Genomic DNA, 114,915 nt, shown 5'->3' with positions numbered 1-114,915 from the left:
GCTGGTCGCGATCATGATCATGGTGTCGATCAGCACCTTCTCCTGGGGATCGATCCGCGAACTCGCGCGGCACCCCAAGATGTCGAGCGTGGTGATGGTCGCGACCGTCGTCGTCACCGTCGCGACGCACGACCTGTCGCTCGGTGTCGGCGTCGGCGTGTTGCTGAGCGGCGTCTTCTTCGCGTGGAAGGTCACGCGGCTGATGGACGTCACGGTCGAACACGATGCGGCGAGCGACACGCGCATCTACCGCGTCGGCGGGCAGGTGTTCTTCGCTAGTGCCGACATCTTCGCGGATCGCTTCGATCTTCGCGAGACCGCGCGTGCCGTGCGCATCGACCTGACGCGCGCGCATCTATGGGACGTGACCGCCGTCGGGGCCCTGGAGAATGTGGTGGCCAAGCTGCGGCGCCACGGTACGAACGTGGAGGTCGTCGGGCTCAACAAGGCGAGCGAAACGCTGGTCGACCGTCACGCACCCCTATTGCTGGGCTGACGTCCGGAGGCGCGCTAACTTGGCAGCGTGACCGAGATACCGCTGCCAAGTCCTTGAAGAGGCGCTTGGGTTACTGCTGAGGAACTGTGTCGTTCTCGACCGGCGCCTCGTCGCGCGTCACGCGTGCGGTCATTCCCGTCGCATCGGCATCGTCGCGCATCTGCTCGTCGGGCGCGACCGGGGCTTCGCGTTCCGGTTCGACTGCGTTCACGGTGGACGGTACCACGGCAGGCGCAGTCTCGACCGGCGCCGGGGCAGGCGTCGGCGCGGCTTCGGACTCGGTGACGCCGGTGTCCTCGACCATGTTGACGTCGGCGGGGGGCTGGTCGGGCTCCGCGCGCGAGCAGCCGGCCATTGCAAGCACAGCGAGCAAGCCTGCCGCAACGGTCGTGCGGGTGCGGTTGGAAAACTTCATGTCTAATCCTCTCAGCGAGCGGCGATCGTCTGGCGCGCGGTGCGCGCTTCGATCTTGGAAGCGAGAATGCCGTCCCAGTCATAAGGATCGGCGCGGAAGTTCATCTGCCCGTTGCCGCTGGCAAACGCGGTCCAATAGAGCAGATACACCGACACCGGCTTGATCAAACGGGCGCGGACCGTATCACCCTTAGCGACCGCGGCGTCGACCATCTCGGGCGTCCAGGACGGGTCGCCCTTGAGCAGCAGGTCCGCGAGTTCGGCAGGTTTTTCAAGGCGAACGCAGCCATGGCTCGCAAGCCGGCTGAAGCTCGCGAACTTCGCGCGGCTGGGCGTATCGTGGAGGTACACCGAATAGGCATTGGCGAAATCGAACTTGAAGCGGCCCAGCGCGCTTTGGTCGCCGGCCTGCTGCTGCAGCCGTGTGCCGTCGATCACCTTGATGCCGTTGCGCCTGAAATAGCCGGGGCCGGCCTTTTCCTTCGGCCACAATTCCTTCGTCGCGATCGAAGTCGGCACGTTCCAGGGCGGGTTGATCACGATGCTGTGGATCGTCGAAGACAGCATCGGCGTTTCGTCGCCCGGTCGCCCGGTGACCGCGCGCATCGACTGCACGGGGGTGTCGCCGTCGAACACGGTCAGCACGGCGGCGGCGATGTTCACCTGGATACGGTCGCGCGGCAGGTCCTGCGGCAGCCAGCGCCAGCGTTCCATGTTCGCCATGATCTGGCGCACGCGGTCGGTTGCCGACACGTTCAGCGCGGCCAGTGTCTGCGTGGAAACGATGCCGCTCGGGTTGAGGCCATAGCGGCGCTGAGCGCGGCGTACCGCATCCACCAGTGGTGCATCGAAACCGTCACCCGTGGTCGACACGTCCTTGTCCTCGGCAGCGAGACGCTTGCGGAGCGCGATCACGCGAGGACCGGTCGCGCCGATCGTGAAATCGGGACCGGAGGCGAGGGGGGCCCAGCCGCCCGCGGACGCGATCGAGCGATAATTCTGCAGGCCCTTCCGCAGGCCGTCATAGCCGGCATACGGCGGGGGCAGCGAGGCGAACCAGGCGGCGATCCGATCGAGCCGGACAGCATCGGCGAACGCGGGGGTCGGATCATAGGCGGGGGGACGAAGACCCCAATCCTTCTGGAAATCGGCCTCGCTCAGGCGACCGGCGTGGACCGCACGCGCATGATCCAGTGCGGCGCGAACGAGTTCGTCCTTGCTCGGCGCGGTGGTCGACGCGGTAGCAGCGGACTTCAGGCCCTGTGCGACGATGTCGCCGTTGAGCAGCTTGTCGAGCATAGCCGCCTGCGCGTCGCTCAACGGCGGCACGGTGATGACCGGCCGCGCGAGCGTCGGCGCCGGCAGTGCCGACGGTACCGTCGGGATAACCGGCGGCGGCGTAACCTGCGCGAACAGCGGGGTCGCCAGCATGGGGGCCAGCATCAACGGCACCGCGGTCATTACCGACCGGAGCATGCCGCTATTCCCTCGTCCATTATCGAAACCGCGCGCCATAATCGTCCTGTCTTACCGTATCTGGTCGACGCTATCGCACGTCGAACCTCACCCTTAGCTGAACCGGACTCGCTAAGCATCGCCAAACGGGCCAAATTCGTCTGTCGACGTCCGAGGCTATGGTTTTCCCTGCTGGGCGAGCACTTCATAGGCCATCACCGCGGTTGCAACGGCGGCGTTCAGGCTGTCCGCCTTGCCGAGCATCGGGATCTTGACGAGGAGGTCGCACGCCTCCGCCATTTCGGGCGGCATGCCCTGCGCTTCGTTGCCAGTGAGCAGGAAAGTCGGTCCGATATAGGTCGCTGCCCTGTAGTCCATGTCGGTATCGAGGCTGAGCCCGACGAGCTGGCCGGGTCCAGTGCGTAGCCAGGCGTTAAACGGCTCCCATTCGGTCTTGACGACGGGGATCGTGAACAGCGCGCCCATGCTCGCGCGGACCGCCTCGACCGAGAACGGATCGACCGACTCGCCGATCAAGATCAATCCGCCCGCGCCGACCGCATCGCCGGTGCGCAGGATCGTGCCGAGATTTCCGGGATCACGCAGGCGCTCTGCGACGAGCCAGATACCGGACGTGGCGCGATCGAGGTCTTCGAGCGTCGCGTCGAACTCGTCGAACACGCCGACTATTGCCTGCGGGTTGTCCTTGCCGGACAGCTTCGAGAGGATATCCGGCGTGGTCTGGATCGAATCACCACCGGCATCCTCGACGTCCATCGATAGCGCGTGGACGAGCGGGTGGTTCGCGCTGGCCGCCGCGTAGAACAGCGTACGGGGCAGGCGACCGGTCTCGCGCGCTTCGGTGAGGATGCGCAAGCCCTCGGCGAGGAACTGCTTGGCCGCACGCCGATGCCGCTTGTCGCGCAGATCGCGGACGTACTTGATAAGCGGGTTCGAAAAGGCGGTTATCTCGCGGGGCATTCTTGTCCTCCCCTCCCGTATGCGGGAGGGGCCGGGGGTGGGCTCCCGGCCTCAGCAAATGATTCGATTATGGTGAGCGCGCGCCCACCCCCAACCCCTCCCGCCTGCGGGAGGGGAGTAAGAAGGTCAATCCTCGCCGAACTTCGCCTCGACCAGTTCGGCGAGCGCGGCGACCGTATACTCCGCCCCGTCGCCGGTCGCGCTGATCGTGATCGCGTCGCCCATCGCCGCGCCGAGCATCATCAGCCCCATGATCGAGGTGCCGGTGACGTGATCCGACCCATCCTTGGTCACGCTGACTTCGACCGCGTGCGACGACGCGAGCGTCACGAACTTCGCACTCGCGCGCGCGTGCAAGCCGCGGCGATTGGTGATCTGGACGGTGCGCGAGACCTCGCTCACGCCGCAGCCTCGCCGAGAACCTCGGATGCCACCGAGATATACTTGCGCCCAGCCTCCCGCGCCGCCGCAACCGCCGCAACGACGGTCATCGACTTGCGCGCCGAGCCGAGCCGGATCAGCATCGGCAGGTTCATCCCCGCAATCACTTCGATCCGCCCACGTTCCATCAGCGAGATGGCGAGATTGGAGGGGGTGCCGCCGAACAAGTCGGTCAGCACGATCACGCCGCGCCCGACATCGACGGCCTCGATCGCGGCGGCGATATCCGCGCGGCGTTCTTCCATGTCGTCGTCAGGACCGATCGAGATCGGCGCGACGCGTTCCTGCGGGCCGACGACGTGGATCATCGCGCGAACGAATTCCTCGGCCAGTCGACCGTGGGTTACCAGAACAAGGCCGATCATGTCAGCGTTTCATACTCATAAGACGACCGGTGATCCTTCGAGCGCATCTTGTGGAGCGGCCCCCAGGTCGCGGTGTGCGATACTGGGGGAAAATCCTGCGTCGCGCAACCGTCGCGCTACCCGGTCGGCGACGTGGACCGACCGGTGTCTCCCTCCGGTACACCCGAATGCGACGGTCACATACGACTTGCCCTCCGCCTTGTAGCGCGGAAGCAACAGCATCAGCAGCTCCTCGATCCGACTCACCGCGGCTTCGTAGGCGGGGTCGTCCATGATGTAGGCCGAGACGTCGGCGTCCAGCCCGGTACCGGGACGCAGGTCGTGATCCCAGTGAGGATTGCGGAGAAAACGCATGTCGAACACAAGGTCGGCGTTGCGCGGCAGGCCGCGGGCAAAGCCGAAAGAACGGATCGACAGCGTCGGCTCACCGAGCTCCCCGCCTGCAAAACTAGTGCGGATCTGTTGCGCGAGTTCGTTGGCGGCCATGTCGGTCGTATCGATCAGGCGGTTCGCCCAAACTCGGAGCGGTGCCAGCAACTCGCGTTCGCGGCCGATACCGTCGTTCGCCGGCCGATCGAGCGCCAGCGGATGACGGCGACGAGTCTCGGAATAGCGGCGTTCGAGCTCAGCCCCCGAGCAATCGAGGAACAACATGCCGATCTCAAGACCATGGCGATCGCGAAGGTCGCGAATGCGGCTGACGATCCGCTCGGGATCGAAGTCGCGCGTCCGGGCGCCGATGCCGATCGCAAGCGGCCGGGAATCATCGGTCGAGCCCTCGGGAATCGGCGCGTCGAGCAGGCGGTCGAGCAGCAACAGCGGGAGGTTGTCGACCACTTCCCAGCCGAGATCCTCCAGCGTCTTGAGGACGGTGGACTTCCCCGCCCCGGACATGCCGGTGACGAGCAGGATGTCCTTGGGACGCGTCATTCTATGGGCTCCGGATTGCGCAATGCGAGTTCGACTTTGATCGGGGCGGAGGCTTCAAAGGGGGCGATCGCGACCTCGCGGACGTCGATTCCGGCGATGTTACGGACGCTACGTTCGGGCATCCGTTCGATTGCGCCATCGACGCGTACGAGCAGGGCGACTGGTACGTCCTCTACATAGGGCATGGCCAGGATGCCGATCCCGCGGACTTCGATGCGGCCGGCGATCGTCATCGGTGCACGCGCGAGCAAGGTTGCGCCCGCGCGCACCACGAGCGTCTGGTCGTCGCTGACGAGGATCGCGCCACGATCGATCAGGCGCAGCGCGAGGTCGGACTTGCCCGATCCCGATACGCCCTCAATCAACACGGCCATGCCGTCGATGGCGACCGTGGTGGCGTGGAGCCTGTCGGAGGAGGGGACGACCACGAGGCGTCCTTACTCCGGCATTTCGGCGAGTGGTAGCCTTACGACGAAGCGCGCGCCATCGAGCCGGTCCTCGCGCGACTCGACGAAGATCGCGCCCTGGTGTCCGTCGACGATGGTGCGCGCGATCGCGAGACCGAGCCCGGAATGCTGGCCGAACGTCTCACTGTCGGGGCGCACCGAGTGGAACCGCTTGAACACGTCCTCGCGGGCTTCCTCGGGAACGCCGGGGCCCTCGTCCTCGACGCGGATCACGAGATCCTCGTCCTCGCGGATCGCGGAGATCGCGATCAGCCCGGCATCTGGCGAGAAGGACAGCGCGTTGTCGATCAGGTTCTCGAACACGCGTTCAAGCCTCGCGCCTTCGCCGAGTATGATCGTGCGGTCGTCGGGATTGCGATCGAACCGGAGACGGATGCCGCGCTCGACCCCTCGCGCATCGCGTTGCGCGACCAGGCCGTCGATCATCTCGGCGATGTCAACCGGCTCGAACTTGGCGCGGCTGAGCTGCGCGTCGAGTCGCGACGCTTCGGAAATGTCCGACAGCAGCCGGTCGAGCCGCTGCACGTCGTCGCGGACGATCGCGAGCAGTTGCGCCTGCAAGACCGGGTCTTTCACGCGCGACAGGCCCTCGACCGCTGACCGAAGCGACGCGAGCGGGTTCTTCATCTCGTGCGTGACGTCGGCGGCGAACGCCTCGGTCGCGTCGATCCGCGCCCTGAGCGCCAGGCTCATGTCGGAAAGCGCGCGCGCGAGCATGCCGAGTTCGTCGCGGCGCGAGGGCAGCCGAGGGACGACGACCTCCCGGGCACGACCTAGCCGGACACGCACCGCGGCACGCGCAAGGCGGCGCAGCGGGCGGACGATCGTGCGGGCGAGGAACAGCGACAGCAGGATCGAGACGATCGACACGCCGAGCAGGACCATGCTCAGCCGAAACCGCTCGATCCGCACCGTCTTCGTGATGTCACGCGCGTTCACCGTGGTCATCACGACCCCGCCGCCGGGCAGCGGCGCGGCGGCGGTCAGCACCGGCGTTCGGTCGGGCGCGCGCCAGACAGTGGTCGAGACGGCCCTGCGGCCGCGGACTGCGCTCACGTCGGGCCATTGCTGCGTGCCGCCGCGCTCGCGATAGAGCGGCGGGCGAGGGGCCATCACGACGACGTCGATCGCTGCGTCTAAAAAGCGGGCGATCGTCTGGTCCCAGTCCTCCTTGTCCGGATCCATGAGCACGAAGTTGCGCAGGCCGAGTGCACGGCTGTCGGCGGTCGTCCCCCCGGCCGCATCGAACAATCGGATCCGCGACCCCGTATCGCGCGCCAGCCTGAGCACCAGCGGGTCGCGCAGCGCCGGGTCGACCGCGGCGATCGCCTCGCCGATCAGCCGTGCTTCGCGCGCGGTCTGCGCTACGCGGTTGTCGACCACCCGGCTGCGGTACGAGTCGAGATAGAAGAACCCGCCCGCGAGCAGCAACAGCGCGAAGATGTTGACGGCCAGGATGCGCCGGGTGAGCGAGATCTGGCCCGACCAGCGCAGCGTGAGATCGCGGCCGTCGACGCCCAGCTCATTCCTCAGAAAATCGATACCCGGCACCATATAATGTCTCGATCGCGTCGAAGGCTGGGTCGACCTGCCGGAACTTGCGGCGGAGTCGTTTTATGTGGCTGTCGATGGTCCGGTCGTCGACATAGATATCGTCCTGGTACGCCGCATCCATCAACTGGTTGCGCGTCTTGACGATGCCGGGCCGCTGCGCGAGCGTCTCGAGGATCATGAACTCGGTCACCGTCAGCGTGACCGGCTCGCCGCCCCACAGCGTGCGGTGCCGCGCCGGATCCATGCTGAGCCGACCGCGGTCGAGCGGCCCGGCGGCCTCCGCCTCGGTCTCCGTGCCCGGCGATTGCGTCAATTCGGTGCGCCGCAGGATCGCGCGGATGCGGGCGATCAGAAGCCGCTGCGAGAACGGCTTGGCGATATAGTCGTCCGCGCCCATCGCGAGCCCTAGCGCCTCGTCGAGCTCGTCGTCCTTGCTGGTGAGGAAGATTACCGGGACCTGGCTCTTCTCGCGGAACCGGCGGAGCAGTTCCAGCCCGTCCATCCGCGGCATCTTGATGTCGAAGACCGCGAGATCGGGCGGGTTGTCGGTCAGTGCCTTCAACGCCGTCTCGCCGTCCGAATAGACGCGCGTCACGAAGCCCTCGGTCTGCAGCGCGATCGACACGGATGTCAGGATGTTGCGGTCGTCGTCGACCAGCGCGATCGTTGCCGTCATCTGGGGAGCTTTGCCTCGGTCGTTGGCGTGTCGGCCTAGGGCAAACCGCCGCCGCACTCAACTAGAGCCGTATCGGGACGGCGTTGCAAATCAGTGGGTTTGACCGGTTGAAAACCGCCCCGTACAGCCGGGCGCAACGACATACATACGTATGCGATAAAACTTAGGAGAGAGAGCCCGTGTCGAGCGAGCGTATTCCGGCCGTCGGCCTATCCGCGCAGGGGATCGAAACCCGCGCCAATCTACACTGGAACCTGGTTACCGCGCAGCTGGTCGAGGCGGCGCTGGAGCGGAACGAGGGCACGCTGTCCGCGGACGGCCCGTTGGTCGTCGAGACCGGCGCGCATACCGGTCGCTCGGCGCAGGACAAGTTCATCGTCCGTGATGCCGAGACCGAGGCGACCGTCTGGTGGGGCAAGAGCAACAAGGCGATGGAGCCCGCGCATTTCGCCGCACTGAAGGAAGACTTCTTCGCCGCGCTCGCCGCCAAGGACGAGCTGTTCGTGCAGGACCTGTACGGCGGTTCGCAGCCCGATCACCGCGTGCAAGTTCGCGTCGTCACCGAACTTGCGTGGCATAATCTCTTCATCCGGACGATGCTGGTACGGCCCGAGCAGGCTGCGCTGAAGGACTTCGTCGCCGACTATACGATCGTCGACCTGCCGAGCTTCCGCGCCGATCCCGCGCGTCACGGCTGCCGCAGCGAGACGGTGATCGCGGTGAACTTCACCGACAAGCTGATCCTGATCGGCGGCACAAAGTACGCCGGCGAGATGAAAAAGTCAGTGTTCGGCCTTTTGAATTACCTGCTGCCACCGACTGGCGTGATGCCGATGCACTGCTCGGCGAACATGGGCGCGAACGGCGACACCGCAGTGTTCTTCGGCCTGTCGGGTACCGGCAAGACGACGCTCAGCGCCGATGCGAGCCGCACGCTGATCGGTGACGACGAGCATGGCTGGTCCGACACCGCGGTCTTCAATTTCGAGGGCGGGTGCTACGCCAAGATGATCCGCCTCTCCGCTGATGCCGAGCCGGAGATCTTCGCGACTACCAAGCGCTTCGGCACGGTGCTGGAGAACGTCGTGATGAACCCGGCGACGCGTCTGCTCGACCTCGACGATCATACGCTGGCCGAGAACAGCCGGGGCGCGTACCCGATCGACTTCATCCCGAATGCGTCGGCTGAGAACATGGGGCCGGTGCCGCGCAACATCGTGATGCTGACGGCGGATGCGTACGGTGTGCTGCCGCCGATCGCCAAGCTCGCGCCCGACCAAGCGATGTACCATTTCCTGTCGGGCTACACCGCCCGCGTCGCCGGGACCGAGATCGGCGTGACCGAGCCCGATGCGACCTTCTCGACCTGCTTCGGCGCACCGTTCATGCCGCGGCATCCCTCGGTCTACGGCAACCTCCTGAAGGAGCGGATCGCCAAGGGCGGCGTCGATTGCTGGCTGGTCAACACCGGCTGGACCGGCGGCAAATACGGCGTCGGCAACCGCATGCCGATCAAGGCAACGCGGGCGTTGCTGAACGCTGCGCTCGACGGGAGCCTGAACGATGCCGAATTCCGGACGGACCCGAACTTCGGGTTCCAGGTGCCGGTGAGCGTACCGGGTGTAGATAGCGCGATCCTGGACCCGCGGACGACCTGGGCGGACAAGGACGCGTACGACGCCACGGCGACGAAACTGGTGGACCTGTTCGTGGAGAACTTCGCCCAGTTCGCCGAACACGTCGACGAGGGCGTGCGTCAGGCGGCGCCAAAGGTAAAAGAGGCGGCGTAAAACTCCTCTCCCTACGGGGAGAGGAAGGGGCCCGCACGACGAAGTCGGGCGGGAAGGTGAGGGCACGGTCCTGCTTGGCGTGCCCTCACCCTCGCCGCTACGCGGCTTCCCTCTCCCCCAAGGGGAGAGGGTTCAGAGGGGTTCGACCACGACTTCACCATCGACAACCGCCGTTACCCGAACGCGCGTACCAACCCCAGCGTCTTCACCACGAGCCGGCCAACTCCCGTCGCCCACCAGCACCCGACCACGCCCACCAATCAGCGCGGCCTCCACGACCACGACCTGACCCACCAGCCGAGCAGACCGATCGTTCAACATCGGATCCCCACCCTCGACAGGGTAATCGCGGTACCAGCGCTTCCCGATCAGCACCGCAACCGCGCTCCAAACCCCGAACGCAGCCAGTTGCGCCGCCACCGGCAGGTCCGGCAAGGCGAACACCGCAACCCCGGTCACCGCCGCGGCGATGGCAAGGAACACAAGGAACACTCCAGGCACCGCAAGTTCCGCAATCCCCAGCACCAGCGCGGCAGTCAGCCACGCGCCGGCTGCACCAATCGCGTCCATCAGCTTTTCGGAACCTCGGTCGACTTAGACAGCTCGAACGGCCCCCGAGCGGCAGGCTTGGCCGGCGGTGACGCGGTCGCATCGCGCAGCGCATCCTTAGCCAGCTCGCCAATCCCCCCCAGCGTCCCCATCAGCTGCGTAGCCTCGACCGGGAACAGGATCGTCTTCGCATTGGGCGAGGTCGCGAACTTGCCGATCGCCTCGACATATTTCTGCGCAATGAAGTAGTTGATCGCCTGCGCGCCCCCCTCCTCGATCGCCTGCGACACCGCCCGCGTAGCCGAAGCCTCAGCCACAGCCGCCCGCTCGCGCGCCTCGGCATCGCGGAACGCCGATTCCTTGCGCCCCTCGGACTCGAGAATCCGTGCCTGCTTCTGCCCCTCCGCCCGCAGGATTTCCGAAGCCCGCGATCCCTCCGCATCCAGAATGTTCGCCCGCTTCTCGCGCTCCGCCTTCATCTGCCGCCCCATCGCGTTGACGATGTCCGCCGGCGGGCGGATGTCCTTGATCTCGACGCGCGTGATCTTCACCCCCCACGGCGTCGTCGCATGATCCACCACGTTGAGCAGCCTTGCATTGATCTCGTCGCGCTTCGACAGCGTCTCGTCGAGGTCCATCGATCCCATCACCGTACGCAGGTTGGTCGTCGTGAGCTGCAACAGCGCCTGGTACAGGTCCGACACCTCGTACGCCGCCTTGGCCGAGTCGAGCACCTGGAAGAACACGACCCCATCGGTCGAGATCATCGCGTTGTCCTTGGTGATGATCTCCTGGCCGGGGATGTCGATCACCTGCTCCATCATGTTCACTTTCCGGCCCACACGATAGAAGAACGCGGGGTAGAAATTGAAGCCGGGCCGCGCGACCGTCGTGAAGCGGCCGAAATGTTCGATCGTGTATTGATAGCCCTGATGGACGATCTTGATGCTGGTGAAGAGGTACAGCAGCACCAGCGCCAATAAGAGTGCGGCAACGGTCAAGCCCATCGAACATCCCCATCCGTGTATAGCACCGCTATAGCACGTGGGCGCCCCCTGGAGCCAGACATGAGGCCTAGCCGTGCGCGCGCGCTTTGGTTACATGGCGCGCCACCTCACACCCAGGAACGGCAGCTCTCATGGATATCCGCCTCGGCCTCACTTTCGACGACGTCCTCCTGTATCCGGGGGAATCGGACGTGCTGCCAAGCCAGGCCGATACTCGCACGCAGCTGACGCGCGGCATTGCGCTCAACATCCCGATCCTGTCCTCGGCGATGGACACCGTCACCGAGGCCGACATGGCCATTGTAATGGCACAGCTCGGCGGCATCGGCGTGCTCCACCGCAACCTCACCGTCGAGGAGCAGGTCATCGCGGTCCGTCAGGTCAAGCGGTTCGAGTCGGGCATGGTGGTCAACCCGATCACGATCAAGCCGACCGCCACGCTCGGCGAGGCGCAGGCGCTGATGTCGGGCCACCGCATCAGCGGCATCCCGGTGGTTGAGGCGGACGGCAAGCTCGTCGGTATCCTCACCAACCGCGACGTGCGTTTTGCGGGTGATCCGAAACAGCCCGTCAGCGAGCTGATGACGCACGAGAACCTCGCCACCGTCTCGACCGAAGTCGGCAAGGAAGAGGCACGCCGCCTGCTCCACGCTCGCCGCATCGAGAAGCTGCTGGTGGTCGACGCGCAGTATCGTTGCGTCGGGCTGATCACCGTCAAGGACATCGAGAAGGCGGTGATGTTCCCCGATGCCACCAAGGACGAGGCGGGCCGCCTGCGCGTCGCGGCGGCGACGACGGTCGGCGACAAGGGCTTCGACCGGACCGAACAGCTGGTCGACGCCGGCTGCGACCTGATCGTGATCGACACCGCGCACGGGCATAACCGGGACGTCGGCCGCGCGGTCGAGCGCGTGAAGAAGCTGTCGAACTCTGTGCAGGTGGTGGCGGGCAACGTCGCGACCGGCGAAGCGACGCGCGCGCTGATCGGTGCGGGCGCGGACGGGATCAAGGTCGGCATCGGGCCGGGCTCGATCTGCACCACTCGGGTGGTGGCCGGCGTCGGCGTGCCGCAGCTGACCGCGGTGATGGATTGCGCGGAGGCTGGCCACAAGGCTGGCGTGCCGGTGATCGCCGACGGCGGCATCCGGACCTCGGGCGACATGGCGAAGGCGCTCGCGGCGGGCGCGTCGACTGTGATGATCGGCTCGCTGCTAGCTGGCACCGACGAGGCACCTGGCGAGACGTTCCTGTACCAGGGCCGCGCGTACAAATCGTACCGCGGCATGGGCTCGGTCGGCGCGATGGGGCGCGGGTCGGCGGACCGCTATTTCCAAGGCGACATCAAGGACCAGCTGAAGCTCGTCCCCGAGGGGATCGAAGGACAGGTCGCGTACAAGGGTCCGGCGAGGGATGTCGTTCATCAGCTGGTTGGCGGGATCAAGGCGGCGATGGGGTATACGGGTTCGGCAACGATCCCGGACCTCCAGGCGCGGGCGGAGTTCGTGCAGATCACGGGTGCGGGCTTGATGGAGAGCCATGTCCACGACGTGACGATCACGCGGGAAGCGCCGAACTACCCGACGCGGTGAGGGCGGGAACTTCTCCCCTCCTTGAAAGGGAGGGGCCGGGGGTGGGTCGGTTTCCCCAAGCTCGTCTGCCGGTGGCTGAAACGAGCCAACCCACCCCCAACCCCTCCCTTCCAGGGAGGGAAGCGGCTAGCTCTCACGCTCCCCGTCATTCCCGCGAAGGCGGGAACCCATACGGGCTAATCATACGGGCTAACGTCGCGGTAAGATCGCAACCGTGCGAGAATATGGATCCCCGCCTGCGCGGGAATGACGAACGAATCTGCGGGGGCAATGCTCCGCAGGCCGGAGGCTAGCTCACAGACCGCCGCCCCCCTCCGTCATCCCGCAGCCCCCCTCCGTCATCCCGGCGCCCCCTCCGTCATCCCGGCGAACGCCGGGACCCACGGTTGCGAGCCGGGTGGTGGTTGCACGCTGTCGCCGGGTCCACCGTGCCATGGGTCCCGGCGTTCGCCGGGATGACGGATAGCGGGGCTGGGATCGCCCGCACTCGGTCAAGGGCGCTGAACCAAACCCCGAAATTATTCCCCTCCCGCCCGCGGGAGGGGCTAGGGGAGGGGATGATGACGAACACTCCCTACCAAGCCTCCCCCCGAACCCACGCGAAGTCGGGAGCCCAGAAGTGACGCCCCCAGCACGCACCCAGGCCGCGATCGAACTCCTCGACCAGATCATCGCCGCCGCCCGCGAGTCCGGCGCCGCCGCCGACACGCTGATCGCCCGCTATTTCGCCACCCGCCGCTACGCCGGCTCGAAGGACCGCCGCGCCGTTCGCGAACTCGTCTACGCCGCGATCCGCAAGGCCGGCGACCGCCCCGAAAACGGTCGCACCGCAATGCTACTCGTCGCCGACGCCGATCCGGAAGTCGCCGCGACCTTCGACGGCTCCACCCACGCACCCGCCCCGATCGCCAAGGACGAACCCCGCGCCCGCGCCGGCGTAGCGCCGCAGTGGCTGAGCAAGGCCCTCCGCGCATCCGGCCTAGACGGCGCCGCACTGACCGATCTAGCCGGCCGCGCCACGCTCGACCTCCGCGTCAACACGCTCATCTCAAACCGTGCGACCGTCCTCGCCGCGCTCCCCGAAGCCGACGCCACCCCCCACGCGCCGGACGGCATCCGCCTCCCCACCGGCACCAACGTCGAAGCACTCCCGCTCTTCAACGAAGGCGCTCTCGAAGTGCAGGACGAAGGCAGCCAGCTCGTCGGCCTCGCGATGCAGGCGAAGCCCGGCGAACGCATCGTCGATCTCTGTGCCGGCGCCGGCGGCAAGACGCTCGCGCTCGCGGCGACGATGAAGAACCAAGGCGTGATCCTCGCTTGCGACACCGACCGCAACCGTCTTTCGCGGCTCGCCCCCCGCGCCACCCGCGCCGGCGCGACGATCGTCGAGAGCCGCCTGCTCAACCCGACGCGCGAGATCAAGGCGCTGAGCGAATGGGCAGGCCGCGCGGACGGCGTGCTGGTCGACGCCCCCTGCTCGGGCACCGGCACATGGCGGCGCAATCCCGAGGCACGCTGGCGGCTCACCCCCGACCGCGTCTCGCGGCTGCAATCGACGCAGCAGCAGGTGCTCTCCGTCGCCGCCACGCTGGTCAAGCCCGGCGGCGCGCTCGTCTACATCGTCTGCTCGCTGCTCGACGCCGAGGGGACCGACCAGGTCAGCTGGTTCCTCAACGCGCACCCCGGCTGGACGGCCGAGCCCCTTACGCTCCCCGCCGGCGCGAAGCACGGCCACGGCGTCCGCCTCGAACCCGGTCGCGACGGCACCGACGGCTTTTTTGTCGCGCGCCTCCGGGCTGCGTGCTAGCCAGCCGATCTATGGTCCAATCTGTGGCCCCATCTGTGACCCGCCTGGAGACGATGATGCGTTTTTCGTCCGTTGCCCTTGCCGCCGCGCTGACCGTCGTGTGCGTGTCGACGTCGCTCAGCGGGCAACGCCCCGACGCCCAGATCGACGCGCGCTCGATGCAGTTGTTGGCGCAGGGGCGTTCGTTGATGACGGCCGGCAACCTCGACGGCGCGACGGATGTGCTCGAAACGTCGGTCGCGGTCGATCCGCGCAATCGTGCGGCGTTCCTCCTGCTGGCACGCGTCGCGGAAACGCGTGACCTGCCAGGCAAGGCGATCCGCCTGTACCGCGAGGCCTTGCTGCTGGAGCCGAACGACGTCGCCGCGCTCAAGGGGCAGGGCGAGGCACTGGTCGCTAAGGGCGCCGTGGTCCGCGCAAAGGACAACCTCGTGAAGATCCGCACGCTCTGCAAGGGCGTATGTCCGGAAGCCACGCAGCTCGCGGCGGTGATCGCCAAGGGCCCACCGATCGCAACCGCGCAGGTCGAGAAGACACCAATCGCCGCCAAGGACTAACAGGCCCCCCTCCCTGAAAGGGAGGGGCAGGGGGTGGGTAGGCCCGCTCGTGCCACCACCGTCACTTCATACGGAAGCCGACCCACCCCCGACCCCTCCCTTCCAGGGAGGGGGGAAGATCAGCTGACCGCCTTCGCCAACGCCGTGAAGTCGGCAACCGAAAGCGTCTCCGCCCGGCGCGTAGCCTCAACCCCGATCCGCTCCAGCGCATCGAGCGCGCCCGGCACGCCCTTCAAACTCTGCCGCAACATCTTCCGTCGCTGCCCGAACGCCGCGCCCGTCAGTCGCTCCAAAACCGCAAAGTTCACACCTTCCGGCGCCTCGACCGGCGTCAAATGCACCACCGCCGACATCACTTTCGGTGGCGGCGTGAATGCCGACCGGTGCACCGGCATCGCGATCCGTGCGGTCGAGCGCCACTGCGCCAGCACCGCGAGCCGCCCGTAATGATCGTCGTTGGTCTTGGCGACGATCCGCTCGGCGACTTCCTTCTGGAACATCAGCGTGCACGACTGCCACCACGGCAGCCACGACGCCGACAGCCACCCGACCAGCAACGCCGTGCCGATGTTGTACGGCAGGTTCGACACGATATGCGGCTTGCCCTCGAACAGCGCCGGCGCGTCGACTTCCATCGCGTCGCCCTCGATGACCCGCAGCCGTCCCGGATAGGCCTCACTCAATTCGGCAAGCGCCGGAATGCACCGCCGGTCGCGTTCGATCGCAGTCACCCGCGCACCCGCGGCGAGCAATGCGCGCGTCAGGCCACCAGGACCCGGGCCCACTTCAAGCACCTCGGCATCCTGAAGATCGCCCGGCACTGCCGCGATCCGCTTGAGCAACTGCCCGTCGAACAGGAAGTTCTGCCCAAGCGCCTTGCTCGCGTTCAGCCCATAACGCGCGATCACCTCGCGCAGGGGGGGAAGCTCCGTCAATGCAGCCTCGCTCACGACTGGGCAGCGGTCTGCGCGCGTCGGTCCGCCGCTTCGCCCGCCATTGCGATCGCGGCGATCATCGCGCCTGGCTCGGCGAGGTTCCTGCCGGCGATCGCAAACGCGGTGCCGTGATCAGGCGACGTCCGCACGATCGGCAGGCCCAGCGTCATGTTCACGCCGTCGTCGAAATGGATCGTCTTGAGAGGCACTAAAGCCTGGTCGTGATAGCAGCACATGACGACATCGTAGGTCGCACGTGCCCGCGGATGGAACATCGTGTCCGCCGCAAACGGCCCGGTCGCATCGATGCCTTCCTCGCGCAAAATCGCGATCGCCGGCGCGATGATCTCGATCTCCTCGCGCCCGAGCGCACCCTGCTCGCCAGCATGCGGATTGAGGCCGGCAAAGGCGAGCCGCGGGTTCTCTATCCCGAAGTTCCGCAGCAGACCGCGGGCGGTCGCGCGGGCCTTGGCGACGATCAGGTCGACCGTGAGCAAAGCCGAAACGTCCTTCAACGGCACGTGGGTGGTGATCGGCACCACCTTCAGCGACGGCCCGGCGAGCATCATCACCGCATTGTCCCCCGCGACGCCGTAGCGCTCGGCAACGAACTCGGTCTGCCCCGGATGGCTGAAGCCGATCGCATACAGCTGTGACTTCGACACCGGCCCCGTCACCAGCGCACGCGCCGCGCCAGTGCGAACGAGACCAACCGCCAATTCCAACGAATGCAACGCACAGCGCGCACCGTCCGCATCGGGCTCGCCCGGTACGATCGCGCCGGCGTCCCCCACTGTCAGCACCGGCAGCGCCTCACCGAACACCGCTGCCGCCGCGTTCAGATCCGCAATCCGCGCGATCGGACCGGCCCAGACCCGCTCGATCGCCCGGGCATCACCGACCGCCACGAATGACGGCAAGGCATGCGCCTTACGCGCATCCCAAGCCTTGGCGATGATCTCGGGCCCGATCCCGGCAGGATCACCCATCGACACCGCCAGCGGCGAGATGCGGGTCAAAATCCGATCACCGATATTCGACCACGGCATCGCGCCGCAGATCGCGCAACTTCTGCTGGGCGCGCAAATTGACGCGCTGTTGCTCGAGCTGACCCTGGATCTGCTCCGAGTTCGGCACCGAACCGCCAGCCGCCTCGTCGCGACCGCAGAGCACCAGCGCGCGAACGCCTTGCTCAGCGGACCCGAAAGGCGGGCTGGACTCGCCGACCTGAAGCTTCAGCATCACTTCCTGGAGCTGCGGCGGCAGATCGCGGATGCGGACCGTATCGTTGTCGACCACGTCCGCGCCGATGCCAGCGGCGACCTTCTCAACGGTCCCACAGCCACGCAACTCCTGCGTGGCCTTGGCGAACGCCTGAGCGCGCGCCGTCGCCTGTGCCTGGTTGGTGTTCGGCGGGAAGCGCAGCGTCAGCTGCTTCAGGCTGAGCTTGGCATCACGCGGATCGGCCGTCAGCACCTGGCGCTTGTCAGTCAGGTACAGGATCGAATAGCCACCCGAGACCTCGATCGGCCCGGCAACCTGACCGACCTGCATCGAGGTCGCAGCCTCGGACAGCGGCCCCGGCAGCGCCGCCGCACGGATCCACCCCAGATCGCCCCCGACTGCCCGGGTCGACGCTTCGGAGAACTGCCGCGCGTAATATTCGAACGGCTGCGCGCCCTTTTGGATTTCCTGCAGGATCTGCTTGGCGTTCGCATAGACCTGCTGGCTGTTCGCCGGCGTCGCCGCGAGGTAGATTTCCTTGAGGTTGAACTCGTCGGTGCCCTTGGCCGCCTGGAGACGGTCGATGATCGACTTCACCTCTTCGTCGCCGACGTTGACGAACGGCTCGACGCGACGACGCAGATAGCGCTGCCAGGCGAGCTCGCCCTCGATCTGGCGCTTGAGCGACCGCTCCGACGATCCCGATTCGCGCAGATAGGCGCGCATCGCGACCGGCGTACGATTGAAGCGCTTCGATACGCCGTCATAGCTCTGCGTCAGCTCGGCGGGGGTGATCGTGATGTCGGCGGTCTTGGCTTCCTGGATCTGGAGCGTCTCGTCGATCAACTGGCGCAGGACCTGCAGCTTCAGCCGCTCGCGATCTTCGGGCGACAACTTCGCCTCGTTCGCCATCGCCACCAACGCGACACGCTGGTCGACGTCGGTCCCGGTGATGACCGTGTCGTTGACGATCGCCGTCGGCTTGCGGACGTTGGGGTCGACCTTGCCGAAGATCTGCAGGTTGGTCGGAATGTCGAGACCGGTATTGTCCGGAACGCTCTGGTCCTGGACCGTCCGGCCCGAACCAGCCTGGGCGGCCTGGGCCGCGGCAGGCTGCGTCTGCGCGGGCTGGGTCGGCGCAGGCCGCGGTGTCCGCCGGCCCTGTGCCTTGGGTGGCACGGATTGCGCGATCGCGCTGGCCGCCAGCGCAGCCAGAACCACCGAACCGATCACACGGCCGCCACGCGCCGCCAGTCGAACATCATGCTTCAAGTGTCGGTATCCCATTATCGCGCGTCGGAATTCGCATCGGCATTGCCATGACGACGCATATCCGGCGCGGTTTGCCCCAAAGTAGCTGAACGCGGGCTTAGCGGCCGAGGTTGGTGAAGGCCAGCGTCAACAGGAAGCTGTTGCCCTTCCGCGCGTCGCCGGTGTCGTTGTACGTCCGCCGCCAGGTTCCGCCGAGACGCAGGCAGTCGTCCTCATACTGGACGCCCAGCCGGTGGCGGATCGGCGTGAAGCCGTCGCTGCGGGACAGCGGATCCTCCGATGCGTTGGTGAGATCGACCACGCCCGAGCCGAACGCCGACCAGAATCGCGCGAATTGGACGCGGCCCGCGACGCGAACCTCCTCGCGATCGCGCAGATCCTCGATCGAGGCGTCGATGTTGCGGTTGAGCTTCAGATAGCCGACCAGAACATAGGTCGCGCGCGAACCGATCGTCGCGTCGACTTCGTTGCGGCGGATCGCGAAGCCGTCCTTGTCCAACCGGTAGCGGTGGACGATCGACACGAAATCGCGGAACCGGAGCTCGCTGCGCCCGACGATGTCGGAGAACCGATCGCTGAGGCCGGTACCGTCGGGCAGGATGGTCGGACGCAGATCCAGACGATAGCTCTGGCCGATATTGGTGGTGAAGGTAATGCCCGGCAGGTCGAGCGCCCATTCACCACCATAGGTTACCCGTGACGAATCCTCGAACCGGTCATAACCGGCGAAGCGGTTCAGCGAGAACAGGTTGGTGTCGTCCAGGTCGACCGCGCGCGAGTCCTCGTTCGGCAAAGAAATATTGGCGACCTTGGGCGCCGCAACGAACTGAACCTGAGGCGTAAACCGCTGGGTTCCACCAAGGAAGGTGCCGATGAACGGCCATTTCACATCGACCGCAGCCGCGCCGATGGCGCGCTGACGAAAGCCGCCGAACCCGCGATAGGTGGGGATCTCCGAACCGATCTCGTTGGTATTGTACAGGTCGCCACGCGCGAACGCGGTGAAAGTGACCTCCTGGCCCCAATTCGTGAAGCGGCGCAGGTCCCATTGCAGGCTCGCGAATGCGCGCTGTGTGTCCTGGCCATCGGTACGGGTCAGCGCGAGCGTATTTAACTGGAGCTGGAACCGACCACCGACGAGCCCGTCGTCGAACCGCTTGCGATAATCGATCTCGGGCAGCGCGATCGGCTGTTGTCCCTGGCTGTCGGCAACGCGCAAGGTCTGCGCGTACCAGCCGCTCAGCGAGAAATAGCTGCTGTCGTCGATCCGCTCCAGGCTTGCGGTCGTGCGCAACCGGTCGTCGCGCGAAATGTCGTAGCGGCGCAGGAACGTCCGGTCGGTCGTCAGGCGGAGCGAACCGCTTGCGGTCCAGTTCGGCGTCAACTGATAGCGCGCCATGCCGTCGATATAGCCGCGGAACGCCATGCTCGTGTCGGCTGTGTTGGCGGTCGCCAGATCGTCACTGCGCCGGCTTTCGGTCGCATAGGCGCGCACCTTGAACGCGCCCATGGAATTGAGCGCGGAATAATCGACCTGGGCCATCGGCAGCACGCTGCTGTAGATGTGCGGCGTGATGACCAGCCCCTGGTTCGGGGCGAGCTTCCAGTAATAGGGGACGCTGACTTCGACGCCGTTGACGCGGCTATAACCGCCGTTGGGCGAGAGCAGGCCGCTGTCGCTGCCGCCACCGACCGGGTTCGAGAATTCGGGAAGCGGCAGGCTCGGCAGGCCGAACAAGTGCAGCCGCGCGCCCTTGTAGAAGATGCGCTTCCGCTCGGGGCGATAGGTGACGCGGACCGCGGTGATCTTCCACGTCGGTTCCTTGGGACAACCGGCGGTGTTGGTGACGCTGCACGGCGTGTAGGCCGCCGTCTTAAGGTTGACCGTGCCGTCGGCGTCGCGCGTGCCTTGCTGTGCGGCAAGGCGTCCGCCCTGTTCGAGCACGACGAGCATATTGTCGACCACGCCGTCCTTCAGCGAATCGGTCAGGTTGATCTCGTCGCCGTACGCGATGTCGCCTTCGGGATTGGTGACCGCGATGTTGCCGGTCGCGACCACCTTGCCGGTCTTACGGTTCCACACGACCTTGTCGGCGCGCAGGCGGCTGCCCTGGCGGAACATACGGACTTCACCCGTCGCGGTGACGATATCGGTGTTGGTGTTGTATTCCAGCGCGGTGGAGCTGAACTGTACCTGGTCCTCAGCCGGCGTCGCGGTCGATGCATTGGCGACGGGCGGGTCCTGCACCGGAGGCGCGACCGGGCGGTTCTGGAAATCCTGGGCCTGGGCAGGCGCAGCCGCGATCCCGGTCGCCAACGCGAGCGAAAGGGCGCAACCCGTCAAAAGGTCGATACGCAACACGATCCGAACCAACCCCTTTGGCACTGGGCAGCCGTTTGCCGCCATATCGCCCGCCTATCGCATCACCGGCGCTTCCCTGCAATCGCCGTGAGATGACAGGCCGCCACCTTGCTTTGCCGTAACTGCGGCATCAACTTATGGGGTACGTACATCCGTTCAAAAGCTTCCCGAGGTTTCTTCATGCAGATCGTCTTCGCCCCGACCGTTCCCGCCAACGCCCCGATCCTCGCCGTGCCCGTCGCGAAGGACGGCTTGGCGACGATCAACTGGAGCGCGATCGGCGGCGATGGCGAGGCAGTGGCGACCAGCGCAACTGCTGCGGCGCGCTTTGCAGGTGAGGCAGGCTCGGTCGTCGAGCTGTTCGTGCCGGTCGACGGCGCGGTTCGCCAGGTCCTGCTCGTCGGAGTCGGTGCGGGCGAGACCGCCGATTGGGAGAAGGCCGGCGGTGCGATCACCGCACGTCTGCTGACATCGGGCGCGACGTCGGTCGTTGCCGACCTCTCGGCCGGCGCCACGCCGACGCCTAAGGCCGCTGCACACTTCGCCGCTGCCGCCGCCCAGCGCGCATGGCGCTACGACACGTACCGCACGAAGCTGGCCGAGAAGTCGAAGCCGACGCTGACCGAGATCACCATCGCCGGCGCGCCCGACGGCACCGATGCAGCCTGGAACGAGGCAGCCGCGGTCACCGGCGGGCTCGACCTGACGCGCTGGCTGGTCACGTCGCCGCCGAACGTCGTCTACCCCGAGAGCTTCGTCGAGAAGGTGACGAAGGACGTTGAGGGTCTCGGGCTCGAGATCACCGTGCTCGACGAAGCGCAGATGACCGAGCTTGGCATGGGTTCGCTGCTCGGCGTCAGCCAGGGCTCGCGGCGTGAAGCACGCATCCTTGCGCTCAAGTGGAACGGGGCAGGGGCAGATGCGCCAACTCTCGCGTTCGTCGGCAAAGGCGTGACGTTCGATTCGGGCGGCATATCGATCAAGCCCGGTGCGGGCATGGAAGACATGAAGTGGGACATGGGCGGCGCCGGCGCCGTCGCCGGCGCGATGAAGGCGCTGGCCAGCCGCAAGGCCAAGGCGAACGTCGTTGGCGTGATGGGCCTGGTCGAGAACATGCCCGACGGCGCCGCGCTGCGTCCGAGCGACGTCATCACCTCGATGTCGGGCCAGACGATCGAAGTGCTCAACACCGACGCCGAGGGGCGCCTCGTGCTCTGCGATTGCGTGACCTGGGTGCAGCAGGCGCACAAGCCGACCACGATCGTCGATCTCGCCACGCTCACGGGTGCGATGATCGTCGCGCTCGGCACCGAGAATGGCGGTATCTTCGCCAACGACGACGCGCTCGCCGAACAGCTGATCGCGGCGGGCAAGACCACCGGCGACACGCTCTGGCGCTTCCCGCTGTCGCCCGCCTACGACAAGCTGATCGATTCGCCGATCGCCGACATGAAGAACGTCGGCCCCCGCGGTGCCGGCTCGATCACCGCCGCGCAATTCATCAAGCGTTTCGTCGACGAGGGCGTGAAGTGGGCGCATCTCGACATCGCCGGCATGGTCTGGTCGGACAAGCCCGGGACGAACCACGACAAGGGCGCAACCGGCTACGGCGTGCGCCTCCTCGACCAGTTCGTAGCGGAGAACTTCGAGGGTTGAGGCCTAAGAGAAAGACTGTTCCCCCGCGGACGCGGGGGCCCAGCTAAGTACCGACACCCATCGTGGCTCCTGGACCCCCGCTTTCGCGGGGGGAACAGCGAGGGAGAATGGATAGAATGCAGGTCGATTTCTACCACCTAACTAGCCCCCTCGACCGCGTCCTCCCACGCATCGCCGAGCGCGTCGTCCAAACCGGCGGCCGCCTCCTGATAGTCGCCGAGCCCGAAGAACAACGCGTCGCGCTCGACCGCCTCCTCTGGTCCTACGCCCCCGAAAGCTTCCTCCCCCACACCCAGGCCGGCAGCAACGACGACACCGCCCAACCCATTCTAATCGCTGAGGATATCCAGGAAGCCGCCCCCGCAAACGCTGCCCGCAACGTCGCGGTGGTAGACGGACGTTGGCGTGACCTTATCCTAACCTTTGACCGCGGCTTCCACCTCTTCGACGACGAAGCGATCCAGGAAGCGCGCTTGGCGTGGAAGGCGTTGGCCGACCGCGACGGCGTCGAACGCCGCTACTGGAAGCAGAACGACTCCGGCCGTTGGGAACAGGCCGCATAGGTTGCTTTAAACGCGTCCCCCGCCTAAGCGCCGCGCATCCAACTACCGTCAACACAGGAGCCCGTGACCATCATGGCCGCGAACCGTACCTTTTCGATCATCAAGCCCGACGCAACCCGCCGCAACCTGACCGGTGCGGTCACCAAGATGCTTGAGGAAGCCGGCCTGCGCGTCGTCGCTTCGAAGCGCATCCAGATGACCCGCGAGCAGGCCGGGGGCTTCTACGCGGTCCACAAGGAGCGCCCGTTCTTCGGTGAGCTCGTCTCGTTCATGATCTCGGGCCCGGTCGTCGTCCAGGTTCTCGAAGGCGAGAACGCGATGCAGCGCAACCGCGACATCATGGGCGCCACCAACCCCGCCAACGCCGATGCCGGCACGATCCGCAAGGAACTCGCCGAGTCGATCGAAGCCAACTCGGTCCACGGTTCGGACTCAGACGAGAACGCCGAGATCGAGATTGCGTACTTCTTCAAGCCCGAAGAAATCGTCGGCTGATGACTTGGCGGCTGCGACGGGCTGAGCCGGGCGATGCGCCCGCGCTATCGCTCGTCGCATCCGCCACGTTCCTCGATACCTATGCGACCGTGCTGACCGGGGCGGACATCGTCGCCCACTGCACGACGAAGAACAGCATCGCCACGTTCGAGACGTGGCTGGCCGATCCCGCGACGATCGTGACGCTGGCCGAGTATGAACCCGGCCAAGCGCCGATCGGCTACACGGTACTGACCGCGCCGGACTTCCCCATCGAGCCAGGCCCTGCGGACATAGAACTCCGCCGCATCTATCTGATGAAACAGGCGCAAGGCTCAGGCCTCGGCTCCGCCCTGATGGCCCGCGCCCTCGAAGACGCCGCCGTGGCAGGCCGAACCCGGGTCCTGCTAGGCGTATGGGACCAGAACACCCGCGCCCGAGCCTTCTACGAACGCCAAGGCTTCAAGGTAATAGGCAGCCGCCAGTTCATGGTCGGCACCACCCTCCACGACGACCCGGTCTACGCCCGCTCGGTCTGAACTGGGCAAAGGCAACTACCGCCTCCTTGTTCTCCCGCGAAGGCGGGATCCCAGTCTGGATCCCCGCCTTCGCGGGGAAACATTTCAGCAGAAGCAGCCTTATGCCGCCGGCTTCTCTTTCGCCCAGATCGCATCAAGCTTCGCCTGATCCCCACCGCGCTGGCGAACGCGCAAGCCCTCGAGCTTCAGTGACCGACCCATCAAGGGCAAGCCGGCTTCGGTCTTCCAGATTACGTCATAGATGCCGCTCGCCGACCGGGTCGTGTCGCCATCAAAATACTGGACGCTGACGAGAACCGCCAATCGGCCTGCTCGGTTGTCCGCGCCGCCATCGGTCAACTTCAGAAGTGGTTTCGAGAACCACGATTTGTCGATGACTGGCTCAGCCGGCGGCCGCTGCGGCGAGACGCCCAGCGCACGCGGGAACGTGATCGTCACGTCCTGAAGGTCATGCCGCGCATCCTTCAGCAACAGCGTGTCGCCGCCATCCTGCACGATCGCCGACAGAGCGATCTTCGTCCGCTCGCGCGCCGCACTCGACAGCGCCGCGATCTTGTCGGCCTCGTTAGCGCGGTGATCCGACCAGTTGGTCCACAGCGTCAACGCCGCGATCAGCACGCCCGCAACGGCGACGACCTCGGCCAGCGTCACCCAACGCCGCCGCGTTGCCGCAGCTTCGCGGCGTTCGGTCGGTGTCTCGGTGCTCATCGCCCGCCAGCCTCCAGCAAGCGGGCAGGGGCCGCCAGTTCCCAACTCCGCGCGATCCGGTCCTCGACCAGCGCCCAGTCCGGATCGCCGGCAACATTCATCCCGACCCAACCGGTCGCGCCGAGATACGCCGGCCGCGAATACATGGCCGGGTTCGCCTCGATCAGCGTCGCCTGTTCCTCGGTGCCGCTGGTCTTCACGCACACTATGGTCAGTCCATCGCCGTGATGATCCGCCCGGAACTGCGCGAACTGCCTGTCGGCCACGAAGAAGGTCGGCTGGCCGTGTGAAACCTTCTCCTCGGTCTCGGGCAAGGCGAGCGCCGCTGCGCGAACGCGGTCGAGGGGGGACAGATCGGTCATCGCGTCACGAACTCCGCCAAGGTCTTCGGGTACAAAGCATGTTCCGCCGCCAGCACGCGATCCGCAAGCGCGTCCGCATCGTCGCCGGGAAGGATCGGCACCTCGGCCTGACCCAGCACCACGCCGCCATCGAGCTCCTCGGTCACGACATGCACCGAACATCCGCCGACCGCATCGCCTGCCGCGATCGCCCGCGCATGCGTGTCGAGCCCCTTGTACTTCGGCAGCAACGACGGATGGATATTGACGATCCGGTCCCGCCACGCCGCCACGAACCCGTCCGACAGCAACCGCATATAGCCGGCGAGCGCAACGACCTCGACGCCGGCCTTTCGCAACGCCGCATCGATAGCGGCCTCATAGGCCGGCTTCCCCAGACCCTTCGGCGAGAGCGCGAACGTCGCCACACCTTCCGACCTTGCCCATTCGAGCCCCGCCGCGTCCGGCCTGTCCGAAGCGACCAGCGCGATCTCGTACGGACACTCCGCCGCGCGCGACGCGCCGACCAGCGCCATCATGTTCGATCCGCGCCCCGAGATCAGCACGCCGACGCGCGTCTTTTCAGCCATGCGTCGCGGTCCAGTCCTCGCGCGCACTCCACGTGCCGGCCGACCCACGCACCGTGCAGCCGTGCGTGCCGGTCTCGATCCGCCCGATCGTGAAGACCGCCTCGTCCGCCGCCTCCAGTGCCGCGGTCACCGCCTCGGCCTCGTCGGCGGACACGATCACGACCATGCCGATCCCGCAGTTGAACGTGCGCGCCATCTCCTCCGGCTCGATAGCCCCCTGAGCCTGCAGGAACGCCATCAACCGCGACTGCTCCCACGCATCGGCATCGACCACCGCATGCACGCCGTCGGGCAGCACGCGCGGGATGTTCTCGAGCAGGCCACCACCGGTGATGTGTGCCAGTCCCTTGATCCGCCGCTCGCGCAGCAACGGCAGCAGGCTCGCGACATAGATCCGAGTCGGCGCCATCAGATGATCGATCAGCAACTTGTCCTGGTCGAACAGCGCCGGGCGATCGAGCTTCCAGCTGCGATCGGTCGCCAGCCGCCGAACCAGCGAGAACCCGTTCGAATGCACACCCGACGATGCCAGCCCGAGCATCACGTCGCCCGCGGCGATCTCACGTCCGGTCAGCACATTGGTCCGCTCGACCGCACCGACGCAGAAGCCCGCCAGGTCGTAGTCGCCGTCCGCATACATGCCCGGCATCTCGGCGGTCTCGCCCCCGATCAGCGCGCAGCCTGCGGTCTTGCACCCTTCCGCAATCGAGGCGACGACGCGCTCGGCGACCGCCGCGTCGAGCTTCCCGCTCGCGTAATAATCGAGGAAAAACAGCGGCTCGGCGCCCTGCACGATCAGATCGTTGACGCACATCGCGACGAGATCGACGCCGACACCCTCATGCCGATTCCATTCGATCGCCAGCTTCAGTTTGGTGCCGACGCCGTCGTTGGCCGCCACCAGCAACGGATCGACGAACCCCGCCGCCTTGAGATCGAACATCCCGCCGAACCCACCAAGATCGGCATCCGCCCCCGGCCGTCGCGTTGAGCGGGCGAGCGGGGCGATCGCCCGCACCAGCGCGTTGCCCGCGGCGATCGAAACGCCCGCTTGAGCGTAGGTATAGGAGCCCGTGGCGGGAGCGGCGGAGTCTGGCGTATCGGTCATGATCGGTGCTGCTAGCCACATCGCGCTTGGATTTCCACGTCTGCTTCGCCAAAAGGCCCGCTTGATGCGTATCCGTGCCCTTCCCACCGCGCTTGCTGGTGCCGCCCTATTGTTGAGCGGCGGAGCCGTGCTCGCGCAAATCGAAGGCGGCAGCCGAGGCGCGGCTCCGGTCGACAGCGGCAGCGCGTACGAGGTGAGCGGCGTCACGGTCGACGTAGCCGGCAAGACCGCAGACGCCGCGCGCTACAGCGGCTGGCGGCTCGCCCAGCGAAAAGCCTGGGTGCAATTGTCGAACCGGCTCGGCGGTGGTGGCGGGCTCGTCTCCGACGGCACGCTCGATTCGCTCGTCTCCGGCATCGTCGTCGAGAACGAACAGATCGGCCCGCAGCGCTACATCGCCAAGCTCGGCGTGCTGTTCGATCGCGGCCGCGCCGGATCGATCCTCGGCATCTCGACCTATGCCGATCGCTCGCAGCCGATGCTCGTGATCCCCGTCCAATATTCAGGCGGCGTCGGCCAGGCGTTCGAGCAGAGCACGCAGTGGCAGCAGGCCTGGGCACGCTATCGCACCGGCAACAGCAGCATCGATTACGTCCGGCCGTCCGGCTCGGGTCCCGACGCGCTCCTGCTCAACGTCGGCCAGACGCAGCGCCCCGGCCGAGGCTGGTGGCGGACGATCCTCGACCAATATGGCGCGAGCGACGTGCTCACCCCGGTCGTGAAGCTTTATCGCCAATGGCCCGGTGGCCCGGTGATCGGCGTGTTCGAAGCACGCCACGGCCCCGACAACGACCTGATCGGCAGCTTCACGCTACGAGTCGGTACGCCCGATGGCATCGCGCAGCTACTCGACACCGGCGTGAAGCGGATCGACGACCTCTACCAGCAGGCCCGCCGCAACGGCTCGCTCCGCGTCGACTACAGCCTGTCGCCACCGCCGCCGCCCGAAGCCGCAACGATAGACGATCTACCGACCGACGAGACGGCCGATGCCAACACCGCGGCGCTGACCGGCGGCGAAGGCATCTCTGTCATCGTCCAGTTCGACACGCCCGCAGCGACCGCCGTCTCGTCTACGGAAGCTGCACTCCGCGCGATCCCCGGCGTCCGCTCGGCGGCTACTACCAGCCTCGCGCTCGGCGGTGTCTCTCTGATGCGCGTCGCCTATGACGGTGACCCGGCCGCGCTGAAGACAGCGCTCGAAGCCCGCGGCTATCAGGTATTCGGCTCTGGCCAGACGATCCGCATCCGCCGGGTCGCCCAACTTCTTCCGCCGGACTTGCCCGCGGACAATGCGACGACAGGGTGAGCGCGACCAAGATGACTCAAATTGCGCTGCCACTCGGGTGGCCGGCGGACCCTCGCGACGATGCCTTCCTGGTTACCCCCTCCAACTCGCGGGCCGTCCATACGCTGGAGCATACGGCCACCTGGCCCGTCATGACTGCCATCCTCACCGGTCCGCGCAAATCGGGTCGCAGCCTGCTCGCGCGGATCTTCGCGGCGAAGAGCGGCGGCACGATCATCGACGATGCCGAGCGCGTGCCCGAGGCGCAGCTGTTCCACGCCTGGAATCGCGCGCAGGAGGAACACAGGCCGCTGCTGATCGTCGCCGACGCCGCCCCGCCCGAATGGAAGGTAAAACTCCCGGATCTCCGCTCGCGTCTCGCCGCCAGCCCGACCGCCGCGATCGGCGCGCCCGACGACGAGCTTATGCGGCTGTTGCTGGCGCACCTGTTCGAGCGCCGCAGCCTCGATGCGCGGCCCGATCTGATCGACTGGCTCGCGACCAGAATCGAGCGCAGTCATATTACCGTAACGCGAACCGTCGATGCGCTGGATCAGGAGGCGATGGAACGTCGCAAGCGCTTGTCCATTCCTCTTGCACGAACCACACTCACCGAGGCCGGGCTGATCCTTCGGCCGCAACTCGCTCTCGACCTTCCGCTCTTCACGCCACCATAAGCCCCCAAGAGGCCCGATGAACCGTCCAGCCCATATCGTCCGCCAATCGGAAGACGACGACGATCCCATCGGCGCAGAGCCGAACGACCGGTTCTTCAACCGCGAGCTGTCTTGGCTCGCGTTCAACCGCCGTGTGCTGGAGGAGGCGTGCAACCCCGCGCATCCGCTGCTCGAGCGGCTCCGCTTCCTGTCGATCTCGGGCTCCAACCTCGACGAGTTCTTCATGGTTCGCGTCGCCGGCCTCAAGGGGCAGCAGACGCAGGACGTCGACCGGCGATCCGCCGACGGGCTCACCGCGGGCCAGCAGCTGACGGCGATCGTCCGCGAGGCCGACGAACTGATGGCGAGCCAGCAGGCGGTGTGGGGCGATCTCCGCGTGCTGCTCGACGAGGCCGGGCTGTTCGTCCTGCGGCGTGAGGCGGTCGAGGGCGAAGCGGACGAGTGGCTCGAAACGCATTTCCGCGATCAGATCTTCCCGATCCTGACCCCGCAGGCGCTCGACCCCGCGCATCCGTTCCCGTTCATCCCAAACCGCGGCTTGTCGGTGATCTTCGACCTCGTCCGTCGTTCGGATAACGAGCCGGTCCGCGAGCTCGTCATGCTCCCGCACACCATGACGCGCTTCGTCCGCCTGCCCGGCGAGCCCGCACGCTACATCTCCATCGAATCGATCCTGAAGCGGTTCGCGCCGGTCCTCTTCCCCGGCTACGAAGTCCTCGCCGCCGCCAGCTTCCGCGTGTTGCGCGACAGCGACATGGAGATCGAAGAGGAAGCCGAGGATCTCGTCCGCTACTTCGCCAACGCGATCAAGCGTCGCCGCCGCGGCCGCGTGATCCGTCTCGAACTCGAAACCGGTATCCCCGACGTGCTCGCCGCGGTCCTCAAGGACGAACTCGGTGGCGCCGACGCGATCATCACCGAGAGCGGCAATCTGCTCGGCATCGTCGACCTTGACGGCCTCGTCGACGAGGATCGTCCCGACCTGAAGTTCCCGCCCTTTACCCCGCGCTTCCCCGAGCGAATCCGCGAATTCGGCGGCGATTGCTTTGCGGCGATCAAGGCGAAGGACATCGTCGTCCACCACCCGTACGAGACGTTCGAGGTTGTGCTCGCTTTCCTCAAGCAGGCGGCGAACGACCCAGACGTCGTCGCGATCAAGCAGACGCTCTACCGCGCCGGCAAGCAGCCCGCGGTCATCAACGCACTGATAACCGCGGCCGAGGCGGGCAAGTCCGTCACCGCGGTCGTCGAGCTCAAAGCGCGGTTCGACGAAGAACAGAACATGGTCTGGGCCTCCGCGCTTGAGCGTGCGGGCGTGCAGGTCGTCTACGGCTTCATCGACTGGAAGACGCACGCCAAGGTCTCGCTGGTCGTCCGCCGCGAGGGCCAGGCGTTCCGCACCTACTGCCATTTCGGCACGGGCAATTATCACCCGGTCACGGCCAAGATCTACACCGACCTCAGCTTCTTCACCGCCGATGCCGCGGTCGGACGCGATGCAGCGCAGATGTTCAACTACATCACCGGCTATGTCGAACCGACCGACATGGCGCGCGTCAGCCTGTCGCCGCGCGACCTCCGCCAGAACCTGATGAACCTGATCGACGTCGAGATCGCCAACGCGCGCGCCAGCAAGCCCGCCGGCGTCTGGGCGAAGATGAACTCGTTGGTCGACCCCGCGGTGATCGAGAAGCTCTACGAGGCGAGCGGGGCAGGGGTCGAGATCGACCTCATCATCCGCGGCATCTGCTGCCTGCGCCCCGGCGTTCCCGGCCTGTCCGAGACGATCCGCGTAAAATCCGTGATCGGCCGGTTCCTCGAACACAGCCGGATCTGGGCGTTCGGCAACGGCAAGGCGCTCCCCAACGACGGTGCAAAGCTGTTCATCTCGTCGGCCGACTGGATGCCACGCAACTTCGACCGCCGCGTCGAATATATGCTGCCGATCCTCAACCCCACCGTCCACGACCAGATTCTCGATCAGGTGATGGTCGCGAACCTGATCGACAACGAGCAGAGTTGGGAGCTAGGCCCCGACGGCGAATATAGCCGCGTCGATCCCGGCGACCGCCCGTTCAACCTGCATCGGTATTTCATGACGAATCCTTCGCTTTCCGGCCGCGGCGCCTCGCTCGCGACCAGCAATGCCGTGCCGACGCTATCGCTCCGTCGAAAACGATGAGCGTCACCAATATCCTGTTCGGCAATTCCCCACCCAAGGCCGAGACTGACGATCACCCGCGCACCGGGATCATCGATATCGGCTCGAACTCGATCCGTCTGGTGGTGTATCAAGGGCCGCCGCGGCTGCCCGCGATCCGGTTCAACGAAAAGGTTCTGGCGGGGCTGGGACGTGGGCTTGCCGCTACCGGCGCGATCGAGAAGTCCGCGCTGAAGACGGCACGCGTCGCGCTGGCGCGGTTCGCGGCCGTGGCGAAGGAGATGGAATGCTCGACGCTCCGCACGGTCGCGACCGCGGCGGTACGCGAAGCGAAGAACGGCGGAGAACTCATTGCCGCGGCTGAACAACTCGGCCTGACCGTCGAGACGCTGTCGGGTGAGCAGGAAGCCAGCGCGGCGGGTTACGGTGTCCTGTCCGCGATCCCCGAAGCAGACGGCATCGTCGGCGATCTCGGCGGCGGCAGTCTCGAACTCGTCCGCGTTCGTCGCGGCAAGATCGAGGACCGCGTCTCGTTCCCGCTCGGCGTCCTCCGCATCGGTCCGATCCGGGCGAAGCGCGGCAAGGTGCTCGCCCGCTACGTGGCACGTCTGGTGCGCGAAGCCGGCTGGACGGCAAAGGGGCAGGGGCTTCCGCTATATCTGGTCGGCGGATCGTGGCGTGCGTTGGCACGGCTCGACATGGAGCTGTCGGACTATCCGCTGCCGATCATCCACCAATATTCGATGACTGCCGCGACGATCACTCGGCTCAGCCGGACGATTCCGCAGCTTTCCAAGCCGCGCTTGAAGGCAATCCCCGGGCTGTCGTCGGGACGTACGGCAACGCTCGCCGATGCCGCAGCGTTGCTCGGCGTGTTGATGCGCCAACTCGGCAGCCGGACCACGATCGTGTCCGCCTATGGCCTGCGCGAAGGCCTTCTTTACGAAAACCTGAAACCCGCAGACTGCACGCTCGATCCACTGATCGTCGCCGCGCGCGAAGAGGGCCGCCTGCTCGGCCGCTTCCCCGAGCACGGCGATCTCCTCGACCGCTGGATCGCACCGCTGTTCACCACCGAGCCACCCGCGATGGCCCGCATTCGCCACACGGCGTGCCTGCTCGCCGACGTAGGCTGGCGCGCCAACCCAGAGTTCCGCGCCGAACGCGGCGTCGAGGTCGCGCTGCACGGCAACTGGGTGGCGATCGACGCATCGAGTCGGGGGATGCTGGCGCAGGCGCTCTACACAAGCCTCGGCGGCGACTTGGCGGCGGCTGATCCAGTAGAGCGGCTGGCGACGCCTGCCGCGCTGAAGAGTGCTACGGCCTGGGGCATGGCGATGCGGCTAGGTCAAAGGATGAGCGGCGGTCTAGCCGGACCGTTGAAGCGCTCGCAACTCGCGGACGATGGCGTATCGCTCACGTTGACGCTGCGTCCGGACGACCGCGGGCTGTACGGCGAGGCGGTAGAACGGCGCCATATCGCTCTGGCGACCGCGTTGGGCCGCAAACCCTTACTCGCTATTGCTTAGTTTCCCCCCGCTTGCCGGGGAGGAACTGAGTTATCATGCGCAGGTGAAGCGTTCGATCCGACCCTTCGCATCGACATAGACGTTCAGCCGATCGGGCCGAAAATCCATCGTCACGGCCGTGTTCGGCGCGATCCACCGGAGCGTCCGCGCTCCCGATCGGGTCTGCATCACGTCGGCCCGAGCATCGCTCGCCCGCTTGCCGACCAGATCGCCAAGCGAGTCGGCATTGCACGCCGCTGCAACCGGTGCCGCAACAGGCGTCTCGCCCCGCATCTCGACCGGCGTACACGCCGCCGAGGCCAGCAAGGCTGCAACTAGAACGATCCTCATGCGGCATCCTCCGTACGAGTCATCTTGAGCTTGCCGCCGATGACCGCAAACGCCAGCCGTCCCTCGACCAGATCGAGCGCATCGCGTCCGAACTGATCGAACCGCCAACCCTCGAGCATCGGCAGCCCGGTCCGCACACCCGCCGCCAGCGCTTCGAGTTCATCCGTGCGCGCCAGCAATTTCGACGCGACATCAATGTCTCGCGATCGGATCTTCAGAAGCAGCTTGAGGAGGTCAGCCACCAGCGAACCCTCCTTGCCAAGCCCCGGCTTGCGATCGTCGCGTGGCGGCAGTTCGTCGTCGCCAAGCGGCTGCGCGCCCTCGATCGCCGCCATCAAGCGACCACCGATGTCGTTGCTGGCCCAAGTCGCCGAAAGCCCACGCACCCTTGCCAAGTCCGCCTGCTTCTTGGGCGGATGCCCAGCCATGTCGCCCAGCGTCTCGTCCTTGACGATCCGTCCACGCGGCAAATCCTTTGCCTGCGCCTCAAGCTCACGCCAGCGAGCCAGCGCCTTAAGCCGCCCCAGCACGTCAGGCTTGCGCCCGGAAATCCGCACCCGCTTCCATGCCAGATCGGGATCGTTCGCGTAATTGGCGGTATCGCCGAGCCGCTCCATCTCCTGATCGAGCCAAACGCCGCGTCCGGTTTTCCGCAACCGCTCCAGCATCTTCGGGAAGATCTTTGACAGATGCGTGACGTCGCCGATCGCATATTCGATTTGCCGCGCGTCGAGCGGTCGGCGCGCCCAATCGGTAAAACGCGCCCCCTTGTCGACCGCGATGCCGAGCCAGCTGTCGACCAGGTTCGAATAGCCGATCTGCTCGCCCTGGCCGAGCGCCATCGCCGCGACCTGCGTGTCGAACAGCGGGAAGGGCGTCTTGCCGGTCAGGTTGTAGACGATCTCGATGTCCTGCCCGCCGGCATGGACGACCTTCAGCACGTCGTGATTCTCGACGAGCAGGTCGAGCAGCGGCTTGAGGTCGATCCCCGGCGCCATCGGGTCGATCGCCGCGGCTTCCTTGTCGTCGGCGATCTGGATCAAGCAAAGTTCCGGGTAATAGGTGCTCTCGCGCATGAATTCGGTGTCGACGCACACATAGTCGGCGTCGGCCATGCGCGCGCACAAATTGGCGAGCGTGGCACTGTCGGAGATAAGCGGGTGGATATGCATGACGTTTCCATAGCGAGGGTCGCCGAGGTTGACAAAGGCGGGTGATGAAGGGAAGCGCGGACCACCTGTTTATCGTCCGAGAAGACCCATCATGCACGCCTATCGCACCCATAACTGCGCCGCCCTCCGCCCCGAACAGGTCGGCGAAGAGGTCCGCGTCTCCGGCTGGGTCCACAAGAAGCGCGATCACGGCGACCTCGTCTTCATCGATCTGCGCGATCATTACGGCATCACGCAGATCGTCACCGACGTGTCGGGCCCGGTCTTCAAGGTCATCGAGGGTCTGAAGAGCGAAAGCGTCGTCACGATCACCGGCAAGGTGACCGCACGTGCGCCCGAAGCCGTGAACCCGAACCTGCCGACCGGCGGGATCGAGATCCGCGCGACCGCCGCGACCGTCCAGTCGATGGCCGGCGAGCTGCCGATGCCGGTCGCGGGCGAGGCCGAGTATCCCGAGGATATCCGCCTGCGCTATCGGTACCTCGATCTGCGTCGCGAGCGGCTCCACGCGAACATCATGCTCCGCAGCCAGGTGATCACGTCGCTGCGCAACCGCATGAACGGGCAGGGCTTCACCGAATTTCAGACGCCGATCCTGACCGCATCGTCGCCTGAGGGTGCGCGCGATTACCTGGTGCCGAGCCGCGTCCATCCGGGCAAGTTCTACGCGCTCCCGCAGGCGCCGCAGATGTTCAAGCAGCTGCTGATGGTGGCCGGCTTCGACCGCTATTTCCAGATCGCGCCCTGCTTCCGCGACGAGGACGCACGCGCCGATCGCTCGCCGGGCGAGTTCTACCAACTCGACTTCGAGATGAGCTTCGTCACGCAGGACGACGTGTTTAATGCGATCGAGCCCGTCCTGCACGGCGTGTTCGAGGAGTTCGCCGACTGGCAGGGTAAGGGGCGCCAGGTCTCTGCGCTCCCCTTCAAGCGCATCCCCTACCGTGAATCGATGCTGAAGTACGGCAGCGACAAGCCCGACCTGCGCAACCCGATCCTGATCCACGACGTCGGCCATCACTTCGTCGATTCGGGGTTCGGCCTGTTCGCCGGGATCGTCGCCGGCGGTGACGTGGTCCGCGCGATCCCCGCGCCGAACACTGCCGACAAGAGCCGCAAGTTCTTTACCGACATGAACGACTGGGCACGCGCCGAGGGTCATGCCGGGCTCGGCTACATCACGCAGAAGAACGGTGAACTCGGCGGCCCGATCGCCAAGAACCATGGCGAGGAAGCGACGCGGAAGCTGATCGCGGAGATGGGCCTCGGCCCGAACGACGGCATCTTCTTCGCCGCCGGCAAGGAACTGCCCGCCTCGAAGCTCGCGGGCGCTGCCCGGGCGCGGATCGGCGCCGACCTCGGCCTGATCGACGAGAACCGGTTCGAGTTCTGCTGGATCGTCGACTTCCCGATGTTCGAATATGACGAGGATGCGAAGAAGGTCGACTTCAGTCACAACCCGTTCTCGATGCCGCAGGGCGAGATGGACGCGCTGGAGACCAAGGATCCGCTCGATATCCTCGCGTACCAGTACGATATCGTCTGCAACGGCGTCGAGCTGTCGTCGGGCGCGATCCGGAACCACCGTCCCGAGATCATGTACAAGGCGTTCGAGATCGCCGGCTACACGCAGGCCGACGTCGACACGAACTTCGCGGGCATGATCAACGCGTTCAAGGTCGGCGCACCGCCGCATGGCGGTTCGGCGCCGGGGATCGACCGGATGGTCATGCTGCTCGCCGGCGAGCCGAACATCCGCGAGGTCGTGCTGTTCCCGATGAACCAGAAGGCCGAGGATCTGATGATGGGCGCGCCGAGCCCGGTCAGCGCGAAGCAGCTGAAGGAACTCAACATCCGGTTGACGGTCGATGGCCCGAAGGACGCCACGAAGGCGGTCGCGCCTAGCGCGGGGTAACTTCTCTCTGTCCCTCGCTCCTACGGGGAGAGGGAAGGAGGAGCCGCTTGGCGACGGGAGGGTGAGGGGAGGTTGGTGTGCGCCAACTTCCCCTCACCCTCCCACCCGCAAGCGCGGGCGGGGCCCTCCCTCGCCCAGAAGGGGCGAGGGAAAGACGTCCCACGCTTCCTCAACCCCCTCAACCATGCAAATACCTCTGCACGATAAGGGGTTGGCATGCGCGACGATCAGATGACACCGGCGCCAAGCCTCGTCCGCAGCCTCGGCGTCACGGGCGTCCTGTTCCTCACCCTCTCCGTCGCAACTCCGGCCTCGTCGGTGTTCGTCATCGTCCCCGGCATGCTCCAGGTCGCCGGCACCGGCGCGGTATGGGCTACGCTGATCGCCGGCATCGTCTGCGTTGCAACCGCATTCGTCTATGCCGAACTCTCCTCCGCCTGGCCGGTCGCAGGCGGCGAGTATGTCGCGGTCGCGCATACGCTCGGACCGATGGCGGGGTTCGTCATGCTCGGCGTCAACGTGTTCAACAACCTGCTCTTCCCCCCGGTCGCAGGCTTGGGCGTCAGCGCGGTGCTCGGCACGCTGACGCCCGGCCTGCCGCAGATCCCCATCGCTATCGCCGTGGTCGCAGGGTCGACGCTGGTCGCGATCCTCCAGATCAAGGTGAATGCCTGGCTCACCGGGCTCTTCCTGCTCGTCGAGATGCTCGCCATCCTCGCGGTCGTCTGGCTCGGGTTCGCCGATATCGTTCGCCCGATCGGCGACCTGTTGCTCCACCCGGTCATGCCGCAAGGCGCCTCCCTCGTCCCCGCGTCCGCCGCCTCGATCGGCCTCGCCACCTCGATCGCGATCTTTGCACTCAATGGCTACGGCGCGGCGGTGTATTTCGGCGAAGAGATGCTCGACGCCCCCCGGCTGATCGCGCGCGCCATCATGGCCTCGCTCGCACTGACGCTGCTGTTCGAAGGTATCCCGATCGTAGCGGTCCTCGTCGGTGTACCAGACCTCCACGCCACGCTTACCGCCGACGACCCGTTCGGCCTGCTCGTCACCCTCCGCAGCGGCACCACGACGGCGAACTGGATCTCGATCAGCGTGGTCGTCGCGATCGTCAACGCGGTGATCGCCTGCATCCTCGCCTGCGCACGCTTCTTCTATGGCACCGCGCGCGACGGAAGCTGGGGCCGCCCGGTCGATCGGTGGATGACGCAGGTTCACCCGAAGTTCGGCTCGCCCTGGGTCGGCACGTTGCTGGTCGGCGGGTTCGGGATCGTGGCGTGCTTTCTGCCGCTCCAGTTGCTGCTGGTGCTCAGCGGCACCGGCCTCGTCGCGATCTACACGGGCATCTGCGTCGCGGCGATCGTCGGCAGGCGTACCGGCAAGACCGCCCACGCCCCCTACCAGATGCCGCTCTACCCAATCGCTCCGGTGGTGACGCTGCTCGCGCTCGGCTATGTCTGCTGGACGAGCTGGTCCGATCTGGAGGAGGGCCGCCCCGGTCTGATCATGACGGCGGCGCAGATCCTGCTGTCGATCGCCTATTATTGGTTCGTCCTGCGTCGTCGCGGCGCCTGGAACGTTCAGATTCCGACCCCTGCGACGGAGCGTGATGCATGACGATACACCTGGCAGATTACGAAGCCGGCGACGAGTACGATGGCAAGTACAAGCATGACCTCGCCGCGCTGCAAAAGCGGCTTGAGCATATCCAGGTCGCTCACATCGTCGGCGGTACGCGCGCGATCGTCATGTTCGAGGGCTGGGATGCGGCAGGGAAGGGCGGCATCATCCAGCGCCTGTCGGCCGAATGGGACCCGCGCAACTACAAGGTTTGGCCGATCTCGGCGCCAACTGCGGACGAGAAGGCGCATCATTTCCTCTGGCGCTTCTGGAACCGGTTGCCGGCCAACGGCAACATCGCGGTGTTCGACCGCAGCTGGTACGGGCGAGTCTTGGTAGAGCGCGTCGAGGGGTTCGCCAGCGAGACCGAATGGCGCCACGGTTACAACGAGATCAACGCGTTCGAGGCTCAGCAGGTCGAGAGCGGCACGACGCTGATCAAGCTGTTCATCCACACAACGCAGAAGGAGCAGGACCGGCGATTGAAGGCGCGTCTCGACGATCCGTGGAAGCACTGGAAGACCGGGCTCGATGATTTCCACAACCGATCGCGCCGTGAAGACTATCTGGAGGCGATGGCCGAAATGTTCGCGCGCACCGACACCGCGACCGCGCCGTGGACCGTGATCGACGGCAACGACAAGAAGGCGGCCCGGATCGCAGCGCTGACGCTGATCGCGGACCGCCTCGAAGCCGGCGTGTCGATGGTGCCGCCACCGCTCGACCCGAAGGTCAAGAAGGTGGCGGAAAAGGCGTTAGGCCTTCGCTGACTTGGCCTCTGCTGCATCGGCCTGGATGAACTCGTCATCCTCGTTGAGCAGCAGCATCTGGCCCTTGTCGATGCCGAAATAGGCACCGCGCAGGGCGAGCGTGCCGGCGGCTTCTGCCTCGGTCACAAACGGGAAGGTGCGGAGGTTGGCGATCGAGGTCCGGACGGATTCGAGTTCTATCTCGCGGCCGGCCTCGGCACCTTCACCGTACTTCGCGATGACCTTCTCGCGGGCACCGTCGAGCAGGCTGACCCAGTCGGACACGAACCCGCCTGCGCCATGATCGGCATCGGCAAACGCCTGCGTCAGCGCAGCCTTGCAGCCACCGCACTTCTCGTGGCCCATCACGACGATCTCTTCGACCTTCAGCTGCGTAACCGCGAACTCGATCGCCGCGGAGACGCCGTGATAACCACCACCGGTCTCGAACGGCGGGACGAGGTTGGCGACGTTGCGCACGACGAACACCTCGCCCGGCAGCGTGTCGAAAATCTGTGCGGGTTCTACCCGGCTGTCCGAGCAGGCGATAATCATCACCTTGGGGCTCTGGCCGTCCTGCAGTTCCTTCCAGCGCTCGCGCTGCTCCTCCCAGGGGCCGTCCTTGAAGCGGTGATAGCCTTCGATCATTTCCGGAAAGTGAGTTGGCACAGGTAGCCTTCCATATCAGTTTGCGATGCAACATGAAAAACTTGTCATGTTGAAACTGGTTCCATGATTTTATCCGGTTCGTCCGACGGTTCCAACCCGCCGACATGGCTCGCTACCATTGTCTCAGCGGCAGGGCGGGGCTATCTGGCGTGCATGAACGACATGACCCCGATGGCTGCACCGGTCCGTGCGCGCAAGCCCGACTGGATCCGCGTCAAGGCGCCGACCTCCGCTGGCTTTGCAAAAACGCGAGAGCTTATGCGGTCCAAAAGTCTGACGACCGTTTGCGAAGAGGCCGCGTGTCCGAACATCGGCGAATGCTGGTCGAAGAAGCATGCGACGGTCATGATCCTCGGCGATACCTGCACGCGGGCGTGCGCGTTTTGCAACGTCAAGACCGGCATGCCGCGCGCGGTCGATCGCATGGAGCCGCAGAACGTCGCCGATGCAGCCGCGCAGATGGGCCTTAACCACATCGTCATCACCTCGGTTGATCGTGACGACCTCCCGGATGGCGGCGCGTCGCAGTTCGTGAAGGTCATTCAGGCGATCCGCGCGTCGAACCCGACGACGACGATCGAGATCCTGACCCCGGACTTCCGCAACAAGGCGCAGGCCGCGATCGAGTCGATCGTCGAGGCGCGTCCCGACGTCTACAACCACAATCTTGAGACGGTGCCCCGGCTCTATCCAACGATCCGTCCGGGTGCGCGTTACTACGCGTCGCTCCGCCTGCTGGAGAGCGTGAAGAAGCATGACCCATCGATTTTCACCAAGTCGGGCGTGATGCTCGGGCTTGGCGAGGAGCGGCTTGAGATCCATCAGGTGATGGACGACATGCGCTGCGCCGATATCGATTTCCTGACGATGGGCCAGTATCTCCAACCGACGCCGCGCCATGCCAAGGTCGCCGAGTTCGTGCCGCCCAAGGCGTTCGACGCCTATGCCTCGATCGCGCGCGCGAAGGGCTTCCTGCTGGTCGCGTCGTCGCCGCTGACCCGGTCGAGCTATCACGCGGGCGATGATTTCGAACGGTTGCGCGCGAACCGTGATGCAAAACTGGGCGTCGCGCGCATCTGATGCCGAAGCATTCGGAAACGCGCCATTTGCCCTACACCCCTGAGCAGATGTTCGACTTGGTCGCCGATGTCGGTCGCTATGCCGAGTTCCTGCCTTGGGTCAGTGCGATGCGCGTGCGCTCGAACAGCGAGACGGAGACGCTCGCCGACATGATCGTCGGCTTCAAGGGCCTGCGCGAGACGTTCACGTCGCGCGTGCAGAAGGTCCGGCCGAGCGAACTCAAGGTCGATTACGTCGATGGCCCACTCAAGTATCTGCGCAACGAATGGCATTTCCGACCCGAGCCGCAGGGGTGCGCAGTCGACTTCACCGTCGACTTCGCGTTCAAGAACCGGATGTTCGAGATGATCGCCGGGCAGGTATTCGGCGCTGCACTACGCAAGATGATCGGCGCGTTCGAGACCCGCGCCGCCGAGCTTTACGGCGCCGAAGCGTCCGGCAGCAAGAGTTCGAGCGCGCACAACGCGGCCTGAAGCCGGATCCCACCCCGACCGAGATCGCCGAAATCCTTGCGATCGGCATGGACATCGGACGGGTCGCGACCCTTCTCGGCGCGACCGAACACGACGGTGCCGACTGGCTTCTTGAGCGATCCCCCACCGGGGCCCGCCACACCTGTTATCGCCACCGCGATGTCGGCGCCCGACTGCTTGAGCGCGGCTTGCGCCATGCTCCACGCCACCGCGATCGACACCGCGCCGAACGTTTCAAGCACGTCCGAACTGATCTTCAGCACGCCGAGCTTGGCGGCGTTGGAATAGGTGACGAACCCGACCTCGAACACGTCCGAGGACCCAGGAATTTCGGTCAATGCGGCAGCGACGAGCCCGCCGGTGCAGCTCTCGGCGACCGCGACCCTGCGGCCGATCGCGCGGTTCTGCTCGACCACTTTGCGGGCGGCATCGACCAGTTCGGCGGGAAGGATCGTATCCATCAGCGAGTCTCCACCGGGCAGAGCAGCATCGCCACGGCGGCGATATCACCGCTGCGCGACTTCTGGGATTTGAGGTACCGCAACGTCTCGACGACGATGCCCGCGGTGTTGCGCGGTGGCAAGGGCTGGAGCAGCGTCACCATCCGGTCGATCGTCCCGCAATCGCGCGTTGCGATCCGCCCGACGATCTGCGGCACCAGCAACGTCGTCAGCAGCGGTCGCGCAAACTCCGAATCGAGCATCGCGTCCACGGCAGGATCGCTGAGCTTGACGATCGCCGCGCGGGCCGCTGGCCAAGCCCGGTCGGACTCGACCTGATACCGGTCGATCAACGCACTCGACTGCGATCGGATGAGACTTCTGGCGGGAAGCTGCGCCGCACAGACGCGACCGGTTTCGCGGAGAATGTCGGGCATCGCGACGAGCGTCAGCGATTCGGCCTCGGGCCCGGTGATACAGCGCTGTTGCGCGACCGCCGGGCTGGCAAGGAGCGCGATCGCTGCAAGCGCGGCAGCGATCTTCAAAGCGGCGATCCGGGCAGGCGAATGGTTGCAACAGCCTGCGCGGCAATGCCTTCGCCGCGGCCGGTGAAGCCGAGGCGTTCGGTCGTCGTCGCCTTGACGCTGACCCGGTCGAGCGTAAGCCCGAGCAGGTCGGCGATCCGCGCGGTCATCGCGGTACGGTGCGGCCCGATCTTCGGCGCCTCGCACATGATCGTCAGGTCGACGAAATCGATGCGACCGCGCTTGTCGGCGATCAGCTTGGCGGCATGCTGGAGGAACTGCGCGGAGTCGGCACCCTTCCACTGTGGGTCGCTTGGCGGGAAATGCGTGCCGATATCGCCCGCCGCGATCGTGCCGAGCAGCGCATCGGTCAGCGCGTGGAGCGCGACGTCGGCGTCGCTATGCCCCGACAGCCCCTTGTCGTGCGGGATCAGGACGCCGCCGAGCCAGAGCTCCTCGCCGGTTTCGAGGCGGTGGACGTCGAACCCCATCGCGGTACGGGTTTCGTACGCGACACGCGCTTCGGCGGCCGCGAAATCTTCTGGGTGCGTGACTTTCTCGAGCATCGCCGAGCCCTGCACCAACGCGACGCCGACGCCAAGCCGTCGCACCATTTGCGCGTCGTCGGTCGCCTCTTCGTCAACCGGCCAGACGGCATGCGCGGCGCGTAGTGCCTCGACCGCAAACGCCTGAGGAGTCTGCACCCGGTTGAGGTCCGCGCGGGGTATGATATCGCCGAGCAGGACGCTGCCGCGCGCCAGCGTATCGGTCACCGGAAGGACCGGTATCGCCGCGTCCCTAGTCTTCAAGGCAGCGACGAGCGAATCGATGACAGCGTGCGACAGGAAGGGGCGGGCGGCGTCATGGATCAGCACATGCGTCGCATCGCCGACCGCCGCGAGACCGTTAGTAACCGACTCGCGTCGCGTCGTCCCGCCAATGACGATCGGCGCGGTCCCCAACGCGGCAATTGCCAAGCCCTGCTGTCTCTCGGCGACGACGACGATCGTTTCGGCGATGGCCGGGTGCGTCGCGAACGCCTCATAGGAATAGGCGATCATCGGCCGACCGGCGATCGGCGCGAACTGCTTGGGGACCGATCCGCCCGCGCGCACGCCGGTCCCGGCAGCGACGATGATCGCGACGATACGCTGTGCCTGTGTCATCCTCGCGCCCTAGCGGTTCGTCCCGACGCTCGCCAGTCTTGCGAAAAATTGCCGGGTAGGGTAGAGTCGTGCCTCTTTTTCAGGCACATTCATGCGTAATCTATCCCCCATCCAGATCGGTCCCGTCCGGATCGAAAGCCCCGTCGTGCTCGCACCGATGACCGGCGTCACCGACATGCCGTTCCGCACGCTGGTGCGACGCTATGGCTCGGGCCTCAACGTCACCGAGATGGTGGCGAGCCAAGCGGCGATCCGCGAGACGCGTCAGTCGTTGCAGAAGGCGGCGTGGGATCGGCTCGAGGAGCCGGTATCGATGCAGCTTATCGGTTGCACTCCGTATGAGATGGGCGAGGCTGCCAAGCTCAGCCAGGATCGCGGCGCTGCGATCATCGACATCAACATGGGGTGTCCGGTGCGCAAAGTCGTCAACGGTGACGCGGGCTCGGCGCTGATGCGCGACACCAAGCTCGCCAGCGCGATCATCGAGGCGACAGTCAAGGCGGTCGACGTCCCCGTGACGCTCAAGATGCGCATGGGCTGGTGCCACGACAGCCTGAATGCACCCGACCTCGCTCGCATCGCCGAAGACCTTGGCATCAAACTGATCACCGTCCACGGCCGCACGCGCAACCAGATGTACAAGGGCAGCGCCGACTGGGGCTTCGTCCGCAAGGTCAAGGACGCGGTCACGGTCCCGGTGATCGTCAACGGCGACATCTGCACCATCGAGGACGCCGAAGCGGCGATGGACCAGTCCGGCGCCGATGGCCTGATGATCGGTCGCGGCTCCTACGGACGCCCCTGGGTGCTCGGTCAGGTGATGGAGTGGTTCGCCACCGGCCGCCGCATCGAGGACCCGTCCATTACCGAGCAATATGACGCGATCGCAGGCCATTACGAGGCGATGCTCGAGCATTACGGGATCGAGACCGGCGTCAATATGGCGCGCAAACATATCGGCTGGTACACCAAGGGGCTCCCCGGTTCGGCCGAATTCCGTAACAAGGTGAACCAGGTCCCAGACCCCAAGCAGGTCAAGGCAATGCTTGCCGAGTTCTACGCTCCCTGGCGCGATCTTGCAGCGGCCTGATACGCACTCCCGAGCACGGCCGGGCTTTGCCGAACTATTCGCGGCGCTGCCGGTTGCCGTCGTCGTCGTCGACCCGGACCACCGCGTCGCCCATGCGAATTCACTCGCGGAGCAATTGCTGAACCTGTCCGAGCGGCTGATGATCGGACAGTCGCTCGACGCGATCATCCCGCCACCCGACGATCCACGCAACCGCGATGGTCACGGGCTCGCGGTGTTCGATACCGAGATATCGACCGCACGCGGCGTGAAGATTCGCGTCGATTTCGCCGAGACCCAGATCGCCGACTATCCAGGTTGGCGGGCGATTACGCTGCACGCTGCGGCGACCTCGCGCCGCCTTGGCCACTCCGCCGACCGTGCTGCCGGGGCGCGGGCCGCAGTTGGTGCGGCGGCGATGCTCGCGCACGAGATCAAGAACCCGCTGTCCGGTATCCGTGGCGCAGCGCAGTTGCTGGGTGCGGGTGAACTGACCACGCTGATCGTCACCGAGGTCGACCGCATTGCTGCGCTGATCGACCGGATGCAGGATTTCAGCGACACGCGGCCCTTGCCACTCGCCAGCGAGAACATCTATCCGCTGCTGGGCCATGCCCGTCGGCTCGCGCTCGCCGGGTTCGCGCGCGGTATTGCGATCGAGGAACGCTTCGATCCGTCGCTACCGCCCGCGCAGATCAACCGTGACGCGCTGCTCCAGATCGTCATAAACTTGCTCAAGAACGCGCGCGAAGCCGTTAGAAACGAACGCGAACCGCGGCTCGTGATGACGACTGCCTATCGCCACGGCATCACCGTCAGCGCCGCGCCAGGCAAACCACGCGTGCCGCTGCCGATCGAGATCTGCATCTTCGATAATGGCCCAGGCGCGCCCGCCGACATCGCCGACCATCTGTTCGATCCGTTCGTGTCGGGCCGTCGCGAAGGGCAGGGGCTCGGTCTCGCGCTGGTCGACAAGCTCACCCGAGACATGGGCGGCATCGTCCAATACGCCCGGGAAGGTACGCCGGAAATGACCGTCCTCCGCCTGTTACTCCCGAGAGCGGCATCATGAGTACGGTTCTGGTCGTCGATGACGACGCTGCGATCCGGACCGTGGTTGAACAGGCGCTTCGCCGCGCTGGACATGACGTCACCGTTGCCGACAGCTTGGCGCAACTTGAGCGGGCGCTCGCCGTGTCTCTGCCCGATGTCCTCGTTACCGACGTCATCCTCCCGGACGGCGATGGCATCGACCACGTTCGCAGCGTCGCCGCACGCTTTCCGTTACTGCCGATCATCGTGCTGTCCGCGCAGAATACGTTGACCACCGCTGTCCGTGCGGCCGAAGTCGGCGCCTACGAATATCTTCCGAAGCCGTTCGACCTAGACGTGCTGGCGCGCGCGGTCGCGGGGGCACTCGCGCGCGGTGGGATGGTATCGGAAGACGCGCTCCACGACGAGGATCGGGCGCTGCCGCTGATCGGGCGTTCGGCGGCGATGCAGGACGTCTACCGGGTCATCGCGCGCGTGGTGTCGAACGACCTGACCATCCTGATTTCAGGCGAGTCGGGTACCGGCAAGGAGCTTGTCGCGCGTGCGATCCACGATCTTGGGCGGCGAGGTACCGCGCCGTTCGTGGCGATCAACATGGCAGCGATCCCGCGCGAGCTGATCGAAGCCGAGCTGTTCGGGCACGAGCGCGGCGCGTTTACCGGCGCGGCGACGCGCAACGCCGGCCGGTTCGAGCAAGCCGCTGGCGGCACGCTATTCCTCGACGAGATCGGCGACATGCCGATGGAGGCACAGACCCGCCTGCTCCGCGTACTACAGTCCGGCGAGTTCACCAGCGTCGGCGGCGCGCGGACGATCCGCGTCGATGTCCGTATCGTCGCCGCGACCAACCGCGATCTGGCCGCCCAGGTGGCGACGGGTCAGTTCCGCGAAGATCTCTTCTACCGACTGAATGTCGTTCCGATCGCATTGCCCCCACTGCGCGAGCGTCGACAGGATATTGCATTGCTCGCGCGTCACTTTCTGGATCACGCTGCGTCACAGGGGCTCCCGCGACGCCAGCTTGCGAGCGACGCTTTGACGGCACTCGGCCTTCATGACTGGCCGGGCAATGTCAGGGAACTCGAGAATCTCATGCGCCGCCTCGCGGTGCTGTCGCGTGACGAGGTGATCGCCGCCGAGGCGATCCGGGCGATGATCGGCACGTCGGCGGTGACCGACCACGCCGCCGATATCGATATCGCCCACGCCGTACGCGCGCTGATCGACCGGATCGCGCGCGACGATCCCGCGGCACTCGACGATGGCAGTCTTTACGACCGCGTCATCGGCGAGGTGGAACGTCCGCTGATCGAAGCGATGCTCGCGCGGCATGGCCAGAATCAGTTGCGGGCAGCGCGCGCAATGGGGATCAATCGCAATACGCTGCGCAAGCGGCTCGACACCTTGGGCATCGCGGTTGTCGACCTGCGCACGAATGATCCGGATCGGCGTTGAATTCACGAATTATGTGGTTTCAAGGCAACGGTTGACGTTGTACCGAGGCAAGGATGATCGCTTCCGCGACGCTACCGATGGATGAAGACGGGCCTGCACACCGGTTTGCGGTGACGCCCGCAATCGAGCTGCTTGTGCTGGCCGTTGCGATCGTGATCGCCACCGCCAGCTACTTCGTCGTGGTCGGTACCGACGCCCCACAGCGGCTGATCCCGCCGCCTCTGGTCGCGTTGCTGCTGGTCGCCAATCTCGTCCCCGGCATTGCCCTGATGATGCTGTTCGGCCGCCGGGTGGCGATGCGGCGTGCCGCGCGCTCGCCGATCGGCGGTGGCGGCAGGCTGCATGTCCGACTGGTCGCGCTGTTCTCGATCGTTGCTGCCGTTCCGATGCTGTTGGTGACGATCTTCGCCTCGCTGCTGTTCCAGTACGGTGTCCAGTTCTGGTATTCGGACCAGGCGCGTGGGATGCTGGAGAACGCGACCGCGCTGGCGCAATCCTCCTATGCGCGGCAGCTGAACCGGTGGCAGGAAGCGACCGTGACGATGGCGGGCGACATGTCCGGTTATCTCCGCGAGCGTTCGCTGCAAAGCCCAGATTTCCCAGGCTGGTTCCTGCAGCAGGTCTATTATCGCAGCCTGTCGGAAGGCGCGTTGTTCAAGGTGACACCGCAAGGCGTCATTCAGACCTTCGCGATCGTCAATCCTTACGAGATCGACTTCGCACGTCAGGTCACGCCGGGGGCGATCGCGCAACTGCGCCGCGGCAAGACGGCCGTCGTTACGGTCACCGGCGATCGTATTCAGACGATCACGATGTTGCCGGGATCGGACGAGCTCTTCCTGTATGCAGGGCGCGTCGAGGACACCAAGCTCTTGTCCGGACAGACGACCCGCGCGACCGAGGTCCTGACGAGTTACCGGACGCTGTTGGCGCGGTCACGCAGTCTGCAGTTGCGATTCAATGCCGCGCTGCTGCTGATTTCGCTGTTGATCGTCGGGGTCGCGGTCTGGATCGCGTTGGCAGTCGCCGATCGGCTCGTTCGGCCGGTCGGCGAACTGGTCGATGCGGCGCGACGGGTCGCAGGGGGGGATTTTGCTGCTCGCGTGCCCGATCCGCGCAGTCGCGACGAGGTCGGGACACTCGCCAACGCCTTCAATCAGATGACTGTGCGTCTTGAGGAGCAGAACACCGAACTCGTCACGGCAAACGGCCAGCTGGAGAACCGTCGCGCGTTGATCGAGGCGGTGATGGCGGGTGTGTCTGCTGGTGTCATCGCGACCAGCCGAGACCGCACGATCACGATCACCAACGACTCCGCGATCGGCCTGCTCGGCACGGGCGGCGGGGGCGCCCATCTCGTCGGACGCAAGCTTGGCGATGTCGCCCCCGAACTCGATGCGATGCTGGAAAGTGGCGACCGGGAGGCGATTGTCGAGGTGGGGCAGGGGGGAGACATGCGAACACTTGCTGTCCGTGTCGCGCGGCCGGCGACCGGTCCCATCCTGACCTTCGACGACATCACGCAGCAATTGCTCGATCAGCGCCGCGCTGCGTGGTCTGATGTCGCACGCCGGATCGCACACGAGATCAAGAACCCGCTGACCCCCATCCAATTGGCTGCCGAACGGCTGCAACGTCGGTATGGAGGCAAGATCGAGGCACAGGACGGTACGTTCTCCCGATTGACCGATACGATCATTCGCCAAGTCGGCGATCTTCGTCGCATGGTGGACGAGTTTTCGTCGTTCGCGCGCATGCCCAAGCCGGTGTTCCGCGAGGAGTCTCTGGTCGATGCGGCACGCCAGGCGCTGTTCCTGCACGAGGTCGCACATCCCGCGATCAGCTTCCAGTTGGTGCAGGACGATCCTGGGCTGACCCTGGTTTGCGACCGCCGCCAAATCGGTCAGGCGCTCACGAACATCGTCAAGAACGCCGTAGAAGCGATTGAAACGCGTGGCGAAGCCGGTGGTTCGGTAACCATGACGCTGACCAACGAAGCGGATACGGTCGGTATCACGGTGGCCGACAACGGCATCGGGCTTCCCGCAGAGCGCGACCGGATCGTCGAACCCTACGTGACCACGCGCGCCCGTGGCACCGGGCTAGGCCTTGCCATCGTCAAGAAGATCATTGAGGAACATTGCGGCACGATCGGCTTTTCCGATCGGCCGGGGGGCGGTACACGCGTCACCATGACATTCGACGCCAAGGCGCTGGCCGCGCTCGACCAAGGGGCATCAGCACCCGAGTTGGCTGGGGAGGGCCGACTCGACACGATGACCCGCAAACGGACATGATTTAATGGCGCTCGATATTCTCGTCGTGGACGACGAACGTGACATCCGCGAACTCGTGGCTGGCGTCCTGGAGGACGAAGGCTATGAGACACGCGACGCTGGGGACAGCGACTCCGCTCTGGAAGCGATTGCAGCGCGGCGTCCGTCGTTGGTGTTGCTCGACGTCTGGCTGCAAGGCTCGCGTCTCGATGGGTTGGAGTTGCTTGACGAGATCAAGCGGCGCGATCCCTCGATTCCCGTGCTGGTAATCTCGGGTCACGGCAATCTCGATACGGCCGTCGCCGCCATCCGTCGCGGCGCGTCCGACTTCATCGAAAAGCCGTTCGAGGCCGAGCGACTGCTGCTGATGGTTGCGCGGGCAACGGAGACCGAGCGCCTCCGTCGCGAGGTCGCGTCGTTGCGCGCCACGGTCGGTCGCGAAACCGATCTGACTGGCAGCTCGGGATCGATCAATGGCGTTCGAGCGACCCTGAAGCGCGTCGCCGCGACAGGTAGCCGGGTCCTCATCATGGGTGCGGCGGGAGTCGGCAAGGAAGTCGCTGCCCGCCTGTTGCATGGCTGGAGCCTGCGCACCGACGCGCCGTTCATCATCGTCAGCGCCGCGCGCATGACGCCCGAGCGGATGGACGAGGAACTGTTCGGCGTCGAGGAGGCGGGCGATCTCGTCCGTCCCGGCCTGTTCGAGCAGGCGCATGGCGGCACGTTGTTCCTGGACGAAATCGCCGACATGCCGATCGCGACCCAGGCTCGTATCCTCCGCGCACTCACGGACCAGAGCTTCACGCGGGTAGGTGGTACGCGGGTAGTGAAGGTCGACGTCCGCGTCGTTTCGGCTACTGCGCGCGACCTCGTCTTCGAAATCGCCGAAGGGCGGTTCCGCGAGGACCTGTATTACCGTCTCAACGTCGTACCGGTGATGATCCCGCCACTGTCCGATCGACGCGAGGACATCCCCGCGCTTGTCCAGCATTTCATCGCGCATTACGCGTCCGAGCGACGCGTGCCGACCCCGGAAATCGCACCAGATGCGATGGTTGCCTTGCAATCCTACGATTGGCCGGGAAATGTCCGGCAGTTGCGCAATGTCGTCGAACGTACGATAATTCTGGCGCCGGGAGACCGGATCGGGCGGATCGATCTCGACCTTTTGCCGGCCGAAGTTCTAGGCGATCAGGGCGATATCGGATCGGCCGGATCGACCGCGATAATGGGCTCGCCTTTGCGGGAAGCGCGCGAGACGTTCGAGCGGGAATATCTCCGGGTGCAGATCCGACGTTTCTCGGGAAATATCTCACGGACGGCGAGCTTCATCGGCATGGAGCGTTCCGCGCTTCATCGAAAATTGAAGCTGCTCGGCATTACCGAAACCCGCGAGGAATAGACGCCGTAATTTCGCCGCTCTCTGGATATAGCAGGGCGGCGATCATAAATCAGTACCGCGCCCGGTAACCGGGTGCATCTCCGACGCCGGGAAACGGCGCCTTGCGGGCAAAGTCCCGCCAAAAACAAAGGGTTATCCCATTGGCCGATAAACCAGGCTCGCTTCAGGATCTGTTCCTGAACGCACTCCGGCGCTCCAAGACGCCGGTCACCATGTTCCTCGTCAAGGGTGTCAAACTCCAGGGCATCGTCACGTGGTTCGATAATTTTTCCGTTCTGCTTCGCCGCGACGGCCAGTCGCAACTGATCTACAAGCATGCGATCTCGACGATCATGCCTGCCGGCCCCATGGACGTGTCGGCGCTTGTCGACGCGGTGGGTGAAAACCAGAAGAAGCATCCGCTGCTGCAGGAGATATTCCTCAACGCCGTGCGCAAGTCCGAAGACAGTGTGACGATGTTCCTCATCAACGGCGTCATGCTGCAGGGCCAGATTGCGGGCTTCGACCTGTTCTGCATGCTACTCCAGCGCGAAGGTATGGCGCAGCTCGTCTACAAGCACGCGGTCTCGACAATCCAGCCGGCTCGCCCGCTGAACCTCGCCGAAGAACCGACCGATACTGACGAAACGGACAATGACGATTGAGTAACGGCTTCGAACGCGACCGGGACGAATTTGCGCGTGGCACGCGTGCAATCGTCGTTCTTCCAGACCAGGGCGACGCTACCCGCGACGTCGACGCACGCTTGGAGGAGACTGCCGGTTTGGCCGCGGCGATCGGTGTCGAGGTCGTCGAACGGATCGCGTACCGCGTCCGCCAGGCCAAGCCAGCGACCCTGATCGGTAGCGGGCAGGTCGAACTGCTCGCGACACAGGTTCGCATGGAGGAGGCGGGTCTTGTCGTGTTCGATGCGAGCCTCAGTCCGGTTCAGCAGCGCAACCTCGAAAAGGCGCTGGAGACCAAGGTCATCGATCGCACCGGCCTGATCCTCGAGATCTTCGGCGAGCGAGCCGCGACCGCCGAAGGTCGATTGCAGGTGGAACTTGCCCATCTCGATTACCAGGCAGGTCGCCTCGTTCGAAGCTGGACCCACCTCGAACGGCAACGTGGCGGTTTCGGCTTCCTCGGCGGTCCGGGCGAGACACAGATCGAGGCCGATCGCCGCTTGATCCGCGACCGAATGGCGCGGCTGAAGCGTGAACTCGAGCAGGTGAGTCGTACTCGCGGGCTTCACCGCGAACGGCGCCAGCGCGCGCCGTGGCCCGTCATCGCGCTTGTCGGTTATACAAATGCCGGCAAGTCTACTCTGTTCAACAGGTTGACCGGCGCCCAAGTAATGGCGGAAGACCTGCTTTTCGCAACGCTCGATCCCACGTTGCGCCAGATTCAGCTTCCCGGCATCGACAAGGCGATCCTTTCGGACACGGTGGGCTTCGTCTCGGACTTGCCGACCCAGTTGGTCGCGGCGTTCAAGGCTACGCTCGAGGAGGTCGTGTCCGCGGATCTGCTGATTCACATCCGTGACATCGCTCATCCGGATACGGAAGCGCAGCGCGCCGATGTCGAGACCGTCCTGGCGGAGATAGGCGTCGACGAGAACACGCCTCGGTTCGAGGTGTGGAACAAGCTCGATCTGCTCGATCCGGATACTCATGACGAGATTGCCGGCCAAGCTGCGCACCGCGAAGATGTCGTCGCGATATCGGCGCTGAGCGGGGAAGGGGTCGAGAGCCTTATAGACCAGGTGGCGGCAAAGCTTACCACTGCGCATCGCCGGTACAGTATCGCCATCGAGGCCAGCGATGGGGCAGGCGCGGCATGGTTGCATGCGCACGGTGAGGTACTGGGTAGCGTCAGCGACGACCTCGAAACCACGTACGACGTGCGGTTATCAGAGACGGATTATGATCGCTTCATCCGCCGCGACGCTTGACCGCCTGCCATAGATCTTCTTTCTCCTCGAGTGTCGAGGCGGCAAACGTGGCGCCGCCATCGGCCTCGATCGCACGAAAGCGCGCTTCGAACTTGGCGTTGCCGGCCCTGAGCGCAGCTTCGGGGTCGACACCTAAATGCCGCGCCCAGTTCGTCACCGCGAACAGGAGATCGCCGATCTCCTCTGCGACCGTATCGGCGCTGGCTTCCTGAACTTCCTCGATCTCTTCCATCACCTTGGCTAACGGACCCGAAGCATCCGGCCAATCGAAGCCCACACGGACGGCGCGCTTCTGAAGCTTGTCGGCCCGCGATAGGGCAGGCAGGCCGATGGCGACGCCTGCTAGCGCGCTCTTATCGGACCTGCCCGCTCGCTCGGCCGCCTTGATCGTTTCCCAACCCGGAGACGCCTGAACATCGCCGAAAATGTGCGGATGACGACGCTCCATCTTGTCGCTGATCGCAGCGGCGACATCGGCAAGGGTGAACGCCCCGGCTTCCTCGGCGATACGGCTATGGAAGACCACCTGTAACAGGAGATCGCCAAGCTCATCCTTCAGGTCGGCAGGATCGTTGCGTTCGATCGCGTCGGCAACCTCATAGGCTTCCTCGATCGTGTAAGGCGCGATCGTCGACCACGTCTGAACCCGGTCCCATTCGCAACCCTCCACAGGATCGCGTAGCTGCGCCATGATAGAAACCAATCGCTCGATCATTCGAGATACCTGTCTACTAAAAATCCTGTGAGCGTCAGGGTGCTAGCAGCGCGTTCGCGGCATAGCCATTTCCCATGACCGCCGGTCGATCATACTGCCTTACCGCAACACTCTGGTTAGCTTGCAATACGGTGAACGTGGCGTTGTCGCACCGTCGATGATCTCAATATCTTTCGTGGGCAAGGCTCTAACAACTCAGCCGCTTATCCGCACTAGAATCGAAGCTACCGAGTTGCTCTGGTGCACATCGCAAAGCGTTCAAACATAACCTATTCCGCAAGATCGATAATATACATTATGTTAAACTACAGGTGTGATCGTCAGAACAGCACGACATCGCAGCGTCAATCGCCAGATTGCGTCCCCACTAGTCCAATCTGCTGAAGCAACACGACCACCACCGCCCCGACGGTAAAGATCGCAACCCACGCGAGCGCAACTTTGAGCACTCGGTTCGCTGGCAGACGGCGCGCAGCAAGCGCGGTTAGCGGAAGGATGAGCATCGTAGCATATAGCGCGAACTGGGCGGCACGTTCGCCGTTCATGCCGTCAGCACCAACCCGTCATATCCAGGCTCGACGCCGTCCGGCAACTCCCGGGACAAGGTTGCATAGTCCATGCTGTGGTCCATGTGGATCAGCGCAGCGCGACGAGGCTGCAGCCGCTCGACCCAACCGAGCACCGCTGGCAACTCCATATGCGTCGGATGCGGGCGGCGGCGTAGCGCGTCTACGACCCAAATATCGAGATCCTGGTACAGCGCAGCCATAGCCGGGGTCATCTCGTGGAAATCGGTCGCATAGCCTATCGATTTGCCGCCGCCCTCGAACCGTAAACCTGCCGCGTGAATATTTCCGTGCGGCTGGTCGACGACGCGGATGTCGATGTCGCCGATCGTCAGCCGATCCGGCAGCTGCATCGCGGCGATCGTCGGCGGATATCCGGCGCGACCATGAAACGCATAGGTGAAGCGTGCTTCGAGTGCCGCCAAGGTCGTCGGCCGTGCATAACCGGGGACCGCGGTGCCAGTCGCATGAAAGAGCTGCCGAAGGTCGTCTATCCCGTGGCAGTGGTCGGCGTGATCGTGCGTCCAGATCACCGCGTCCACGCGATCAATGTCCGCCGCAAGCAGCTGTTCACGCATGTCGGGGCTGGTATCGATCAAGATGCGAGTACCGTCGTGCTCGATCAACGCCGAGGCGCGCGTGCGACGATTGCGCGGTTCGCTTGGGTCGCATTCACCCCAGTCGTTGCCGATCCGCGGCACGCCCGATGAGGTGCCTGAACCGAGTATGGTGATCTTCACGCGCGCGTCTTACCGAACAATTTATGGAAGTTCTCAGCCGTACGGCGCGATAATTCCTCGACATTTGCGCCGCGCAGTTCGGCGAGGAACGCGGCGGTATCGGCGACGAACCCAGGCTCGCCGGTCTTGCCACGATGCGGCACCGGGGCAAGGAACGGTGCGTCCGTCTCGATCAACAACCGCTCGATCGGTAGCCGCGCCGCTGTCTCTTGCAAGTCACGGGCGTTTTTGAACGTCACGATGCCCGAGATGGAAATATAAAGCCCCATGTCCAAGGCCTTGTCGGCGAAAGCTCCGCTTGCCGTGAAGCAATGAATGACGCCGGGATAGGCCCCCTTCCCCATCTCCTCGGTCATGATCGCGGCCGTATCGTCCTCCGCGTCGCGGGTGTGGACGACGATCGGCAACCCGGTTTCGCGCGATGCCGTGATATGTGCCCGGAAGCTCGCCTGCTGACGCGCGCGGTCTGAGGTATCGCGGAAATAGTCGAGGCCGCTTTCACCAAGTCCTACCACGCGCGGGTGTCGTGCTCGCGCAATCAGTTTGGCGGCGTCCACGTCTGGATACACGTCCGCTTCGTTCGGATGGATGCCGATCGTCGCCCAGACGTCGGGTTCGCGTTCGGCCGTCGCGACGATATCGTCCCATTCGCTCTCCCGAGTCGATATGTTGAGCATCGCCGTCACGCCGCGGGCGCGCGCACGGGCGATCACGGCCTGCTGATCTTCGACGAGCCCCTCATAGTTCAGGTGGCAGTGGCTATCGGCAAGCATCAGGCCTCCGCAGGCATGTCGAGACGCGGGAAAACGGGCGATGGCGGCGCTATGCGGAAGTCGGACACTGCGATGCGCTCGTACCAGCCGTCGTCGTCGATCGCCGCATGATCGCGCTCGGCGGCACCGATCTGGTCGAGCACTTTGCCGGCGGACTCCGGCACGACCGGCAGAATAGCGATCGCCAACATGCGGATCGCCCGAACGAGGGTCCGCAACACGGCGTGCATCCGCTCTGGGTCCGTCTTGCGCAATGTCCAGGGGGCCTGCGCATCGATATACTGATTACAGGCGAACACGCCGCGCATCCAGGCTTCGATACCCTGCGACAAGGCCAGATCGGTAAAGCCTGCCTTGAAGCCGGCACACGCGACGATGACCTCCTCGATCAACATGCCATCCGCCTCTTGGACCGTACCCGCCGAAGGAAACACACCCTCCAAGTTCTTGGCGATAAACGACAAAGTTCGCTGCGCCAGATTGCCGAAGCTGTTCGCCAATTCGGCGTTCACACGGGTCACGATTGCCTCGGGAGAATAGCTCCCGTCCTGACCGAAGCTGACCTCCCGCAAGAAGAAATACCGCAGCGCGTCGACGCCGAACGCATCGGCCAAAGCCATCGGGTCGACGACGTTGCCGACCGATTTCGACATCTTCTCGCCGCGCGTCAGCAGGAAGCCGTGACCGAACACGCTTTTCGGCAATGGAATGTTCGCAGACAGCAAAAACGCCGGCCAATACACCGCATGAAAGCGCACGATATCCTTGCCGATCAGGTGGATGTCGGCCGGCCAGAACTTCGCTTTGTCGTCCGTGCCGTCTGGATATCCGACACCGGTCAGATAATTCATCAGCGCGTCCACCCAGACATACATGACGTGGCCAGGACTGTCGGGCACGGGAACGCCCCAGTCAAAACTCGTACGCGACACGGAGAGATCCTTCAGGCCACCCTCGACGAAACGCATCACCTCGTTGCGACGGCTCTCGGGCCTGATGAAGTCCGGATTGGCGGCATAGAGATCGAGCAGGGGTTGCTGATACTTCGACAGGCGGAAGAACCACGTCTCCTCTGCGGTCCATTCGACAGGCGTACCCTGTGGCGAGCGGCGATCATCGCCCTCCCCTGCCAGTTCGGATTCGTCGTAGAACGCTTCGTCGCGAACCGAATACCATCCCTCGTAGCGGTCGAGATACAGATCGTCGGCCTCCGCCATGGCCTGCCAGATGGCGCGGCTTGCGGCATAGTGGTCGGTATCGACGGTACGGATGAAGCGATCGTACGATATACCAAGGCGGTCGGCCATCGCACTAAAATGCGATGACATTTCGTCTGCGAACGCGCGTACTGGGACGCCTCGGTCGCGTGCCGCCTGCGCCATTTTCAAGCCATGCTCGTCGGTCCCGGTCTGGAAAAGGACTTCGCGCCCCGCCTGACGCTGGAACCGGGCGATCGCGTCGGCGGCGATCATCTCATAGGCATGGCCGATATGCGGGCGGCCATTGGGATAGTGGATTGCGGTGGTGATATAAAAGGGGTCGGCCATGCCGCGCTTCTAGAGCATCGCTCGGATCAGGTGAAGCCCGCGGCACGCCTCTGTCGGGCCACGCGAGCGTTTCTACTGTCTATTGTCGAAGAGATGCGACGATCCCGGCCATCTCAAATACCGTCGCCTGCGCATCGAGCGACAATCCGATAGCCGCGCCGGCGAGATCCCGGGCGGCTGCGTGCGCGTCGAGTGCCGTTCGCAGCGCAGGTCCGGATCTCCCGCGCGCCTGGTCTGCGACGAACGCCTGCGCGCGCTCCAGGAACGCCTCGTACCGCGGCTGCGAGGTCTTGGCCCCGAGCGCTTTGGCCAATTTCAGGCGGCGGCCATTGTCGCGGTCACCGTCCAATGCGATCGCCGCCAATGCGCCGTCGATCCCACCGATATCCAGTCCGGCATACCGAAGCGCCCTGCCCGGTGCACCCTGGCTGGCGCGGACCAGCGCGGCAACCTCGTCGTCATCAGCTTCGGGTCGAAGCGCACGGATCGCACGGGTGACCGCGTCTTCTTCCAATGCGTCGAACCGCAACAGCCGGCACCGCGACCGGATCGTCGGTAACAACCGACCGGGGGCATGGCTGACGAGCAGGAAGATCGTGCCGGCGGGCGGCTCCTCCAGATTCTTGAGCAACGCGTTGGCCCCGCCGCGCTCGAGATCGTCGATAGCATCGATCACGACGACCCGGCGCGCGCTCATCGACGGTGTCGTTGCGAACAAAGGCTGCAGGGTACGGACCTGTGCGATCGTGATACTGCGCGCCAGGTCCTGATCGGGCTTCTCCGGGTCCTTCGGCAGCCGCGCCAGCACACGGTAATCCGGATGCGATCCCGCCTCGACCAACGACCGCGTGCGGTTACCCTGCGGCGTGTCGTACCCGGCCGAAACCGTGTCGGGATCGGCGCCGTCGGCAAGCATTCGCATCGCCGCCATTCGCGCGAAACTCGCCTTGCCAACACCTTGCGGTCCCGTCAGCAGCCAGGCGTGATGCAGCGCACCGCTGCGCATCGCTGCCAGGAATGCGGACTTCGCACCGGCGTTCCCGAAGATTTCAGTCATGCGTCACGCGTAAGCGGCAATAATCGTCACCCGAAGAAACCGGTCAGGCCGGCCCAGGCGCGACCGAAGAAGCCGGCGACTGCAACGTCCTTGTCGGCGACCAGCGGCATGCGCTGCTGCAGACCGTCGGACGTCGTCACGACCAGGTCGGCGATGTGCTGACCAGCCTTGATCGGCGCCTTGATGGGGCCTTCGTAAACGACTTTGGCGGTCAGGTTCGGCGAAGTGCCGGCCGGCAGTGTCACCGTAAGTGCCTTGGGCGCGACGAGACCTACCGACGATGCATCGCCGAGTTGGACGGCCGCGGTCTCGACCTTCTTACCCTTGGCGACGATCGGCTTCGACTGCCAGGCGCGAAACCCCCACTCCATGAAGCGGACCGATTCCTCCGCGCGCTGTCCCGCGCTCGTCAGGCCGGCGACGACCATGACCAGGCGACGGCCATTCTGCACTGCCGATCCGGTAAAGCCGTAGCCCGCCTCCTCGGTATGCCCAGTCTTCAACCCGTCGGCGCCGACGACGCGACCAAGGATCGGATCGCGGTTGGCCTGGGTGATGGCGCTGCCGCCCATCGTCTTGCCCCAGGTAAAATCGCGCTTCGAGTAGAATTGCCTGTAGAGGTCCGGATAGTTGTTGATCGTCGCGGCGGCGAGTTCGGCGAGATCGTGCGCGGTGACATAGGTAACGCCGTTGTCCGGCCACCCGTTCGCAGTGCCGAAATGGCTATCCTTGAGGCCCAATTCGGCGGCTTTGCGATTCATCCGCTCCGTGAAAGCCTGCTCCGAACCGGAGATGCCCTCGGCCAGCACGATGCACGCATCGTTACCCGACAGCGTGACGATACCATAAAGCAGGTTGGCGACGCTGACGTTCTCGCCCGACGAAAGGAACATCGTCGAACCTGCTGTCGGGCCATGCCATTTTGCCCAGGTCTCGGGTCGCACGGTCATCATCTGGTCGAGCTTCAATTCGCCCTTCTTGACCATGTCGAACGCAACGTACACCGTCATCATCTTCGCGAGCGACGCTGGTGGCATGCGGCGATTTGCATCGCGCGAAAAGAGCACGGCGCCCGAGGACAGGTCCTCCATGTACGCGATCGGCGCGGCAGTCTGAAACTGGGGCGCAGCGGCGATGGACGGGTGCGCCAGCGCAAGGGCGGCGAGCGGTGCGACGATCAGCTTCTTCATGGGGTATTCCGTGAGCAAAAGGGAACTCAATCCGTGGGCAGGACCTGGGCATCGCCATAGCCGCGCTCGGCGACCGCGTCACGCGCGCGTTGCAAGCTGGCAGCATCTTTGAACGGGCCGAGGCGGACGCGGTACAGGCCGCCGTTTTCAACGACGTCCGCATCGAGGGAGCTGGCCAATGCGGTCGCACGAATTTCGCTGGAGAACGTCGCGACCTGCAGGAGGTATCGACGTCCTGCCTCGATCCTCGTCGTGGCACGGTACGGTAGCGAGTCGATGCTGGCAGCCTGCCTGTATACAGCGGGCTGCATTGCGACGGCCTTGCCGGCGCGCAGCAACGCCACATCGCGAGACGACGGCACGATCGCGCGAATACGAACGGTGGCCTTCTGCTGGCGATCGGTGCCCAGCATGTGCGCTGCGGCGCGGGACAGGTCGATCATCCGGTCGCGACGGCCCGGGCCGCGATCGTTGATACGGACCAGGATCGACCGACCGGTCTCGATCGACGTGACCTCGACGAATGATCCCAGCGGCAACGTCCGATGAGCGGCGGTCATCGCGTCCGGATCGAACGCTTCTCCCGAAGCCGTCCGGTTCCCCGATAATTCGTCACCATACCAGCTCGCTGCGCCGGTATCCTGATAGCTGCCGTACAGTCCGCCGCCGGCCGTCAGGATCGCGCCTTCGCTGTCGCGCGCATGGCCGCAGGCGGCCAGCGCGAACGCCAGACCAAGGACCCTAGCGCTCGACCGCATCGGCCAGCAATCCGACCGAGAGAGCATAGAAATTCGAGCAGTTGTAATCGAGGATCACGCGGTAATTGCTGGTCAGCAGATAGGCCGTGGCACCCTGACCATCGGGCTCGAGCAAGGTCGCCATCGCCGAACCGTCCAATGGTCGGCCGCCTTGCGGGCTGACGCCCAACGCTCGCCACTCGGACATGGTCCGCCAGCCGCTATGCCGCTCGAACACCCGCGGGCAACGCGGCGAAACCAGGCGATTGCGAATCTGCGACCGATCGAACCCGACTGGCACGTTGACCGCGATCCCCCAAGGCTGACCGGCACGCCATCCCGCATCGACGAAGTAATTGCCGATCGACGCGAGCGTATCAGCAGGGCTGTTCCAGATATCTGCGTGACCGTCGCCATCGCCGTCGCGGGCAATCCGCAGGTAGATGGACGGCAAGAACTGCGGGTTGCCCGTTGCCCCTGCCCAGCTACCTTTCAGTTGCTCGCGAGTCACCCCGCGATCGAGCATCTTCAGCCCCGCGATGAATTCGCCGGCAAACAGCGATCGCCGTCGTCCTTCATAGGCCAGGCTGGCCAACGAGCGGAGTAGGTCGAAATTGCCGCTATAGCTGCCGTAGTTGGTCTCATGGCCCCAGATCGCGACCATGATCGATTCGGGCACCCCAGTCCGCTGCTCGATGCCCTGCAATCTCGATCTCTGCGCGAGATAGGTCTGGCGACCACGCGCGATCCGCGCCGCGTCGACATGCTGCATCCTATAAGGAGCGAATGCAGGTATAGCGCTGGAGTTCGTCGCGCCCGGCTGCGCCCGGTCGAGTTCGATCACGCGGGTGTTGAGCGTGAGAGTGGGAAAAACTTCATCCGCCGTACGCGTGCTCACACCGTCGGCGACCGCCTGTTGACGCAACTCGCTCATGTAAGATTGAAACCCTGCGTCATCCTGCGCCGCTGCCGGCCCGCCTGCAGCCAGCATCGCGATTGTACCGATGATGCCGCTTTGCAGCCAGTGCGCTACTCGTTTAAACCCACCCATGCTTGATGATGTGCCACAGACACTATTCAACCGGAACCTCGCGTCGTCGCACGATTGGCACGCATAGGCGCTTGGTAGTCGAGGCGATGGGGAAGCGTACCGGACAAATGCGCACCATGCCTTGGGAAGCTTGGCGCGCACGACCAGCGTTCTTCGATCGGCAACGCACCTTTTGTCCGTCCGGCAATTCCGGCTATCGGGTTGCGTTCGTAAAGAAAACGGTGACGACCATCGTGACCTAAGGGATGAGGAGTGACGCCGTGATCGAGGTCAATTTCGATGGAATCGTCGGTCCAACACACAATTATGCAGGGCTGTCGATCGGCAACCGCGCGTCGTCCGTCAACGCCGGTGCTGTGTCTGCACCACGTCTCGCCGCGCTCCAGGGCCTACGCAAGATGCGCCGCCTCATGGTCATGGGGCTGAAGCAAGGCGTCTTCCTGCCACACGCTAGGCCCCGGGTGGACTGGCTGAGAACTCTAGGTTTCGCGGGCTCCGACGCGGAAGTTCTGTCGTCAGCATGGGCCGCCGATAAAGCGCTGGTCGCCAATGCCATGTCGGCGTCGTCAATGTGGACGGCAAATGCGGGCACGGTCTCCCCGGCAACCGATACGCATGATGGACGCTGCCATATCTCCGTCGCGAACCTATCGACGATGCCACATCGTGCGATTGAGGCTCCGCAGACCGAGCAACAAATCCGCCTCGCGTTTTCCGACGGACGATATTTCCAGGTGCACCCCCCCCTGCCTGCGGCATTCGGGGACGAAGGTGCGGCAAACTTCATGCGACTGGCCTCCCCCGCCAGCGGTGCTGCCGTTGAGATCTTCGTCTATGGCGAGGGCTCCGCGGGCGGCTTTCCCTCGCGTCAGCACCGCAGCGCCAGCGAGGCGATCGCACGTCGCCATGGCCTGGACACGGACCACACGCTGATAATCCGCCAAAGCGAGGCGGCAATCGCGGCGGGTGCCTTCCACAATGACGTGGTCGCCGTGGCCAACGGGCATGTCTTGTTCGCGCACGAGCAGGCGTTCGCCAAGCCACGCGCGCTGTGCGAGGCGGTGACAGCGCTCGTTCCAGATGCTGTCATCATCGAGGTTCCCGCCGATCGCGTAAGCCTCGATACGGCGATCCGGACATATCTTTTCAATTCTCAACTGGTGACGATGCCGGATGGGGGAATGACCCTCATCTTGCCCGCCGAAGCGAGGGAGAATGCCGAAGTCTGGACTTGGCTGTCGGAATTGATCGCGGCCAAGGGGCCGATCACGCGCCTCGAAATCGTAGACGTGCGCGAATCGATGCGGAACGGCGGTGGTCCCGCCTGTCTCCGGCTTCGCGTTCAGGTCGATTCAGAAGCGTTTGCCGCGATCGATCGCCGTTTTCTGCTGGACGACGGAGCCTGCGACCGGATCGAAGCGGTCATTGCACGGGAATGGCCCGAGGCCATCGCGCCCGATGATCTTGGCGATCCGCGCCTTTGGGAGCAATGTCTTGAAGCGCGATCGGCTTTGACCGCCGCGCTCGGTTTTAGTCCCGAGGAGCTCTGACCGGTGGCGGACTCTCACCAAGAGTGCGCAACTGGGATGCGCGTAGTACGAACGACATCGTGAAGTGCGCGGGCATCCGGAAAGTACGGCCAATATAATTGTTCTCACTGTTCCGGTCCGCATCGAGATTGGCGTAGCGGCTACACTAACTTACGGGGACCGACACGGAGCCACCGCCTACCGCGGTCCTGCGCGCAACCACTAGCGCCGGACATCGAGGCCGCCGGCAAGATACGCGTCGATATCGGGTTGGCGGAACAGACTCGCATCGCCAGGCAAAGAGTGTTTCAGCGCAGCAAGCGCCAATCCGATGCGCGCCGTCTCGGCGAGGTCCTTACCCGACCGCAGGCCATGCAGGACACCCGCTGCGAACGCGTCGCCGCCGCCGATCCGATCGACGATACCGGCCAGCACGACCTCATCGGTCTGCGCGCTGGCGTCACGCGTGTCGATGCGCGCGGAAAGGCGGTGGAGATCGACATGCTCGACGTGCCGCGCGGTCGACGCGATCGTTTGCAAACGGGGAAACGCAGCGAATGCCACCTCCGTCGCCTCGCGTCGACGGTCTTCCGCTTCGCCGGAGAAGTCTCGGTCGAGCAGCAGGGCGATATCCCGGTGGTTACCGAACATCAGGTCAGCATGCTCGACGAGTTGCGTCAGGATTGCGCGCGGGTTCGAATCCCACCGTTCCCACAGCTTGCCGCGCCAGTTGCCGTCGAACGAGACAGCGATCCCACGTGCGGTCGCGGCACGGACCGCTGCCAGCGCCGCGACCGCCGGGATCGGGCCTAGGGCCGGAGTAATGCCGGACAAATGAAGTCGATCGACGCCGACAAGCGACGAGGCCCAGTCCCAGCTGTCCGCGGGTGCCTGTGCGAAAGACGACCAGGCACGGTCGTAGATGACTTCGGTGGCGCGCAGGCCAGCGCCGGACGTGACGAAATACAGCCCCATCCGCTCGCCGCCCAGCAAGACTGTCGACGTGTCGACACCATGCCCGCGCAACGTCGTGATTGCCGTGCGGCCGAGATCATTGTCGGGGACCATCGTTGCCATTCCGACGTTGTGGTCGAGCCGGGCAAGCTGTGTAACGACGTTCGCTTCGGCACCTGCGACCCACACGTCGAGCTTGGGCGTCTGCAACAGCAACTCACGCCCCGGTGGCGACAGCCGCAGCATGATCTCACCGAACGCCAGAAATTTGGCCATACTGCTCCCTCATTCAAATCGGTACGCCGTCACTGACATCCGCCATCGGCTGCTAGAACGTGGCCTTTCGCATAATTTACTGCCGCCGACGACCGGAACACTGCAGACCCGCCGAGATCGCTCCCGTCGCTTTATCCTATCAATCCCGCTGGTGTTGGTCGCCGGCAACATGCGCGAACGCTTCGAATGCGACATACCCGGTTACGATCGCCAGGCCTCTCTTGATCTACACCGACAAACTTTATTGCGGCTCCCGCTTTGATGACGAGCGTTTCGTCTACGGATCTATCCGGCACCGGGCGCAGCTGAAGGTTTTCTCGGGACGTCGTTTCAATCGCAGCATGAATGTCCTGGGTTCCCCCACAATGTTAGCGGCGACTTGCTAATGCTTCGTCCGGGGCTGAGTTCTGCAAGCCAGGTCGGTGCGTGCTTCCGAAATTCTCAGTTCTCTGCTATCTGATCGAAGATACCAGCCGATCCTCTTGATCGCGCGCCTGCGTGCTTGCCGCGCGTCCAAATCCCTAGGGAGTCCGGTTTGCAGATTGTGACCTTGTGCCTGTTCCTGTTGCTCGCCGTAGTGGTGAGCGGTATCGCGTCCCGGATGCTGCCGTCGGCGCTGCCTCGGCCGCTTGTCCAGATTGCACTCGGTGCCCTCATTGGCATGGTCGCACATGTAAGGGTCGAACTGGATCCCGAACTCTTCTTCCTGCTGCTCGTCCCCCCACTCCTTTTCCTCGACGGCTGGCGGATCCCCAAGGACGAGCTCTTCCGCGACCGCGGCGCGGTGTTGGGGCTGGCTTTGGGCCTTGTGTTCCTCACCGTGCTCGGCATGGGCCTGTTCGTTCACTGGCTGATTCCCGCTATGCCGCTCGGCGTTGCGTTTGCGCTCGCCGCGGTAGTGTCGCCTACCGATCCCATTGCAGTCTCGGCGGTCGCTCAGAACGCACCGATCCCGAAGCGGATGATGCACATCCTCGAGGGCGAAGCATTGTTGAACGATGCGTCCGGCTTGGTCTGCGTCCGCTTTGCAATTGCCGCGGTGCTGACCGGCACATTCTCGTTCGCTGATGCCGCCGCAACGTTCGCATGGATGGCGATCGCCGGCGTAGCGATCGGCGTCGGCGGCGCTCTCGGCATCGTCGCGACCAAGAGCGCCTTCGCACGACGCTTCGGCGACGAGGCGGGCTCGAACATTCTCGTCAGCTTGTTAATCCCGTTTGCGGCCTATCTGCTCGCCGAACACATCCACGCGTCCGGCGTACTCGCAGCCGCCGCAGCGGGGATCGCGATGACTTTTACCGACGCGACCACCGCCGTCGCTGCCGGAACGCGGATTCGCCGCCGTGCGGTGTGGGACATGCTGCAATTCACCCTGAACGGCGTGATCTTCGTGTTGCTGGGCGAGCAATTGCCCGAAGTGTTTGTCCGTGCCCGCGACACTGTGACGTCGACCGGACACGTAAGCCCGTGGTGGTTGGCCGTCTATGTGGTCGCTGTCGTCGCTGGGCTGGCAATCCTGCGCTACGGGTGGGTCTGGGTCTCGCTCCAGTTCACACTGCTCCGAGCGCGGCGGCGCAACGATACGACCGTCGGCGAGAGCCCGCCACGCCGGATCATCGCGGCAATGTCGTGCGCGGGCGCACGCGGCGCCATCACCCTAGCAGGCGCGCTCACGCTGCCGTTGAATCTTGCCGACGGTACGCCGTTCCCGGCGCGGGATCTCGTCATCTTCCTTGCTTCGGGCGTCATCCTGTCGTCGCTGGTCATCGCGGCCGTCGCGCTGCCGTTGCTGCTGCGTGGCCTTAGTCTACCGCCTGAAACCGGGGTCGGTGCGGCACGTGATCAGGCCCGACTGGTCGCGGCCAATGCGGCGATCGCTGAACTGGACCGTGTGCAACACCGGATGGCCGAAGGGCGCGACGATCCTGACCGTTTTACCGACGTCGCCGCGCGCTTGATGGACCAGTATCGCGAGCGCATCGACAGTCTTTCGTCGCGGCCCGAAGATCGTGCGCGGCAACGCGACGTGAGAGTCGAACGCGACATGCGGCTTGCGGCGGTCCGAGCAGAACGCAATGCGATTTTCGATCTCGCGCGCCGCCGGGAGATCGGGGTCGAACTGGCAGAACAACTGGGCCGCGAGCTCGACCTGATCGATGCGCGGTTGTCGCGGCAGGGCCTGGCCTGAACCGAAATAGCGCCCCGCCCGTCCGTGTGACTGAAACCGACGGGGCGCTGAAGGTACGCGTTACTTGGGCGATGCCTCTGCCCCGCGATATGCCGTTCGAAGGTGAATTTCAGGTGAACGAGGTGCCCCGCCCGTCCGTGCGACACTCTCGTATCCGGGCAGGGCACCGAGGACGCAGCGCCTTTCGGCAGCGCATCGCTGTGAACGAAGCTAGCAGGGTACGCCGAACTGAGAAGCACAGCCCGTCACGGAAAAGTCTCGCTTTATCCTGTATTTGTTCCGGCAGCCGGGGATGCCGAGCACCGCGCGAAGAACTTACGATTCTGGCACACTAGGCAGCTTAACTTGGCGCAATGCGACGATCATTTTCCGGGCGCCCGGCGGGGCCGCGCGAAGAAAAAGGTCGAACAGATCGTCGTCGTTGAGCGCGTCGACATCCATACCGAGCGGCAGCGCAATCGCTTGGCGGCTGCGGGCGCCGGGTTGCGCTTCCAGGACGATCGTTCGCCACGCCATGCCAACCGGCGGCTGGCCGTCGACGTCGTGGAACTCGCCTACCACCATGTTCCGGATCCGCAGCCGCCGATCGGGATGTTTGACGAACCAGAATGCGTCTCCCGCCGTCGCGATCTCGACCGCTATTATCTTCCCGCTCATCTCGCTCGTCCACTTCGCTTGCGTCGTCGTGTGGCAGGTGTTGACGTATTGCCTCAAACGCAAGCGGTAAGAAACTCGAAGTAAGAGAGCTATTGATAATGGTTAGCAAAAACATTAGCGGGGCGCCATAACGTAAAGGGAATCATATGACACGTCGTCTTGGCATCGCCATCTTGCTTAGCTCCGTCGCTTTCGCCGCCGCGCCAGGTTTTGCGCAGACCCTGCGCGAAGATGCCTCCGACGTGATTGTCGTGACCGGACAGCATCCACGAGACCAGGCGTCCTCCGGTACGAAGACCGACACGCCCTTGGCAGAAACGCCGCAGTCGATCACGGTCATCACTGCCGACGACATTGCGGGCCGCAGCCTGCAGAATCTCAACCAGGCGCTCCGGTTCGTCGCGGGCGTGACACCCGAGACGCGAGGATCGAGCGGCGAGGTGTACGACCAATTCAAGCTGCGCGGCTTCGACGCGCCCGTCTATCTTGACGGCCTCAAGCAATTCGGCAGCCCGTCCGGCTATGCGGTTCCTCAGGTGGACGTCTCCCGGCTAGACCGGATCGAAGTCATCAAGGGACCAGCGTCGGTCTTGTACGGACAGTCGAGCCCCGGCGGGCTAGCGGCGGAATCGAGCAAGCTGCCGCTCGACCAAGCGCTCTACGGCGCGATCAGCGGTACCTATGGCAACTACGATCTTTACCGCGTCGATGCCGATATCGGCGGCCGCGCAGGCGAGGGCGTTCTCTGGCGGATCAACGGCAGCGCGAACGGTGCCGACACGCAGCAGAAGTTCGGCAAACGCGAACGCCAGACGATCTCGGGCGCGGTGACCGCCGGTGCGGGCAGTTCGACCAGCTTCACGCTGCTGGGTGCGTACTCGCATGATCCATACAACGGCGACTACGGCGTGTTTCCGGCCAGCGGCACGCTGCTCGCTAACCCCAACGGCAAGCTGCCGACCAGTTTCGACGGTGGCGAGGCCGGTAACCGCTTCAGCCGCGAGCAGGCCGCGCTGACCTACATCTTCCGTCACGATTTCGGCGGCGGCTGGGCGTTTCGCTCGTCGGGGCGCTATCAGTATGTCAAGTCGGCGCTCGGGTTGATCTACACCGCCGGCGGGCTGGATGCGACCGACCCGACGCAGCGGACCTTCAGCCGCGCGTCCTATGCAACCCGCGAACAACTCGACAACTGGACGTTCGACAACCAGCTGACCGGTATCGTTCAGACCGGTCCGATCAAGCACACGCTCCTGTTCGGCGTGGATCGCCAGGTCGCACATTCGACGGAGGATTTCGCCTTTGGTTCCGCCCCGTCGCTTAACGGCTTCGCACCGGTATACGGCACGGTAACCCCGCCGCAGAGCGTATCGGCGGTCCCAAACCCGTTCGGCGACTACATCGCGACGCGCCAGCGTCAACAAGGCCTTTACGCGCAGGATCAGATGTCGCTGGGCGAGCTTCGCGTAGTGCTTAGCGGGCGTCAGGATTGGGCACGCGCACAACAGATCGGGGGTGCTGCGAAGCATGACGAGAAGTTTACCTATCGTGCCGCAGCGCTCTACACCCTGCCGTTCGGCCTCGCGCCCTATGTGAGTTACTCGACGTCGTTCGAGCAGCAGGCGGGTACCGTGCTTCGTCCCGATGGATCGTTCGGTATCGCCGATCCGTCGCTTGGCAAACAGATCGAGGCGGGAGCCAAGTTCACGATTCCAGGGACGCAGATCCTGCTCTCGGGCGCATGGTTCCGGATCGATCAAACCAACGTGCTGACCTCGACCCCTACATTCTCGGTCTCGACGCAGACTGGCAAGGTTCGCTCGCAGGGGGTAGAATTTGAAGGAAGCGCCCCGCTGCCCTACGGGTTTAAAGCCCGTGCCGCATATAGCCGCCAACGCGTAAAAGTGACCCAGGACGTCAACGACCCTTCACGCGTCGGACGTGGTCTTGAAACCGTCGGCCGCGGTGGCGTGTCGCTTGGCCTCGACTGGGCGCCACCCGTGAGTGCCTTGGAAGGGCTGACGATCGGCGCCGCGGTGCGGCATGTCGACGAGGTTTACGCGGGGGTGACGCCGGGCGAGACCATGGGCCGCAACAGCCCATCCTACACGGTCTATGATGCGCTGATCCGCTATGACCTGGAAAAGTTCGCGCCTTCGCTGCGAGGTTTGAGCCTTGCGGTCAACGGGGCCAACATCTTCGACAAGAAGTATCTCACGTCGTGCTTCGCGAACTACAACTGGTGCTGGTACGGCAACCGCCGGACGGTGCAGGCGACGATCGGATATCGTTTCTGAGTTAATGCGTTTGGCCGCGATCGGTGCCGTTTAACGGTATCGGTCGCGGTGCCGTCGATCGTCTTTAAGGTGTGGGCGACCTGAAAGCCCGCGCACGTTATGCGGGTTCAATGACGCCGATCCTCTACAGCTTTCGTCGATGCCCCTACGCGATGCGTGCGCGTCTCGCGATCGCGGCGAACGGCCGGCGGGTCGAACTTCGCGAGATCGTGTTGCGGGACAAGCCGGTGGCTATGCTCGACGTCTCGCCGAAGGGAACCGTGCCGGTGCTCGTGCTGCCCGACGGGACGGTGATCGACCAGAGCCTCGACATCATGCGTTGGGCTTGTGCAAATACGCGCGATACCAAGTGGCCTACCGGTAGCGAAACCAAGTTGATCGCGATGAATGACGGTGAGTTCAAACACCACCTCGACCGATATAAATACGCTGACCGCTACGATGTGGATCCGACCCAGCACCGCGATGCCGCGACGGCCTTGCTCGGGGACCTGGACGAGAGGCTGCGTGCGTCCGGCAATCTTGGCAACGACCCCCGATCGATGACCGATCTCGCGATCATGCCGTTTGTCCGCCAGTTCGCGCAAACCGATCGCGCCTATTTCGACGGTCTGTCATTCCAGCGGCTTCACGCGTGGCTGGCTACGCACCTCGCATCGCCGCTATTCGCTCGGGTCATGGTACGCCCGGCGCTCTGGCGGCCGGGCGATCCGCCAGTGATGTTTCCGACGTTCGGCACGGAGTAGGAGGCGCCGGCAAACCCGAGGCCCCCTTCGCGCTTCAGAAGCCGACGCTGATCGTCCCGAACACCTGGCGGGGTGCGACCGGGAACTGGTTGAACGTTCCGCTTGCCGCGCCGATGCTGAGTGTCGAGGCCGCGCGCTTGTTGGTGATGTTCGTGACGTTCAGGCTAACCGTCGCCGTACGGACGATCTGCCCCTCGGAAAGCGGCACACGCGCGGCGATGCGGCCGGACAGCGTGAAGTAGGACGGCACCGACAGGTCGTTGGTGTAGGTCGCGAACCGCTTGCCGATATAGTCGCCGACGAGCTGCGCGTCGAAGATGTCGTAATTGGCCGAGGCGGTGAACTTGTTGAGCCAGTCGGGGCTCCCCGGCACCTTCTTGCCCGCGGTCGCAATCGTGCTCGTCCCGCTGATGTAGTTCTCCTCGTAGCGCGAATTGTTGTACGACAGCGCATCGTAGAACGAGAAGTGCGAGCCGAACCGGATCGTGCCCGCGATGTCGAACCCGTCGGTCTTCACCGCACCCACGTTCTGCAGGATCGCCGCGCCGCTGACGACCGCAGTCACAACCGGATTCGGGCTAATCCCGAGCAGGCGATTGCTGAAGTCGACGTGATAGACGCTTATCTGGCCGTCGAAGCCGGTCAACGGGCCAAGGTTCAGGGCGTGGTGCGAACGCAAGCCCGCTTCGTAGGTCCAGCTCGTCTCGGGCTCGACATCCTGCTTGAACAGGTCGAACGCCGCCTGGCTGCCGAGCGCGAACGGCGACAAGCCAGCCGCAGCGCTCGTCTGGAACTGGCGGATGTTCTTCTGGACGTTCACGAACACCTGTTCGTTGTCGGTCGCATCCCACAGCGCACCAAGCTGTGGCAGGAAGTATTTGTGCGTGTCGATCTTGCCGACCGGCAGCGCGACCGATCCGGTGAACGAGCCCGGGATCGGCTGCGTCGGGACGCGCTGCGACGCGTTCTGGAAGGTGCTCTTGACGCCGCCCTGGATCGTCAGCGTCGGCAGGACCTTCCAGCTGTCCTGGATATGCGCCTGATATTCGTCGACGCGGACTTCGCTGTGATATTGCGTGATCAGCGGTGTCAGTTCCTCACGCGGGCGCTGGTAGGGCGTGCTCGGATCGTTGACCGGGAACGGATACCAGCGGCGATACGCGGACGAACTCTGATGCTCGTACCAGGCACCGAACTCGACATGATGCGCGCCGAGATCAAGTGCGACGGTGGAGACGAGGCCACCGCGGTCGATCCGGTATTCGGTGGTACGCGTGGCTAGGCCCGAGCCGCCGAACACTGACGTCAGGTTCTGGCCTGGATAGTAAAACGAGAATAGCTTGGGCAGGCCGGCGACGTCGATCGGACCGCCGATGACTCCGACGCCGTCATTGTGATGATAATAGGCCTGGTTCGAGAAGGTGACGTGGTCGCTGACGTTCCAGTCGTACTTGACGTAGCCGAGATAGTCGGTGCGCGCCGCGACGCCGTAGTAGTTGCGGTAGTTCGACCCATCCGCCTTGTACGCGCCGGAACTGAGATAGTTGAGCATGCCCTGGAAGTTGGGGAACAGGAATGGGCGGACATATGGCGCCGTCTTCTGCGTGGCAGTGGTGATGACGGTCGAATCCTCGTTCGGCTCCGTCTTGTCCGAAAACGCGCCGTAGAGCGTCAGCTTGCCGTTGCTGTCGTCATGAACGAACTTCGCATTGGCCTGATAGCCGCCCTGGATACCGTTGAAATCCCACGCCTTAGCCTTCTGCCGCGAGCCCGAGATATAGAACGCGTTGCCGTTGCCCAGGTCGCCGCTGTCGATCCGCGCGAACAGTCGCGAGGTCGAATGGCTGCCGAGCGTCTGGTCGACCTGGACGCCCATCTCCTTGCGCGGATCGCTCGAGAACGTATCGATCGTCCCGCCAAGGTTGCTGGTCGATGCGGTGCCGAGATCGCCCGCGCCGCTGGCCAGCGTCACGCGCGAGACGTTCTCCGAGATGATCGCACGTTGCGGCGACAATCCGTTGTAATTGCCGTAATTCTGATCGCCCAGCGGCAGTCCGTCGAGCGTGTAGCCGAGCTGCTGCGCGTTGAAGCCGTGGACGAACAGCGAAATGTTCTGCTCGTTGTTGCCCCACGGATCGGCGGTCAGGAAGGTGACGCCCGGCAGCGTCTGCAACGCCTTTAACGGGCTTACGCCGGGAAGGATCTTCTGCATGTCCACGCCGCTGACCTGAGTCACCGACCGCGTGTTGGCGCCGGTAACGACGATCGTATCATCCTGCCCGGCGGGCGTCGTTGCTGGATCGGCAGGTTCGGTCACCGTAGCGGGCGAGCCTGGCTCCGCGTCCTTGGCAACCAGCGACTGCGCCGTTGCGGTGACGGGCACGCCGACCACGACAAAACCGATAGCGCCGCACAACAGCCGCGCGGCCGTACGAGAAAACGCCGTACGAGAAACCTTCGTCATTCTTGAAAACCCCTAGCGAGATCGATCGATCGTCACTCCCGGGGCTGCGCCTATTGGCACGACGAGACAGTCGGATGACCGTTACGCTACAGATTTAATATGGTGCGGTGCAGCGGTCCAAAAGGCCGCTGCACCGCCGCCGCATCACTTCGCGGTCGCCGTCAGGCCGCGGTCTTCGAGCATCGGGCCGATATCCGGGTTCTTGCCGTAGAACGCCTTGAACATCGGACCATAGTCCTCGGTATGGCCCTTCGACAGGATCATGTCGCGGAAGCGCTGGCCGTTCGCGCGCGTCAGCCCACCATGCGCCATGAACCACGCATACGCGTCGTTATCCAGCATCTGCGTCCACAGATACGCGTAGTAGCCGGCCGCATAACCGCCCGCCCAGATGTGCGCGAAATAGCTGGTGCGGTACCGCGGCGGCACGTCCTTCGTGTCCAGCCCCATCGAGTTCAGCGCCTTTGTCTCGAACGCGTCGACGTCCTGCAGTCCTGCCGACGCCGGCAGCGAATGCCAGTCCTGGTCGAGCGTCGCCGCCGCCACCAGCTCGCCAAGCTCATACCCCTGGTTGAACTTCGCCGCGTTCTTGATCTTGGTGACGAGCGCCTGCGGCATCACCGCACCGGTGCGGTAATCCTTGGCGTAGTTCGCGAATACCTTGGGATCGAGCGCCCAATGCTCGTTGAACTGCGACGGGAACTCGACCCAGTCGCGCGCGGTGTTGGTGCCCGACACCAGCGGATAGGTCTGGTTCGCGAACAGCCCGTGCAGCGCATGGCCGAATTCGTGGAACATCGTCGTCACGTCGTCGAACGTGATCAGCGCGGGCTGGCCCGGCGCGGGCTTGGTGAAGTTGCCGACGTTATAGACGACCGGCTTGGTCTTCAGCAGCTTCGACTGGCCGACGAAGTTCGACATCCAGGCACCGCCTGCCTTGTTGTCGCGCTTCCAGTAATCGAAATACATGAGGCCCAGTTCGGAGCCGTCCTTGTCGTAGACGGTGAAGACACGGATGTCCGGCTGGTAGGTCGGGATGTCTCGGCGTTCCTTGAAGGTGACGCCGTAGAGTTGGTTCGCGGCGAAGAACACGCCGTCGGTCAGTACGCGGCTGATCTCGAAATACGGCTTCAGCTCGTTCTGGTCGAGGTCGTACTTGGCCTTGCGCACCTTGTCCGAATAAAAATCCCAGTCGGACGGTGCGAGCGGGAACGCGGCGCCGGTCGCGTTTATGGTCTTCTGCAACTCAGCCGCTTCGCGACGCTGTTCCGCAGCGGTCGCGGGGACGAGCTGCGTCATGAAGCCCTTCGCCGCCGCCGGGGTCTTCGCCATCTGATCGTACAGCGAATAGGCGGCATAGTTCGGATAGCCGAGCAACTGCGCCTTCTGCGCGCGCAACTGCGCGATCGTCCGGATCAGCGCACGCGTATCGTTCGCGTCACCACGCTGCGACCGGTTCCAGCTCTTCTCGAACAGCGCCGCGCGGGTCGCGCGATCGGACAGCGAGGCCAGCGCGGGCTGCTGCGTCGTGTTCTGCAGCGACAGCACGTACTTGCCGGGCATCCCCCGCTCCTTCGCACCCTCCGCCGCTGCGGCGACTTCCGCATCGCTTAGACCGGCGAGCTTGGCCTTGTCGTCCACCACCAGCGCGCCCGCCTTGGTGCCGGCGAGCAGCTTCTGCTGGAAGTCGGTCGTCGCGGACGAGATCTGCGTGTTGAGCAACCGCAGCTTGGTTTTGTCAGCATCGTTCAACTGTGCGCCGGCGTGAAGGAAGTCGCTGTGGTAGATCTCCAGCACCTGCTTCTGCTCGGCATCGAGACCGAGCGAGTCCTTCTTCGCATACAGCGCCTGGACGCGCGCGAAGAGCTTCGGATCGAGATAGATAGCGTCGCTGTGTTGCGCGAGCTTTGGCGCCTCGGCGGACCGCACCGCGTCGAGTGCGTCGTTGGTGTTTGCCTGCGACACGCCGAAGAACGCCTGGCTCGCGCGGTCGAGCGTCCGGCCCGAGCGCTCCATCGCCTCGATCGTGTTGGCGAAGGTCGGTGCCGCGGGGTTGTTGGCGATCGCCTTCATTTCGGCGATCTGTTCGGCCATGCCCTGTTCGAGCGCGGGCTGGTAATCGGTGTCCTTGATCTGGTCGAAGCGCGGCGCCTGGAACGGCAGCGTGCTGGGCACAGTCAGCGGATTGACGCGCGACGGTTTGGCGGAGGTTTGCGCAGAGGCGGCGCTGACGATGCAGCACAGGATGGCGGCGGAACGAAGCAGGCTGGAACGCGACATTGACGACTCACAATGGCAGGAGTGATGCCCCTATCCTTGCCCTGCCTAAGCCCTTGTTACAATCGGTTAGCAAACCACCGGGTTGAGTGCTTGCACTGCCGCCCGCTCGCAGGCAGTAGGCGGTCAAACCCCAGGAGTTCCGACATGGCAAATACCCTCGAAATCGATCAGGCGAGCGTCGTCGACAACGACATCCAGAAGCAGATCGAATTTTCCGGCGAGTTCGACGGTGACGAATATGAGTTCGCGGTCAAGTACGCGGTTCTGAAGGAACTGAGCGGCGACGAGCCCGAGGATGACGGCATCGAGCTGTTCAATCGCTTCAACGACGATATCGTCGACGCGTGCCTCGCCGCGATCGAGCGCAAGCCGAATGCATCGACGATCATCGTCGACGAAGACGACCTCGAATAATCAGCACTTTAGCTGCGATCGGCGCCGTCTCAAACGCGCCGATCGCCTCTTTCCCGGGCACTCAGTCGCCGGTCACGAACCGCCGGATACGGTTCGAGTAGCGACTGCCGACCAGCAGAGTCACGCCGAACAGCATCGACGCTCCCCATATCGCCGCGAAGGCGTTTATGACGATCTTCATCACAGCCGGCCTCCAAACCTGTTTCGCTGCGCGGCGCTTACGCCGTGCGATCCGGATATTTCCTGAACGCGGTGGCAATCAAAGGTTCAGGTTAACCTGAGTTATCCGGTCGGCGCCGCGCGCCGTAGGAGATAGATGTCCATGATCCAGCCATGCTGCGCTCGAAGGCTGGCACGGGTTCCGACGATCGCAGCGGTGACGTCGCCCAGAGGTCCGGCAATCAGTTTCTGATGCGCCATTCCCAGATACGCTCCCCACCATATCGAGATGCCGGGCGCGTCGAGCGTCTGGAACGCGCAATCGCCGTCGAGCATGACTGCGATGGTATCGATGCCTTCGGGCCATCCTCCTGCCCTCAACCGTCGCCCTGTCGTGATGAGCACCGGAGCGCCGACGCTGTTTAGCGGTATCGCATGGGCCGCGGTCAGTGCCTGGAGACTAGTGATCCCGGGTTCGACCGTTACGGTAATCGCCAAACCGTCCGCCTGCAGCCGATCGGCGATGCGTAGTGTGCTGTCGTACAGCGAAGGATCGCCCCATACGAGCAGCGCAAGGCTGCCGCCGTTCGGCAGGTGTTGTGCGATCTCGCTTTTCCAGGCAGCGGCGATCGCGTCGTGCCATTGACCGACTGCGCTCAGATATGGCGCGGCTGGGTCCCGTTCGGGCAGGTCGAACTCGACCACGCGGGTGACACCGGTCAGCACGTCTGCGCAGATCGTGCGGCGGAGGTCGATCAGGTCGGACTTCGCATCGCCCTTGCGTGGGAGGAGGATCAGATCGGCGGCGTTCATCGCGGCGATCGCGGCGCGCGTCAGGTGATCGGGATTGCCGGTGCCGATGCCGATCAGGTGGAGGTCGATCACGTCCTGGCCTCTGCGTCCATCAGAGGACCGTAGAGGATCAGTGCGGGTTTGCTGGAAAACCCTGCCTGTAATTGCGCGGCGAGGTCTGCGATCGTCGAACGCGTCAGGGACTGGTCAGGGTGGCCGACATTCTCCGCGATAAGGGCCGGTGTATCCGGGGATAGCCCGTGCTCGATCAGCGATGCGGCTAAAGCCGGAAACGTCCGCTTTGGCATGAACACGACCGTCGTCGCTTCGGCGTCGGCAAGCGCTGCCATGTTGCGCTGTTCAGGGAGGTCTCCGGTCACGTCGTGGCCGGTGACGAACTGGACACGGCGGGCGCTCAGCCTGCGAGAGAGTGGGATCTGTGCAGCGGCCGCGGCGGCGCTGGCGGCACTGATACCGGGAATGATCTCGAACTGGATTCCCGCGTCTCCGAGCGCGACGATCTCCTCCTCGAGGCGACCAAACATGCCCGCGTCGCCAGACTTCAGGCGGACAACCCGGATTCCCGTTTGAGCGTACTCGACCAGCAGTTGCGAGACATGCGCCTGGCTTGGCGAGGGCTGGCCGGCACGCTTGCCGACCGCTACGAGATCGGCACCGGGTCGGGCATGGCTCAAGACCGCGCCGGACGACAGGTCGTCGAACAGCACCGCGTCCGCCGCCTGCAGTCGCGCGACCGCTTTCAGCGTCAGGAGTTCGGGATCTCCCGGCCCGGAGCCGACGAACGAGACGAAACCGGTCATGGATTGGCGGCGATCATGTGGAAGAAACTGCCTGATACGTGGCCGCGATAGGAGCCGGTTTCGGGCACGGCATTGCCTTCGGCATCCGTGACATGCGCGAGGGGAGCATCGGGCTGGTGGAGGATTGTGGAGTAATGGAATTCATGCCCCGTCAGCGAAGCGCCGGCCACGATGCCGCTCATCGGCGCGAGCAAGGTCGCGCGGCGATACCCGAGATGCATCTTCCGCTGAGCATAGCTGGTAACGAGACCGAGCAATCCCGCCATCCGGTTGCGAACACCGTCCGCGTCGATCAGCGCCTCGCCGAGCGCCATGTAGCCGCCGCACTCACCGTGGACCGGGCGGGTCTTTGCAAACTCTTTCAGACTTGCCTGGAACCGGTGCGCCTCGGCGATCTTGCCCGCGTGAAGTTCGGGATAGCCGCCGGGGAGCCAGACGAGATCGGCATCCGCGGCGGGAGGCTCGTCGGCTAGTGGGGAGAAGGGCAGGATTTCAGCCCCTGCTTTGCGCCAGCCCTCGAGCACGTGTGCGTAGGTGAACGAGAAAGCGGCGTCCCGTGCGAGCGCGATGCGCTGCGCCGGCGGACGTATCCACGTTGGCGCGCTCGCCGGTCTGGTGCTGGCAGTCGCAGCGTCGCGGAGCCCGGGAATGTCGACATGCGCGCGAAGGAAGTCGGCATATTCGGCGATCCGGACGTCGAGATCGGGATGCTCGACCGCCTGCACCAGCCCGAGATGGCGTTCGGGCAGCTTCAGGTCGCCGCGCCGTGGCAGTGCCCCGAACACGCGGATCCCGACCGCGTCCATCCCGCTGCGCGCGAGGCGCTCGTGGCGGGGGCTGGCGACGCGGTTGAGGATCACGCCGGCGATCCGGACGCTGGGGTCGTAGCGGCTGAAACCGAGCGCGCTGGCAGCGGCGGACTGCGCTTGTCCCGAGACGTCGATCACTAGCACGACAGGCCAGCCCATCCGGCGCGCGATGTCGGCGCTCGCACCGTGGCCGGCCGTGCCCGGTTTCGCGACGCCGTCGAACAGCCCCATTGAGCCTTCGGCAAGCGCGAAGTCGGCATCGTCGGCTTTCGCCGCAAGCGTATCCAGCATGGCGGCGGGCATCGACCAGCTGTCGAGGTTGAACGATGCCCGGCCGCTCGCGGCGCGGTGGAAAGCCGGATCGATATAGTCGGGGCCGCTCTTGAACGGTTGGACAGCGAGGCCGTCATCGCGGAGCGCGCGGAGGAGGCCGAGCATGACGGTGGTCTTGCCGGTGCCCGATGCGGGCGCGGCGACGAGCAGACCGGGGGTCATGCATCACCTCCTGCAAACTTCGACGCCGCTGATTGCGGGCGAAAGCGACGATCATAGCCTTGCGCGTATAGACTGCTATCGGCGAAGTCTTTGGGCGAGATCGCCTGTCCGACGAGGATCAATGCGGTACGATCGGGCTTGCCCTCGATCGTATCCGCGATCGTTGCGAGCGTGGCGCGTTCGACCTGCTGGTCGGGCCAGCTGGCGCGCCAGACGATCGCCGCCGGGCACTCGGCGCCATAGGCCGGCGTCAGATCGGCGACGACCTGCGCGAGGTTGTGCACCGAGAGATGTATCGCGAGCGTAGCTCCGGTCGCGGCGAACGCGGTCAAGGTCTCGGCGGGCGGCATCGTGCTGGCGCGGCCGGGGGTGCGGGTGAGCACCACCGATTGCGCGAGTTCGGGCAGCGTCAGTTCGACCTCCAGCGCGGCGGCGGCGGCGGCGAAGGCTGGTACGCCGGGCGTGATCGTGAACGTGATGTTGAGCGCGCGGAGACGGCGGAGTTGCTCGCCCATCGCCGACCAGATCGACAGGTCGCCGGAGTGGAGCCGGGCGACGTCCTGGCCGGCGTCGTGCGCGGTCTGGATCTCGGCGATGATCTCGTCGAGCGAGAGCGGCGCGGTGTTGACGATGCGGGCGCCCGGCGGACAATGATCGAGTATCGCCGCAGGAATAAGCGAGCCCGCGTAGAGACATACGGGCGATCCGGCGATCCGGTCGCGCCCGCGGAGTGTAAGCAGGTCGGGCGCGCCTGGGCCTGCGCCGATGAAGTGGACGGTCATGCGAATCCTTCTGCGATGGCGCACGTCGCCATGCGGTCGTGGGAAATGTGGCGCGGTGTCAGCAACCGCGCGCCGGGTCCTGCAGCAGCGAGTGCGCAAGCTTCGGCGACGCTGCCAGTTTGGCGTATCTTCAGGCTAAAAGCCGACTTCGTGGCCGTTTGTGCAGCGCGTAGCGCATCTGGGTCGATAGCGACCAGGAGCAGATCCATTGCCTCGGCGAGCCGTTCGACCAGCGGAGCCTTGTCGCGGGGGGTGGCAAGCCGCGTAACTTGCGGTTGGCCGTATAGCGCGCTGGCAAGCGCATCTTGCAGCGATGCCAGCGTGGCATCCGCGCGGAACCCGAAGCCAGCGACGATCACAGCGTGATGCTCCATTGGACGACCGGGTAGCTCGCGCGCCAGCCGCGTCGCGTGCCGAGCGGGGTGACTTCCGACAGTTCGACGCGCAGCAGGGTGCCGCCCTTCAGACCGTGCCAGCGCGACAACAACGCCTCGGATTCGAGCGTCACTGCGTTGGCGACCAGGCGTGCGCCAGCTGGCAGCCTCGCCCACAATGTTTCGAGCAAGGCTTCGGAGAGCCCACCGCCGACGAAGACCGCGTCTGGAGCGGCGTAACCTTCGAGTGCCTCCGGTGCACGGCCCCGGACCACACGAAGTCGATCGACGCCCAGGGCTGCGGCGTTGCTCTCGGCTCGGCCAGCGCGGACGGGGTCGGCTTCGAATGCGGTGGCATGCGTCGATGGATCAGCGAGCAACCACTCGATGCCGATCGAGCCAGAGCCCGCGCCGATGTCCCACAGCGTCTCGCCGGGCCTTGGGGCGAGCGCGGACAATGTCAGCGCGCGAACCGGGCGTTTGGTAAGCTGGCCGTCATGATCGAACCATGTGTCCGGCAGGCCGGATGTGCGAGGCACAACCTTGCCCTGCCCAGCGAAGACGATCCCAACCGCGACGGGATGCACGATGTCGTCATCATCGAGGTCGGCTGCTGCGATGTCGCAAACACGCTCGCGGGGGCCGCCGAGCGCTTCGAGGATGTGCAGGCGCGATTGCCCAAAGTCGAGGTCGGAGAGATACCGTGCCAATCCGGCAACCGCCGCGCCGTCGCGGACCAGCACGATCGCGCGTCGACCCGGTACGATATGCGGACGGATGCGGCTAAAAGGTGCGGCGTGGAGACCCAGGCAACTGGTCTCTTCGATAGGCCAGCCAAGGCGCGACGCGGCGAGACCAAATGTCGAGGGCGCGGGGCGCGCTACCCAGTCGCCGGGATCGAGGTGGCGGGTGATCGACGTACCCGCGCCGAACCAGAACGGATCGCCGGACACGAGCATCGCGACGCGCTTTCCGCGGTGCGCGAGCAGGTGCGGTATCCCGTCGCCGAACGGGACTGGCCAGGGTTCGACCGCGCACTTAAGGTCCGGAAGCAACGCGAGGTGGCGGGTGGCGCCAGTCACGAGTTCGGCTTGCGCCAATGCGGCCTTCGCCGACGCGGACAGGCCGTCCACGCCGTCTTCGCCTATACCGATGATCGTCAGCCAGGGAGTATCAGCCATGTCGAACATCCTGGTACTGGGCGGCACGACCGAGGCTAGCGCGCTTGCCGCGGCGCTGGCTGCGCGGGGCAACGATGCGGTGCTGAGCTATGCCGGACGCGTCGTCGAACCGAAAGCGCAACCGATCGCGGTGCGCATCGGCGGTTTCGGCGGCGTCGACGGGCTGGTCGCGTATCTGCGCGAGCAGGGCGTCACGCATATGGTCGATGCGACGCACCCGTTCGCGGCCCGGATGAGCGCGAACGCAGTCGTCGCGGCGGAGCGCGCCGGTGTCGCGCATATTGCACTGACGCGGCCGGCTTGGTTGCCGGTTGCTGGCGATCGATGGACGCGCGTGGCCGATATCGATGCTGCGGTTGCGGCGCTGGACGGGCCGCCGCGGCGCGTGATGCTGGCGCTGGGGCGGATGCATGTCGACGCGTTCGCCGAGCAGCCGCAGCACCACTTTCTGCTGCGGTTCGTCGATATGCCCGACCAGCCGCCGGGGTTGCCGCGTCATCATCTCGTGGTCGACCGTGGGCCGTTCGATGTCGAGGGCGATCGGCGGTTGATGGAGGCGCACGGCATCGAAGTCGTGGTCTGCAAGAATGCCGGTGGCACGGGGGCGTCGGCCAAACTGCATGCGGCGCGCGCGCTTGGCCTCTCGGTGATCATGATCGATCGGCCTGCCCTGCCCGCTCGACGCGAGGTGCACGCGGTGGCGGATGTGATGCGCTGGCTCGATCATGGCGCCGACCGGGGAGTGTAGAGGATCGGTCCCGCCGGGCGATCGATAACGCGCGTAAGGCTGGAGCCGATGATGATCATCGTCCGCATGTCCGCCATGTCCGCGCGGGCTTCGGTCAGCGGCACGATGCGGAGCGTTTCCTCGGGTGTGGAGACCGCGCGAGCGAACAGGACGGGGCGGTCGTCGGCGCAGGTTTCGCGGAGGATTTCGAAGATCCGGATCAGGCCCCCCGCGCGCGCCTTCGATCGCGGATTGTAGAAAGCTATCGCGAAGTCGGCTTCGGCGGCGAGGCGCACGCGGCGTTCGATCACGCCCCACGGCTTCAGATTGTCCGACAGGTTGATCGCGCAGAAATCATGGCCGAGCGGTGCGCCGGCACGTGCACTGGCGGCGAGCATCGCGGTGATGCCGGGGAGGACGCGGATATCGATGTCGCGCCATTCTGGCGGACCGGCTTCGAGGGCTTCGAACACTGCGGCTGCCATCGCGAAGACGCCAGGATCGCCAGAGGATACCGCGACCACGCGGTGGCCTTGGGCCGCGAGTTGGAGCGCGTGCGTGGCGCGATCGAGTTCGACGCGGTTGTCTGTTGGATGGAGCGTGAGGCCCTCGCGGGGGGCGATGCGCGCGACATAGGGGATGTAGCCGATGACATCGGTCGCTTCGGCGAGCGCCGCGGTGACTTCGGGGGTCACGAGCGCTTCGCCGCCGGGGCCGAGGCCGGCGATGGCGAGCCAGCCGGTCACGGCCGCCGCCCCTGCCCGTGGATCAGCAGGATCGAGAAATAGGGCGTTATCGCCTCCGCATCGCACAGCCTGGTCACGCGCTGATCGGCCATGGCTGCGTATTCGACTAGCCACGCTTCGGCCTCGCGCCCCGCAGCGGCGACGGCGCGGCGGAGCTTGGCGAGGTGGCGGCCGATCTTCATTACCACGAGCGCGTCGGTGTCGCGAATGCGGCGGACGAGATCGTCTTCGGGCAGCGTGCCCATCAGGACCGTCAGGACGTCGTCGCCCCAGGTGATCGGCGCACCGCTGGCCGTCCATGCGCCGGACATGCCCGTGATGCCGGGAACGACCTTCACCGGCGCGATCGTCTGGAGGCGTGTGTAGAGGTGCATGAACGAACCGTAGAAGAACGGATCGCCTTCGCAGAGGACGACGACGTCTTCGCCCGCGTTTGCGAGCGTTGCGAGGCGGTCGATGCAGGTGGCGTAGAAGGCGGACAGGCAGTCGTTGTAGCGCGGGTCCGAGACCGGGATTTCGGTGGTGACCGGGTATTCCATTGGGAATTCGATCACGTCGTCGCGGAGCATGCCCTCGACGATCTTTCGCGCCTGGCCGGGGCGACCGGCCTTGCGGAAATACGCGATGTAGCGCGCGCCGCGGACGAGGCGGTCCGAACGGACGCTCATCAGGTCCTGCGCGCCGGGGCCCAAGCCGACGCCGTGGATCGTGCCCCCAGTTCGCAACGGTGTCATTCGGTGCCGCTCGCGAGTGCGTTGATCGCGGCGACGGTGATCGCGCTGCCGCCCATCCGGCCTTCGACGACCACGCAAGGCACGGGCTGGTCGACCCACAGCGCCGCCTTGGATTCGACCGCGCCGACGAAGCCGACCGGGCAGCCGATGATCGCCGCGGGACGCGGGCAATCGGGGTCTTCGAGCATGTTGAGCAGGTGGAACAACGCGGTCGGCGCATTGCCGATCGCGACGACGGCGCCGGCGAGATGCGGTCGCCAAAGTTCGAGCGCGGCGGCGGATCTGGTGTTGCCCATCGTCCGCGCGAGCTCGGGCGTTTCGGGGGCGTGGAGCGTGCAGACGATGCGGTTGTCGGCGGGCAATCTGGCCTTCGTGATGCCTTCGGTGACCATGCGGGCGTCGCACAGGATCGGGGCGCCGGCTTGAAGCGCGCGACGCGCCTCGATGGCGAACGTCGGCGTGAAACGGATGTGCTGGGCTAGGCCGACGAGCCCGGCGGCATGGATCATGCGGACCGCGACGGGCTCCTCCTCGGGCGAGAAGCGGGCGAGATCGGCTTCGGCGCGGATCATCGCGAAGGACTGGCGGTAGATCGCCGCGCCATCGGTTTCATAGGCGTACGGCATTCAGGCGGCTCCGAACTGGGCGAGGATCTGCGCGACGTCGAGGCCTGCGCGGGAAGGTGGTGCGCCGGCACGCGCGTCGAACACGAGGTCGTAGCGGCCTTCGCGACCGGTGAGCGTGACGTCGGCGGGGGCGGCGCGGGCGCATCCCTTGGCGCAGCCGGAGACGTGGAGGCTGCCGGTAATGTGCGGCGCCAGGCGTAGGGCGAGCGCTCGCGTCTCAACGGTGCCCTGCGGACAGGCTGGTGCGCCGACGCAGGCGTCCGCGCGCAGGATCGGCGAGGTCGGGTCGGTGATGAAATGGGCTGGGTCGGGTTCAATCATGAGCGCCGCGTCGGCTTCGCAGATTGCGATATGCCAAGGGGTAGTGCGGATCGCTTGAATTGCTTGCTCGGTGTCGACGTAGCGTGCCAGCGCGCTTGCTGCGATCCGACCGAATGGGAGGCCTAGCGCGCGTCCTAGGGCATGCTGTCCGACGCCAAGTGGTGGCGCGCTTGCGGCAGGAGGGGTTGTCGCGGCTGCCCAGTCCGGGAGAGGCGCGCCGTGGCGTACCATGCGGCCACTGGCGGTGCCGCCGCTGTCGACGAACCAGTACGCGAGTGCGATCAACCGGTCGGCTTCGGTGCCGGGCGATACCGGCGTGGCAAGGGTCCGGCCGTCGGCGCGGAGGATAAGCGTTCCAGATGCAGCGCGCTCGATGCGGAAGTCGGCGGGGGCGTCTTGCAGCACCGGTGCGGCGCCCGCGTCGATCGCGAAGCCGACCTTGCCGGGAAGTTCGGGCAAGTCCGCCAGACGCGCGCGCAAGTGTTCGGCGATGCGGTGGGTGTCGTCGCCCGTCCACCATTCCGGTGCGACGAGGATGTTCGCGCGCGCTTCCCGGATCGGATCGGGATCGATGAGGCCGAGATCGAGCAGCGTGTCGATCAACGGACGCCAGCTATCCTCGCGGACGCCGCGGATCTGGAGGTTCGCGCGGCTGGTGAAGTCGATCAGGCCGTTGCCGTGCGCCGCCGCCGCGTCGCACAGGCTGAGTGTTTGCTCGCGCGTCACGCGACCGAGCGGTGGGCGGACGCGGACCAACAGGCCGTCGCCGGCCATCATCGGGCGCCATGCGTCTGGGCACCACCCTTTCACGACAAATGCGCTCATGTCGGCAGGTCCAGCGCGGCGAGGATCGAGTTGCGGCGGGTCGGCCATAGGTCGGCGGCGTGGAGTGCGGCAAAACGCGCCTGCATCGCCGCGAGTGCGCCGGGGTTGGCCTCGGCGAGGAAGGCGTGGACGTCGTCGCGGCCCAGCGTCGCGTCGTAATAGAGGTCGATCAGTTCGGGACGGACTGCGCTGGCGAGATGCGCGAAGGCGCCGAGATGGTCGAGCGTCGCGGCGATCTCCGCACCGCCGCGGAAGCCGTGGCGCATCATGGCGTCGACCCAGGCCGGATGTGCCGCGCGGGCGTGGACGACGCGGGCGATCTCCTCGTTGAGCGGGCGAGCCCTGGCCTGGTTCGGATCGCGTGCGTCGAGATGGTAGAGCGTGGCGCTGCCCCCCGCGACCGATTGCGCGGCGGCGAAGCCGGCTTCGTGTGCGGCGTAATCCGCGGCGAGGAGAAGGTCGGTTTCGGGCAGGTCCTGGACGTGGACGAAGGCATCGGCGGCGGCGACCCGGTCACGGATGCCGGCGGGGTCGAAACTGTCCTGGCCCCCTTCCCCATCGGCGTCGAGGGCGTGGCTGGAGGCGGACAGCCACGCTTGGCCGGCCGTCAGGCGCGCTTCCGGCGTGTAGGTCTCGGCCGCGTCGCCCATGCTGAGGCCGTAGCGGCCGGGTTCGGGACCGTACACGCGGGCGGTGACTGGCTTGCCGACGAAGGGGTTCCAGTCGGCCGGCTCGTCGCGCGCGCCTAGGGCTCGAACGGCTTGGCCGAATATCGTGCAGAGCGTCGGGAAGGCGTCGCGGAACAGGCCGGATACGCGCAGGGTGACGTCGATGCGGGGGCGGTCGAAGTTCGCCAGCGGGAGGATCTCGACGCCCGTCACGCGGTCGGACTGCATGTCCCACACCGGTTCCGCGCCGAGGAGGTGGAGTGCCATCGCGAACTCCTCGCCGGCCGTGCGCATCGTCGCGGAGGCCCAGAGGTCGACGACGAGGTTGCGCGGGTAATCGCCGTGGTCCTGTAGGTGGCGGCGGGTGAGTTCATTGGCGAGTTTGACGCCTTGAGTGTGGGCGGCGCGTGACGGGACCGAGCGGGGGTCGGTGGTGTAGAGGTTGCGGCCGGTCGGGAGGACGTCGGCGCGGCCTCGCCATGGGGAACCGGAGGGGCCCGATGCGACGCGTTTGCCTTGGAGCGCCGACAGGAGACCGAGGCGTTCTGCTGCGCCGTGTTCGCCGCAGCCGTAGATGTGGAGGCCGTCGCCATACTGGCTCTCCTTCACGTCGCAGACGAACGTGTCGATCCGCGTGATCGCGTCGGCTTGGGACTGTGCGTCGTCGAGGCCCAGCGTGGCGGCGAGGCCGGTGGCGGTGGCTTCGTCGCGGATGTCGCGTTGCAGGCGGTCGCGGCGGGCGGGGTCGAGGCCGTCGGCGTTGGAGAATTCATCGAGCAGCGCTTCGAGGCGACCGAGACCGGCGCCGGTGCGCGTGCGTTCGAGCGGGGGCGGGACATGGCCGAGCGTGACCGCGCCGATGCGGCGTTTGGCTTGGGCCGCTTCGCCGGGGTCGTTGACGATGAACGGGTAGATGACGGGCATCGCGCCGGTGAGCGCTTCGGGCCAGCAGGCATCGGACAGCGCGACCGACTTGCCGGGGAGCCATTCGAGCGTGCCATGCGCCCCGACATGGACCAGCGCATCGGTGCCGCGCGTGCGGAGCCAGAGGTAGAAGGCGACATAGGCGTGGCAGGGGCAGCGCGAGAGGTCGTGATACTCCTCCGCGCGTTGCTTGGTGCGGCCGCGTTCGGGTTGGAGCGCTACGAGTGCCCCGCCTTGGTCGATCGCGGTGAAGGCGAAGTCCTCGTTTGGTTCGCCCCAGGTTTTCTGAAGGTCTTTCCGCAGGGTTTCGGGGAGGTGCGCGAGGGCTTTGCGGTACTCGGCTAGCGGCCAGGCAATGCGCGACGCAGCCAGATCAGTTGGGTCGGGGGTGATCGCGTAGCCGGCTTCGGCGAGGTCGGCGAGGATCGCCTGCGTGGAGGCGAGCGCGTCGAGACCGACGGCGTGCGCCATCTGGTATGCCTTGCCCGGATAGGTCGAGAGGATGATCGCGATGCGGTGGTCGGCGACGGGCTTGCTGGCCAGGCTGGTCCAGACTTCGATGCGCGCGGCGATGGCGGTGATGCGGGCGGGGTCGGCGCGGTGTTCGCGGCGGGTGTATTCGAGATCGCCGTCTCGGACCGCCGCTTCCTTGAAGCTGGCGACGCCGGCGAAGAGGCGGCCGTCCACTTCGGGGAGGACGACGTGCATCGCGAGGTCGGCGGGGGAGAGGCCGCGGGACGCGCCAAACCAAGCGGCGCGGTCGGAGGTGGCTAGCGCAATCTGGAAGACGGGGACGTTCGCGTCGTCCAGCGGTGTCTTGTCGTTGGCGCCGCGCGCGGAGAAGGCGGTGGCGTTGACGATCGCTGCGGGTTTGAGGGCTTCGACCCAGCGTGTCATCCAGCCTGCCGCATCCGGGGCTTTGAGCGAAGGCGCGAAGAGGCCGATGACGTCGAAGCCTCGCGCAGTCAGTTCGGCATGGAGCGCTTCGATCGGGTGGAGGTCCGCGGCGGTCAGGTACGAGCGGTAGAAGACTATCAGTATGCGGGGGCGTGTCGCGTTCAGGGCGAACGCGGCCGGGCACGTCACGCCGTCGTGGGGTTGCCAGCCACCTACGTCGGCGATCGCGCGGACGCCGGTGACGGGGCCGGCGTAAATGCCCGCCGCGAGCGCGAACTGGGCCAGTGCCGCTTGCGCCGCGACCGCGCCGCCAGTGTCACAGAGATGGGCCAGGCGGCGGAGCGTCGAGAGTGGAATGGTCGAGGCTGCGTCGAGGCGCGTGTCGATGCGACCGTCTGCGGCGAGGACGGCGAGCGCGATGCCCTTCTCCCGCGCGAGGTTTTCGACCTGTTGCAGGCCATAGCTCCAGTACGAGCGCCCGCCTATCAGCCGGATCAGGATGCCCTTTGCGCCCGCCAGCGTCTGCTCGACATAGGTGTCGACCGAGAGTGGGTGCTGGAGTGCGGTCAGGTTGGCGAGGCGGAGCGAGGGCAAGCGGCTTCCGGCGGCGTCCGCACGTTTCCAACCCGCGGCGAACGCGCCGAGGTCACCGTCGGAGAAGGAGAGGACGACGAGGTCCGCGGGGGATTGGGCGAGGTCCTGCGGGACCGCGCTTTCCTCCAGCCCGTGGGTCTCGCGGAAGACGACGTGCATCGTGGGCCTCAGCCGTCCAGCGCGGCCTTGATGCGGGCCTCGTCGATCCGGTCGTGCTCGGCGATCACCACCAGTCGCGTGCGGCGCGGTTCGCCTGCGCGCCACGGGCGGTCGTATTGCGTGCGGACGCGGGCGCCGACCGCCTGGACGAGCAGGCGCATTGGCTTGCCGGCGACTGCGGCGTATCCCTTCACGCGGAGGATGTCGGCGCTGCGAGCGAGCGCTTCGATCTTCGCGGTCAGGTCGGCGGGGTCGGCGATCTCGGCGAGTTCGACGACGACGCTGTCGAAATCGTCGTGCTCGTGATCGTCTTCGCCGTCGTGATGCGAGGGGCGGCTGGCGATGTCGTCCTCGGCGGCGGCGTTGAGGCCGAGGATCACGCGAGGATCGATGATGCCGTCGGTCAGGTCGATCACCGGGAGCGGCCGTGCGGACTCCGCGGCGATGACGGCGCGTGCCTTGGCGACGCCCTCGGGGCCGGCGAGATCGACCTTGGTCAGGAGCACCAGATCGGCGCAGGCGAGCTGGTCCTCGAATACCTCAGACAAGGGCGTCTCGTGATCGACGCTCGGGTCGGCGGCGCGCTGGGCGTCGAGCGCGGCCACGTCGGGGGCGAAGCGGCCCGCGGCGACGGCTTCCGCATCGGCGAGCGCGATGACGCCATCGACGGTGATGCGCGAACGGATCGCGGGCCAGTCGAACGCCTTCAGCAGCGGCTTGGGCAATGCGAGCCCGGACGTCTCGATCAGGATGTGATCGGGGCGCGGATCGAGCGCGAGCAGCGTCTCGACGGTCGGGATGAAGTCGTCTGCCACGGTGCAGCAGATGCAGCCGTTCGCCAGCTCGATCACGTTTTCCGCCGGGCAATCGGGGATCGCACAGCCCTTGAGGATATCGCCATCGATGCCGAGCGTGCCGAACTCGTTGACGACGACGGCGAGACGGCGGCCGTTCGCGTTGCGGATCAGGTGGCTGATGAGCGTGGTCTTGCCGGCTCCGAGAAAGCCGGTGACGATCGTGACGGGGACCTTTGCCAAATTGGGCGAACGATCGGACATTATATTCTCCTGCGAGCACACGCACGCACGACCATAGGGCCGCACGCGTTCGTCGCTCAGACGGAGTACCGTGCCGCGACCATCCCCTGGATCGTAGCAAGAGCGACCGTTGCGCTGGCAGGTCTCCTGGCTCGCGGGTCGAGGCTCGACGTACGCCTTCCCAGGATTTCACCCAGTGGCTGCCCTTCTCGTGAAGGGCGTGTGCGTCTCGCTCACCGCTTACAGTTGCAGGGACAGCCGCGGCATTGGGAGGAACTCCCGCACCGCATTCCCATTCAAGCCCCGAAGGGCACCGGCGCGATCTGTGAGGTTCGGTGAAACCGAGCCTTGGGGGTGGGTTAGAGGATTTCCGAGGGCGTGCCAATTCGCATATCGCTAGTTTCGAATCCTCCCCCGCCAGGGGGAGGTGGCTGGCGCTTGCCAGACGGAGGGGGAGGACAAGAGCAAACGTGATCGCCGCCCTCCCCCTCCGTCGCTTCGCGCCACCTCCCCCTGGCGGGGGAGGATCGAGCGCGCGTCCAACTCGGTGATGGCGGCGCTATCCGTGCACGACTTCGATCTCGTCGAAGCGTTTCCAGCGGTAGATCGCGAAGCTCAGCACCCAGCAGAGTACGAACAGGCCGATGATCGCGAAGCCGAGGCCGTTGAAGTTCTCGCCGAGCGCCGTGGCGACGTCCCATATCCCGCCGGTGAAGCCGAGCTTCGATCCAAGCAGCGCCAGCGTTTCGATCCCGCCGATCGCGATCGCGACGATGGCGGAGATCAAGGTGATCGTGATGTTGTAGTAGAGCTTGCGGATCGGCTTCACGAACGCCCATTCATAGGCGCCGAGCATGACGACGCCGTCGGCGGTATCGACCAGCGCCATGCCGGTCGCGAACAGTACGGGGAGGACGAGGACGACACCGATCGAGAGACCGTCGGCGGCTTGGCTTGCCGAGAGGCCAAGGATCGCGACCTCCGTTGCCGTGTCGAAACCGAGTCCGAACAGGAAGCCGAGCGGCGCCATGTGCCAGCTCCGCGTGACCAGCCTGAACATCGGGCGGAACAGCCGGGCGAGCAAACCGCGGTTGCCGAGGAGGAGGTCGAGGTCCTCCTCAACATAGGTGCCGCCGCCGCGGACATGGCCGAAGGTGCGCCAGACCGACCGGAGTATGATGAGGTTCATCGCCGCGATCGTGAACAGGAACACCGCGGAGATCACGGTGGCGACCACCCCGCCGACTTGCTTGAACGCCTCGAACTGCGACAGCGCGTTCGCGGTCAGTGCGATCGCGACGGCGGCGATGAGCACGATCCCCGAATGGCCGATCGCGAACCAGAAGCCGACCGCAACCGGGCGCTGTCCGTCCTGCATCAGCTTGCGCGTCACGTTGTCGATCGCGGCGATGTGGTCGGCGTCGACCGCGTGACGCAGACCGAGCCCCCAGGCCAGCAAGGCTGTGCCCAGCATTAGCGGTTGGGCGTGGAACAGCGAGAACGCCCAGCACCATGCGGCGATGTTGGCCGCGACCAAGCCTGCGAACATCCAGCCGATGCGCTTTCGGGTCGAAACCCGCGTCGGTCTTTCAAGTGTCAAAGTCGTCATGCACAAACCCCGAGCGTCCGACGAGGACCGGGGCCTGCCGCGAACGGCCGGGTCACGCGACGACCGGACGCCATGAGCGGCCGACGCACGACACCGATGCGGCCCCCGCCACATGGTCGTCGCTCAGCCAGTGTCACGCAGGCGGCGTTCACCGTGCCTCGGCCACCCCCTGGACCGGGACAAGAGCGACCAGACGCCGGCAGGTCTCCTGGCTCGCGGGTCGCTGCTCGATGCACGCCTTCCCAGGTTTTCACCCAGTGGCTGCCCTCGCGAAAAGGGCTCGTGCGTCTCGCTCGCCGCTTACAGTTGCAGGGACAGCCGCGGCATGGGACGGCGAACCGTCCGCACCGCATTCCCAATCAAGCCCTTCCGGGCACCGACGCGATCATGGGAGACGGCTGGAAGCCGCGTCCCGCGTGTTCGGTACCCTGCTTTGGGTCGCGTGCCAACGGTCGCGCTATTTCGCGAGGCCGAGCTGTTGCAGCATGAACGCCTGCCACTCCGAATTCTGGCGATAGCGCTCGAACCGGCCGGACTTGCCGCCATGGCCTGCCTCCATGTTGACGCGGAACAGCAGCGGGTTCGTGTCGGTCTTGAGTTCGCGGAGCTTGGCGACCCACTTGGTGGGCTCGTAATATTGTACTTGGCTGTCCCACAGCCCGGTGCCGACATAGAGCGCCGGATAGGCCTTCGCCTTGACGTTGTCGTACGGGGAATAGCTCAGCATGTAGTCGTACGACGCCTTTTGCGCGGGGTTGCCCCACTCGTCATATTCGAACGTCGTCAGCGGGATCGACGCGTCGAGCATCGTCGTGACGACATCGACGAACGGCACCTGCGCGATGATCAGCTTGTAGTCCGCCGGTGCCATGTTCGCGACGCCGCCCATCAGCAGCCCGCCGGCGCTGCCGCCCATCGCCGCCACGCGGTCCTTCGCCGCGTATTTCTGCGCGACGAGATAGCGGGTGACGTCGATGAAGTCGGTGAAGCTGTTCTTCTTGTTCAGCAGATGGCCGTCGTCATACCAGCCGCGCCCCATCTCCTGCCCGCCGCGGATATGTGCGATCGCATACACCACGCCGCGATCGAGCAGGCCGATCCGGCCGGGATCGACTGCCGGGTCGCTTGAAATTCCGTAGCTGCCATAGGCGTATTGGAAGAGCGGTGCGGTGCTGTCGCGCTTGGTGCCCTTGGCGTAGACCAGCGAGACGGGAATGCGCGTGCCGTCACGTGCGGGTGCCCATACGCGTTCGGTGACGTATTTCGCGGTGTCGTAGCCCGGCACCGGGGCGACCTTCAGCACGCGACGCTCGCCGGTCTTCGTGTTGACCTCGTAGGTCGTCGTCGGCGTCACGAGCGACCCATAGGTGTAGCGGACCCACGGCGTCGCGGTCTCCTCGTTGACGTCGAGCGACATGCGATAGGCGGGTTCGTCCGCGGTGACCGCGGTCGACTTGCCCGCATCGCTGAGGACGCGGATCATGCGGTTGCCGCCCTCGCGCTGGTCGATCGCGACGAACCCGTCGAACGGCTTGAAGCCCTCGATGAAGACGGTGTCGCTGGCGGGCGTGAGGTCGCGCCATGCGGCCGTGCCCTTGGCCAGATCGGCGTCGGCGACGGTCACCAGCTTGTAGTTTTTTGCGGCCTTGTTGGTGCGGATGATCCAGCGGTTGCCGATGTGATCCGCGCTGTAGCGGAACTCTCTCGCGCGCGGTGCGACGATCGTGAAACTGGTCGGGGCCGCAGCCGGCGCGCAGCGTTGCTCGTCGCTGACCGTGCTGCTCACGCCGATGCAGACGAACTTGTCGTCGGCGGTGCGCGAGACGCCCATCGAATAGGTGTCGTCCTTCTCCTCGTACAGCAGCCGATCGCTGGCGACGGGCGTGCCGAGGACGTGCGCCTTCACGCGGTAGCCCCGGAGCGTGACCGGGTCCTTCTCGACATAGAGGATGGTCTTGTTGTCGTCTGCCCAGACGACGTTCGGCTCGATGTTCGAGAGCGTGTCGGCGACCGGCGCGCCGGTCGCGAGGTCCTTCACCTTGAGGACATATTGGCGACGGCCAACGGTATCCTCTGCCCAGGCGACGCGGCGGTTGTCGGGGCTCACTGCCCAATCGCTCAGCGCGAAGAAGCTGTGACCCTTCGCCATCGCCGGCTCGTCGAACAGCGTTTCGGCGGGTGCGGTACGGCTCCCTTTGCGGCGCTCCAGAATCGGATAGTTCGCGCCGGTCTGGAACCGCGAGCCGTAATAATAGCCGTTCTTCGCATACGGCACCGAGCTGTCGTCCTGCTTGATATGCGAGACGGTCTCTTCGTAGAGCTTGGCCTGGAGCGGCTTCAGCGAGGCGAGTTGCGCATCGGCGTACGCATTCTCCGCAGCGAGATAGGCGAGCATCTCGGGGTTTTTCCGCGTGTCGTCGCGCAGCCAGTAATAATCATCCTCGCGCGCGCCGTTGGGCGACGTCACCTGGAACGGCTTCTTGGCGACGCGCGGCGGCTGGACCTGCGCCACCGCCGCCGTCGAGACCAGCGCCACGCCGGCGAGCATCATGTACCGTATCGTCATTGTGCTGCTCCCTGTGTTGCTGCCGTTGCTGTGGGCGGCTTCCGGTATCGATCGAACCAGGCGATGATCGCCGACGCCTTCGCTGCGGATTGCGACGGGCGAGCGGCGAGGCCGCCGTGACTAGCGCCTGGCACCTTCACCAGCGCGGTCGGCACGCCGCGGATCTGGAGCGCCGCGTAATATTGCTCGGACTCGCTCACCGGGGTCCGGTAATCGTCGCCACCGACCACGACCAGCGTCGGCGTCTTGACGTTGCCGACGATGCTCAGCGGCGAGCGGTTCCAATAGCTCATCGGATCCTCCCACGGCAGCTTGGTGAACCAGTAGCGCGAGGTGAACAGCGTGTTGTCCATCGTCAGCGCCTCGCTGATCCAGTTGATCACGGGCTTCTGCGTCGCCGCCGCCTTGAACCGGTCGGTCTTGCCGACGATCCACGCGGTCAGCAGCCCGCCGCCAGAGCCGCCGGTCACGAACAGATTGTCGGGATCGGCGGTACCGTCCTTGATCGCTGCATCGACCGAGGCGATCAGGTCGTCGTAATCGGCGGCCGGGTAGGTCTTGTCGATCAGGTTGGCGAACTCGGCGCCATAGGAGGTCGAGCCGCGCGGGTTGGTCCAGAGCACTGCGTACCCGGCGGCGGCGTAGAGCTGCATGTCGGTCGCGAAGCCGGGGCCATAGGCGGCGTTCGGGCCTCCGTGGATCTCGAGGATCAGCGGTACGCGCTGGCCTGCGACACGGCCCGGCGGGGTGGCGAGCCATGCGTCGATCGGGCGACCATCGGGCGCGGTCACCGCGATCTTTCGGACCTGTGCGAGCGCCTTCGATCCGGTCAGCACCGCGTTGAGCGTCGTCAGGCGGCGGGGTTTACCGCCCGCCAGCACCCATACGTCGGCCGGCGCGCTCGCATCGCCGCCGGTATAGGCGATCGTCCCGCCCTTCGAGACCGAGAACTCGCCGCCGGTATAGGGCCGATCGAGCCCGCCGCCCGCGACGTTGTCGATCAACGGCGTGACGTGGCCATCGACACCGATGCGGGCGACGCGGCGCTGGCCGTGATCGTCGTAGCTCGCATACAGGCTGCGACCATCGGCGGACCACACCGCGTCCTCGATCGCGCGATCGAGCGTAGCGGTCAGCGAGCGCGGCGAGGCGGCGTCGCGGTCGCCGACATAGAGCAGCGTGTTCTCGTAACTGCGACGCTTGTCGTCGAAACCGAGCCACGCGATCTTCGAGCCGTCGGGGGACACGCGTGGCTGCGCGTCGGGGCCGTCGCGCGTCGTCAACGTCCGCATCGTACCGCTCATCGCATCGACCGCGATCACGTCGGAGTTCATCACCTGGCGGTCGGCGGCTGGTCCGCGGATCGCGGCGAATACGATGCTGCGGCCATCGGGCGTCCACGACAGCGGACCGCCATCGTCGAACTTGCCGTATGTGAGTTGCCGCGCCGCGCCCCCGTCCGCGCCGACCACGAAGAGGTGGTCGTAGCCCGGCTTCACATAGCCCGGTCCGTCGTTGCGGTAGTTGACGCGGTCGATGATCGTCAGCGGCTCGGCCCATTTCGCGCCCTCGGGCTTGGGCGGCTGCGTGCCGAGCTTGGTGCCCTCGCCCGCTACCGTCGCGATGTAGGCGAGCTTGGTGCCGTCCGGCGACCAGGCGAGAGCCTGTGGATCGCCGGGGAAGCTCGTGATCCGTGCGCTTTGGGCGCCGCCGATCCAGCGGACGAACAACTGTGATCCCTCACCGTCACGCGCGGCGTAGGCAATGCGCGCCCCGTCGGGTGACCAGCGCGGGCTGCTGCCGTCGGTCGCGAACGGCGTCTGGCGACCGCTCGCGACGTCGATCAGCCAGAGCGACGATTGCATCTTGTCGGTCATCACGTCGCCGGTGCGGCGGACATAGACGATCGTCTTGCCGTCCGGGCTGATCTGCGGGTCGGCCGCGATCGTCAGCCCGAACAGGTCGCTCCCAGTGAAGCTCCGCGTCGGGCCATCAGGTACGGGGGCAGGTACCGGTGCGGCCGGTTGTTGCTGGGCATAGGCCGGCGTCGCCGCGAGCAGGAGTAGGGCAAGGGTCAAGCGCAACGAACGGCTCCTTCGAATGAACCGCGCGAAGATGACACACTATTACGGGGTGGCAAGCGGTACGAACGTCACCGGCAAACCATCTTTCGGGCGCGGGATCGGGAAGACCTGCCACGCGTCGCCGCTGCCGGCCGCCGCCTCGATCCGGTAGCGCGTGAGCAAATGCGCGATCAGCAGTCGCATCTGCATCGTCGCAAAGTGCAAGCCGATGCACATATGCGCGCCGCCGCCAAACGGCACCCACGCAAAACGGTGCCGCCCTTTTGACGCCTCGGGCGTGAACCGCATCGGGTCGAACTTGTCGGGATCGGGCCAGTGCTCCGCCATCCGGTGGGTATAGGTGATACCGGTGTTCACGCTCGTGCCCGCCGGGATATCGAACCCGCCGAAGCTGAAATCCTTGAGCGCGCGCCGCGGGATCGACGGGACGGGCGGCATCATCCGCAGCGATTCCTTGAATGCGTATTCGGTGAGGACGAGGCGATCGAGCTGCTCGGTCAGCGGCATCGCCGGGTCGAGCGCCGCAACCTCTTCTCGCAGCCGCTCCTGCCAATCCGGGTTGCGCGCGAGCAGCATCAGCAGGCTGGTCGCGGAGGACGTGATCGTGTCGTGCGCCGCCATCATCAGGAAATTCATGTGGTCGGCGATCGCCAGCGCGGTCAGCGGCGCACCGTCGTCATCGGTCGCGCGACAGAATTGCGAGAAGAAATCCTGGCCGTTTCCGGTGCGTCGTGCCGGGATCTCGCGTTCGAAGAAGTCGACCAGATAGGCGCGGGCTTTCACACCTTTGCGCATCTGCGTGCCGGGCCAGGGTTTACGGATCGGCGAGACGCTCGCCTGCACCTCGTCGACGAACGCCTGGTTGATCCGGTCCGCCTCCGCGCCGAGCGGCACGCCGAGGAAGCTGGTCGCGGCGAGATCGAGCGTGAGCTTTTTCACCACATCGTAGAAGCGCAAGGTCTGCCCGGCCCAGCCGCCGATCGCGGACTCGATCCCAGCATCGAGTTCGGTCGCATAATGCCGCATCGGTTCCGGCTTGAACGCAACCGACAACGCCTTGCGATCGGCGCGGTGCTTGTCAAAATCCATCAGCATCAAGCCGCGTGGGAACAGCATGTTGAGGAGCGGTCCCCAGCCCTGTTCGGATGAGAAGATCTTGTCGCGGTCGAACAGGACCAGTTCGTTCGCATCGGGACCAAGCAGGTTGACGCCGGTCCCGCCGAGCGCGCGATTGCGATAGATCGGGCCGTACCGCGCCGCCATGCCCTCCGAAAACGCTATCGGATCGGCGAGCAATTTGAAGGTGTTGCCGACGAACGGCAGGCCGTTGCTGCCCGGAATATGATCCAGCGCACCCTTGGACTGACGTGGGAGCCAGTGCGGGCTGGCGTTCTGCAACATGGCGTGGCTCATCGTCGGATCCTCAGCGACATGCCGGCTTGGCAAGCCTCGAATACCGGCATAACTATTGTTCTGCAACCGGGGCGCGGATCCCGGGGCTTTGACAGGAGAGATGCATGGACCTCGCAAACACTGCTGCCGTCGTGACCGGCGGCGCGTCGGGCCTGGGTGCCGCCACGGCGCGCGCGCTTGCCGCCAAGGGGGTGAAGGTGGCGATATTCGACCTGCAGGCGGACAAGGGTGAAGCGCTCGCGGACGAGATCGGCGGGGTGTTCTGCAAGGTCGATGTTACGTCCGACGACAGCGTCGAAGCGGGTTTCGCGGCGGCGCGCGCGGCGCATGGCCAGGAACGGATCCTAGTCAATTGCGCAGGCACGGGGAACGCGGCGAAGACTGCCGGGCGATCGAAGCAGGACGGCTCGATCAAGCATTTTCCGCTCGATGCGTTTGATCGGATCATCCAGATCAACCTCGTCGGCACGTTCCGCTGCCTCGCCAAGTCTGCGGCTGGGATGTTGACGCTAAAGCCGGGGGAAGACGGCGAGCGGGGGGCGATCGTCAACACGGCGAGCGCCGCGGCCGAGGACGGCCAGATGGGGCAAGCCGCCTATTCCGCGTCGAAAGCGGGGGTGGTCGGCATGACGCTGCCGATCGCGCGAGACCTGATGAGCGAGGGGATTCGGGTGAACACGATCCTGCCGGGGATCTTCGACACGCCTTTGCTGGCCGCCGCGCCGCAGCAGGTGCGCGATGCGCTGGCGGCTTCTGTGCCGTTTCCGAAGCGGCTCGGGCGGCCGGAGGAGTTTGCCGCGCTGGCGTTGACGATGATCGAGTGCGGGTATTTCAATGGGGAGGATGTGCGGCTGGACGGCGCGATCCGGATGGCGCCGCGGTGATGGTTTAAAGAGCTGTCCTCACCTTTCCCACCCGGCCCGAGACATCGGGTACGGCAGTTGGTGAGGATGGTTGGGTGCGGGATACGAGGAGACGCATCCTCCCCCGCAAGGGGGAGGTGGCTGGCTCTTGCCAGACGGAGGGGGAGGAAAGGGAAACGCCTGTTCCGTGTCCTCCCCCTCCGTCACCTCCGGTGCCACCTCCCCCTGGCGGGGGAGGATGCAAATGCCGACCGCCCTCAGGCCGCGCGCGCCAATTGCCGCCCCTTGATCATGTCCGCGGCCTTCTCCGCGATCATGATCGTCGGGGCGTTGGTGTTCGATCCGATCAGGGTCGGCATCACCGATGCGTCGACCACCCGCAGTCCTTGCAACCCACGCACCGCCAAGCTCGCGTCGACCACCGCCATCGTGTCGTCGGCCGCGCCCATCTTGCACGTCCCTACCGGGTGGTAGATCGTCTCAGCCGTCCGCCTTACCCAGGCGTCGATCTCGTCATCGGTGCGGACGTCTTCACCCGGCGACAGTTCCCCCGCCCGATACGGATCGAGCGCCGCTTGCCGCGCGACCTCACGCCCGATGCCGACGCACGCCCTCATCACTCGCCGGTCCTCGGCCGTCGCCAGATAGTTGGCGACAATCACCGGATCGGCAAACGGATCGGCCGAGCGCAGCCCGATCCGCCCCCGGCTCTCCGGCCGCAACTGGCACAGATGCAGCGTGAAGCCGTCCTCGGTCGCCTTCACCTTGCCGTGATCCTGCATGATCGCGAGCACCGCATGGATCTGCACATCCGGCCGCGACAGCCCCTCGCGCGACGCCACGAACGCGCCCGCCTCGAGGAACTGCTGCCGCCCCGCCCCCTTGCCGCGCAACAGGTAATTGAGTCCGACGCCGATCATCCCGACGCCTTTGGTCATCGCGTACCCGGTTCGCAGCCCGCGCGATTTCCAGTTCATTACGACGTCGAGATGGTCCTGCAAATTCTCCCCCACACCGGGCAGCGCGTGCACCACGCCGACCCCCGCCGCAGTCAACCGATCCGGATCGCCGATCCCCGAAAGCTGTAGAATATGCGGTGACTGCACCGCGCCCGCACACAGCAACACTTCGCGCGTCGCCGTCACGCTCTCCGCCCGAGCCCCCTTGTCGAGTACGTAGTCGACGCCGGTCGCACGCCCCTTGTCGATCCGGATCCGCGTCGTCCGCGCTCCCGTGACGCAGGTCAGGTTGCGCCGCGACAGTACCGGCCGCAGATACGCCGCCGCGGTGCTCCAGCGCTTCCCGTCCGCGACGGTCAGGTCGTAGCGCCCGAAGCCCTCTTGACTCGCGCCGTTGAAATCGTCGGTCACCGGATAGCCCGCCTGCCGCCCGGCCTCGACCAGCGCGTCGTAGAACGGGCTATCGGACTCGCCGCCCGAGATCGTCAGCGGCCCCTCGCCACCGTGCAGATCGCAGGCGCCGCGATGATGCCCTTCGAGCCGCTTGAAATACGGCAGCACGTCGTCGAACGACCAACCGGGCAGGCCCATCTGCCGCCACTCGTCGTAGTCCTGCGGATGGCCTCGCGTGTAGATCATGCCGTTGATCGACGAGCTGCCGCCCAGCCCCTTGCCGCGTGGCCACCACAGGCGACGGTTGTCGAGATGCGGCTCGGGCTCGGTCGAGAAGCCCCAGTTGCTCGCATTCTTGCTCTTGATGAGTTCGCCGACACCTGCGGGCATTCGCACCAGCACGCCGTCGTTGCGTCCGCCCGCCTCGAGCAGCAGCACGCTCACCGCCGGGTCCTCGGTTAGTCGCGCGGCGAGCACGCAGCCGGCCGAGCCCGCGCCGATTATCACGTAGTCATACGTCTGCATGCCCGCATCCTCTTGTTCACGCTCCGCTTTTTTACGGAGTCGCGTCAGTCCACTACGCTAGCGCTCGCACAGCAGTGTCAGCAATCCCTCGCGAACGACGCTGCGCTCAATCCCTTCGGCGGCATGGACCTGACTGAGGCCGATCGCCAACAGCGCATAGCTGCGAATCCCCGCCTCGGCAGGCGCGAACCCATGCGCCACGAGTTGCTCGACGAGGAACGCCATCACCGTGTCGTCATGCTCGCGGATCGCCGCGGCCACCCGCGCGTCGCTTTTCGCCCAGGCGCGCATCGCCAAGGCCAGCTGCGCCATGTCGTGGTCGCGAACATGATCGGCGAACGCCCGAATGCGCTCGACCGGTGGAAGCCCCGACGCGGACAGCGTGACGATCAACGGATCGATATGCGCTTCGACGAAATATCCTGCGAGCGCCGCATGATACCCATCGAAGTCTTTGAAATGATGATAGAAGCTTCCCGTCGACGCACCAAGCGACTGCGCCAGGCCGCGAAGCTTGAGCGCGCGGAGCCCGCCATTCTTCAGCAACTGCAAGCCGATTTCCAACCAGTCGCGCGGCGCCAGATCTGCGCGTGGTGCCGCCCCGTCTTCCAACAATACCCTGCTTGACAAGCCATTCCCCATAACGAATGTTACGTCGTACCGAAGCCGGACGCAATCCGGCATCAGGCACTACGACCGAACCGGCGGGTGCAACAGGAGAGCGATGTGGCCGAGGCACTGATCATCGACGCCGTCCGTACCCCGCGCGGTATCGGCAAGACCGGCAAGGGCGCGCTTGCGCACATGCACCCCCAACATCTCGCCGCGACCGTCCTGAAGGCGATTGCCGAGCGAAACAAGCTAGATACCGCCGATGTCGACGACATCATCTGGTCGACCTCGACTCAGCGTGGCGAGCAAAGCGGCGATCTCGGGCGGATGGCGGCGCTGGACGCGGGCTATGACGTCAAGGCGAGCGGGACGACGCTCGACCGGTTCTGCGGCGGCGGGATTACCGCCGTGAACTTCGCCGCGGCGCAGATCATGAGCGGGATGGAAGACCTCGTGATCGCCGGGGGTACCGAGATGATGTCGCTGACCACGACGATGATGCAGGACGACATGGCGGCGGGGAAGCGGCCGCTCGGGATCGGCTCGGGCAACGCACGGCTCGACGCGGCGCATCCGCAATCGAACCAGGGCATCTGCGCCGACGCGATCGCCAGCATCGAGGGGATCGACCGCGAAACGCTCGAAGCGCTCGGGTTGGAGAGCCAGCGCCGCGCCGCGGTGGCGATCGCCGAAGGGCGGTTCGACCGCAGCCTCGTCCCGGTCACCGACGATACCGGTGCGCTAGTGCTTGAGAAGGACGAATACCCGCGTCCCGACACCACCGCTGAGGGGCTCGCGGCGCTGCGCCCTTCGTTCGCCGGGATTGCCGACATTCCGCTCGACGACAAGGGCACGACGTATCGCAAGCAGATCAATCGCCGCTATCCCGACGTCGATATCAAACACGTCCATCATGCCGGCAATTCGTCGGGCGTGGTCGATGGCGCCGCCGCCGTGCTGCTCGCCAGCGCCGACTATGCCGCCAAGCACGGGTTGAAGCCCCGCGCGCGGATCGTCGCGATGGCGAACATGGGCGACGACCCGACGCTGATGCTCAACGCCCCCGTTCCTGCTGCGCGTAAGGTTCTGGCGAAGGCCGGGCTGACGGTCGACGACATCGACCTGTGGGAGATCAACGAAGCGTTCGCGGTGGTCGCCGAGAAGTTCATCCGCGACCTGAAGCTCGACCGCGAGAAGGTGAACGTGAACGGTGGCTCGATCGCGCTCGGCCATCCGATCGGTGCGACCGGGGCGATCCTGATCGGCACGATACTGGACGAACTCGAACGCCGCGACCTGAGACGCGGGCTCGTGACGATGTGCGCGGGCGGCGGGATGGCCCCGGCGATCATCATCGAGCGCGTCTGATGCACCCCGTCGCGCACGCGCTGACGACGCCCGACAAGCCCGCCTACATCATGGCGGCGACGGGCGAGACGGTGACGTATCGCGACCTCGACGAACGGGCGAACCAGGGCGCGCATCTGCTCCGGTCACTCGGGCTGACGCGCGGCGACGGCATCGCGGTGCTGATGGACAATTCGCCGCGGTATCTGGAGGTGATGTGGGCGGCCGAACGCACCGGCGTCTATTGCACCTGCCTTTCGTCGAAACTGACTGCGGTCGAGGCCGCGTACATCATCCGCGACGGCGATTGCCGGGCGCTGATCGTGAGCAAGGGATGCGCCGAGGTTGCCGCCGCGCTGGTACCGATGCTTGACGACGTGCGCCGCTACGTCGTCGACGGCGCGATCGACGGGTACGCGTCTTACGAAGCCGCGCGCGATGCAAAGCCCGCCACGCCGATTGCCGACCCGTCACCCGCCGGCATCCTGCTCTATTCGTCGGGCACCACTGGCAAGCCGAAGGGCGTCAAGCACGCGCTTTCGGATGAGCCGTTCGGCACCAACGTCTCGCCGCTCGTGATGCTCGGCAAGGGGCTGTACGGGTTCACGCCCGAGATGGTCTATCTCTCGCCCGCGCCGCTCTATCACGCCGCGCCGCTGCGCTGGTCGATGGCGGTGCATCAGGTCGGCGGCACCGTCGTCGTCATGGAGCATTTCGACCCCGAAGCCGCGCTCGCCGCGATCGAGCGGTTCCACGTCACGCACGCGCAATGGGTGCCGACGCACTTCATCCGGTTGCTCAAGCTGCCGCCCGAAGTCCGCGCGCGCTACGACGTGTCGTCGTTGAAGGCGGTATGGCACGCCGCGGCCCCCTGCCCGCTCCCGGTCAAGCAGGCGATGATCGACTGGTGGGGGCCGATCATCGGTGAATATTACGCGGGTACCGAAGGCAACGGGTTCTGCGCGATCTCCAGCGCCGAATGGCTGACGCACAAGGGCTCGGTCGGCCGCAACCTGACCGCGCAGACGATGATCTGCGACGAGGACGGCAATGCACTGCCAACGCGCGCTGAAGGCGACGTGTATTTCGCGGGCGGCGGCGCGTTCGAATATCATAACGATCCCGCCAAGACCGCGGAGGCCGCCAACGCGCACGGCTGGACGACGCTCGGCGATGTCGGCTGGCTCGACGAGGAGGGCTATCTCTACCTCACCGACCGCAAGAGCTTCATGATCATCTCGGGCGGCGTGAATATCTATCCCGCCGAGATCGAGAACCTTCTCGTCACCCACCCGAAGGTCGCCGACGTCGCGGTGATTGGCGCGCCGGACGACGAGATGGGCGAACAGGTGGTGGCGATCGTCTGCCCCGCCGACCTGACCGAAGACCGCGTGCAACTCGCCGCCGAACTCAGCGCGTTCGCCCGCGCCAACCTCAGCCATGTGAAGGCGCCGCGCCGGATCGACTTCCGCGACACGCTGCCGCGGCACGAGACGGGCAAGCTCTACAAGCGCCTGCTCCGCGACGAATATTGGGCGAAGCCAAAGGAGTCCGCATGAACTTCGATTATTCCGACGACCAGAAATTCCTTAAGGACGAAGCGCGCAAATTCCTGGCGGCGCACTGCGGCAGCGACCGCGTCCGCGCGGTGCTCGACGATCCCGCCAAGGCGTATGATGTCGATCTCTGGAGAGCGGTCGGCGCCCAAGGCTGGCTTGGCGCGGCGATCCCCGAGGAGTTCGGCGGACTAGCGCTTGGCCATATCGAACTCTGCGCGATTGCAGAGGAACTGGGGCGAGCCTGCGCGCCGATCCCGTTCGCATCGACCGTCTATCTCGTCGCCGAAGCGCTGATGCTGTACGGCAGTGATGCTCAAAAGGTCCGATGGCTGCCGAGGATCGCGGCAGGTGACGTCATCGGCGCATCCGCCACCTCCGAAAGCGCCGGCCCCGTCACCGCACGCTCCGTCCGCACCACCGTTTTCGGCGGCAAGCTCACCGGCGAGAAGATTCCCGTCACGGATGGCGACGTCGCCGATCTGATCGTCGTCCTTGCCCGCGACGGCCTCTACCTCGTCGAGAAGGGCGCTGGCGTCACCGCCGAAGTCCTCGAAACGCTCGACCCGACGCGGAGCGCCGCCCGCCTCACCTTCACCGACGCACCTTGCGAAAGACTTGGCAGCGACGACGGGATCGCTGCGATGCAGGCGGTGTTCGACCGCGCCGCCGTCCTCCTCGCATTCGAGCAACTCGGCGGTGCGGATCGTTGTCTCGACATGGCGAAGGGCTATGCGCTCGATCGCTACGCGTTCGGCCGACAGATCGGCGGATACCAGGCGATCAAGCACAAGCTCGCTGACATGTACGTGAAGAACGAACTCGCGCGCTCGAACGCCTATTATGGTGCGTGGGCGCTGAATGCAGGCGCCGCTGAACTCCCGCTCGCCGCCGCCACCGCGCGCGTCGCCGCCTCCGACGCATACTGGTTCGCGTCGAAGGAGAACATCCAGACGCATGGCGGGATGGGCTTCACCTGGGAGTCCGACTGCCACCTCTATTACCGCCGCTCGCGTCAGCTCGCGCTCGTCGCCGGCGCCCCCGCAGCGTGGCGCGAACGCCTCGTCGGCCAACTCGAAATGCGCAACGCCGCCTGATTGGAGCAAGCAATGGACTTCAAGGACAGCGACGCCGAAGCCACTTATCGCGCCGCCGCGCGCGACTGGCTCGACACCAACATCGCCGAGCATGACGCCGGCCACTACCCCGACGACATGGCCAAGGCGAAGGCGTGGCAGGCACGCAAGGCGGCCGGTGGCTATGCCTGCATCACCTGGCCGCAGGAATGGGGTGGCGGTGGCGGGACCCCGATCGAAAGCGTCATCTTCGGGCAAGAAGAAGCGCGCCACGCAGTCGATGGCAGCTATTTCACGATCGGGCTCGGTATGTGCGTGCCGACCGTGATGGCCTACGCCGACGACGCGACCAAGCACCGCTTCGTCGGCCCCGCGGTCCGCGGCGACGAGATCTGGTCGCAGCTATTCTCCGAACCCGCCGGCGGCTCCGACGTCGCCGCGATCCGGACGCGCGCCGTCCGCGACGGCGACGACTGGGTCATCAACGGCCAGAAGGTCTGGACCTCGGGCGCGCATTTCAGCGACTACGGGATCGTTCTAGTCCGCACCAACCCCGACGTGCCCAAGCACCAGGGCCTGACGATGTTCTGGCTCGACCTGAACGCACCGGGGATCGAGATCCGCCCGATCCACCAGATGTCTGGCGGGTCGAGCTTCAACGAAGTCTGGTTCGAGGACGTCCGGCTTTCCGACGCGCAGCGCCTCGGTCCCGTAGACGGCGGCTGGAAGGTCGCGCTGTTCACGCTGATGAACGAGCGCCTCGCGATCGGGACGAGCGGCGGTGTCGGGCCCGAGGATATCCTCGCCTTCGCAGCCCAGGCCAACGGCGCAGACGGCCCGCTGCTGAAGGATGCGGCGTTCCGTCAGACGCTCGCCGACTGGTGGGTGCAATCGGAGGGCTTGCGCAACACCCGGATGCGGACGATCACCGCGCTGTCGAAAGGGCAAGTGCCCGGCCCCGAAAGCTCGATCGGCAAGATCGTCGCCGCCAACCAGTTGCAAGCGATCGGCAACACCGCCGTCGAGGCGGGCGATCAATACGGCATCATATCCGACCCCACGCTGACCCCGCTCAAAGGCGCGTTCCACGCCGCGACGATGTGGGCGCCGGGTTTGCGGATCGCTGGCGGCACCGACGAGATCCTGAAGAACATCATCGCCGAACGCGTGCTCGGCCTGCCTGGTGAAATTCGCGTCGACAAGGATCAGGCGTTCCGGGACCTGCCGGTCGGCGCGTGAGAGCGGTACGCGTCTCGGCTTTGTCGGCGGACCTGTCGGGCGTGGCGCTCGACGACATACCCGAGCCGAAGCGGTCGCCGGGCCAGTTGCTTGTGCGGATGCGTGCGGCATCGCTCAACTATCCGGACCTACTGATGACGCGCGGCGAATATCAGCTGAAACCGCCGCTCCCGTTCGTGCCGGGCATGGAAGTCGCGGGCGACGTGATCGAGGCCGATGCAGCTAGCGGTTTCGCCGCCGGTGACCGGGTGGTGTGCGGCACGCGGCTCGCCGCGTTCGCCGAGATCGTCGCGTGCGATGCCAGTGCCGCCCGCGCCATTCCCCCGCGTCTCGACTATGCGACGGCAGCCTCGATCGGCGTCGCCTACCTGACTGCTTATGTGGCGCTCGTCCGTCTGGGCGCACTTGCGACCGACGACTGGGTTTTGGTCCACGGTGCTACCGGCGGGGTCGGGCTTGCCGCGGTCGATCTCGCGCAAGCCCTGGGGGCGCGCGTGATCGCCACGTCGCGCTCGTTCGAGAAGTTGCAGGTCGTTGCCGATACGTACGCGCCCGCCGTCACCTTGCCCACACCGGGCTTTCGCGACGCGGTGCGCGACCTGACCGGCGGGGGCGCGGATATCGTCTTTGATCCCGTGGGCGGTGACGTGTTCGACGAGTCGACCCGCTGCATCGCATTCGGCGGACGCCTGATGGTCGTCGGGTTCGTCTCGGGCCGGATCGCGACGCTGCCGACCAACATCGGGTTGATGAAGGGCTTTTCCGTCATCGGCGTCCGCGCCGGCGAATATGCCCGCCGCTTCCCACGGCTCGGCACCGAGAACCTCGATGCGATATGGGCGATGGCAGGCGAAGGTCGCCTCCGCCCCCGCGTCCATGCCATATATCCCCTTGCCGAATGGCGGGACGCGTTTGCCGCCATGGCCGCCGCAACGCATGTCGGCAAGATCGTGCTCGTGCCCTGAAGGACCGCCAATGACCGATATGCAGACTATTCTTGCCGGCCAGCGCGATGCGTTCATGGCGGAGCTTCCCGTCACCAGGGCGGTGCGCCTCGACCGGCTCAAGCGCGCGGCGGCGATGGTGCGGGACAATGCTGCGGCGTTCTGCGACGCGGTATCGGGGGATTTCGGGCATCGCAGCCGCGAGCAGACGATGATCACCGACATCGGTGCATCGCTCGCGCCGATCGCGCATGCCGCGAAGCATCTCGATCGCTGGATGCGGCGGGAGCGGCGCGCGGTTCAGTTTCCACTGGGGCTACTCGGCGCGAGGGCTTGGGTCGAATATCAGCCCAAGGGTGTTATCGGCATCATCGCGCCGTGGAATTTTCCGGTGAACTTGCTGATGGCGCCACTCGCGGGCGTGCTCGCCGCGGGCAATCGCGCGATGGCGAAGACGAGCGAGTACACGCCCGCGACGGCCGCGCTGTTCGACGACCTCGTGCCGAAGTATTTTGCGCAGGACGAATTCGCCGTCATCTCGGGCGGCGCGGATGTCGGGAAGACGTTCGCCGCGCTGCCGTTCGACCACCTGATCTTCACCGGCGCGACTGCGATCGGTCGCTACATCCTTCACGCCGCCGCCGACAACCTGACGCCGGTCACGCTCGAACTTGGCGGCAAGTCGCCCGTCATTCTCGGCGCATCGGCGGATATCGCGCGGGCGACCGAACGCGTGACGCTCGGCAAGATGATGAACGCCGGTCAGATCTGCCTCGCGCCGGATTACCTCCTCGTGCCCTCCGCAAACGAGGCGCAGGTCGTCGACGGCATCAAGGCGGCGGCCAGTGCGATGTACCCGACGCTGCTCGCCAACGCCGATTACACGTCGGTGGTCAACGATCGCCACCACCAGCGGCTTACCGACTGGATCGCCGACGCCCGTGCGAAGGGCGCGACGGTCGAGGTCGTGAACCCCGCCAACGAGGATTTCGGCGCCGCCAATTCGCGGAAGATGCCGCTGCACATCGTTCGCGACGCGACCGACGACATGATCGTGATGCAGGAGGAAATCTTCGGCCCGGTCCTGCCGATCCGCCGCTACGACGGGATCGACGACGCGATCGCGCAGGTGAACCGCCGCGACCGGCCGCTCGCGCTCTATTATTTCGGCACCGACGACACCGAGCGCCGCCGCGTGATGGACCGGACGATTTCGGGCGGCGTGACGCTCGACGACGTGATCTTCCACGTCTCGATGGAGGACCTTCCCTTCGGCGGCAGCGGGCCGTCGGGGATGGGCGCGTATCACGGCATCGACGGCTTCCGGACGTTCAGCCATGCGCGGGCTGTCTACAAGCAATCGAAGCTCGATGTGGCCAAGCTTGCCGGGCTCAAGCCGCCTTATGGTGCGGCGGCGGCGAAGACGATCGCGCGTATGATGCGGGGGTGAATGCAGGCATGATTATCATAAGTGCCCTCACCGTTCCCACGGCTAAGTAGCCGCGGGGCCCTTCCCTCCCCCGTTGGGAGCGGAAGGTCAGTCGTCGCGTTGGGCGAGGCATTCGGGTCACTACCGTGACAATATCGCCGACCGTCTCGAATTCGTCTTCGATCTGTCGCCGACGCGTCACGGCGATCGGCAAAGGGCCGCTGAGCGCCGTCGCGCTTCAGGGGACATCATGCAGACCATATCGTCGCTTTTCGCCGGTGTCGCACTCGCGGCGCTCGCCACGCCTGCCGCGTTTGCCCAGGCCGCACCGGAAACCCCGGTAGCTGCGCAGGCAGAAGTCCAAGCCGATCCGGCACCCGAGACGTCGTCCGACATCGTCGTGCTCGGCTTCGGCCAGAGCCGCCAGGTGCAGAGCGTTAGCGCCGTCGATCTCGCGCGCCTCACCCCCGGTTCGAGCCCGTTGAAAGCGATCGAGAAGCTTCCCGGCGTCAATTTCCAGGCGTCCGACCCGTTCGGCGCGTATGAATGGGCGGTCCGGATTTCGCTGCGCGGGTTCAACCAGAACCAGCTCGGCTTCACGCTCGACGGCGTGCCGCTCGGCGACATGAGCTACGGCAACGTCAACGGCCTGCACATCAGCCGTGCGATCATCTCCGAGAACGTCGCCCGCACCGAAGTCGCACAGGGCGCCGGCGCGCTCGGCACCGCATCGACCAGCAATCTCGGCGGCACGATTCAGTTCTTCAGCGACAAGCCGCGCGACACCGCCAACGTCACTGGCGGTGGGACCTATGGCTCGGACAACACGTACCGCGGTTATGCGCGTATCGACAGCGGCGATCTCGGTGGTGGGCTGAAGGGCTATCTGAGCTATGGCTATCTCACCACAGACAAGTGGAAAGGCGACGGCGTCCAGCGCCAGCACCAGGCGAACGGCAAGATCGTCAAGGATCTGGGCAGCTTCGGCAGCCTGTCCGCGTTCGTGAACTTCTCCGATCGTCGCGAGCAGGATTACCAGGATCTCAGCTACGACATCATCCGTCGTCGCGGCCTGCGTAACGACAACATCGCCGACAACTATCCGCTCGCGCTGCAGATCGCGAAAACCTACCAGAACCAGGGCGCGCTCGCGACCTATACCAAGGCGAACAACGGTTCGTCGGTCGGCTTCGTCGCGCCGTGGGCCGGCACCGGCACGACCTTCCCGACCGGGTTCGGGACGGTCGACGATGCGTATTTCGATGCAGGTGGCGTCCGGCGCGATTATCTGGGCGGCGTTACGCTAGACGCGAACCTGACGCCCGAGCTGACGATGACCACGACCGGTTACTATCACAACAACAAGGGTCAGGGGTCGTGGATCACGCCCTATTCGCCGACCCCGGCGGGTGCGCTGAACCAGGACGGCAGCGCGATCACCGCGCCCAGCCCGCTCGGCTTCCGCACGACCGAATACAGCATCAAGCGCGGCGGTGCGCTCAGCAACATCGCCTATGAGACGGGCGCGAACACCTTCGAGATCGGTGGCTGGCTCGAGACCAACACGTTCACGCAGGCGCGGCGCTTCTACGGCATGACCGACAGCGCTACGCCCAACCGCGACGTGCTGAAGTTCCAGAAGAATTCCTACGCGACGCAGTGGGACGGCAAATACGGCACCGACACGATGCAATATCATGTCGAAGATACGCTGAAGCTGGTGGGCGACCGGTTGATCGTCAACGCCGGGTGGAAGGGCGCCTATGTCGTCAACAGCGCGACGATGCTGCCCGATACGACATCGCCCCTCTCCGTCGGCCGTATCTCGGCCAAGGACTGGTTCCAGCCTCAGGCCGGCATATTGTTCAAGCTGACCCCGGCGGCGGAAGTGTTCGCGGACTATACCGAGAACATGCGCGCGTTCGTTTCGTCGGCGACCACCGGACCGTTCGCGGCGACGCAGGCCGGCTTCAACGCCGTCCGCGGTCGCCTCAAGCCCGAGCGCTCGAAGACCGCTGAGGGCGGCGTTCGTCTCCACAGCGGACCATTCCAGGCCTCGGCGGTCGGCTATTATGTCGACTTCTCGAACCGCCTGCTGGCCTTTGCGAACGGCGTCGGCATCCTCGGCAACGCCCCGACACTCAACAACGCGGGCAGCGTGCGCACGTACGGCGCCGAAGTCTCCGCCAATTACCGCGTGTTCCGCCCGCTCTCGCTGTTCGCGAGCTATTCCTACACCAACGCGGAATATCAGGACACGGTCACCGACGCGTCTGGCTCGGTCCAGGTCCGCAAGGGCGACACCGTCGTCGATACGCCCAAGCACATGGTCAAGGGCGAGATCGTGCTCGAACAATCGGGCTTCACCGGCCGGGTCGGCGCGGATTACATGAGCAAGCGCTACTTCACCTACCTCAACGACCAGTCGGTGCCGAGCCGCGTGCTGGTCGACGCCAGCATCGGCTACCGCTTCGAGGGCGATGGCGCGCTGCACGGCGTGGCGATCGAGGGCAACGTCACCAACCTGACCAACAAGAAGTACATTTCGACGATCGGGTCGAACGGCTTCACGGCCAGCGGCGACAACCAGACGCTGCTGGCCGGCGCACCACGTCAGTTCTTCGTCTCGTTGAAGAAGGGCTTCTGAAACCCCGAAGGAGATAGGACCGGGCGGTATTTGCCCGGTCCTATCTCACTCTACCGCGCGCAGCTTGGGGCGGCCGGGCGGCGACTGGCGCAGCAGTTCGTCGACCCGCGCGGCGAGATCGGTCTGGCGGAACGGCTTCGACAAACGGGTGACGCCCTCGGGCACGTCCTCGCCCGCGGCGGCATAGCCGGTCACCAGCAGCGCCGGGATGCGATTGCCCGATGACCAGAGTTCGGTGATGAGTTGCCCACCTGTCATCCCCGGCATCAGATAATCGCTGACGAGGATGTCCGCATCTACGCCGGATCGGATTGCCGACAGCGCCTGACTGGCAGAGGGGACCTCGACCACGACGTACCCGATGTCGCGCAGCATGTCGGCAGTCGCCGCGCGTACCAGGTCCTCGTCGTCAACAAGCAACACCTTGGCCGCACGCCGCGCGATGACGGGCTCGGTGGTGTTCTCGACCGTCTCGGTCGCCGCTTCCTCGGTTGCCGGCAGCCATAGCTCGACGGTCGTGCCGGAACCCGGTTCGCTCGTCAGGCGAAGCGTGCCGCCCGATTGCGCGGCGAGGCCGTGGACCATCGAGAGCCCGAGCCCGGTGCCCTTGCCGACGCCCTTGGTGGAGAAGAACGGTTCGGTCGCGCGGGCGAGCGTGGCGCGGTCCATGCCGACGCCGGTATCGATCGCCGCGATCCGGACATAGCGGTCTGGCGCAAGGCCGACCATGTTGCGATCGTCGACGACGACTTCGCTGACCGTCAGGGTAAGCTTGCCACCGCCCGGCATCGCATCGCGCGCGTTGATCGCGAGATTGAGCAGTGCGAGTTCGAGCTGATTGGGATCGACGCGCGCCGATGACAAATGTCGCGGAATCTCAAGCGTCACTGCGATCGACGGCCCGAGCGAGCGTCGCATCAGGTCGACCAACCCGTCGATCAGCGCGCCGATATCGACGGCGCGTGGCTGGAGAGCCTGCCGCCGGGCGAACGCCAACAACCGCTGCGTCAACGTCGCCGCCCGCTCCGCCGCCTGCAACGCGCCGCCGATCATCCGCTGCGTACGCTCGTCGTCCTTGTGCCGCCGGCGGAGCAGGTCGAGGCTGCCGACGATCGGCGTCAGGAGATTGTTGAAATCGTGCGCGACACCGCCGGTCAGCTGGCCGATCGCGTCCATCTTCTGCGCCTGCGCGAGTTGCGCGTCGGCTTCCTTGCGATCGGTGACGTCGGAGACCACGCCGGTCATCCGCGCGGCCTTGCCGGCATCGTCATACTGGACGCGCCCCTTGGCGACGAGCCACCGTGACGCACCGTCGGCCGCATCGATGCGGTACTCGACGTCGATCACACCGGTCCGTGCCGCCTCGGTCATCGCGCGCGTGACGATACCGCGTTGCTTCACGTCGATATGGCTCAGGAACGTTTCCATGGTCCAGTCGGGCCGGCCCTCAGGATAGCCATAGATCGCATCGTGCCGCAGCGTCCGCCGGGATTCGCCGGTCGTCAGGTCGATGTCCCAGCTTCCCATGCCGGCAGCTTCGAGCGCGATCTCCAGGCTCTCGCGGGCCGATCGCAATTCGCTGGTCCGGTCGAGCACCGCGCGTTCGAGCGTCACCGCGACATCGCGCAACTCATACTGCCGCCGCCGCGCTGTCAGCGCCGACCGGATCGCGCCCAGCATCGCCTCGGCGTGCAGCGGTCGTTCGAGCAACAGGACATTGCCGAGATCGGCAAGCCGCTGCGTGGCGCGCGCGCTGCGCGGCGTCCGCGTCCCGTTCGCCAGTACGACGAACTGGATATCGGCCCAATTGGGTTGCGCCGCGACCCATCCCGCGAGCGACGCGACCTCCTCCGTGATCAGGGCTTCCTCGGTCAGCATGACTGCCCCGGCCCCCTTTGCCAATTCGACGAGCAGCTCGGCCTGGTCGCGACAGACGAAGGCGACGATGTCGTTGCGGCCAAGCAGATCGGACGCGATCGCCGCATCGCGCCCGCGCGGCGCCAGGATCAGGACGCGATCGTCCATATCAGCCGCGAATATCCTGGATCCCCATCCGGCTGGCCATCAACGTCTTTCCTTCGCCCGAGAATGTCGGAACACCCGTCAGCACGCCCTGGAATTCGCGAAGGGGCTCGCCGACCAGCAATCCGTTGCTACCGATCTGAAACTCCCGGATCGTGCGTTCGTGCCGTGCGGTACGCGTCTTGATGACCGAAATCGCCTGCCGCACCTCGCCATGCGCCTCGAAATAGCGGAGCTGGACGATCGTATCGGACAGATAACTGAGGTCGACATCCGAGCGAACGTCGCCGGTAATCCCGTGCAGGCCGAGGATCAGCAGGCTGACGATGCCCTTCTGGCCGAGATACGTCAGCATCTCGTGCATCTGGAGGATCAGGAACTGCTCGTTCGGCATCGCCTGGAGGTAGGCGTTCAGGCTGTCGATCACGACGATCTTGGCGCCGTGCTGTTCGACTGCCGCCCGTACCGCGCCGGAGAACTCGCCCGGCGACATCTCGGCCGGATCGATCGCGCGTAGTTCGAGCTGCCCATTCTCGACGAACGGCATCAGGTCCATACCAAGCGACGCGCTGCGCTTCAGCAAGGTCGGCAAGCGCTCATCGAACAGGAAATACGCAGCCCGTTCGCCACGCTTCAGTGCTGCGATCATCGACTGCACCGACGCCGTCGTCTTGCCGACACCGGCCGGCCCGGTCAGCAGCGTCGCGGTGCCGGGGATGAGGCCACCGCCCAGCAACGTGTCGAGTTCGGTCGACCCGGTCGATACGGCATCGTCCGAATATTTCATGACGTGTTCGGACGCGATCAGGCGCGGATACACGCACAACCCGCCGCGTTCGATCTCGAAGTCGTGATAGCCACCGCGATACCGTACGCCGCGCATCTTCACGACGTGCACGCGACGACGTTGCGCACCGAATCCCGACAAGGTTTGCTCGAGCGAGATCACGCCGTGCGCGATGCTGTGCAACTGGAGGTCGCTGCCCGACCCGCTCTTGTCGTCGAGGAACAGCACGGTGCAGGCCCGCGTCGAGAAGAAGTGCTTGAGCGCGAGGATCTGGCGGCGATAGCGGATCGGGCTCTGCGCCAGCAGTCGCAGTTCGGACAGGCTGTCGATCACCACGCGCTTCGGGCGAAGCTCGTCGACCTTCGCCATCACGTCGCGGATCGTCTCGCCGAGCTCAACCTCGCTCGGGTGGAGCAACGTCTGTTCGTGATCTTCACCGAAGCCGTCGGCCGGCACCATCTCGAACAGCGTCAGGGGATCCAGCGACCAGCCGTGCGTCTGCGCCACCGCGCGCAACTCGACTTCGGTCTCGGCCAGCGTGATGTACAGCCCTGCCTCGCCGACCGATGCGCCCGTGAGCAGGAAGCCGAGCCCCAGCGTCGTCTTGCCCGTGCCAGGCGTACCCTCGACCAGGTACATCCGATCCGGCGTCAGCCCCCCATTCAGAATGTCGTCGAGCCCGTCGATACCGGTTCGTGCGAGCGCCGGTAGTTGTCCGTTCAGTGCCAAGTGGCAGTCCTTCCTGTGATCGTACCGCGCATGGTGCGACCATATGGTCTCGTTCTAGGTTATAACCGGCGTATCGCATAGCCTTACGGTCGCGCCACTCCGAGGAACTTAATGTCGCTCAAGCACTCGTTTCCGCCGATTTTCGATTTCGAAGCGCGTGTTCTGGTTCTGGGCAGCCTGCCGGGCGACCGCTCGCTAGCCGCGCAGCGTTATTATGCGCATCCGCAGAACCAGTTCTGGCAGCTGATGTCGCCGGTCGTGGGCTGCGATCTCGTCACGCTCGACTATGAGGATCGACTGGCGGCGTTGCGTGCGCGAGGCGTGGCGCTGTGGGACGTAATAGGCTCGGCGCGGCGAGCGGGAAGCAGCGATGCGGCAATCGTCGACGTCGAAGGCAACGACATCGTGGCACTCATCGCCCGACTGCCTAAGCTTCGTGCGATCGCCTTCAACGGCGGCACCGCGCTCAAGCAGGGTCTGAAGCTGCTCGGACCAAACTATGCTGGACCGAGCGTCGTCGCGCTTCCCTCCAGCAGTCCGCTACATACGATCGGTCTCGCGGCAAAGCAGCCCGCCTGGAACCAGCTTGCCGCGTTCCTCCTCGACCGGACGTGATTGCGCGCCTACGCCTGCGTCCATGACCCAGCTCTATGACCTCACCGTCCCCGCGTTTCGCCGCGGTTTCGCCAGTCTTTCGGCGATCCTCAAGACGGGCGAAGCCTATGCACAGGAGCACGGCATCGCCGAGGCGGATATGCTCGGCACGCGCCTGATCGACGACATGGCGCCACTGACCGCGCAGGTCCAGCGGGCGAGCGATACGGCCAAGGGCGCGATGGTTAGGCTCGGTGGCGTTCCGACGGTAGCGATGGCCGACGACGAGACGAGTTTCGCAGCGCTCCAGCAGCGCATCGCCGCAACGGTTGCGTTCCTGGATGGCGTCCCGCGCGACGCGATCGACGGCAAGGAAGACGCTGTCGTCACGATCGTCACGCCCAGCCGGACGTTGGACTTCACGGGGCAGAGCTATGTCCTCGGGTTCGTGCTGCCCAATTTCTATTTCCACATCACGACCGCCTACGCGCTGTTGCGGATGCGCGGCGTACCGATCGGCAAGATGGACTATCTCGGTCGCTAGCAGCCCGCATCGACGTCGATAACCGCCTGTAGCGAGGCGGATAAATGATACTGGCGGAGAACTCCGCGCTGCGGCAAGGGCGAGCGATGTCGATCGAAACGCTCATCGCCCAATACGGCCTCGCCGCGATATTCCTGGGTGCGGGGCTCGAAGGCGAAACCGCAGTCGTGACCGGCGGCGTGCTGGCGCATCAGAACCTGCTGCCGCTCTGGGGTAGTGCCGCCGCGGCAGTCGCGGGATCGTTCGCCGCGGACCAGCTCTTCTTCCTCGCCGGGCGCCGCTACCGCGACACCGCCCGCGTCCGCAAGATCGCCGCCAAGCCGGCGTTCGCCAAGGCACTCGACACGCTGGAACGTCACCCGACGGTCTTCATCCTAGGCTTCCGCTTTCTCTACGGCCTGCGCACGATCAGCCCTATAGCTATCGGCACGTCGCACGTCCCCGCGCGCACGTTCATGATGCTCAACGCGATCTCTGCGGTGGTCTGGGGCGTGATGTTCACCGGCATAGGCTATCTGTTCGGGGATACGCTGCTCGACGCGGTCCACAGCATCATGCCGAAGCATAAGTTGGCGGGCGTTGCGATCCTCGCAGTCGTCGTTGCGGTGGTGATGACCGCGATCCGCTATTGGCGCGGACGTCGATCCAACGCGGTACCGAAGACGCGCTGACGAATAGCGAATACTCGAGAGTACGGTCCCTGCCAGATGCCGGCACGCCGCCAAGTCTTCCAAACCTCGCGCTCAAAAATGGTGGCCCAGCAGAGGGGATCCGCTGGACCACGAGGTTCCGTCTAGGGAGCTTCACTTCGCCTTGACGTTGTCCCGTTGTAATACCCACTTATCAAATAGGAATAGAGTTATTCACCACCATCGGTGAGTAGAGTATTAATTGCGCCGAAATGCATCGGCTCGAAAACGTACTTCGATCGCTCGAAATACGAAAGGCGACGCATTCCCTAAAATGGGAAGTGCGTCGCCTTTCAAGTCTTCGAACAGATGGTTCGATTACCGAACCAAGCCATCTGTTACATTTTCAAGTCGTGATCAGAGCGAGTTGCCGCTCGAATTCGAATCGACCGAGTTCTCAAGGTCCGTCGAGTTGCTCGTTTCGATACCGTCTACCGCGGAAAGATTCGCATCCGATTCTTCGACGACCGTGTTCGACTGAATGTCGGTAACGTTCTCGGTCGCTGCGGGCTTGGTGCAGGCGGCGAGGCCAAGTGCCAGGACTGCAATCATTGGCACGATCGTGATCTTCTTCATCGAATGGTCTCCGTGATGACTAGTGCAGA

100 protein-coding genes and 2 riboswitches (1 of these 102 running past the window's edge) are annotated in these 114,915 nt (G+C 65.4%); of the genes, 42 read left to right on the top strand and 58 right to left on the bottom strand.

The genetic code is table 11. The features are described 5' to 3' along the window. On the top strand, positions 1–496 hold the end of the coding sequence (locus AC1MH0_RS02660) for a SulP family inorganic anion transporter (protein ID WP_480964597.1). It extends 971 nt beyond the left edge of the window; only the last 496 of its 1,467 coding nucleotides appear in the window; its start codon lies off the left edge, out of view; the stop codon is at positions 494–496. A gap of 70 nt (positions 497–566) precedes the next feature. On the opposite strand, the gene AC1MH0_RS02655 is transcribed toward AC1MH0_RS02660, so the two are convergent. From AC1MH0_RS02655 to AC1MH0_RS02615, 9 genes are all read right to left on the bottom strand, one after another. Continuing rightward, positions 567–911, bottom strand: coding sequence for a hypothetical protein (locus tag AC1MH0_RS02655; RefSeq protein ID WP_480964596.1), 345 nt, complete (start codon positions 909–911; stop codon positions 567–569). Positions 912–922: 11 nt separating this feature from the next. Continuing rightward, positions 923–2,386: a L,D-transpeptidase family protein gene (locus AC1MH0_RS02650; RefSeq protein ID WP_480964595.1), complete on the bottom strand. Its 1,464-nt coding sequence runs from the start codon at positions 2,384–2,386 to the stop codon at positions 923–925. Between the two features lie 156 nt (positions 2,387–2,542). Next, positions 2,543–3,346 (bottom strand): TrmH family RNA methyltransferase, encoded by an 804-nt coding sequence (locus AC1MH0_RS02645; RefSeq protein ID WP_480964594.1) that lies wholly within the window; start codon positions 3,344–3,346, stop codon positions 2,543–2,545. Positions 3,347–3,472: 126 nt separating this feature from the next. Continuing rightward, the gene (locus AC1MH0_RS02640) at positions 3,473–3,748 is read right to left on the bottom strand and encodes an HPr family phosphocarrier protein (RefSeq protein ID WP_480964593.1); all 276 of its coding nucleotides are present in this window, start codon (positions 3,746–3,748) and stop codon (positions 3,473–3,475) included. After that, on the bottom strand, positions 3,745–4,152 hold the full coding sequence (locus tag AC1MH0_RS02635; RefSeq protein WP_480964592.1) for a PTS sugar transporter subunit IIA: 408 nt from the start codon (positions 4,150–4,152) through the stop codon (positions 3,745–3,747). Before AC1MH0_RS02635 ends, AC1MH0_RS02640 begins: the two co-directional genes overlap by 4 nt. A 15-nt stretch (positions 4,153–4,167) precedes the next feature. Beyond that, on the bottom strand, positions 4,168–5,082 hold the full coding sequence (gene rapZ / locus AC1MH0_RS02630) for an RNase adapter RapZ (protein WP_480964591.1): 915 nt from the start codon (positions 5,080–5,082) through the stop codon (positions 4,168–4,170). Then, positions 5,079–5,510, bottom strand: a complete 432-nt coding sequence (locus AC1MH0_RS02625) for an HPr kinase/phosphorylase (RefSeq protein ID WP_480964590.1) — start codon at positions 5,508–5,510, stop codon at positions 5,079–5,081. The genes rapZ and AC1MH0_RS02625 overlap by 4 nt, the downstream gene beginning before the upstream one ends. A gap of 9 nt (positions 5,511–5,519) precedes the next feature. Next, positions 5,520–7,103 (bottom strand): sensor histidine kinase, encoded by a 1,584-nt coding sequence (locus tag AC1MH0_RS02620; RefSeq protein WP_480964589.1) that lies wholly within the window; start codon positions 7,101–7,103, stop codon positions 5,520–5,522. After that, positions 7,072–7,779 carry a response regulator gene (locus AC1MH0_RS02615; protein ID WP_353468135.1) on the bottom strand — a complete coding sequence of 236 codons (708 nt, stop codon included), beginning with the start codon at positions 7,777–7,779 and terminating at the stop codon, positions 7,072–7,074. The genes AC1MH0_RS02620 and AC1MH0_RS02615 overlap by 32 nt, the downstream gene beginning before the upstream one ends. Positions 7,780–7,958: 179 nt before the next feature. Between AC1MH0_RS02615 and AC1MH0_RS02610 the strand changes: the two genes are divergently transcribed. After that, positions 7,959–9,569: a phosphoenolpyruvate carboxykinase gene (locus AC1MH0_RS02610; protein ID WP_480964588.1), complete on the top strand. Its 1,611-nt coding sequence runs from the start codon at positions 7,959–7,961 to the stop codon at positions 9,567–9,569. 132 nt (positions 9,570–9,701) lie between these two features. Here the strand turns inward: AC1MH0_RS02610 and AC1MH0_RS02605 are convergent, their stop codons facing one another. Both AC1MH0_RS02605 and AC1MH0_RS02600 read right to left on the bottom strand, forming a co-directional pair. After that, the gene (locus AC1MH0_RS02605; protein ID WP_480964587.1) at positions 9,702–10,139 is read right to left on the bottom strand and encodes an NfeD family protein; all 438 of its coding nucleotides are present in this window, start codon (positions 10,137–10,139) and stop codon (positions 9,702–9,704) included. Next, positions 10,139–11,125, bottom strand: a complete 987-nt coding sequence (locus AC1MH0_RS02600; protein WP_480964586.1) for an SPFH domain-containing protein — start codon at positions 11,123–11,125, stop codon at positions 10,139–10,141. Before AC1MH0_RS02600 ends, AC1MH0_RS02605 begins: the two co-directional genes overlap by 1 nt. A gap of 131 nt (positions 11,126–11,256) precedes the next feature. Here AC1MH0_RS02600 and guaB point away from each other — a divergent pair, with 131 nt between their 5' ends. The 3 genes from guaB (at position 11,257) to AC1MH0_RS02585 (ending at position 15,078) form a co-directional block, all read left to right on the top strand. After that, positions 11,257–12,714, top strand: a complete 1,458-nt coding sequence (guaB, locus tag AC1MH0_RS02595) for an IMP dehydrogenase (protein ID WP_056048837.1) — start codon at positions 11,257–11,259, stop codon at positions 12,712–12,714. Positions 12,715–13,333: 619 nt separating this feature from the next. Next, the gene (locus AC1MH0_RS02590; protein ID WP_480964585.1) at positions 13,334–14,521 is read left to right on the top strand and encodes an RsmB/NOP family class I SAM-dependent RNA methyltransferase; all 1,188 of its coding nucleotides are present in this window, start codon (positions 13,334–13,336) and stop codon (positions 14,519–14,521) included. Positions 14,522–14,577: 56 nt separating this feature from the next. Continuing rightward, positions 14,578–15,078 (top strand): tetratricopeptide repeat protein, encoded by a 501-nt coding sequence (locus tag AC1MH0_RS02585; protein ID WP_192146295.1) that lies wholly within the window; start codon positions 14,578–14,580, stop codon positions 15,076–15,078. 119 nt (positions 15,079–15,197) lie between these two features. Here the strand turns inward: AC1MH0_RS02585 and rsmA are convergent, their stop codons facing one another. The 4 genes from rsmA to AC1MH0_RS02565 form a co-directional block, all read right to left on the bottom strand. Continuing rightward, a complete protein-coding gene (rsmA, locus tag AC1MH0_RS02580) occupies positions 15,198–16,013 on the bottom strand; it encodes a 16S rRNA (adenine(1518)-N(6)/adenine(1519)-N(6))-dimethyltransferase RsmA (RefSeq protein WP_480964584.1) in 816 nt (271 codons plus the stop codon). Positions 16,014–16,024: 11 nt separating this feature from the next. After that, complete coding sequence (gene pdxA / locus AC1MH0_RS02575; protein ID WP_480964583.1) at positions 16,025–17,062, bottom strand: 4-hydroxythreonine-4-phosphate dehydrogenase PdxA; 1,038 nt, start codon at positions 17,060–17,062, stop codon at positions 16,025–16,027. Then, complete coding sequence (locus AC1MH0_RS02570; RefSeq protein ID WP_480964582.1) at positions 17,040–18,524, bottom strand: peptidylprolyl isomerase; 1,485 nt, start codon at positions 18,522–18,524, stop codon at positions 17,040–17,042. The genes pdxA and AC1MH0_RS02570 overlap by 23 nt, the downstream gene beginning before the upstream one ends. 82 nt (positions 18,525–18,606) lie before the next feature. After that, positions 18,607–20,916, bottom strand: a complete 2,310-nt coding sequence (locus AC1MH0_RS02565) for an LPS-assembly protein LptD (protein WP_480964581.1) — start codon at positions 20,914–20,916, stop codon at positions 18,607–18,609. Between the two features lie 135 nt (positions 20,917–21,051). Between AC1MH0_RS02565 and AC1MH0_RS02560 the strand changes: the two genes are divergently transcribed. The 4 genes from AC1MH0_RS02560 to AC1MH0_RS02545 all read left to right on the top strand — a co-directional run bounded on the left by AC1MH0_RS02560 (position 21,052) and on the right by AC1MH0_RS02545 (position 24,103). Beyond that, the gene (locus tag AC1MH0_RS02560) at positions 21,052–22,527 is read left to right on the top strand and encodes a leucyl aminopeptidase (protein ID WP_480964580.1); all 1,476 of its coding nucleotides are present in this window, start codon (positions 21,052–21,054) and stop codon (positions 22,525–22,527) included. A gap of 116 nt (positions 22,528–22,643) precedes the next feature. Next, complete coding sequence (locus tag AC1MH0_RS02555; protein WP_480964579.1) at positions 22,644–23,090, top strand: DNA polymerase III subunit chi; 447 nt, start codon at positions 22,644–22,646, stop codon at positions 23,088–23,090. A gap of 72 nt (positions 23,091–23,162) precedes the next feature. Next, positions 23,163–23,585, top strand: coding sequence for a nucleoside-diphosphate kinase (gene ndk, locus AC1MH0_RS02550; protein ID WP_480964578.1), 423 nt, complete (start codon positions 23,163–23,165; stop codon positions 23,583–23,585). Then, positions 23,585–24,103, top strand: a complete 519-nt coding sequence (locus AC1MH0_RS02545; protein WP_480964577.1) for a GNAT family N-acetyltransferase — start codon at positions 23,585–23,587, stop codon at positions 24,101–24,103. Before ndk ends, AC1MH0_RS02545 begins: the two co-directional genes overlap by 1 nt. Positions 24,104–24,202: 99 nt before the next feature. Here the strand turns inward: AC1MH0_RS02545 and AC1MH0_RS02540 are convergent, their stop codons facing one another. Genes AC1MH0_RS02540 through purM form a run of 4 tightly spaced genes read right to left on the bottom strand, consistent with a single transcriptional unit; the run spans position 24,203 to position 26,850 of the window. Then, entirely contained in the window at positions 24,203–24,811 is a 609-nt protein-coding gene (locus tag AC1MH0_RS02540) for a hypothetical protein (RefSeq protein WP_480964576.1), read from the bottom strand. Next, entirely contained in the window at positions 24,808–25,173 is a 366-nt protein-coding gene (locus AC1MH0_RS02535; RefSeq protein WP_480964575.1) for an MmcQ/YjbR family DNA-binding protein, read from the bottom strand. The genes AC1MH0_RS02540 and AC1MH0_RS02535 overlap by 4 nt, the downstream gene beginning before the upstream one ends. After that, the gene (gene purN / locus AC1MH0_RS02530; protein ID WP_480964574.1) at positions 25,170–25,742 is read right to left on the bottom strand and encodes a phosphoribosylglycinamide formyltransferase; all 573 of its coding nucleotides are present in this window, start codon (positions 25,740–25,742) and stop codon (positions 25,170–25,172) included. The genes AC1MH0_RS02535 and purN overlap by 4 nt, the downstream gene beginning before the upstream one ends. Then, positions 25,735–26,850, bottom strand: a complete 1,116-nt coding sequence (purM, locus tag AC1MH0_RS02525) for a phosphoribosylformylglycinamidine cyclo-ligase (protein WP_480964573.1) — start codon at positions 26,848–26,850, stop codon at positions 25,735–25,737. Before purM ends, purN begins: the two co-directional genes overlap by 8 nt. A gap of 64 nt (positions 26,851–26,914) precedes the next feature. On the opposite strand from purM, the gene AC1MH0_RS02520 reads away from it, so the two are divergent. The 4 genes from AC1MH0_RS02520 to AC1MH0_RS02505 are packed head-to-tail and all read left to right on the top strand — an operon-like array spanning position 26,915 to position 32,505. Beyond that, positions 26,915–28,159, top strand: coding sequence for a heavy-metal-associated domain-containing protein (locus tag AC1MH0_RS02520; RefSeq protein ID WP_480964572.1), 1,245 nt, complete (start codon positions 26,915–26,917; stop codon positions 28,157–28,159). Positions 28,160–28,170: 11 nt separating this feature from the next. Further along, on the top strand, positions 28,171–28,815 hold the full coding sequence (locus tag AC1MH0_RS02515; protein ID WP_480965657.1) for an HdaA/DnaA family protein: 645 nt from the start codon (positions 28,171–28,173) through the stop codon (positions 28,813–28,815). Positions 28,816–28,831: 16 nt separating this feature from the next. After that, a complete protein-coding gene (locus tag AC1MH0_RS02510) occupies positions 28,832–30,997 on the top strand; it encodes an RNA degradosome polyphosphate kinase (protein ID WP_480964571.1) in 2,166 nt (721 codons plus the stop codon). Next, complete coding sequence (locus tag AC1MH0_RS02505) at positions 30,994–32,505, top strand: Ppx/GppA phosphatase family protein (RefSeq protein WP_480964570.1); 1,512 nt, start codon at positions 30,994–30,996, stop codon at positions 32,503–32,505. The genes AC1MH0_RS02510 and AC1MH0_RS02505 overlap by 4 nt, the downstream gene beginning before the upstream one ends. A 33-nt stretch (positions 32,506–32,538) precedes the next feature. Here AC1MH0_RS02505 and AC1MH0_RS02500 read toward each other — a convergent pair whose 3' ends face one another. Beyond that, positions 32,539–32,835: an I78 family peptidase inhibitor gene (locus AC1MH0_RS02500; RefSeq protein WP_480964569.1), complete on the bottom strand. Its 297-nt coding sequence runs from the start codon at positions 32,833–32,835 to the stop codon at positions 32,539–32,541. Next, a complete protein-coding gene (gene rnd, locus AC1MH0_RS02495) occupies positions 32,832–34,007 on the bottom strand; it encodes a ribonuclease D (protein WP_480964568.1) in 1,176 nt (391 codons plus the stop codon). Before rnd ends, AC1MH0_RS02500 begins: the two co-directional genes overlap by 4 nt. Before the next feature lie 91 nt (positions 34,008–34,098). On the opposite strand from rnd, the gene aspS reads away from it, so the two are divergent. The 3 genes from aspS (at position 34,099) to AC1MH0_RS02480 (ending at position 38,312) form a co-directional block, all read left to right on the top strand. Further along, entirely contained in the window at positions 34,099–35,922 is a 1,824-nt protein-coding gene (aspS, locus tag AC1MH0_RS02490) for an aspartate--tRNA ligase (protein WP_480964567.1), read from the top strand. Positions 35,923–36,138: 216 nt separating this feature from the next. Continuing rightward, positions 36,139–37,539, top strand: a complete 1,401-nt coding sequence (locus AC1MH0_RS02485; protein WP_480964566.1) for an APC family permease — start codon at positions 36,139–36,141, stop codon at positions 37,537–37,539. After that, on the top strand, positions 37,536–38,312 hold the full coding sequence (locus AC1MH0_RS02480) for a polyphosphate kinase 2 family protein (protein ID WP_480964565.1): 777 nt from the start codon (positions 37,536–37,538) through the stop codon (positions 38,310–38,312). Before AC1MH0_RS02485 ends, AC1MH0_RS02480 begins: the two co-directional genes overlap by 4 nt. Here the strand turns inward: AC1MH0_RS02480 and AC1MH0_RS02475 are convergent. Beyond that, positions 38,298–38,939, bottom strand: coding sequence for a carbonic anhydrase (locus AC1MH0_RS02475; protein ID WP_480964564.1), 642 nt, complete (start codon positions 38,937–38,939; stop codon positions 38,298–38,300). The two genes, AC1MH0_RS02480 and AC1MH0_RS02475, sit on opposite strands and share 15 nt — an antisense overlap. A 174-nt stretch (positions 38,940–39,113) precedes the next feature. On the opposite strand from AC1MH0_RS02475, the gene lipA reads away from it, so the two are divergent. Both lipA and AC1MH0_RS02465 read left to right on the top strand, forming a co-directional pair. Further along, positions 39,114–40,040 carry a lipoyl synthase gene (gene lipA, locus AC1MH0_RS02470; RefSeq protein WP_120300234.1) on the top strand — a complete coding sequence of 309 codons (927 nt, stop codon included), beginning with the start codon at positions 39,114–39,116 and terminating at the stop codon, positions 40,038–40,040. Next, on the top strand, positions 40,040–40,513 hold the full coding sequence (locus AC1MH0_RS02465) for a type II toxin-antitoxin system RatA family toxin (RefSeq protein WP_480964563.1): 474 nt from the start codon (positions 40,040–40,042) through the stop codon (positions 40,511–40,513). Before lipA ends, AC1MH0_RS02465 begins: the two co-directional genes overlap by 1 nt. Here the strand turns inward: AC1MH0_RS02465 and AC1MH0_RS02460 are convergent. From AC1MH0_RS02460 to AC1MH0_RS02450, 3 genes are read right to left on the bottom strand one after another with little or no spacing between them, the layout of a single operon-like run. Continuing rightward, positions 40,459–40,974 (bottom strand): CinA family protein, encoded by a 516-nt coding sequence (locus AC1MH0_RS02460; RefSeq protein WP_056048893.1) that lies wholly within the window; start codon positions 40,972–40,974, stop codon positions 40,459–40,461. The two genes, AC1MH0_RS02465 and AC1MH0_RS02460, sit on opposite strands and share 55 nt — an antisense overlap. Then, positions 40,974–41,498 (bottom strand): hypothetical protein, encoded by a 525-nt coding sequence (locus AC1MH0_RS02455; protein ID WP_133019706.1) that lies wholly within the window; start codon positions 41,496–41,498, stop codon positions 40,974–40,976. Before AC1MH0_RS02455 ends, AC1MH0_RS02460 begins: the two co-directional genes overlap by 1 nt. Further along, a complete protein-coding gene (locus AC1MH0_RS02450) occupies positions 41,495–42,643 on the bottom strand; it encodes a bifunctional 2-C-methyl-D-erythritol 4-phosphate cytidylyltransferase/2-C-methyl-D-erythritol 2,4-cyclodiphosphate synthase (protein ID WP_480964562.1) in 1,149 nt (382 codons plus the stop codon). Before AC1MH0_RS02450 ends, AC1MH0_RS02455 begins: the two co-directional genes overlap by 4 nt. Before the next feature lie 91 nt (positions 42,644–42,734). Between AC1MH0_RS02450 and dusB the strand changes: the two genes are divergently transcribed. From dusB to hflX, 7 genes are all read left to right on the top strand, one after another. Next, positions 42,735–43,733, top strand: a complete 999-nt coding sequence (gene dusB, locus AC1MH0_RS02445) for a tRNA dihydrouridine synthase DusB (protein ID WP_132734051.1) — start codon at positions 42,735–42,737, stop codon at positions 43,731–43,733. Continuing rightward, positions 43,720–44,784: a two-component system sensor histidine kinase NtrB gene (locus AC1MH0_RS02440; protein ID WP_480964561.1), complete on the top strand. Its 1,065-nt coding sequence runs from the start codon at positions 43,720–43,722 to the stop codon at positions 44,782–44,784. The genes dusB and AC1MH0_RS02440 overlap by 14 nt, the downstream gene beginning before the upstream one ends. Next, positions 44,781–46,220 (top strand): nitrogen regulation protein NR(I), encoded by a 1,440-nt coding sequence (gene ntrC, locus AC1MH0_RS02435; RefSeq protein ID WP_480964560.1) that lies wholly within the window; start codon positions 44,781–44,783, stop codon positions 46,218–46,220. Before AC1MH0_RS02440 ends, ntrC begins: the two co-directional genes overlap by 4 nt. 53 nt (positions 46,221–46,273) lie before the next feature. Continuing rightward, on the top strand, positions 46,274–48,517 hold the full coding sequence (locus AC1MH0_RS02430) for a sensor histidine kinase (protein ID WP_480964559.1): 2,244 nt from the start codon (positions 46,274–46,276) through the stop codon (positions 48,515–48,517). 4 nt (positions 48,518–48,521) lie between these two features. Further along, entirely contained in the window at positions 48,522–49,898 is a 1,377-nt protein-coding gene (gene ntrX, locus AC1MH0_RS02425) for a nitrogen assimilation response regulator NtrX (protein WP_480964558.1), read from the top strand. 101 nt (positions 49,899–49,999) lie between these two features. Then, positions 50,000–50,542: an RNA chaperone Hfq gene (hfq, locus tag AC1MH0_RS02420; protein ID WP_480964557.1), complete on the top strand. Its 543-nt coding sequence runs from the start codon at positions 50,000–50,002 to the stop codon at positions 50,540–50,542. Then, on the top strand, positions 50,539–51,831 hold the full coding sequence (gene hflX, locus AC1MH0_RS02415) for a GTPase HflX (protein WP_480964556.1): 1,293 nt from the start codon (positions 50,539–50,541) through the stop codon (positions 51,829–51,831). Before hfq ends, hflX begins: the two co-directional genes overlap by 4 nt. Here the strand turns inward: hflX and mazG are convergent. The 8 genes from mazG to AC1MH0_RS02375 form a co-directional block, all read right to left on the bottom strand. Continuing rightward, the gene (gene mazG / locus AC1MH0_RS02410; protein WP_480964555.1) at positions 51,812–52,546 is read right to left on the bottom strand and encodes a nucleoside triphosphate pyrophosphohydrolase; all 735 of its coding nucleotides are present in this window, start codon (positions 52,544–52,546) and stop codon (positions 51,812–51,814) included. The two genes, hflX and mazG, sit on opposite strands and share 20 nt — an antisense overlap. Before the next feature lie 541 nt (positions 52,547–53,087). Beyond that, a complete protein-coding gene (locus tag AC1MH0_RS02405) occupies positions 53,088–53,852 on the bottom strand; it encodes an MBL fold metallo-hydrolase (RefSeq protein WP_480964554.1) in 765 nt (254 codons plus the stop codon). Continuing rightward, on the bottom strand, positions 53,849–54,625 hold the full coding sequence (locus AC1MH0_RS02400; protein WP_480964553.1) for a TatD family hydrolase: 777 nt from the start codon (positions 54,623–54,625) through the stop codon (positions 53,849–53,851). Before AC1MH0_RS02400 ends, AC1MH0_RS02405 begins: the two co-directional genes overlap by 4 nt. Then, a complete protein-coding gene (gene metG / locus AC1MH0_RS02395) occupies positions 54,625–56,172 on the bottom strand; it encodes a methionine--tRNA ligase (RefSeq protein ID WP_480964552.1) in 1,548 nt (515 codons plus the stop codon). Before metG ends, AC1MH0_RS02400 begins: the two co-directional genes overlap by 1 nt. A 79-nt stretch (positions 56,173–56,251) precedes the next feature. Continuing rightward, positions 56,252–57,229, bottom strand: coding sequence for an AAA family ATPase (locus tag AC1MH0_RS02390; protein WP_480964551.1), 978 nt, complete (start codon positions 57,227–57,229; stop codon positions 56,252–56,254). Positions 57,230–57,255: 26 nt separating this feature from the next. Next, the gene (locus AC1MH0_RS02385; protein WP_480964550.1) at positions 57,256–58,419 is read right to left on the bottom strand and encodes a D-alanyl-D-alanine carboxypeptidase family protein; all 1,164 of its coding nucleotides are present in this window, start codon (positions 58,417–58,419) and stop codon (positions 57,256–57,258) included. 26 nt (positions 58,420–58,445) lie between these two features. Next, positions 58,446–59,177, bottom strand: a complete 732-nt coding sequence (locus AC1MH0_RS02380; RefSeq protein ID WP_480964549.1) for a septal ring lytic transglycosylase RlpA family protein — start codon at positions 59,175–59,177, stop codon at positions 58,446–58,448. Next, a complete protein-coding gene (locus tag AC1MH0_RS02375; protein ID WP_480965656.1) occupies positions 59,161–60,147 on the bottom strand; it encodes a lytic murein transglycosylase in 987 nt (328 codons plus the stop codon). The genes AC1MH0_RS02380 and AC1MH0_RS02375 overlap by 17 nt, the downstream gene beginning before the upstream one ends. Positions 60,148–60,452: 305 nt before the next feature. Between AC1MH0_RS02375 and AC1MH0_RS02370 the strand changes: the two genes are divergently transcribed. Continuing rightward, positions 60,453–61,757 (top strand): N-succinylarginine dihydrolase, encoded by a 1,305-nt coding sequence (locus AC1MH0_RS02370; protein WP_480964548.1) that lies wholly within the window; start codon positions 60,453–60,455, stop codon positions 61,755–61,757. 201 nt (positions 61,758–61,958) lie between these two features. On the opposite strand, the gene AC1MH0_RS02365 is transcribed toward AC1MH0_RS02370, so the two are convergent. Then, complete coding sequence (locus AC1MH0_RS02365) at positions 61,959–62,966, bottom strand: sugar kinase (protein ID WP_480964547.1); 1,008 nt, start codon at positions 62,964–62,966, stop codon at positions 61,959–61,961. 535 nt (positions 62,967–63,501) lie between these two features. Between AC1MH0_RS02365 and AC1MH0_RS02360 the strand changes: the two genes are divergently transcribed. Next, the gene (locus AC1MH0_RS02360; protein ID WP_480964546.1) at positions 63,502–65,154 is read left to right on the top strand and encodes a Na+/H+ antiporter; all 1,653 of its coding nucleotides are present in this window, start codon (positions 63,502–63,504) and stop codon (positions 65,152–65,154) included. Between the two features lie 315 nt (positions 65,155–65,469). Here AC1MH0_RS02360 and AC1MH0_RS02355 read toward each other — a convergent pair whose 3' ends face one another. After that, positions 65,470–65,811, bottom strand: a complete 342-nt coding sequence (locus AC1MH0_RS02355) for a hypothetical protein (protein ID WP_480964545.1) — start codon at positions 65,809–65,811, stop codon at positions 65,470–65,472. 146 nt (positions 65,812–65,957) lie between these two features. On the opposite strand from AC1MH0_RS02355, the gene AC1MH0_RS02350 reads away from it, so the two are divergent. Both AC1MH0_RS02350 and AC1MH0_RS02345 read left to right on the top strand, forming a co-directional pair. Further along, positions 65,958–68,108, top strand: a complete 2,151-nt coding sequence (locus tag AC1MH0_RS02350; protein ID WP_480964544.1) for a TonB-dependent siderophore receptor — start codon at positions 65,958–65,960, stop codon at positions 68,106–68,108. 110 nt (positions 68,109–68,218) lie between these two features. Continuing rightward, positions 68,219–68,854 (top strand): glutathione S-transferase, encoded by a 636-nt coding sequence (locus AC1MH0_RS02345; protein WP_480964543.1) that lies wholly within the window; start codon positions 68,219–68,221, stop codon positions 68,852–68,854. Positions 68,855–68,888: 34 nt separating this feature from the next. Here AC1MH0_RS02345 and AC1MH0_RS02340 read toward each other — a convergent pair whose 3' ends face one another. Together AC1MH0_RS02340 and AC1MH0_RS02335 are read right to left on the bottom strand one after the other, a co-directional pair. After that, on the bottom strand, positions 68,889–71,318 hold the full coding sequence (locus AC1MH0_RS02340; protein WP_480964542.1) for a TonB-dependent receptor: 2,430 nt from the start codon (positions 71,316–71,318) through the stop codon (positions 68,889–68,891). A gap of 144 nt (positions 71,319–71,462) precedes the next feature. After that, on the bottom strand, positions 71,463–73,598 hold the full coding sequence (locus AC1MH0_RS02335) for a M3 family metallopeptidase (protein ID WP_480964541.1): 2,136 nt from the start codon (positions 73,596–73,598) through the stop codon (positions 71,463–71,465). A gap of 144 nt (positions 73,599–73,742) precedes the next feature. Between AC1MH0_RS02335 and AC1MH0_RS02330 the strand changes: the two genes are divergently transcribed. Then, complete coding sequence (locus tag AC1MH0_RS02330; protein ID WP_056058830.1) at positions 73,743–74,012, top strand: DUF1488 family protein; 270 nt, start codon at positions 73,743–73,745, stop codon at positions 74,010–74,012. Positions 74,013–74,294: 282 nt separating this feature from the next. Here AC1MH0_RS02330 and cobF read toward each other — a convergent pair whose 3' ends face one another. The 6 genes from cobF to cbiE are packed head-to-tail and all read right to left on the bottom strand — an operon-like array spanning position 74,295 to position 79,425. After that, complete coding sequence (gene cobF, locus AC1MH0_RS02325) at positions 74,295–75,056, bottom strand: precorrin-6A synthase (deacetylating) (RefSeq protein WP_480964540.1); 762 nt, start codon at positions 75,054–75,056, stop codon at positions 74,295–74,297. Continuing rightward, positions 75,053–75,784 (bottom strand): uroporphyrinogen-III C-methyltransferase, encoded by a 732-nt coding sequence (cobA, locus tag AC1MH0_RS02320; protein WP_480964539.1) that lies wholly within the window; start codon positions 75,782–75,784, stop codon positions 75,053–75,055. Before cobA ends, cobF begins: the two co-directional genes overlap by 4 nt. Next, complete coding sequence (locus AC1MH0_RS02315) at positions 75,781–77,088, bottom strand: cobyrinic acid a,c-diamide synthase CobB (protein WP_480964538.1); 1,308 nt, start codon at positions 77,086–77,088, stop codon at positions 75,781–75,783. Before AC1MH0_RS02315 ends, cobA begins: the two co-directional genes overlap by 4 nt. Continuing rightward, positions 77,085–77,870, bottom strand: coding sequence for a precorrin-4 C(11)-methyltransferase (gene cobM / locus AC1MH0_RS02310; protein ID WP_480964537.1), 786 nt, complete (start codon positions 77,868–77,870; stop codon positions 77,085–77,087). Before cobM ends, AC1MH0_RS02315 begins: the two co-directional genes overlap by 4 nt. Beyond that, entirely contained in the window at positions 77,867–78,244 is a 378-nt protein-coding gene (locus AC1MH0_RS02305) for a cobalamin biosynthesis protein (RefSeq protein ID WP_480964536.1), read from the bottom strand. The genes cobM and AC1MH0_RS02305 overlap by 4 nt, the downstream gene beginning before the upstream one ends. Further along, entirely contained in the window at positions 78,226–79,425 is a 1,200-nt protein-coding gene (cbiE, locus tag AC1MH0_RS02300; protein WP_480964535.1) for a precorrin-6y C5,15-methyltransferase (decarboxylating) subunit CbiE, read from the bottom strand. Before cbiE ends, AC1MH0_RS02305 begins: the two co-directional genes overlap by 19 nt. Between cbiE and AC1MH0_RS02295 the strand changes: the two genes are divergently transcribed. Further along, positions 79,424–80,173, top strand: a complete 750-nt coding sequence (locus AC1MH0_RS02295; RefSeq protein WP_480964534.1) for a cobalt-precorrin-6A reductase — start codon at positions 79,424–79,426, stop codon at positions 80,171–80,173. The two genes, cbiE and AC1MH0_RS02295, sit on opposite strands and share 2 nt — an antisense overlap. Here the strand turns inward: AC1MH0_RS02295 and cobJ are convergent. The 10 genes from cobJ to AC1MH0_RS02245 all read right to left on the bottom strand — a co-directional run bounded on the left by cobJ (position 80,149) and on the right by AC1MH0_RS02245 (position 95,355). Further along, a complete protein-coding gene (gene cobJ / locus AC1MH0_RS02290; protein ID WP_480964533.1) occupies positions 80,149–80,898 on the bottom strand; it encodes a precorrin-3B C(17)-methyltransferase in 750 nt (249 codons plus the stop codon). The two genes, AC1MH0_RS02295 and cobJ, sit on opposite strands and share 25 nt — an antisense overlap. Continuing rightward, positions 80,895–81,632: a precorrin-2 C(20)-methyltransferase gene (cobI, locus tag AC1MH0_RS02285; RefSeq protein ID WP_480964532.1), complete on the bottom strand. Its 738-nt coding sequence runs from the start codon at positions 81,630–81,632 to the stop codon at positions 80,895–80,897. Before cobI ends, cobJ begins: the two co-directional genes overlap by 4 nt. Further along, positions 81,629–82,258 carry a precorrin-8X methylmutase gene (locus tag AC1MH0_RS02280; RefSeq protein WP_480964531.1) on the bottom strand — a complete coding sequence of 210 codons (630 nt, stop codon included), beginning with the start codon at positions 82,256–82,258 and terminating at the stop codon, positions 81,629–81,631. The genes cobI and AC1MH0_RS02280 overlap by 4 nt, the downstream gene beginning before the upstream one ends. After that, positions 82,259–83,404, bottom strand: a complete 1,146-nt coding sequence (locus AC1MH0_RS02275; protein WP_480964530.1) for a cobalamin biosynthesis protein CobG — start codon at positions 83,402–83,404, stop codon at positions 82,259–82,261. After that, positions 83,401–86,646, bottom strand: coding sequence for a cobaltochelatase subunit CobN (gene cobN / locus AC1MH0_RS02270; RefSeq protein WP_480964529.1), 3,246 nt, complete (start codon positions 86,644–86,646; stop codon positions 83,401–83,403). Before cobN ends, AC1MH0_RS02275 begins: the two co-directional genes overlap by 4 nt. A gap of 8 nt (positions 86,647–86,654) precedes the next feature. Beyond that, the gene (cobW, locus tag AC1MH0_RS02265) at positions 86,655–87,704 is read right to left on the bottom strand and encodes a cobalamin biosynthesis protein CobW (protein ID WP_480964528.1); all 1,050 of its coding nucleotides are present in this window, start codon (positions 87,702–87,704) and stop codon (positions 86,655–86,657) included. Positions 87,705–87,803: 99 nt separating this feature from the next. Continuing rightward, positions 87,804–88,016, bottom strand: a riboswitch (cobalamin riboswitch). A gap of 226 nt (positions 88,017–88,242) precedes the next feature. Continuing rightward, positions 88,243–89,292 (bottom strand): HoxN/HupN/NixA family nickel/cobalt transporter, encoded by a 1,050-nt coding sequence (locus tag AC1MH0_RS02260; RefSeq protein ID WP_480964527.1) that lies wholly within the window; start codon positions 89,290–89,292, stop codon positions 88,243–88,245. Between the two features lie 181 nt (positions 89,293–89,473). After that, a riboswitch (cobalamin riboswitch) is annotated at positions 89,474–89,688 on the bottom strand. A 61-nt stretch (positions 89,689–89,749) separates the two neighbouring features. Beyond that, on the bottom strand, positions 89,750–91,858 hold the full coding sequence (locus AC1MH0_RS02255; protein ID WP_480964526.1) for a S9 family peptidase: 2,109 nt from the start codon (positions 91,856–91,858) through the stop codon (positions 89,750–89,752). Beyond that, complete coding sequence (locus AC1MH0_RS02250; protein ID WP_480964525.1) at positions 91,855–93,942, bottom strand: prolyl oligopeptidase family serine peptidase; 2,088 nt, start codon at positions 93,940–93,942, stop codon at positions 91,855–91,857. The genes AC1MH0_RS02255 and AC1MH0_RS02250 overlap by 4 nt, the downstream gene beginning before the upstream one ends. 42 nt (positions 93,943–93,984) lie before the next feature. Beyond that, the gene (locus AC1MH0_RS02245; RefSeq protein WP_480964524.1) at positions 93,985–95,355 is read right to left on the bottom strand and encodes a cytochrome P450; all 1,371 of its coding nucleotides are present in this window, start codon (positions 95,353–95,355) and stop codon (positions 93,985–93,987) included. Between the two features lie 104 nt (positions 95,356–95,459). Here AC1MH0_RS02245 and AC1MH0_RS02240 point away from each other — a divergent pair, with 104 nt between their 5' ends. Beyond that, complete coding sequence (locus tag AC1MH0_RS02240) at positions 95,460–96,239, top strand: SDR family NAD(P)-dependent oxidoreductase (protein WP_480964523.1); 780 nt, start codon at positions 95,460–95,462, stop codon at positions 96,237–96,239. A 236-nt stretch (positions 96,240–96,475) separates the two neighbouring features. On the opposite strand, the gene AC1MH0_RS02235 is transcribed toward AC1MH0_RS02240, so the two are convergent. Next, the gene (locus AC1MH0_RS02235) at positions 96,476–98,095 is read right to left on the bottom strand and encodes a choline dehydrogenase (protein ID WP_480964522.1); all 1,620 of its coding nucleotides are present in this window, start codon (positions 98,093–98,095) and stop codon (positions 96,476–96,478) included. Between the two features lie 57 nt (positions 98,096–98,152). Then, positions 98,153–98,725, bottom strand: a complete 573-nt coding sequence (locus tag AC1MH0_RS02230) for a TetR/AcrR family transcriptional regulator (protein WP_480964521.1) — start codon at positions 98,723–98,725, stop codon at positions 98,153–98,155. Between the two features lie 96 nt (positions 98,726–98,821). Here AC1MH0_RS02230 and AC1MH0_RS02225 point away from each other — a divergent pair, with 96 nt between their 5' ends. The 7 genes from AC1MH0_RS02225 to AC1MH0_RS02195 all read left to right on the top strand — a co-directional run bounded on the left by AC1MH0_RS02225 (position 98,822) and on the right by AC1MH0_RS02195 (position 108,945). Beyond that, positions 98,822–100,075: an acetyl-CoA C-acetyltransferase gene (locus AC1MH0_RS02225; protein ID WP_480964520.1), complete on the top strand. Its 1,254-nt coding sequence runs from the start codon at positions 98,822–98,824 to the stop codon at positions 100,073–100,075. Next, complete coding sequence (locus AC1MH0_RS02220) at positions 100,075–101,613, top strand: acyl-CoA synthetase (protein ID WP_480964519.1); 1,539 nt, start codon at positions 100,075–100,077, stop codon at positions 101,611–101,613. The genes AC1MH0_RS02225 and AC1MH0_RS02220 overlap by 1 nt, the downstream gene beginning before the upstream one ends. Beyond that, positions 101,610–102,707: an acyl-CoA dehydrogenase family protein gene (locus tag AC1MH0_RS02215; protein ID WP_480964518.1), complete on the top strand. Its 1,098-nt coding sequence runs from the start codon at positions 101,610–101,612 to the stop codon at positions 102,705–102,707. The genes AC1MH0_RS02220 and AC1MH0_RS02215 overlap by 4 nt, the downstream gene beginning before the upstream one ends. Positions 102,708–102,719: 12 nt before the next feature. Further along, on the top strand, positions 102,720–103,925 hold the full coding sequence (locus tag AC1MH0_RS02210) for an acyl-CoA dehydrogenase family protein (RefSeq protein ID WP_480964517.1): 1,206 nt from the start codon (positions 102,720–102,722) through the stop codon (positions 103,923–103,925). Further along, positions 103,922–104,890, top strand: a complete 969-nt coding sequence (locus AC1MH0_RS02205; protein WP_480964516.1) for an NADPH:quinone oxidoreductase family protein — start codon at positions 103,922–103,924, stop codon at positions 104,888–104,890. The genes AC1MH0_RS02210 and AC1MH0_RS02205 overlap by 4 nt, the downstream gene beginning before the upstream one ends. A 19-nt stretch (positions 104,891–104,909) precedes the next feature. Then, positions 104,910–106,319 (top strand): coniferyl aldehyde dehydrogenase, encoded by a 1,410-nt coding sequence (locus AC1MH0_RS02200; RefSeq protein WP_480965808.1) that lies wholly within the window; start codon positions 104,910–104,912, stop codon positions 106,317–106,319. Between the two features lie 229 nt (positions 106,320–106,548). Continuing rightward, positions 106,549–108,945, top strand: coding sequence for a TonB-dependent receptor (locus AC1MH0_RS02195; RefSeq protein WP_480964515.1), 2,397 nt, complete (start codon positions 106,549–106,551; stop codon positions 108,943–108,945). Positions 108,946–108,990: 45 nt separating this feature from the next. Here AC1MH0_RS02195 and AC1MH0_RS02190 read toward each other — a convergent pair whose 3' ends face one another. Together AC1MH0_RS02190 and AC1MH0_RS02185 are read right to left on the bottom strand one after the other, a co-directional pair. Further along, positions 108,991–110,970 carry an ATP-binding protein gene (locus AC1MH0_RS02190; protein WP_480964514.1) on the bottom strand — a complete coding sequence of 660 codons (1,980 nt, stop codon included), beginning with the start codon at positions 110,968–110,970 and terminating at the stop codon, positions 108,991–108,993. 1 nt (position 110,971) lies between these two features. Continuing rightward, the gene (locus AC1MH0_RS02185) at positions 110,972–112,483 is read right to left on the bottom strand and encodes an ATPase domain-containing protein (RefSeq protein ID WP_480964513.1); all 1,512 of its coding nucleotides are present in this window, start codon (positions 112,481–112,483) and stop codon (positions 110,972–110,974) included. A 111-nt stretch (positions 112,484–112,594) separates the two neighbouring features. Between AC1MH0_RS02185 and AC1MH0_RS02180 the strand changes: the two genes are divergently transcribed. The 3 genes from AC1MH0_RS02180 to AC1MH0_RS02170 are packed head-to-tail and all read left to right on the top strand — an operon-like array spanning position 112,595 to position 114,292. Further along, complete coding sequence (locus tag AC1MH0_RS02180) at positions 112,595–113,098, top strand: DNA-deoxyinosine glycosylase (RefSeq protein ID WP_480964512.1); 504 nt, start codon at positions 112,595–112,597, stop codon at positions 113,096–113,098. A 22-nt stretch (positions 113,099–113,120) separates the two neighbouring features. Continuing rightward, a complete protein-coding gene (locus AC1MH0_RS02175) occupies positions 113,121–113,621 on the top strand; it encodes a DUF1993 domain-containing protein (RefSeq protein WP_480964511.1) in 501 nt (166 codons plus the stop codon). A gap of 44 nt (positions 113,622–113,665) precedes the next feature. Then, positions 113,666–114,292 (top strand): DedA family protein, encoded by a 627-nt coding sequence (locus AC1MH0_RS02170; protein ID WP_480964510.1) that lies wholly within the window; start codon positions 113,666–113,668, stop codon positions 114,290–114,292. Positions 114,293–114,667: 375 nt separating this feature from the next. Here the strand turns inward: AC1MH0_RS02170 and AC1MH0_RS02165 are convergent, their stop codons facing one another. Beyond that, positions 114,668–114,886, bottom strand: coding sequence for a hypothetical protein (locus AC1MH0_RS02165; protein WP_480964509.1), 219 nt, complete (start codon positions 114,884–114,886; stop codon positions 114,668–114,670). Positions 114,887–114,915 lie beyond the last annotated feature (29 nt).

Source organism: Sphingomonas sp. AP28 (assembly GCF_056680455.1).
This window is presented reverse-complemented; position numbering and strand designations above follow the sequence as displayed.

Excerpts from the sequence above, each read along its gene's own strand:
- AC1MH0_RS02620 (WP_480964589.1), bottom strand. The coding sequence starts at position 7,103 with ATGGTGCCGGGTATCGATTTTCTGAGGAATGAGCTGGGCGTCGACGGC.
- AC1MH0_RS02655 (WP_480964596.1), bottom strand. The coding sequence starts at position 911 with ATGAAGTTTTCCAACCGCACCCGCACGACCGTTGCGGCAGGCTTGCTC.
- AC1MH0_RS02370 (WP_480964548.1), top strand. The coding sequence starts at position 60,453 with ATGAGGAGTGACGCCGTGATCGAGGTCAATTTCGATGGAATCGTCGGT.
- AC1MH0_RS02485 (WP_480964566.1), top strand. The coding sequence starts at position 36,139 with ATGCGCGACGATCAGATGACACCGGCGCCAAGCCTCGTCCGCAGCCTC.
- AC1MH0_RS02315 (WP_480964538.1), bottom strand. The coding sequence starts at position 77,088 with ATGACCCCCGGTCTGCTCGTCGCCGCGCCCGCATCGGGCACCGGCAAG.
- guaB (WP_056048837.1), top strand. The coding sequence starts at position 11,257 with ATGGATATCCGCCTCGGCCTCACTTTCGACGACGTCCTCCTGTATCCG.
- AC1MH0_RS02210 (WP_480964517.1), top strand. The coding sequence starts at position 102,720 with ATGGACTTCAAGGACAGCGACGCCGAAGCCACTTATCGCGCCGCCGCG.
- AC1MH0_RS02460 (WP_056048893.1), bottom strand. The coding sequence starts at position 40,974 with ATGGATACGATCCTTCCCGCCGAACTGGTCGATGCCGCCCGCAAAGTG.
- AC1MH0_RS02585 (WP_192146295.1), top strand. The coding sequence starts at position 14,578 with ATGCGTTTTTCGTCCGTTGCCCTTGCCGCCGCGCTGACCGTCGTGTGC.
- AC1MH0_RS02235 (WP_480964522.1), bottom strand. The coding sequence starts at position 98,095 with ATGCAGACGTATGACTACGTGATAATCGGCGCGGGCTCGGCCGGCTGC.
- rapZ (WP_480964591.1), bottom strand. The coding sequence starts at position 5,082 with ATGACGCGTCCCAAGGACATCCTGCTCGTCACCGGCATGTCCGGGGCG.
- ntrC (WP_480964560.1), top strand. The coding sequence starts at position 44,781 with ATGAGTACGGTTCTGGTCGTCGATGACGACGCTGCGATCCGGACCGTG.
- AC1MH0_RS02355 (WP_480964545.1), bottom strand. The coding sequence starts at position 65,811 with ATGAGCGGGAAGATAATAGCGGTCGAGATCGCGACGGCGGGAGACGCA.
- cobA (WP_480964539.1), bottom strand. The coding sequence starts at position 75,784 with ATGACCGGTTTCGTCTCGTTCGTCGGCTCCGGGCCGGGAGATCCCGAA.
- AC1MH0_RS02535 (WP_480964575.1), bottom strand. The coding sequence starts at position 25,173 with ATGACCGATCTGTCCCCCCTCGACCGCGTTCGCGCAGCGGCGCTCGCC.
- purM (WP_480964573.1), bottom strand. The coding sequence starts at position 26,850 with ATGACCGATACGCCAGACTCCGCCGCTCCCGCCACGGGCTCCTATACC.
- AC1MH0_RS02430 (WP_480964559.1), top strand. The coding sequence starts at position 46,274 with ATGATCGCTTCCGCGACGCTACCGATGGATGAAGACGGGCCTGCACAC.
- AC1MH0_RS02190 (WP_480964514.1), bottom strand. The coding sequence starts at position 110,970 with ATGGACGATCGCGTCCTGATCCTGGCGCCGCGCGGGCGCGATGCGGCG.
- AC1MH0_RS02335 (WP_480964541.1), bottom strand. The coding sequence starts at position 73,598 with ATGTCGCGTTCCAGCCTGCTTCGTTCCGCCGCCATCCTGTGCTGCATC.
- AC1MH0_RS02180 (WP_480964512.1), top strand. The coding sequence starts at position 112,595 with ATGTCGCTCAAGCACTCGTTTCCGCCGATTTTCGATTTCGAAGCGCGT.
- AC1MH0_RS02260 (WP_480964527.1), bottom strand. The coding sequence starts at position 89,292 with ATGACGACTTTGACACTTGAAAGACCGACGCGGGTTTCGACCCGAAAG.
- AC1MH0_RS02450 (WP_480964562.1), bottom strand. The coding sequence starts at position 42,643 with ATGACACAGGCACAGCGTATCGTCGCGATCATCGTCGCTGCCGGGACC.
- AC1MH0_RS02400 (WP_480964553.1), bottom strand. The coding sequence starts at position 54,625 with ATGCTTGCCGATAGCCACTGCCACCTGAACTATGAGGGGCTCGTCGAA.
- AC1MH0_RS02635 (WP_480964592.1), bottom strand. The coding sequence starts at position 4,152 with ATGATCGGCCTTGTTCTGGTAACCCACGGTCGACTGGCCGAGGAATTC.
- AC1MH0_RS02195 (WP_480964515.1), top strand. The coding sequence starts at position 106,549 with ATGCAGACCATATCGTCGCTTTTCGCCGGTGTCGCACTCGCGGCGCTC.
- AC1MH0_RS02480 (WP_480964565.1), top strand. The coding sequence starts at position 37,536 with ATGACGATACACCTGGCAGATTACGAAGCCGGCGACGAGTACGATGGC.
- AC1MH0_RS02220 (WP_480964519.1), top strand. The coding sequence starts at position 100,075 with ATGCACCCCGTCGCGCACGCGCTGACGACGCCCGACAAGCCCGCCTAC.
- cobW (WP_480964528.1), bottom strand. The coding sequence starts at position 87,704 with ATGTCCGATCGTTCGCCCAATTTGGCAAAGGTCCCCGTCACGATCGTC.
- AC1MH0_RS02340 (WP_480964542.1), bottom strand. The coding sequence starts at position 71,318 with ATGACGAAGGTTTCTCGTACGGCGTTTTCTCGTACGGCCGCGCGGCTG.
- AC1MH0_RS02345 (WP_480964543.1), top strand. The coding sequence starts at position 68,219 with ATGACGCCGATCCTCTACAGCTTTCGTCGATGCCCCTACGCGATGCGT.
- metG (WP_480964552.1), bottom strand. The coding sequence starts at position 56,172 with ATGGCCGACCCCTTTTATATCACCACCGCAATCCACTATCCCAATGGC.
- AC1MH0_RS02650 (WP_480964595.1), bottom strand. The coding sequence starts at position 2,386 with ATGCTCCGGTCGGTAATGACCGCGGTGCCGTTGATGCTGGCCCCCATG.
- AC1MH0_RS02520 (WP_480964572.1), top strand. The coding sequence starts at position 26,915 with ATGCGTATCCGTGCCCTTCCCACCGCGCTTGCTGGTGCCGCCCTATTG.
- AC1MH0_RS02165 (WP_480964509.1), bottom strand. The coding sequence starts at position 114,886 with ATGAAGAAGATCACGATCGTGCCAATGATTGCAGTCCTGGCACTTGGC.
- cobN (WP_480964529.1), bottom strand. The coding sequence starts at position 86,646 with ATGCACGTCGTCTTCCGCGAGACCCACGGGCTGGAGGAAAGCGCGGTC.
- AC1MH0_RS02615 (WP_353468135.1), bottom strand. The coding sequence starts at position 7,779 with ATGACGGCAACGATCGCGCTGGTCGACGACGACCGCAACATCCTGACA.
- AC1MH0_RS02350 (WP_480964544.1), top strand. The coding sequence starts at position 65,958 with ATGACACGTCGTCTTGGCATCGCCATCTTGCTTAGCTCCGTCGCTTTC.
- AC1MH0_RS02240 (WP_480964523.1), top strand. The coding sequence starts at position 95,460 with ATGGACCTCGCAAACACTGCTGCCGTCGTGACCGGCGGCGCGTCGGGC.
- dusB (WP_132734051.1), top strand. The coding sequence starts at position 42,735 with ATGCGTAATCTATCCCCCATCCAGATCGGTCCCGTCCGGATCGAAAGC.
- AC1MH0_RS02390 (WP_480964551.1), bottom strand. The coding sequence starts at position 57,229 with ATGACTGAAATCTTCGGGAACGCCGGTGCGAAGTCCGCATTCCTGGCA.
- AC1MH0_RS02570 (WP_480964582.1), bottom strand. The coding sequence starts at position 18,524 with ATGGGATACCGACACTTGAAGCATGATGTTCGACTGGCGGCGCGTGGC.
- AC1MH0_RS02255 (WP_480964526.1), bottom strand. The coding sequence starts at position 91,858 with ATGACGATACGGTACATGATGCTCGCCGGCGTGGCGCTGGTCTCGACG.
- AC1MH0_RS02540 (WP_480964576.1), bottom strand. The coding sequence starts at position 24,811 with ATGAGCACCGAGACACCGACCGAACGCCGCGAAGCTGCGGCAACGCGG.
- AC1MH0_RS02305 (WP_480964536.1), bottom strand. The coding sequence starts at position 78,244 with ATGGAGCATCACGCTGTGATCGTCGCTGGCTTCGGGTTCCGCGCGGAT.
- AC1MH0_RS02605 (WP_480964587.1), bottom strand. The coding sequence starts at position 10,139 with ATGGACGCGATTGGTGCAGCCGGCGCGTGGCTGACTGCCGCGCTGGTG.
- AC1MH0_RS02505 (WP_480964570.1), top strand. The coding sequence starts at position 30,994 with ATGAGCGTCACCAATATCCTGTTCGGCAATTCCCCACCCAAGGCCGAG.
- ndk (WP_480964578.1), top strand. The coding sequence starts at position 23,163 with ATGGCCGCGAACCGTACCTTTTCGATCATCAAGCCCGACGCAACCCGC.
- cobI (WP_480964532.1), bottom strand. The coding sequence starts at position 81,632 with ATGACACCGTTGCGAACTGGGGGCACGATCCACGGCGTCGGCTTGGGC.
- AC1MH0_RS02380 (WP_480964549.1), bottom strand. The coding sequence starts at position 59,177 with ATGCGGTCGAGCGCTAGGGTCCTTGGTCTGGCGTTCGCGCTGGCCGCC.
- AC1MH0_RS02275 (WP_480964530.1), bottom strand. The coding sequence starts at position 83,404 with ATGAGCGCATTTGTCGTGAAAGGGTGGTGCCCAGACGCATGGCGCCCG.
- cobM (WP_480964537.1), bottom strand. The coding sequence starts at position 77,870 with ATGACCGTCCACTTCATCGGCGCAGGCCCAGGCGCGCCCGACCTGCTT.
- AC1MH0_RS02365 (WP_480964547.1), bottom strand. The coding sequence starts at position 62,966 with ATGGCCAAATTTCTGGCGTTCGGTGAGATCATGCTGCGGCTGTCGCCA.
- cbiE (WP_480964535.1), bottom strand. The coding sequence starts at position 79,425 with ATGGCTGATACTCCCTGGCTGACGATCATCGGTATAGGCGAAGACGGC.
- pdxA (WP_480964583.1), bottom strand. The coding sequence starts at position 17,062 with ATGCCGTGGTCGAATATCGGTGATCGGATTTTGACCCGCATCTCGCCG.
- AC1MH0_RS02565 (WP_480964581.1), bottom strand. The coding sequence starts at position 20,916 with ATGGCGGCAAACGGCTGCCCAGTGCCAAAGGGGTTGGTTCGGATCGTG.
- AC1MH0_RS02295 (WP_480964534.1), top strand. The coding sequence starts at position 79,424 with ATGTCGAACATCCTGGTACTGGGCGGCACGACCGAGGCTAGCGCGCTT.
- AC1MH0_RS02465 (WP_480964563.1), top strand. The coding sequence starts at position 40,040 with ATGCCGAAGCATTCGGAAACGCGCCATTTGCCCTACACCCCTGAGCAG.
- rnd (WP_480964568.1), bottom strand. The coding sequence starts at position 34,007 with ATGCATATCCACCCGCTTATCTCCGACAGTGCCACGCTCGCCAATTTG.
- ntrX (WP_480964558.1), top strand. The coding sequence starts at position 48,522 with ATGGCGCTCGATATTCTCGTCGTGGACGACGAACGTGACATCCGCGAA.
- AC1MH0_RS02385 (WP_480964550.1), bottom strand. The coding sequence starts at position 58,419 with ATGAAGAAGCTGATCGTCGCACCGCTCGCCGCCCTTGCGCTGGCGCAC.
- AC1MH0_RS02215 (WP_480964518.1), top strand. The coding sequence starts at position 101,610 with ATGAACTTCGATTATTCCGACGACCAGAAATTCCTTAAGGACGAAGCG.
- AC1MH0_RS02375 (WP_480965656.1), bottom strand. The coding sequence starts at position 60,147 with ATGCTGGCTGCAGGCGGGCCGGCAGCGGCGCAGGATGACGCAGGGTTT.
- purN (WP_480964574.1), bottom strand. The coding sequence starts at position 25,742 with ATGGCTGAAAAGACGCGCGTCGGCGTGCTGATCTCGGGGCGCGGATCG.
- AC1MH0_RS02245 (WP_480964524.1), bottom strand. The coding sequence starts at position 95,355 with ATGAGCCACGCCATGTTGCAGAACGCCAGCCCGCACTGGCTCCCACGT.
- AC1MH0_RS02200 (WP_480965808.1), top strand. The coding sequence starts at position 104,910 with ATGCAGACTATTCTTGCCGGCCAGCGCGATGCGTTCATGGCGGAGCTT.
- AC1MH0_RS02175 (WP_480964511.1), top strand. The coding sequence starts at position 113,121 with ATGACCCAGCTCTATGACCTCACCGTCCCCGCGTTTCGCCGCGGTTTC.
- AC1MH0_RS02500 (WP_480964569.1), bottom strand. The coding sequence starts at position 32,835 with ATGAGGATCGTTCTAGTTGCAGCCTTGCTGGCCTCGGCGGCGTGTACG.
- AC1MH0_RS02555 (WP_480964579.1), top strand. The coding sequence starts at position 22,644 with ATGCAGGTCGATTTCTACCACCTAACTAGCCCCCTCGACCGCGTCCTC.
- mazG (WP_480964555.1), bottom strand. The coding sequence starts at position 52,546 with ATGATCGAGCGATTGGTTTCTATCATGGCGCAGCTACGCGATCCTGTG.
- AC1MH0_RS02515 (WP_480965657.1), top strand. The coding sequence starts at position 28,171 with ATGACTCAAATTGCGCTGCCACTCGGGTGGCCGGCGGACCCTCGCGAC.
- AC1MH0_RS02330 (WP_056058830.1), top strand. The coding sequence starts at position 73,743 with ATGGCAAATACCCTCGAAATCGATCAGGCGAGCGTCGTCGACAACGAC.
- AC1MH0_RS02170 (WP_480964510.1), top strand. The coding sequence starts at position 113,666 with ATGATACTGGCGGAGAACTCCGCGCTGCGGCAAGGGCGAGCGATGTCG.
- AC1MH0_RS02510 (WP_480964571.1), top strand. The coding sequence starts at position 28,832 with ATGAACCGTCCAGCCCATATCGTCCGCCAATCGGAAGACGACGACGAT.
- AC1MH0_RS02545 (WP_480964577.1), top strand. The coding sequence starts at position 23,585 with ATGACTTGGCGGCTGCGACGGGCTGAGCCGGGCGATGCGCCCGCGCTA.
- AC1MH0_RS02560 (WP_480964580.1), top strand. The coding sequence starts at position 21,052 with ATGCAGATCGTCTTCGCCCCGACCGTTCCCGCCAACGCCCCGATCCTC.
- aspS (WP_480964567.1), top strand. The coding sequence starts at position 34,099 with ATGCACGCCTATCGCACCCATAACTGCGCCGCCCTCCGCCCCGAACAG.
- AC1MH0_RS02645 (WP_480964594.1), bottom strand. The coding sequence starts at position 3,346 with ATGCCCCGCGAGATAACCGCCTTTTCGAACCCGCTTATCAAGTACGTC.
- lipA (WP_120300234.1), top strand. The coding sequence starts at position 39,114 with ATGAACGACATGACCCCGATGGCTGCACCGGTCCGTGCGCGCAAGCCC.
- AC1MH0_RS02475 (WP_480964564.1), bottom strand. The coding sequence starts at position 38,939 with ATGATCGAAGGCTATCACCGCTTCAAGGACGGCCCCTGGGAGGAGCAG.
- AC1MH0_RS02280 (WP_480964531.1), bottom strand. The coding sequence starts at position 82,258 with ATGCCGTACGCCTATGAAACCGATGGCGCGGCGATCTACCGCCAGTCC.
- AC1MH0_RS02600 (WP_480964586.1), bottom strand. The coding sequence starts at position 11,125 with ATGGGCTTGACCGTTGCCGCACTCTTATTGGCGCTGGTGCTGCTGTAC.